The 111,583-nt window shown below is 71.2% G+C and carries 109 protein-coding genes and 1 tRNA gene (1 of these 110 cut by a window edge); 41 read left to right on the top strand and 69 right to left on the bottom strand.

The window, feature by feature from the left end; translation table 11 throughout:
• Positions 1 to 333, top strand: the 3' end of a protein-coding gene (locus DEJ00_RS06185; RefSeq protein WP_146247879.1) for an ankyrin repeat domain-containing protein. It extends 855 nt beyond the left edge of the window; the window shows 333 of its 1,188 coding nt (coding positions 856-1,188); its start codon lies beyond the left edge, outside the window; the stop codon is at positions 331 to 333.
• 106 nt (positions 334 to 439) lie between these two features.
• Here DEJ00_RS06185 and DEJ00_RS06180 read toward each other — a convergent pair whose 3' ends face one another.
• The 7 genes from DEJ00_RS06180 to DEJ00_RS06150 all read right to left on the bottom strand — a co-directional run bounded on the left by DEJ00_RS06180 (position 440) and on the right by DEJ00_RS06150 (position 9,326).
• Positions 440 to 1,636: a glycoside hydrolase family 1 protein gene (locus DEJ00_RS06180; RefSeq protein ID WP_111056734.1), complete on the bottom strand. Its 1,197-nt coding sequence runs from the start codon at positions 1,634 to 1,636 to the stop codon at positions 440 to 442.
• A gap of 24 nt (positions 1,637 to 1,660) precedes the next feature.
• Positions 1,661 to 2,533 carry an alpha/beta fold hydrolase gene (locus tag DEJ00_RS06175; RefSeq protein ID WP_111056733.1) on the bottom strand — a complete coding sequence of 291 codons (873 nt, stop codon included), beginning with the start codon at positions 2,531 to 2,533 and terminating at the stop codon, positions 1,661 to 1,663.
• A complete protein-coding gene (locus DEJ00_RS06170; protein ID WP_111056732.1) occupies positions 2,530 to 4,326 on the bottom strand; it encodes an ABC transporter ATP-binding protein in 1,797 nt (598 codons plus the stop codon). The genes DEJ00_RS06175 and DEJ00_RS06170 overlap by 4 nt, the downstream gene beginning before the upstream one ends.
• Positions 4,323 to 5,264: an ABC transporter permease gene (locus tag DEJ00_RS06165; RefSeq protein ID WP_110858726.1), complete on the bottom strand. Its 942-nt coding sequence runs from the start codon at positions 5,262 to 5,264 to the stop codon at positions 4,323 to 4,325. Before DEJ00_RS06165 ends, DEJ00_RS06170 begins: the two co-directional genes overlap by 4 nt.
• The gene (locus DEJ00_RS06160) at positions 5,261 to 6,241 is read right to left on the bottom strand and encodes an ABC transporter permease (RefSeq protein ID WP_017886395.1); all 981 of its coding nucleotides are present in this window, start codon (positions 6,239 to 6,241) and stop codon (positions 5,261 to 5,263) included. The genes DEJ00_RS06165 and DEJ00_RS06160 overlap by 4 nt, the downstream gene beginning before the upstream one ends.
• Positions 6,238 to 7,911, bottom strand: coding sequence for an ABC transporter substrate-binding protein (locus tag DEJ00_RS06155; RefSeq protein ID WP_258373560.1), 1,674 nt, complete (start codon positions 7,909 to 7,911; stop codon positions 6,238 to 6,240). Before DEJ00_RS06155 ends, DEJ00_RS06160 begins: the two co-directional genes overlap by 4 nt.
• 314 nt (positions 7,912 to 8,225) lie before the next feature.
• Positions 8,226 to 9,326: a LacI family DNA-binding transcriptional regulator gene (locus tag DEJ00_RS06150; protein WP_071246163.1), complete on the bottom strand. Its 1,101-nt coding sequence runs from the start codon at positions 9,324 to 9,326 to the stop codon at positions 8,226 to 8,228.
• Positions 9,327 to 9,554: 228 nt separating this feature from the next.
• On the opposite strand from DEJ00_RS06150, the gene DEJ00_RS18455 reads away from it, so the two are divergent.
• Positions 9,555 to 9,704, top strand: coding sequence for a hypothetical protein (locus DEJ00_RS18455; RefSeq protein ID WP_155896754.1), 150 nt, complete (start codon positions 9,555 to 9,557; stop codon positions 9,702 to 9,704).
• Between the two features lie 78 nt (positions 9,705 to 9,782).
• Here the strand turns inward: DEJ00_RS18455 and DEJ00_RS06145 are convergent, their stop codons facing one another.
• Complete coding sequence (locus tag DEJ00_RS06145; RefSeq protein ID WP_258373559.1) at positions 9,783 to 10,484, bottom strand: GntR family transcriptional regulator; 702 nt, start codon at positions 10,482 to 10,484, stop codon at positions 9,783 to 9,785.
• 98 nt (positions 10,485 to 10,582) lie between these two features.
• Between DEJ00_RS06145 and DEJ00_RS06140 the strand changes: the two genes are divergently transcribed.
• On the top strand, positions 10,583 to 11,794 hold the full coding sequence (locus DEJ00_RS06140) for an MFS transporter (protein WP_111056730.1): 1,212 nt from the start codon (positions 10,583 to 10,585) through the stop codon (positions 11,792 to 11,794).
• 57 nt (positions 11,795 to 11,851) lie between these two features.
• Here DEJ00_RS06140 and DEJ00_RS06135 read toward each other — a convergent pair whose 3' ends face one another.
• The 3 genes from DEJ00_RS06135 to DEJ00_RS06125 all read right to left on the bottom strand — a co-directional run bounded on the left by DEJ00_RS06135 (position 11,852) and on the right by DEJ00_RS06125 (position 14,294).
• On the bottom strand, positions 11,852 to 12,694 hold the full coding sequence (locus DEJ00_RS06135; RefSeq protein ID WP_111053885.1) for a formate/nitrite transporter family protein: 843 nt from the start codon (positions 12,692 to 12,694) through the stop codon (positions 11,852 to 11,854).
• 111 nt (positions 12,695 to 12,805) lie between these two features.
• Positions 12,806 to 13,972, bottom strand: a complete 1,167-nt coding sequence (locus DEJ00_RS06130; RefSeq protein ID WP_111056729.1) for a Vms1/Ankzf1 family peptidyl-tRNA hydrolase — start codon at positions 13,970 to 13,972, stop codon at positions 12,806 to 12,808.
• Entirely contained in the window at positions 13,953 to 14,294 is a 342-nt protein-coding gene (locus tag DEJ00_RS06125) for a hypothetical protein (RefSeq protein ID WP_111056728.1), read from the bottom strand. Before DEJ00_RS06125 ends, DEJ00_RS06130 begins: the two co-directional genes overlap by 20 nt.
• 208 nt (positions 14,295 to 14,502) lie before the next feature.
• On the opposite strand from DEJ00_RS06125, the gene DEJ00_RS06120 reads away from it, so the two are divergent.
• The 4 genes from DEJ00_RS06120 to DEJ00_RS06105 are packed head-to-tail and all read left to right on the top strand — an operon-like array spanning position 14,503 to position 20,991.
• Positions 14,503 to 15,861, top strand: coding sequence for an extracellular solute-binding protein (locus DEJ00_RS06120; protein ID WP_111056727.1), 1,359 nt, complete (start codon positions 14,503 to 14,505; stop codon positions 15,859 to 15,861).
• Positions 15,858 to 16,973 (top strand): carbohydrate ABC transporter permease, encoded by a 1,116-nt coding sequence (locus tag DEJ00_RS06115; RefSeq protein WP_027464913.1) that lies wholly within the window; start codon positions 15,858 to 15,860, stop codon positions 16,971 to 16,973. The genes DEJ00_RS06120 and DEJ00_RS06115 overlap by 4 nt, the downstream gene beginning before the upstream one ends.
• Complete coding sequence (locus DEJ00_RS06110) at positions 16,970 to 17,905, top strand: carbohydrate ABC transporter permease (RefSeq protein WP_111056726.1); 936 nt, start codon at positions 16,970 to 16,972, stop codon at positions 17,903 to 17,905. Before DEJ00_RS06115 ends, DEJ00_RS06110 begins: the two co-directional genes overlap by 4 nt.
• Entirely contained in the window at positions 17,902 to 20,991 is a 3,090-nt protein-coding gene (locus tag DEJ00_RS06105) for a glycoside hydrolase family 2 TIM barrel-domain containing protein (RefSeq protein ID WP_111056725.1), read from the top strand. Before DEJ00_RS06110 ends, DEJ00_RS06105 begins: the two co-directional genes overlap by 4 nt.
• An 89-nt stretch (positions 20,992 to 21,080) precedes the next feature.
• On the opposite strand, the gene DEJ00_RS06100 is transcribed toward DEJ00_RS06105, so the two are convergent.
• Positions 21,081 to 21,506, bottom strand: coding sequence for a DUF3151 domain-containing protein (locus tag DEJ00_RS06100; RefSeq protein WP_071246180.1), 426 nt, complete (start codon positions 21,504 to 21,506; stop codon positions 21,081 to 21,083).
• Between the two features lie 274 nt (positions 21,507 to 21,780).
• On the opposite strand from DEJ00_RS06100, the gene DEJ00_RS06095 reads away from it, so the two are divergent.
• The gene (locus DEJ00_RS06095) at positions 21,781 to 23,412 is read left to right on the top strand and encodes an ABC-F family ATP-binding cassette domain-containing protein (protein ID WP_111056724.1); all 1,632 of its coding nucleotides are present in this window, start codon (positions 21,781 to 21,783) and stop codon (positions 23,410 to 23,412) included.
• Between the two features lie 18 nt (positions 23,413 to 23,430).
• On the opposite strand, the gene DEJ00_RS06090 is transcribed toward DEJ00_RS06095, so the two are convergent.
• The 4 genes from DEJ00_RS06090 to DEJ00_RS06075 form a co-directional block, all read right to left on the bottom strand.
• Positions 23,431 to 24,126, bottom strand: a complete 696-nt coding sequence (locus DEJ00_RS06090; RefSeq protein ID WP_111056723.1) for an SDR family oxidoreductase — start codon at positions 24,124 to 24,126, stop codon at positions 23,431 to 23,433.
• A gap of 10 nt (positions 24,127 to 24,136) precedes the next feature.
• The gene (locus DEJ00_RS06085; protein WP_111056722.1) at positions 24,137 to 24,628 is read right to left on the bottom strand and encodes a DedA family protein; all 492 of its coding nucleotides are present in this window, start codon (positions 24,626 to 24,628) and stop codon (positions 24,137 to 24,139) included.
• A gap of 70 nt (positions 24,629 to 24,698) precedes the next feature.
• A complete protein-coding gene (locus tag DEJ00_RS06080) occupies positions 24,699 to 25,730 on the bottom strand; it encodes a YihY/virulence factor BrkB family protein (protein ID WP_111056721.1) in 1,032 nt (343 codons plus the stop codon).
• Positions 25,731 to 25,734: 4 nt separating this feature from the next.
• Complete coding sequence (locus tag DEJ00_RS06075; RefSeq protein ID WP_110864933.1) at positions 25,735 to 26,250, bottom strand: hypothetical protein; 516 nt, start codon at positions 26,248 to 26,250, stop codon at positions 25,735 to 25,737.
• Between the two features lie 63 nt (positions 26,251 to 26,313).
• Between DEJ00_RS06075 and DEJ00_RS06070 the strand changes: the two genes are divergently transcribed.
• The gene (locus tag DEJ00_RS06070; RefSeq protein WP_111056720.1) at positions 26,314 to 27,054 is read left to right on the top strand and encodes an MBL fold metallo-hydrolase; all 741 of its coding nucleotides are present in this window, start codon (positions 26,314 to 26,316) and stop codon (positions 27,052 to 27,054) included.
• 217 nt (positions 27,055 to 27,271) lie between these two features.
• Here DEJ00_RS06070 and DEJ00_RS06065 read toward each other — a convergent pair whose 3' ends face one another.
• The 7 genes from DEJ00_RS06065 to DEJ00_RS06035 form a co-directional block, all read right to left on the bottom strand.
• Complete coding sequence (locus tag DEJ00_RS06065) at positions 27,272 to 28,315, bottom strand: Gfo/Idh/MocA family protein (RefSeq protein WP_111056719.1); 1,044 nt, start codon at positions 28,313 to 28,315, stop codon at positions 27,272 to 27,274.
• A gap of 73 nt (positions 28,316 to 28,388) precedes the next feature.
• Entirely contained in the window at positions 28,389 to 29,315 is a 927-nt protein-coding gene (locus DEJ00_RS06060; RefSeq protein WP_071246190.1) for a prenyltransferase, read from the bottom strand.
• Positions 29,312 to 29,851, bottom strand: coding sequence for a lycopene cyclase domain-containing protein (locus DEJ00_RS18685; protein WP_258373557.1), 540 nt, complete (start codon positions 29,849 to 29,851; stop codon positions 29,312 to 29,314). Before DEJ00_RS18685 ends, DEJ00_RS06060 begins: the two co-directional genes overlap by 4 nt.
• Positions 29,848 to 30,180, bottom strand: coding sequence for a lycopene cyclase domain-containing protein (locus DEJ00_RS06050; RefSeq protein ID WP_027464925.1), 333 nt, complete (start codon positions 30,178 to 30,180; stop codon positions 29,848 to 29,850). The genes DEJ00_RS18685 and DEJ00_RS06050 overlap by 4 nt, the downstream gene beginning before the upstream one ends.
• Positions 30,180 to 31,820: a phytoene desaturase family protein gene (gene crtI / locus DEJ00_RS06045; protein WP_111056718.1), complete on the bottom strand. Its 1,641-nt coding sequence runs from the start codon at positions 31,818 to 31,820 to the stop codon at positions 30,180 to 30,182. The genes DEJ00_RS06050 and crtI overlap by 1 nt, the downstream gene beginning before the upstream one ends.
• On the bottom strand, positions 31,817 to 32,755 hold the full coding sequence (locus tag DEJ00_RS06040; RefSeq protein ID WP_110858704.1) for a squalene/phytoene synthase family protein: 939 nt from the start codon (positions 32,753 to 32,755) through the stop codon (positions 31,817 to 31,819). The genes crtI and DEJ00_RS06040 overlap by 4 nt, the downstream gene beginning before the upstream one ends.
• Entirely contained in the window at positions 32,752 to 33,810 is a 1,059-nt protein-coding gene (locus DEJ00_RS06035; RefSeq protein WP_071246198.1) for a polyprenyl synthetase family protein, read from the bottom strand. The genes DEJ00_RS06040 and DEJ00_RS06035 overlap by 4 nt, the downstream gene beginning before the upstream one ends.
• A gap of 21 nt (positions 33,811 to 33,831) precedes the next feature.
• Here DEJ00_RS06035 and idi point away from each other — a divergent pair, with 21 nt between their 5' ends.
• On the top strand, positions 33,832 to 34,374 hold the full coding sequence (gene idi / locus DEJ00_RS06030; RefSeq protein ID WP_071246200.1) for an isopentenyl-diphosphate Delta-isomerase: 543 nt from the start codon (positions 33,832 to 33,834) through the stop codon (positions 34,372 to 34,374).
• A gap of 126 nt (positions 34,375 to 34,500) precedes the next feature.
• Here idi and DEJ00_RS06025 read toward each other — a convergent pair whose 3' ends face one another.
• Complete coding sequence (locus DEJ00_RS06025) at positions 34,501 to 35,364, bottom strand: hypothetical protein (protein WP_111056717.1); 864 nt, start codon at positions 35,362 to 35,364, stop codon at positions 34,501 to 34,503.
• A 328-nt stretch (positions 35,365 to 35,692) separates the two neighbouring features.
• On the opposite strand from DEJ00_RS06025, the gene DEJ00_RS06020 reads away from it, so the two are divergent.
• The 5 genes from DEJ00_RS06020 (at position 35,693) to DEJ00_RS06000 (ending at position 42,829) form a co-directional block, all read left to right on the top strand.
• Positions 35,693 to 36,742 carry a magnesium and cobalt transport protein CorA gene (locus tag DEJ00_RS06020; RefSeq protein WP_111056716.1) on the top strand — a complete coding sequence of 350 codons (1,050 nt, stop codon included), beginning with the start codon at positions 35,693 to 35,695 and terminating at the stop codon, positions 36,740 to 36,742.
• 117 nt (positions 36,743 to 36,859) lie between these two features.
• A complete protein-coding gene (locus tag DEJ00_RS06015; RefSeq protein ID WP_017886425.1) occupies positions 36,860 to 37,879 on the top strand; it encodes a LacI family DNA-binding transcriptional regulator in 1,020 nt (339 codons plus the stop codon).
• A 974-nt stretch (positions 37,880 to 38,853) separates the two neighbouring features.
• The gene (mmsA, locus tag DEJ00_RS06010; RefSeq protein WP_051596601.1) at positions 38,854 to 40,377 is read left to right on the top strand and encodes a multiple monosaccharide ABC transporter ATP-binding protein; all 1,524 of its coding nucleotides are present in this window, start codon (positions 38,854 to 38,856) and stop codon (positions 40,375 to 40,377) included.
• Positions 40,374 to 41,666 carry a multiple monosaccharide ABC transporter permease gene (gene mmsB / locus DEJ00_RS06005; protein WP_035807945.1) on the top strand — a complete coding sequence of 431 codons (1,293 nt, stop codon included), beginning with the start codon at positions 40,374 to 40,376 and terminating at the stop codon, positions 41,664 to 41,666. The genes mmsA and mmsB overlap by 4 nt, the downstream gene beginning before the upstream one ends.
• Positions 41,667 to 41,728: 62 nt before the next feature.
• Positions 41,729 to 42,829: a sugar-binding protein gene (locus DEJ00_RS06000; protein WP_111056715.1), complete on the top strand. Its 1,101-nt coding sequence runs from the start codon at positions 41,729 to 41,731 to the stop codon at positions 42,827 to 42,829.
• Between the two features lie 177 nt (positions 42,830 to 43,006).
• On the opposite strand, the gene DEJ00_RS05995 is transcribed toward DEJ00_RS06000, so the two are convergent.
• From DEJ00_RS05995 to dcd, 3 genes are all read right to left on the bottom strand, one after another.
• Positions 43,007 to 43,354: a DUF86 domain-containing protein gene (locus DEJ00_RS05995; RefSeq protein ID WP_027464933.1), complete on the bottom strand. Its 348-nt coding sequence runs from the start codon at positions 43,352 to 43,354 to the stop codon at positions 43,007 to 43,009.
• The gene (locus DEJ00_RS05990) at positions 43,351 to 43,866 is read right to left on the bottom strand and encodes a helix-turn-helix domain-containing protein (RefSeq protein WP_181440092.1); all 516 of its coding nucleotides are present in this window, start codon (positions 43,864 to 43,866) and stop codon (positions 43,351 to 43,353) included. The genes DEJ00_RS05995 and DEJ00_RS05990 overlap by 4 nt, the downstream gene beginning before the upstream one ends.
• Positions 43,867 to 43,958: 92 nt before the next feature.
• Complete coding sequence (dcd, locus tag DEJ00_RS05985; RefSeq protein ID WP_027464935.1) at positions 43,959 to 44,546, bottom strand: dCTP deaminase; 588 nt, start codon at positions 44,544 to 44,546, stop codon at positions 43,959 to 43,961.
• An 83-nt stretch (positions 44,547 to 44,629) separates the two neighbouring features.
• Between dcd and DEJ00_RS05980 the strand changes: the two genes are divergently transcribed.
• Together DEJ00_RS05980 and DEJ00_RS05975 are read left to right on the top strand one after the other, a co-directional pair.
• The gene (locus DEJ00_RS05980) at positions 44,630 to 45,721 is read left to right on the top strand and encodes a GNAT family N-acetyltransferase (RefSeq protein ID WP_181440091.1); all 1,092 of its coding nucleotides are present in this window, start codon (positions 44,630 to 44,632) and stop codon (positions 45,719 to 45,721) included.
• A gap of 52 nt (positions 45,722 to 45,773) precedes the next feature.
• The gene (locus tag DEJ00_RS05975; protein ID WP_111056712.1) at positions 45,774 to 47,819 is read left to right on the top strand and encodes a cytochrome c oxidase assembly protein; all 2,046 of its coding nucleotides are present in this window, start codon (positions 45,774 to 45,776) and stop codon (positions 47,817 to 47,819) included.
• 36 nt (positions 47,820 to 47,855) lie between these two features.
• Here DEJ00_RS05975 and DEJ00_RS05970 read toward each other — a convergent pair whose 3' ends face one another.
• Entirely contained in the window at positions 47,856 to 48,203 is a 348-nt protein-coding gene (locus DEJ00_RS05970) for a hypothetical protein (RefSeq protein ID WP_027464937.1), read from the bottom strand.
• A complete protein-coding gene (locus tag DEJ00_RS05965) occupies positions 48,193 to 49,302 on the bottom strand; it encodes a DUF6177 family protein (protein ID WP_111056711.1) in 1,110 nt (369 codons plus the stop codon). Before DEJ00_RS05965 ends, DEJ00_RS05970 begins: the two co-directional genes overlap by 11 nt.
• 195 nt (positions 49,303 to 49,497) lie before the next feature.
• On the opposite strand from DEJ00_RS05965, the gene DEJ00_RS05960 reads away from it, so the two are divergent.
• From DEJ00_RS05960 to DEJ00_RS05945, 4 genes are all read left to right on the top strand, one after another.
• Positions 49,498 to 49,568, top strand: a tRNA-Gly gene (locus tag DEJ00_RS05960).
• A 22-nt stretch (positions 49,569 to 49,590) separates the two neighbouring features.
• On the top strand, positions 49,591 to 50,727 hold the full coding sequence (locus DEJ00_RS05955; RefSeq protein WP_111056710.1) for an FAD-dependent oxidoreductase: 1,137 nt from the start codon (positions 49,591 to 49,593) through the stop codon (positions 50,725 to 50,727).
• A gap of 188 nt (positions 50,728 to 50,915) precedes the next feature.
• Positions 50,916 to 51,962 carry a glycerate kinase gene (locus DEJ00_RS05950; RefSeq protein ID WP_111056709.1) on the top strand — a complete coding sequence of 349 codons (1,047 nt, stop codon included), beginning with the start codon at positions 50,916 to 50,918 and terminating at the stop codon, positions 51,960 to 51,962.
• Positions 51,963 to 52,098: 136 nt separating this feature from the next.
• The gene (locus DEJ00_RS05945; protein WP_071246224.1) at positions 52,099 to 53,145 is read left to right on the top strand and encodes an NAD(P)-dependent alcohol dehydrogenase; all 1,047 of its coding nucleotides are present in this window, start codon (positions 52,099 to 52,101) and stop codon (positions 53,143 to 53,145) included.
• Between the two features lie 72 nt (positions 53,146 to 53,217).
• Here DEJ00_RS05945 and DEJ00_RS05940 read toward each other — a convergent pair whose 3' ends face one another.
• From DEJ00_RS05940 to DEJ00_RS05925, 4 genes are all read right to left on the bottom strand, one after another.
• Positions 53,218 to 54,669: a hypothetical protein gene (locus DEJ00_RS05940; protein WP_146247878.1), complete on the bottom strand. Its 1,452-nt coding sequence runs from the start codon at positions 54,667 to 54,669 to the stop codon at positions 53,218 to 53,220.
• A complete protein-coding gene (locus DEJ00_RS05935) occupies positions 54,659 to 55,549 on the bottom strand; it encodes a TIGR03943 family putative permease subunit (protein WP_111056707.1) in 891 nt (296 codons plus the stop codon). The genes DEJ00_RS05940 and DEJ00_RS05935 overlap by 11 nt, the downstream gene beginning before the upstream one ends.
• Positions 55,536 to 56,549, bottom strand: coding sequence for a permease (locus tag DEJ00_RS05930; RefSeq protein WP_111056706.1), 1,014 nt, complete (start codon positions 56,547 to 56,549; stop codon positions 55,536 to 55,538). The genes DEJ00_RS05935 and DEJ00_RS05930 overlap by 14 nt, the downstream gene beginning before the upstream one ends.
• Positions 56,550 to 56,737: 188 nt before the next feature.
• Positions 56,738 to 57,316: a TetR/AcrR family transcriptional regulator gene (locus tag DEJ00_RS05925; protein ID WP_258373556.1), complete on the bottom strand. Its 579-nt coding sequence runs from the start codon at positions 57,314 to 57,316 to the stop codon at positions 56,738 to 56,740.
• Positions 57,317 to 57,422: 106 nt separating this feature from the next.
• Here DEJ00_RS05925 and DEJ00_RS05920 point away from each other — a divergent pair, with 106 nt between their 5' ends.
• Both DEJ00_RS05920 and DEJ00_RS05915 read left to right on the top strand, forming a co-directional pair.
• Entirely contained in the window at positions 57,423 to 57,737 is a 315-nt protein-coding gene (locus DEJ00_RS05920) for a multidrug efflux SMR transporter (RefSeq protein ID WP_027464946.1), read from the top strand.
• Between the two features lies 1 nt (position 57,738).
• Positions 57,739 to 58,080: a multidrug efflux SMR transporter gene (locus tag DEJ00_RS05915; RefSeq protein ID WP_111056704.1), complete on the top strand. Its 342-nt coding sequence runs from the start codon at positions 57,739 to 57,741 to the stop codon at positions 58,078 to 58,080.
• 299 nt (positions 58,081 to 58,379) lie between these two features.
• Here the strand turns inward: DEJ00_RS05915 and DEJ00_RS05910 are convergent, their stop codons facing one another.
• Positions 58,380 to 59,519, bottom strand: a complete 1,140-nt coding sequence (locus tag DEJ00_RS05910) for a CE1758 family FMN-dependent luciferase-like monooxygenase (protein WP_027464948.1) — start codon at positions 59,517 to 59,519, stop codon at positions 58,380 to 58,382.
• A 187-nt stretch (positions 59,520 to 59,706) separates the two neighbouring features.
• Positions 59,707 to 60,606 carry a phosphatase PAP2 family protein gene (locus DEJ00_RS05905; RefSeq protein WP_181440090.1) on the bottom strand — a complete coding sequence of 300 codons (900 nt, stop codon included), beginning with the start codon at positions 60,604 to 60,606 and terminating at the stop codon, positions 59,707 to 59,709.
• Positions 60,607 to 60,847: 241 nt separating this feature from the next.
• On the opposite strand from DEJ00_RS05905, the gene DEJ00_RS18450 reads away from it, so the two are divergent.
• Positions 60,848 to 61,294 (top strand): DUF4383 domain-containing protein, encoded by a 447-nt coding sequence (locus DEJ00_RS18450; RefSeq protein ID WP_027464950.1) that lies wholly within the window; start codon positions 60,848 to 60,850, stop codon positions 61,292 to 61,294.
• 274 nt (positions 61,295 to 61,568) lie between these two features.
• Here DEJ00_RS18450 and DEJ00_RS05895 read toward each other — a convergent pair whose 3' ends face one another.
• From DEJ00_RS05895 to DEJ00_RS05835, 13 genes are all read right to left on the bottom strand, one after another.
• Entirely contained in the window at positions 61,569 to 62,891 is a 1,323-nt protein-coding gene (locus DEJ00_RS05895) for an ATP-dependent RecD-like DNA helicase (RefSeq protein WP_071246239.1), read from the bottom strand.
• Complete coding sequence (locus DEJ00_RS05890; RefSeq protein ID WP_111056701.1) at positions 62,888 to 64,939, bottom strand: cytochrome c oxidase assembly protein; 2,052 nt, start codon at positions 64,937 to 64,939, stop codon at positions 62,888 to 62,890. The genes DEJ00_RS05895 and DEJ00_RS05890 overlap by 4 nt, the downstream gene beginning before the upstream one ends.
• Positions 64,940 to 65,132: 193 nt before the next feature.
• The gene (locus DEJ00_RS05885; RefSeq protein WP_017886454.1) at positions 65,133 to 65,420 is read right to left on the bottom strand and encodes an HU family DNA-binding protein; all 288 of its coding nucleotides are present in this window, start codon (positions 65,418 to 65,420) and stop codon (positions 65,133 to 65,135) included.
• Between the two features lie 290 nt (positions 65,421 to 65,710).
• Positions 65,711 to 66,016: a 30S ribosomal protein S14 gene (gene rpsN / locus DEJ00_RS05880; protein WP_017886455.1), complete on the bottom strand. Its 306-nt coding sequence runs from the start codon at positions 66,014 to 66,016 to the stop codon at positions 65,711 to 65,713.
• A 2-nt stretch (positions 66,017 to 66,018) separates the two neighbouring features.
• Complete coding sequence (gene rpmG / locus DEJ00_RS05875) at positions 66,019 to 66,189, bottom strand: 50S ribosomal protein L33 (RefSeq protein WP_017886456.1); 171 nt, start codon at positions 66,187 to 66,189, stop codon at positions 66,019 to 66,021.
• Positions 66,189 to 66,425 carry a 50S ribosomal protein L28 gene (rpmB, locus tag DEJ00_RS05870; RefSeq protein ID WP_027464952.1) on the bottom strand — a complete coding sequence of 79 codons (237 nt, stop codon included), beginning with the start codon at positions 66,423 to 66,425 and terminating at the stop codon, positions 66,189 to 66,191. Before rpmB ends, rpmG begins: the two co-directional genes overlap by 1 nt.
• Before the next feature lie 300 nt (positions 66,426 to 66,725).
• On the bottom strand, positions 66,726 to 68,213 hold the full coding sequence (locus DEJ00_RS05865) for a lipase maturation factor family protein (RefSeq protein ID WP_111056700.1): 1,488 nt from the start codon (positions 68,211 to 68,213) through the stop codon (positions 66,726 to 66,728).
• A gap of 60 nt (positions 68,214 to 68,273) precedes the next feature.
• Entirely contained in the window at positions 68,274 to 68,969 is a 696-nt protein-coding gene (locus DEJ00_RS05860) for an alpha/beta fold hydrolase (protein ID WP_111056699.1), read from the bottom strand.
• Positions 68,970 to 68,979: 10 nt separating this feature from the next.
• Positions 68,980 to 69,405, bottom strand: a complete 426-nt coding sequence (locus DEJ00_RS05855; protein WP_027464954.1) for a Fur family transcriptional regulator — start codon at positions 69,403 to 69,405, stop codon at positions 68,980 to 68,982.
• Entirely contained in the window at positions 69,402 to 70,340 is a 939-nt protein-coding gene (locus DEJ00_RS05850) for a metal ABC transporter permease (protein WP_111056698.1), read from the bottom strand. The genes DEJ00_RS05855 and DEJ00_RS05850 overlap by 4 nt, the downstream gene beginning before the upstream one ends.
• Complete coding sequence (locus tag DEJ00_RS05845) at positions 70,340 to 71,185, bottom strand: metal ABC transporter ATP-binding protein (RefSeq protein ID WP_051596603.1); 846 nt, start codon at positions 71,183 to 71,185, stop codon at positions 70,340 to 70,342. Before DEJ00_RS05845 ends, DEJ00_RS05850 begins: the two co-directional genes overlap by 1 nt.
• A gap of 47 nt (positions 71,186 to 71,232) precedes the next feature.
• Entirely contained in the window at positions 71,233 to 72,144 is a 912-nt protein-coding gene (locus DEJ00_RS05840) for a metal ABC transporter solute-binding protein, Zn/Mn family (protein ID WP_111039737.1), read from the bottom strand.
• Positions 72,145 to 72,271: 127 nt separating this feature from the next.
• A complete protein-coding gene (locus tag DEJ00_RS05835) occupies positions 72,272 to 73,537 on the bottom strand; it encodes a PTS transporter subunit EIIC (protein WP_111056697.1) in 1,266 nt (421 codons plus the stop codon).
• A gap of 178 nt (positions 73,538 to 73,715) precedes the next feature.
• On the opposite strand from DEJ00_RS05835, the gene DEJ00_RS05830 reads away from it, so the two are divergent.
• Entirely contained in the window at positions 73,716 to 73,952 is a 237-nt protein-coding gene (locus DEJ00_RS05830) for a PTS transporter subunit EIIB (RefSeq protein WP_111056696.1), read from the top strand.
• Positions 73,949 to 74,401, top strand: a complete 453-nt coding sequence (locus DEJ00_RS05825; protein WP_027464960.1) for a glucose PTS transporter subunit IIA — start codon at positions 73,949 to 73,951, stop codon at positions 74,399 to 74,401. The genes DEJ00_RS05830 and DEJ00_RS05825 overlap by 4 nt, the downstream gene beginning before the upstream one ends.
• A gap of 77 nt (positions 74,402 to 74,478) precedes the next feature.
• On the opposite strand, the gene DEJ00_RS05820 is transcribed toward DEJ00_RS05825, so the two are convergent.
• The 6 genes from DEJ00_RS05820 to DEJ00_RS05795 form a co-directional block, all read right to left on the bottom strand.
• Positions 74,479 to 75,213 (bottom strand): GntR family transcriptional regulator, encoded by a 735-nt coding sequence (locus DEJ00_RS05820; RefSeq protein WP_027464961.1) that lies wholly within the window; start codon positions 75,211 to 75,213, stop codon positions 74,479 to 74,481.
• Between the two features lie 126 nt (positions 75,214 to 75,339).
• The gene (locus DEJ00_RS05815; RefSeq protein WP_111030920.1) at positions 75,340 to 75,921 is read right to left on the bottom strand and encodes a GNAT family N-acetyltransferase; all 582 of its coding nucleotides are present in this window, start codon (positions 75,919 to 75,921) and stop codon (positions 75,340 to 75,342) included.
• Positions 75,922 to 76,060: 139 nt separating this feature from the next.
• Complete coding sequence (locus DEJ00_RS05810) at positions 76,061 to 77,665, bottom strand: dihydrolipoamide acetyltransferase family protein (protein WP_111056694.1); 1,605 nt, start codon at positions 77,663 to 77,665, stop codon at positions 76,061 to 76,063.
• Between the two features lie 41 nt (positions 77,666 to 77,706).
• The gene (locus DEJ00_RS05805; protein ID WP_111056891.1) at positions 77,707 to 78,666 is read right to left on the bottom strand and encodes an alpha-ketoacid dehydrogenase subunit beta; all 960 of its coding nucleotides are present in this window, start codon (positions 78,664 to 78,666) and stop codon (positions 77,707 to 77,709) included.
• Positions 78,667 to 78,752: 86 nt separating this feature from the next.
• On the bottom strand, positions 78,753 to 79,889 hold the full coding sequence (locus DEJ00_RS05800) for a thiamine pyrophosphate-dependent dehydrogenase E1 component subunit alpha (protein WP_027464965.1): 1,137 nt from the start codon (positions 79,887 to 79,889) through the stop codon (positions 78,753 to 78,755).
• Between the two features lie 23 nt (positions 79,890 to 79,912).
• Positions 79,913 to 80,992 (bottom strand): histidinol-phosphate transaminase, encoded by a 1,080-nt coding sequence (locus DEJ00_RS05795; RefSeq protein ID WP_111056693.1) that lies wholly within the window; start codon positions 80,990 to 80,992, stop codon positions 79,913 to 79,915.
• 61 nt (positions 80,993 to 81,053) lie between these two features.
• Between DEJ00_RS05795 and DEJ00_RS05790 the strand changes: the two genes are divergently transcribed.
• From DEJ00_RS05790 to DEJ00_RS05770, 5 genes are all read left to right on the top strand, one after another.
• Positions 81,054 to 81,452: a phage holin family protein gene (locus tag DEJ00_RS05790; protein ID WP_111056692.1), complete on the top strand. Its 399-nt coding sequence runs from the start codon at positions 81,054 to 81,056 to the stop codon at positions 81,450 to 81,452.
• A gap of 47 nt (positions 81,453 to 81,499) precedes the next feature.
• A complete protein-coding gene (locus DEJ00_RS05785; RefSeq protein ID WP_017886476.1) occupies positions 81,500 to 82,012 on the top strand; it encodes a low molecular weight protein-tyrosine-phosphatase in 513 nt (170 codons plus the stop codon).
• Positions 82,009 to 83,394, top strand: a complete 1,386-nt coding sequence (gene purB / locus DEJ00_RS05780) for an adenylosuccinate lyase (RefSeq protein WP_071246260.1) — start codon at positions 82,009 to 82,011, stop codon at positions 83,392 to 83,394. The genes DEJ00_RS05785 and purB overlap by 4 nt, the downstream gene beginning before the upstream one ends.
• Positions 83,395 to 83,543: 149 nt before the next feature.
• A complete protein-coding gene (locus tag DEJ00_RS05775; RefSeq protein WP_111056691.1) occupies positions 83,544 to 84,767 on the top strand; it encodes a hypothetical protein in 1,224 nt (407 codons plus the stop codon).
• 2 nt (positions 84,768 to 84,769) lie between these two features.
• On the top strand, positions 84,770 to 85,576 hold the full coding sequence (locus DEJ00_RS05770; RefSeq protein ID WP_258373555.1) for a L,D-transpeptidase family protein: 807 nt from the start codon (positions 84,770 to 84,772) through the stop codon (positions 85,574 to 85,576).
• Positions 85,577 to 85,690: 114 nt separating this feature from the next.
• Here DEJ00_RS05770 and DEJ00_RS05765 read toward each other — a convergent pair whose 3' ends face one another.
• Positions 85,691 to 86,605, bottom strand: a complete 915-nt coding sequence (locus DEJ00_RS05765; RefSeq protein WP_111056689.1) for a LysR family transcriptional regulator — start codon at positions 86,603 to 86,605, stop codon at positions 85,691 to 85,693.
• Between the two features lie 72 nt (positions 86,606 to 86,677).
• Between DEJ00_RS05765 and DEJ00_RS05760 the strand changes: the two genes are divergently transcribed.
• Complete coding sequence (locus tag DEJ00_RS05760) at positions 86,678 to 87,658, top strand: EamA family transporter (RefSeq protein ID WP_111056688.1); 981 nt, start codon at positions 86,678 to 86,680, stop codon at positions 87,656 to 87,658.
• Here the strand turns inward: DEJ00_RS05760 and DEJ00_RS05755 are convergent.
• The gene (locus DEJ00_RS05755; protein WP_027464973.1) at positions 87,627 to 88,604 is read right to left on the bottom strand and encodes an epimerase; all 978 of its coding nucleotides are present in this window, start codon (positions 88,602 to 88,604) and stop codon (positions 87,627 to 87,629) included. The two genes, DEJ00_RS05760 and DEJ00_RS05755, sit on opposite strands and share 32 nt — an antisense overlap.
• Before the next feature lies 1 nt (position 88,605).
• A complete protein-coding gene (locus DEJ00_RS05750; RefSeq protein WP_111056687.1) occupies positions 88,606 to 89,274 on the bottom strand; it encodes a DUF4166 domain-containing protein in 669 nt (222 codons plus the stop codon).
• Between the two features lie 48 nt (positions 89,275 to 89,322).
• On the opposite strand from DEJ00_RS05750, the gene DEJ00_RS05745 reads away from it, so the two are divergent.
• Positions 89,323 to 90,237, top strand: coding sequence for a cation diffusion facilitator family transporter (locus tag DEJ00_RS05745; protein ID WP_083404300.1), 915 nt, complete (start codon positions 89,323 to 89,325; stop codon positions 90,235 to 90,237).
• A 269-nt stretch (positions 90,238 to 90,506) separates the two neighbouring features.
• Here the strand turns inward: DEJ00_RS05745 and DEJ00_RS05740 are convergent, their stop codons facing one another.
• Together DEJ00_RS05740 and DEJ00_RS05735 are read right to left on the bottom strand one after the other, a co-directional pair.
• Positions 90,507 to 91,112 carry a hypothetical protein gene (locus DEJ00_RS05740; RefSeq protein ID WP_146247877.1) on the bottom strand — a complete coding sequence of 202 codons (606 nt, stop codon included), beginning with the start codon at positions 91,110 to 91,112 and terminating at the stop codon, positions 90,507 to 90,509.
• Between the two features lie 130 nt (positions 91,113 to 91,242).
• Positions 91,243 to 92,532 carry an MFS transporter gene (locus DEJ00_RS05735; RefSeq protein WP_111056685.1) on the bottom strand — a complete coding sequence of 430 codons (1,290 nt, stop codon included), beginning with the start codon at positions 92,530 to 92,532 and terminating at the stop codon, positions 91,243 to 91,245.
• A gap of 81 nt (positions 92,533 to 92,613) precedes the next feature.
• Between DEJ00_RS05735 and DEJ00_RS05730 the strand changes: the two genes are divergently transcribed.
• Positions 92,614 to 93,492, top strand: coding sequence for a LysR family transcriptional regulator (locus tag DEJ00_RS05730; RefSeq protein ID WP_181440089.1), 879 nt, complete (start codon positions 92,614 to 92,616; stop codon positions 93,490 to 93,492).
• 133 nt (positions 93,493 to 93,625) lie between these two features.
• On the opposite strand, the gene DEJ00_RS05725 is transcribed toward DEJ00_RS05730, so the two are convergent.
• From DEJ00_RS05725 to DEJ00_RS05700, 6 genes are all read right to left on the bottom strand, one after another.
• Positions 93,626 to 94,369, bottom strand: a complete 744-nt coding sequence (locus DEJ00_RS05725) for a hypothetical protein (RefSeq protein WP_146247876.1) — start codon at positions 94,367 to 94,369, stop codon at positions 93,626 to 93,628.
• Positions 94,359 to 94,898: an RNA polymerase sigma factor gene (locus tag DEJ00_RS05720; RefSeq protein ID WP_111056890.1), complete on the bottom strand. Its 540-nt coding sequence runs from the start codon at positions 94,896 to 94,898 to the stop codon at positions 94,359 to 94,361. The genes DEJ00_RS05725 and DEJ00_RS05720 overlap by 11 nt, the downstream gene beginning before the upstream one ends.
• A gap of 122 nt (positions 94,899 to 95,020) precedes the next feature.
• Positions 95,021 to 95,284: a hypothetical protein gene (locus tag DEJ00_RS05715; RefSeq protein WP_027464979.1), complete on the bottom strand. Its 264-nt coding sequence runs from the start codon at positions 95,282 to 95,284 to the stop codon at positions 95,021 to 95,023.
• Complete coding sequence (locus DEJ00_RS05710; protein WP_051596596.1) at positions 95,281 to 95,940, bottom strand: DUF308 domain-containing protein; 660 nt, start codon at positions 95,938 to 95,940, stop codon at positions 95,281 to 95,283. Before DEJ00_RS05710 ends, DEJ00_RS05715 begins: the two co-directional genes overlap by 4 nt.
• A gap of 144 nt (positions 95,941 to 96,084) precedes the next feature.
• Positions 96,085 to 98,058 (bottom strand): DUF11 domain-containing protein, encoded by a 1,974-nt coding sequence (locus DEJ00_RS05705; RefSeq protein ID WP_146247875.1) that lies wholly within the window; start codon positions 98,056 to 98,058, stop codon positions 96,085 to 96,087.
• Positions 98,059 to 98,159: 101 nt separating this feature from the next.
• On the bottom strand, positions 98,160 to 99,806 hold the full coding sequence (locus tag DEJ00_RS05700) for a glycoside hydrolase family 13 protein (protein ID WP_111056681.1): 1,647 nt from the start codon (positions 99,804 to 99,806) through the stop codon (positions 98,160 to 98,162).
• Between the two features lie 106 nt (positions 99,807 to 99,912).
• On the opposite strand from DEJ00_RS05700, the gene DEJ00_RS05695 reads away from it, so the two are divergent.
• The 5 genes from DEJ00_RS05695 (at position 99,913) to DEJ00_RS05675 (ending at position 103,849) form a co-directional block, all read left to right on the top strand.
• Positions 99,913 to 100,479, top strand: coding sequence for an NADPH-dependent FMN reductase (locus DEJ00_RS05695; RefSeq protein WP_027464982.1), 567 nt, complete (start codon positions 99,913 to 99,915; stop codon positions 100,477 to 100,479).
• Between the two features lie 174 nt (positions 100,480 to 100,653).
• A complete protein-coding gene (locus DEJ00_RS05690) occupies positions 100,654 to 101,166 on the top strand; it encodes a MarR family winged helix-turn-helix transcriptional regulator (RefSeq protein WP_027464983.1) in 513 nt (170 codons plus the stop codon).
• 113 nt (positions 101,167 to 101,279) lie between these two features.
• On the top strand, positions 101,280 to 101,786 hold the full coding sequence (locus tag DEJ00_RS05685; protein ID WP_017886495.1) for a Dps family protein: 507 nt from the start codon (positions 101,280 to 101,282) through the stop codon (positions 101,784 to 101,786).
• 37 nt (positions 101,787 to 101,823) lie between these two features.
• A complete protein-coding gene (locus DEJ00_RS05680; protein ID WP_027464984.1) occupies positions 101,824 to 102,624 on the top strand; it encodes an SDR family NAD(P)-dependent oxidoreductase in 801 nt (266 codons plus the stop codon).
• Between the two features lie 31 nt (positions 102,625 to 102,655).
• Positions 102,656 to 103,849: an NAD(P)/FAD-dependent oxidoreductase gene (locus DEJ00_RS05675; RefSeq protein WP_110864985.1), complete on the top strand. Its 1,194-nt coding sequence runs from the start codon at positions 102,656 to 102,658 to the stop codon at positions 103,847 to 103,849.
• 138 nt (positions 103,850 to 103,987) lie between these two features.
• Here DEJ00_RS05675 and DEJ00_RS05670 read toward each other — a convergent pair whose 3' ends face one another.
• The 4 genes from DEJ00_RS05670 to DEJ00_RS05655 all read right to left on the bottom strand — a co-directional run bounded on the left by DEJ00_RS05670 (position 103,988) and on the right by DEJ00_RS05655 (position 108,304).
• Positions 103,988 to 105,058 carry an alpha/beta fold hydrolase gene (locus DEJ00_RS05670; RefSeq protein WP_111056680.1) on the bottom strand — a complete coding sequence of 357 codons (1,071 nt, stop codon included), beginning with the start codon at positions 105,056 to 105,058 and terminating at the stop codon, positions 103,988 to 103,990.
• A 70-nt stretch (positions 105,059 to 105,128) separates the two neighbouring features.
• Positions 105,129 to 106,004, bottom strand: coding sequence for an SMP-30/gluconolactonase/LRE family protein (locus DEJ00_RS05665; RefSeq protein WP_111056679.1), 876 nt, complete (start codon positions 106,002 to 106,004; stop codon positions 105,129 to 105,131).
• 172 nt (positions 106,005 to 106,176) lie between these two features.
• Complete coding sequence (locus tag DEJ00_RS05660) at positions 106,177 to 107,010, bottom strand: DUF1206 domain-containing protein (protein WP_111056678.1); 834 nt, start codon at positions 107,008 to 107,010, stop codon at positions 106,177 to 106,179.
• A gap of 127 nt (positions 107,011 to 107,137) precedes the next feature.
• A complete protein-coding gene (locus DEJ00_RS05655) occupies positions 107,138 to 108,304 on the bottom strand; it encodes an RtcB family protein (RefSeq protein ID WP_111056677.1) in 1,167 nt (388 codons plus the stop codon).
• Positions 108,305 to 108,806: 502 nt separating this feature from the next.
• Here DEJ00_RS05655 and DEJ00_RS05650 point away from each other — a divergent pair.
• Together DEJ00_RS05650 and DEJ00_RS05645 are read left to right on the top strand one after the other, a co-directional pair.
• Positions 108,807 to 110,627 (top strand): glycoside hydrolase family 15 protein, encoded by a 1,821-nt coding sequence (locus DEJ00_RS05650; RefSeq protein ID WP_111056676.1) that lies wholly within the window; start codon positions 108,807 to 108,809, stop codon positions 110,625 to 110,627.
• Between the two features lie 46 nt (positions 110,628 to 110,673).
• Entirely contained in the window at positions 110,674 to 111,276 is a 603-nt protein-coding gene (locus DEJ00_RS05645; protein WP_027464989.1) for a DUF1992 domain-containing protein, read from the top strand.
• Positions 111,277 to 111,583: the final 307 nt, after the last annotated feature.

The raw sequence follows: 111,583 nt of genomic DNA, 5'->3' as shown, positions 1-111,583 counted from the left end.
GCGCGACGGGCGATCGACGTGCTGGTCGCAGCGGGCGCCGACCTGGAGGCCCGTGACGGCGACGGCAACACCCCGATCGTCCGCGCTGCGTGGGGCGGGCACGCCGCGATCGTGCGTGCCCTCGCCACCGCGGGTGCGGACACCAGGGCGCGCGGGTCACGGGGCGCGACGCTGCTGATCGCGGCCGTCGACTCCGGCGACCTCGACACGGTCCGGGTCGTGCTGTCGCTCGACGTCGACCGGGACGCCGCCGACGACGAGGGCTCGACCGCTGCGGACCGCGCGGAGCTGCTCCGCGAGACGGCCGTCGCCGACCTGCTCGCCGCCGCCTGAGCGCTGGCCGCACCACGGCCCGTGGGCCGACCGGTGCCGGACGTGACGAAGCGCGGCCGACGGGAGCAGGGCCTCCCGTCCGCCGCGCGCCTGCGGGTCGACCGTCCTAGACGGCGACCGACTCGAGGGCGTTCGCCTGTGCGACCCGCCCGTACCAGCGGGCGGAGTCCTTCGGCGTGCGCTCGAAGGTCTCGCGGTCCCACGCGATCAACCCGAAGGTCGGGCGGAAGCCGGAGGCCCACTCGTAGTTGTCGAGCAGCGACCAGTGCTGGTAGCCGAGGACCTCGATGCCGTCCTCGATGCAGCGGTGGATGCCCTCGAGAGCGCCCTGCGTGTACGCCTGCCGGCGGGGGTCGTCGGCGGTGGCGATGCCGTTCTCGGTGATCATCAGCGGGACACCACCGGAGAGCTCCCACGCGCTGCGGAGCCCATCGGCCGACGCCTCGGGGTAGAACTCCCAGCCCGTCAGGGTGGTCTCGACGTCGTCGGCGACGGGCAGGGGCCCGTCCGGACCGATGAACGTGCGGGTGTAGGCCTGCACGCCGAGGAAGTCGTCGCCGGCGGCGTTCTCGAGGTACCAGTCGTCGCGCGGGTAGCCGTACTCGCGGAGCATCGCGTCCGCGCCCGGCTCACCGTTGGACTTGAACGCCTGGGTCGCGACGGTCCAGCCTGACCGGAGGCCCGACACCTGTGACAGGACCTCGCGCGACCGCTTGTGGCTGGCCAGCAGGGCGTCTGCCACGCCGAGGTCCGGGTTCGGCAGGCCGAAGGCCACCAGGTTGGCCGCGTCCTCGCCGCCGGCGAGCATGGCCGCGATGTTCGGTTCGTTGATCGTGCAGACGTAGCGGACGCCGTCCTGCACCACGGGGAGCGCGGCCTCGGTGTAGCGGGCGAACAGGTCGGCGGCGTCGGGTGCGCGCCAGAAGCCGTCGCGTTCGAACCATCGCGGCACGGTGAAGTGCATGAGGGTGACGATCGGCTCGATGCCGAACTCGTGGCAGGCGTCGACCATGCGGCGGTAGTGGTCGACCTCGGCACGGCTGACGAACCCGCGCTCGGGCTCGATGCGGGCCCACTCGATGCTGAACCGGTAGGAGTTCAGCCCGAGCTCGGCCGCGATGCGGATGTCCTCGCGGTACCGGTGGTAGCTGTCCGCCGCGTCACCCGAGGGCTCGACGATGGTGGTGTCCGGCTCGTGCTCGTGCACCCACCAGTTGCTGTTGACGTTGTTGCCCTCGATCTGGTGGGCGGCGGTGGCGGCACCCCAGAGGAAGCCGTCGGGGAACTGCAGCGTGGAGATGATGGTGCCTTTCAGTGCTTGTTCGAGTCAGTGCTGGCTCAGGAATGCGTCGAAGACGGCGACCGTCCCGAGCGGGTTCTCGACCTGGGGACCGTGGTAGCTCGCGGGGATGACGACGTACTCGGCGCCGGTCTGCTCGGCCATCGCCCGCTGCCACGGGATCGGCCAGGCGTTGTCCCACTCGCCGTGGGCGACGAGGACCGGCAGGCCGGTCGCGCGCAGGGCGTCGGAGGCGTCGGTGTGGTCCTCGAGGATGTGGCCACCGGCGGCGACGCTGAGCGGGCTCGTCGCGTCGAAGCGGTCGCGCACCATGCGGACGTCATCGGGCAGCTCGTCGTCGGGCCGGTACGCCCAGAGCGGGTTCGTCGAGTCGAACAGCTGCCGGAGGTTCCCGCCGGTGTCGTGCAGGATCGTCAGCTCGGCGACCTTGCGGTACGGCCAGCCGTGCGGCCCGGAGCAGAACTGCACGACGTCGCGGAACGCCGTCGGGTCCTGGAGCGCGGCGGCCCGGACGATCACGCCGCCGAGCGAGTGCCCGATCAGGTGCACGGGGGCGCCGTCGTCGAGCAGGCGCGCGACCCGCACGACGTCGGCGGCTTCTTCGTCGAGGGAGTAGTCGCGGGGTTCGGTCGGTGCTGCCGAGTCGGCCTGACCGCGCCGGCTGATCGCGACCGCGGTCCACCCGGCGTCGCGGAGGACGGGCAGGAAGGTCCGCCAGTCCTCCTTCGAGCCGGTGTACCCGGGGACGATGAGCACGGTGCCCTTCGACACCCCCTCGGGCACGATCCGGTAGGCCGTGAGCCGCCCGACCGGGACGTCGATCCCGACGACGTCGACGCCGTCCGGGGTGGGCAGGTGTCCGAACGGCGGGACCGTCGGGAAGTCGTGCAGGTTCGTCATGCGCGCAGGGTCCTCCGCGGGTTGGGAACAGCGTCGAGGAGGGCGATCGTGTACGGGTCCTGCGGGTCCTGCAGCACCTGGGCGGTGTGACCCCGCTCGACCACGGCGCCCTCGTGGAGCACCATGATGTCGTCCGTGATGAGCCGCGCACTCAGCAGGTCGTGCGTGATGTAGAGGAGCGAGACGCCCCACTGCTCGCGGAGGTCCTCGAGCAGTGCGAGCACACCGGCGCGCAGCGTCACGTCGAGCATCGACACCGGCTCGTCGGCGATGATCACCTGCGGGTCGCTCGCCAGCGCCCGGGCGATCACCACGCGCTGCCGCTGCCCGCCGGAGAGCTGGTGCGGGAGCTTCTGCGCGAACTGCTCGACGGGGGTGAGCCCCACCGTCTCGAGCAGCTCGAGCACCCGGCGTCGGGCATCGCGGCCGGTCAGCCCGGTGTAGTTCGCGATCGGCCGGGACAGCGTGTACTCGACCGTGTGCAGCGGGTTGAGCGCCGAGTACGGGTCCTGGAACACCATCTGGACCTCGGAGCGGAGGTCCCGCAGGCCGCGCTTGCCGAGGCGGGCGACGTCGAGGTCCCCGAACCGGACGGTGCCGGTGGTCGGCTTCTCGACGCCGGTGAGCAGCTTCGCGATGGTCGACTTGCCCGAACCGGACTGGCCGACCAGGGCGAGCGACTGCCCGGGCTCCAGGGTGAACGACACGTCGCGCACGGCCTGCACCGGCTGCTCACCGCGGCGGGGAGCCGGGTAGGTCTTCACGATGTGGTCGACGACGATCGGGTTGCGGGCGGCACTGCGCTCGCGGGACCCGACGGTGCTGAACGACGAGGTCGTCTCCTGCCGCTTCTCGCCGGCCTCGGCTCGGAGCGAGCGGTCCGGGAAGCCCGGCAACGACACCACCTCGGCGCGGGGGTCGGCGTAGTGCGACAGGAGCATCTGCGTGTACTCGTCCTGCGGGTCGCGGAGGATCTCGCGGGAGCCGCCGTCCTCGACGATCCGGCCCTCGTGCATGACGAGGACGCGCTCGGTGGCCTCGAGGACGATGCCGAGGTCGTGGCTGATCAGGATCGCCGTGAAGCCCTCGGTGCGCTGCAGCTCGATGATCGTGTCCATCACGGCGTGCTGCACGAGGACGTCGAGCGCCGTCGTCGGCTCGTCGAACACCATCAGCTGCGGCTCGAGCGAGAGCGCCAGGGCGATGGAGACGCGCTGGCGCATGCCGCCGGAGAGCTCCCCGGGGAACCGGGCGAGCATCGAGGTCGGCAGCTTCACCTTCTCGATGAGCTCCTTCATCCGCGCGTCCCAGCGGTCGCGCGACACGTGGCCGTGCGCCTTGAAGACGTCGACGAAGTGGTTCCGGATGGTGCGCACCGGGTTGAGCGCGTTCATGCCGGACTGCAGCACCATGGCGAAGCCGCCCTGCCGCTGCTGGCGCAGGGCTTCGTCGTCGAGGTCGCGGATGTCCTTGCCCGCGAAGACGATGCTGCCGCCGTTCGTGCGCGCCGGCGGCTTCTGCAGCCGGGTCAGCGCGTAGCCGAGCGTCGACTTGCCGGAACCGGACTCGCCGACCAGGCCGACGAACTCGCCCTTCTGCAGCTGGAACGACACGTGGTCGACGGCCTGGACGGCGCCCTGGCCGGCCGACTCGTAGACGACCGACAGGTCGCGGACGTCGAGCAGGACGGAGGCGTCGCCCTGGACGGCACCACCGTCGGACTGGAGGCCCGTGGCGGCGCCGGTGGGCGCCTCCAGGCCGTCTGCCGGGTGCGTTTCTGGCAAGCCGCTCATGCGCGCTTCTCCTTACGGGGCCGTGCGCCGTCGCGCAGCCGCGGGTTGGACACGGCGTCGACGCCGAAGTTGATCAGGGTGAGGCTCATCGCGAGGAGCGCGATGCAGAGACCCGGCGCGAAGAGCAGGATCCACTGCCCGGTGAGCAGAGCATTCGAGTTCTGCGCCCAGTAAAGGATCGTGCCCCAGCTGACGATCGACGAGTCGCCGAGTCCGAGGAACTCGAGGCCCGCCTCGGCGAGGATGGCACTGGTGGCGGCCCCGAAGAAGCTGCCGACGATGAGGCTCGTCATGTTCGGCAGGATCTCGCGGAACACGATGCGGGTCGCACCCTCACCGGAGAACTGGGCGGCGGTGACGAAGTCCCGACCACGCAGCGACTGCGTCTGCGAGCGGAGCACGCGAGCGCCCCACGCCCAACCCGTCACGACGATGACCGCGATGATCACCGCGATGCCGCCGTTCTGCAGGTAGGCGGCGATGACGATCATCAGGGGCAGCCCCGGGATGACGAGGAACAGGTTCACGATGAACCCGATGACCTCGGCGATCCAGCCGCGGACGTAGCCCCAGCTGAGGCCGATCGCGACGGCGACGAGCGTGGACAGGATGCCCGCGACCGCGCCGACCATGACCGAGATGCGGGCGCCGTAGATGATCTGGGACAGGACGTCCTCGCCGGCGGCAGTGGTGCCCATCCAGTGGTCGGGCGTTGCGTCGGCGGACCGGGCGAAGCCGTTCTGGCTGGCGCCGTACGGGGCCAGGAGCGGGGCGAAGACCGCGACGAACACGAAGACGCCGAGGATGATGATGCCGATCCGGGCCTTCTTGTTCGACCAGACGACGCCGAACTGGCGGGCGGCGGCGCGCCACTTGGACGGCGCTGCTTGTTCTTCCGTGTCTTGCGTTCGCACGGCGATGGTTGCGTTGTTGGTCATCGACGCGTCCTCGGGTCCAGGACGCCGTACATGACGTCCACGATGAAGTTGGCGATGAGCACCGACACGGTGATCATCAGGAAGAGGGCCTGCATGAGCGGGTAGTCCTGCCCGATGACGGCGTTGAACAGCAGGTAGCCGATGCCCGGGTAGCCGAAGACCTGCTCGACCAGGACGGAACCGCCGACCACGCCACCGAGCGCCAGACCGAAGCCGGTCAGGTTCGGCAGGATCGCGTTGCGGGCCGCGTAGCGGATGGCCACGGTGCGTCCGCGCAGGCCGTTGGCCTCGGCGAAGGTCACGTAGTCGTCACCGAGGGTGTTGATCATCGCGTTGCGCATGCCGATGATCCAGCCGCCGAGGCTCGTCACCAGGATCGTGACCGCCGGCAGCACCGCGTGCTGCAGTGCGTCGCCGAAGAAGGCACCGTTGAGTCCGGGCGTCGTCGTCGCCGAGTAGGCACCCGTGGTCGGGAACCAGTGCAGCACGTAGCCGAGGAAGAACAGCAGCAGCAGGGCGGTCCAGAAGTACGGGAACGTCGACATGAAGCTGCCCGACAGAGTGGGGAGCGAGTCGAGCCACGTGCCGCGCTTCCACGCCGCCGCGACACCGATCAGGGTGCCGAGGACGAACGCCAGGATCGTGACGACCCCGACCAGGATCAGCGTGTACGGCAGGGCCTTCGACACGAGGTCACCGACGGGCTGCGGGTAGAACGTGTAGCTCGTCCCGAAGTCGAGGGTGATGACCTGGTGCAGGTAGCTGACGTACTGGTCCCAGAGGTTGCCGGTCGGCACCCCGAGCTGGGCCTCGATGGCCTTCTTGGTGGCGTCGGTGACCGGACCGTTCTGGCTGAGCTTCGCGAGTGCGGCGTCGGCCGGGCTGCCGGGCATCAGGCGCGGGAGCACGAAGTTCAGCGTGACCGCGGCCCAGAGGGTCAGGACGAAGAGGACGAGTTTCTGGAGGATGTACTTCACTTCTGGTCCTCCTGCTGCGCGGCGTTCTGCTCCTGCAGGATCTGCTTGCCGGCGGCGCTGTCGCGCAGACGGAGCTTGGTGAAGATGAGCAGCGGTGCCGAGTCGTAGTTCTGCGGTGCCATGTAGGGGTCCTTCGCACTCGGCCAGCCGACGAACTTGCCGGTGTTGAACAGGCCCCAGAGCCCGCCGTAGTACATGCCGATGACGGGGAGCTCGTCGTAGACGGTCTGCTGCAGCTGGTCGAGGATCTCCTGCTGCTTCGCGGTGTCCGTCGTCGCCTTGTACTCGTCGAGGAGCTTCTGGGTGTCGGCGTTCTTGTACCGCTCGTAGTTGTTGACGGTCGACTTGCCGACGGGCTGGTAGAACTCGCTGCTGAGCAGCGAGTTGAACGCCTGGTAGACGTCACCGTTGCCCATGCCGCCCATCGCCATGTCGAACGTGCCGTTGTTGATGTTCTGCTGGTACCCGGCGGGCTGCGGCGCCTGGATCGTCACCTTGATGCCGATGGCCGTCAGTTCGCGTCGGACCTCCTGCGCGGCACGGAGCCAGTCGGAGTAGCCGTTCGCGGTCATGATCGTGATCGCGAGCTGCTTGCCGTCCTTGACGACCTTGCCGCCCTGCACGCTGTAACCGGACTTCGCGAGGCTGGCGAGCGCCGCCTTCGTGTCCTGGGTGATCATGCCCTGGTCGGGGATGTCCGGGTTGAGGTAGCGCTCCTGGTTCGGCAGGATCAGGCCGGTCTGGCCCGCCGCCGACAGGTTGCCCTCGGACGCGGTCTCGGCGATGGCGTCACGGTCCAGCGCGAGCGAGATGCCCCGGCGGACGTTGACGTCGTTGTACGGCGCCTTCGTGAGGTTCGGGATGAGGCCGATCACACCGCCGGCCGGGAACCACCACTCGTTCGTCTTCGACGCGGCACCCCAGGTGCCCTTGACGTCGGAGATGAACGAGTACGCCCAGTCGTAGCCGCGGGTGACGGTGTCCAGCTGCGTGTTCGTCGCCGGCAGGATGAGGTGCTTGATGGCGATCTTGTCGGCCTGCCAGTACTTCGGGTTCTTGTCCATCGAGTACTGCTGGTCGGTGTAGTTGCCGAGGACGAACGGACCGGTGCCGACCGGGTTCGGGTCGCGCCAGGTCGTCGGGTCCTTCACGCCGCTCCAGTGGTCCTCGCCGAGGATGTACGTCTGGCCGATGATCGTCAGGCTCGGGACGTCCTCGCTCTTGAGGTGGAAGACGACGTGGTCGCCGTCCTGCTCGATGCGCTCGATGTGCTGCCAGGCGCCCTTGACGTCCATGGCGGGGAACTTCTTGAGCAGGTCGAAGGTGAAGACGACGTCCCTCGCGCTGAACGGCGACCCGTCGGACCACTCGACACCCGAGCGGATCGTCATGTCGATCGTCTTCGCGTCGGGCTGGCTCCACGCGCTGGCGAGCCACGGGTTGCGCTTGCCGTCGAGGGGGTTCACCTCGATGAGGGGCTCGTACATCCACTTGGAGGCCGTGCGGGCGTTCGCGATGTACGGGTTGAAGTTGCGGTCGAACAGCGGGTTGCCGCGGTCCGCGTTGATGAGCATCGTGTCCTTGCCGATGGTGGGATCGGGTTCGGAGCGGACCTGGATGCTGCAGCCGGTGGCCACGAGGGCCACTGCGGCGAGGCCGGCGATGGCCACGACGAGGCGGCCTCGGCGGCGGGGGCCTGGGTCACGCGTGCCGCGCGTGCGCTGTGGGGGAAGCGTCATTGCTCGGTCGACCTCCATGTCGAGTCGGTACGTGCTCAATGTATGCGCTTACATCGCGGCGTGCAAGCGCGGGTGTTGTTTCGCGGGGTGGCACCGTGCGAGGTGTCGTCGGCGCGGGGCGTCGCACGGTGCGAGGGGCGTCGCGCGTGGTGCGAGGTTCCGTCCGTGGTGCGAGGTCGCGAGGCTCGCACCGAACACGGAAGCTCGCACCACACGCCCCTCGCACGGTGCGAGCCGCCGCGCGCCTACAGCGCGGGCGGGCAGCTCTCGCGCAGCAGCACCTCGACGGGCAGGCGCACGGCGCGCGGCGGCCCCTCGCGGCGCTCCAGCCGGTCCACGATCGCCAGGACGGCAGCACGGCCGAGCGCCCCCATCGGCTGGTGCACGGTCGTCAGGCGCGGCGACGAGAACCGACCGGCGTCGATGCCGTCGAACCCGGTCACGACGAGGTCCTCGGGCACGCGGAGCCCCCGGGCAGCGGCGGCGTCGAGCACCCCGAGCGCGGACTGGTCGTTCGAGCAGACGACGGCGCGCGGGACGTCGTCGGCCAGCAGCGACACCGCGAGCTCCCGCGCCCGAGCCCGCCCGAAGTCGCCGTGCACGGTGCGCACCGTCGAGGCCGGCACCCCGTGGTCGGCCAGCGCCGCGCGGAACCCCGCCGAGCGCTCCATGTCGTCGGGCGAGTCGATGGGCCCCGCGACGTACGCGAGGGACCGGATCCCCAGGCGCCCGATCACGTGTGACGCCAGGGTCCGCATGCCCGCGGCGTTGTCCACGCTCACCGAGTCGAACCCGTGCGAGCGCCGGTCGTCGGCGAGCACCACCACCGGGATGCGTCGGGCGACGTGCTCGAGCAGGTCGTCGGGCACGGTCTGTGCCAGCACGGCCAGCCCGTCGACCCGGCCGGCGACGTCGTTCACGATGACGTCGCGCGACGACCCCCGCCCGGCGGCGACCATGAGCGCGAGCCCCCGCTGCCAGGCCTCGGTCTCGGCACCGCGCAGGACCTCGTCGAAGTACAGGTTGGACGAGAACGGCTGCGTCACGTGCCGCCGGTCGTCGACCACGCGGACGCCGCCGTCGGTGACCAGGTCCGGCCGCTCGTCGGGCACCACGTCGAACCCGGGCAACAGCAGTCCGACGACGCCGGTGCGCTTGCCGGCGAGGGCCCGGGCGTTGCCGGACGGGACGTACCCGAGGCTCCGGATCGCCGCCTGCACGCGGTCCCGGGTACCCTCGCGGACGGCGTCGGGCGTGCGGAGCACGCGCGAGACGGTGGCGATGGAGACGCCGGCTGCAGACGCGACGTCGTAGACCGTGGGAGGTGCGGTGCGCTGGTCGGCCAACCCGTGCCTCCCCTTCGACGTCCGCTGGTGCCGCGCCTCGCGCTGTGCGGCCGGACCATCCTAGGCATGCCGTGTCCCGGGAGTTCTCCACACGGTGCCGGAAACGCTTGCGGGACCGCGGGGGTCGCGCGACACTGTTCCGACCTCAGTACGTCCCGTGAGGAAGCGCACCAGCGGGCCGCGTGCCCGCACCGATCAGGTTGCCCACACGCAGGGGAAGGACACGACATGTCACAGTCGACACGTTCCGGGAGCAAGCTCGCACTCCGCGCGAGCCACGACGAGGCCGAGGTGCGCGACGCGCTGCTCGAACGCACGGATTCGATCCGCACGTTCGACGATCTCGACGCGCCGCAGGAGACGACGGACCTGCGCTAGCGGCCCACGCCCGGCCTCCCCCGGACACGGCCAGGAGGCCCGGACAGGCGCCCGCAGACCACTCACGTCCGCGGACACTCAGCCCTCGGTCGCGCCCACGATCGTCATGCCCGCCCCGCGCAGGCGTCGGCGCTCCTGCGCGATCCAGCTGAGCAGCCGGTCGTTCGTACCGGCGACGTGGGCGGCCACGAGTTCCGCTGCGCGGTCCGCGTCGCCGTCGCGCACGGCGTCGATGATGGCGCTGTGTTCGTCCCACGCGGCGTCGCGCGCCTCGGGCGTGCGGACCTCGATCCAACGCGTGCGCTCGAGCCGCGTCAGGGCGTCGGCGATGGCGTCGGTGACGAACCGGTTGCCCCCGAGCGAGGCGAGGTCGAGGTGGAACGTCGACCCCATCCGGATGCCGGCCTGCTGGTCGGGGGTGGGCCGGAGCGCGTCGAGGTGCCCGCGGACCTCGGCCAGCTGCTCGGGGGTGGCACGCTGGACGGCCAACCGGACGGCAGCGGGCTCGAGGATGCCGCGGAGTTCGGCGAGCGAGGCGATCTCGTCGAGGTCGATCGGGGTGACCGTCCACGAACGGCCCTCGTGCAGGATGAGTCCCTCGCGCTCGAGCCGCGACAGTGCGGCGCGGACCGGCGTGCGCGAGGCGTGGAACCGTGCCTCGAGCCCCCGCTCCGAGATGCGCTCCCCCGGTGCGATGTCGAGGGTCAGGATGGCCGCGCGCAGGTTGTCGTAGAGCTGGGCCGTCTGCGACACGGGCGCGGCGTCGGTCGTGTCGGTCACGGCGGACAAGCCTAGCGGCGTGACGGCGGGAATGGTATACCGTTCTGGTATACCAATCTGTTCCGCGATGGAACGACGACGAATGGCCGAGACCACCCATGCCCACGACCGACGCCCCGCAGCGATCCACCACGACGCCGCCGGTCTCCGCCCGCGCCTGGACGATGCTCGCCCTCGGGGTCGCGGCCCAGGCGGCGGGGACGCTCGTCGTGTCCGCGCCGGCGCTCCTCATCCCCCACCTGCTCACCCGCGGCACCTCCCTGCCGGTCGCCGGGGTCCTCGCCGCCGCCCCGACCTTCGGCATGGTCCTGACGCTCATCGCCTGGGGCGCGATCACCGACCGGTTCGGCGAGCGCGTCGTCATCGCCGGCGGGCTCGTGCTCACCACGCTGGCCGTGGTCGCGGCCTGGCTGGCCGCGGGCGACCCGGTGCTGCTCGGGTTGGCGTTCCTGGCCGCCGGCATGACGAGTGCCTCGACGAACGCCGCGAGCGGCCGGGTCGTGGTGGGGTGGTTCCCGAAGGAGCGCCGGGGACTCGCGATGGGCATCCGGCAGATGTCGCAACCGCTCGGGGTGACGCTCGCGGCGGTCACGGTGCCGCAGCTCGCCGAGGGCTCCGGGATCCGTGCGGCCCTGGTCCTGCCGATCGTGCTGTGCGCGGTGCTCGCCGTGTGCTGCGCGATCGGGATCACCGACCCGCCACGACCTGCCCGGACCACGGTGGCGACGACGGCGACCGCGAACCCCTACCGGTCGAGCGGGTTCCTGTGGCGGGTGCACGCGGTGTCGGTCCTGCTCGTGGTGCCGCAGTTCACCCTGTCGACGTACGGGCTCGTCTGGCTCGTGGGCCTCGGCTGGTCGACGCCGGCGGCCGGGCTGCTCGTCGGCGCCGCGCAGTTCGTCGGGGCGATCGGCCGGATCCTGGTCGGTGGCTGGAGCGACCGGGCCGGGTCGCGCGTCGGACCCCTGCGGATCGTCGCGGTGAGCGCCGCGGTGGTGATGGCGGTGCTCGCGGTCGTCGACGCGACGCACCTGGCCGGGGCTGCGGTGTTCCTGGTGCTCGCGACGAGCGTGACGGTCGCCGACAACGGGCTGGCCTACACGTCGGTCGCCGAGGCGGCGGGACCGTTCTGGTCGGGCCGGGCGCTCGGGGCGCAGAACACCGGGCAGTTCATCGCGGCGAGCGCCGTCGGTCCGGGCATCGGCGCCCTGGTCGGTGCGCTCGGGTTCGCGGCGTCGTTCGGCATCGTGGCGGTGCTCCCGCTGCTCGCGGTCCCGCTGGTGCCCCGACGCGACCGCTCGCACGACTGACCGTTCGCGCGACTGACCGCGGACGACCCCGTCAGCCTGCGTCGCCCGTCGCGCCCGTCACCCCTGTTCGTGGTCGGCGCGCTCGGGGTCGTCCTGGGAGTCCCGGCGGCGGTCCTGCATGAGCTCCTTCGTCCGGAGCAGGCGCAGCGCCGTCACGAGCACCAGCCCACCGAGGACGTTGAACAGCAGCGTGTACCCGAACCAGCCGAGCCACTGCCCGTAGGTGATGTCCGCGCCCGACTGGATCGCCCCGAAGACGAGCAGCGAGTCGAGGATCGAGTGGAAGAGCTGCAGGCCGGCGAGCAGGAAGCCTCCGGCGACGGCGGCGACGAGCTTCGCGGGGTCCGAGTCGGTGCCCTGCTGCATCCGCGTCATCAGGGTGATGGTGCTGCCGCCCAGGACCGCCAGCACGATGCTCTGCAGTCCGAACGGCGCGTCGACGTAGTGGTGCGCCGACTCCGAGAGCGTGGCGTGCCACTGCGGGAACGCCTGGACGACGAGCCACATGAACACCCATCCCCCGGCCAGGTTCGCCACGAGGGTGCCGCCCCACAGTCGCACGAGCTGCAGCACGGTCCCCTCGCGGGCGACCACGGCCGCGACCGGCATCAGGAAGTTCTCGGTGAAGAGTTCGCTGTGCGCCAGGTGCAGCGCGATGAAGCCGATGCCGAAGGCCAGCCCGGCGAGCAGGTGGCTGTCGGTCTCGGTGAGCACCGCCAGGTACGCCATCACCCCGAGACCGACCTCGAGGCCGCCGAAGAACCCCGTGACGAGGACGGCCCGGGTCGTCCGTTGCAGCCGCTCCGCGCCCTCCTCGATGGTCGCGTCGAAGGACTCCGCGAGTTCGTCCTCCACGGGGGCGTCGCTGGTGCCGAGCTCACGTCGGCGGTCGTCGGTCATGGCCGGGACGCTATACGCGGCCGTCGTGGCGGCCCGCAGGATCGCGCCGAGACGGACGGGAGGCCCGGTACCAGCTGGCACCGGGCCTCCCGTCCGTCGTCCGGTCACCGCTCAGGCGGCCGGCACCGCCGGTCCGACCGGCCACCGCAGCAACGCCGCGGCGGGCGCACCGTTCGGCAGCGACGCGGCGTTCACGAGCAGCAGCTCCGCGTCGGTGAGGGCGACCGCCCGGACGATCGCGCACACGGCTGGGACAGGTCCGATGACCGGTGCGCCCGCCGCCTGCTCGGGTGCCGTGGCGATCCACGGCACCGCTCCCAGCGCGAGCAGGGTGCGGTCGCCGATCGCGGCGGCGTCGATCGCGACGACCGAGGCCTGCGCCTGCTGCAGCGCCTCGACGACGGAACCGAGGCCGGTGACCGTCTGGTTGTCCCCGCGGCCGACGTGGGTGCGGAGCAGGTCCTCGAAGTCGTGCCGGCGGGTCGCGATGACCCGGGCGAGCGCGATGTCGACGTGCTCGACGAGCGCGGTCTCCGACGCGTCCGACGCCCGGGTGTCGACCGGGACCTCGGAGACGACGGCGCGCGCCTCGGTGGACAACTGGTCGAGCAGGAGCCCCCGTGCGCGGATGTCCCCCGCGACCACGATGAGCTTCGGCTGCAGCCGCCGGAACGCCTCGTCGACGGCCGTGGCGACCTCGTTCTGGTTGTCGCGCCAGATCTCCTCGGTGTGGTGCTGCCACCGCAGGTGCGACCAGCCGCCGCCCTGGAACTTGTGGAGCGTGTCGGTGCGGCCCTGCACCCGCTGCTCGTCGCGACGGTCCGGCACGTCGGCGTGGCCCAGGCGGTAGGCGCGGAAGCCACCGCCCTCGCGACCGACCTCGACGATCAGGAACGGCAGGTCGAGCGGCCGGTGTGCCAGGAGCGGCAGCAGGTCGGGCACGGGGTCGTGGCCGATCGACGTCGGGGCGTGCATCGCGCCGGGCAGGACCTCGCTGAGCACGAGTTCGCCGTCGTGCACGAGCACGTACCGGCTGACGGGTGCCGGCACCCCCGGCGTCTCCTCGAGCTCGGCCATCACCGTGTCGATGACCTCGGCGTCCGCCCCGGCCGACCGCAGCACGTCCTCGGCCTTCCGGCGCTGCAGGGCGGCGAGGTGCTGCGGGTCCTCACGGTCACCGGACGCGTCGACGTAGGCCCACGTCCACGTGCCCCCGCGCTTCAGGCGTTCGGCGATGCCGGACTGCAGGTGCGGGGCGTCATTCTGCGTCAGAGCCATCGGCGCTGCCCTCCCCGGTCTCGGTGCGGTACACGGTCGCGTCGGCTCCGTCGCCCTCGCCGGTCGGCAGCGGGTCGGCACGGTCGGCGTCGTCCTCGGGGAGCACGTCGGTGGTGTCGTCCTGCAGCTCGCCCTCGAGCTCGCCGTCGTAGCCCGACGCGGCGAGGGTCTCCGGGCTGTCGGTGTCGTCGGGGACCGGCTCGGACTGCCGGAACTCCTCGACGTGGGCGTTGCTGCCGTGCCCCTGGACGATGCTCTGCGCCTCGTGCGCGAGCTGCTCGTCGAGTTCGGGGCGATGGGTGGTGTTCCCGCGTTCGGTCATCGCTTCTCCTCCCGGTCGTGCCACCGGCGGCCTTCGCCGTCCGGGGCGTCGGTGTCTGCTCTGTGACCCCACCGTCCGCGCCCGGGCCTGGGGCCGTTCCAAGGTGCGCCGGGAACGCGCAGTGTCGGTACGGTCACGAAACCACAACGGCGTTCGGTTCTGTGGTTGGGTGTGGACAACCCCGATCAACGACGAACGGAGTGCGGCAATGGCGCCACGACCACGACCCATCACGAGACGACACCTGTTGGGCTTCGGCCTCGGCACCGCGGCGGCGGGACTCCTCGCCGGCTGTGCGGTCCCGGGCTCGACCAACGTCAACAAGGCGGCCCTCGTGCCCGCCGCGGCCTCGGGTGAGACCGTCCAGCTCACCTACTGGGCCTGGCTCAAGGACCTGCAGAAGGTCTGCGACGTCTGGAACGAGACACATCCGAACATCCAGGTGTCGGCGAACTGGATCCCCGGCGGCAACAGCGGCGGGTACCAGAAGATGTACTCCGCGCTCGCGGCCGGCGGCGGCCCCGACATCGGGCAGGTCGAGCTCCGGCAGATCCCCGAGTTCATGCTCGCGAACGGCCTGGTCGACCTGGCCCGGTACGGCGCGAAGGACTTCGAGTCGAAGTACGACGAGGCCGCGTGGGCGCAGGTGTCGTTCGTCGACGGCATCTACGGCATCCCGCAGGACACCGGCCCCATGGGGTTCTACTACCAGACCGCGATCCTCGAGCAGGCCGGCGGCGAACCCCCGACGACGTGGGACGAGTGGCGTGACCTGGCCGACAAGGTCCGGAGCACCGGGAAGCAGAACTACCTCGAGGTGTTCCCGGTCGCCGACGCCTCACCGTTCGCCGCGTACGCACAGCAGGCCGGCGCGCGCTGGTTCAAGGTCGACGGCGACGAGTGGGTCGTCGACATGACCGACGACAAGACCCTGATGGTCGCGGACTTCTTCGACGGTGTGATCGACGACGAGCTCGTCGACACGAGTGCCGGCGCGTACTCCCCCGGGTGGTACGCCGCGGCCGCGAGCGGCAAGATCGCCGCGGTCACCAGCGCCAGCTGGGGTGACGCCCTGATCGAGTCGGTGCAGGGCGGCGAGGGCAAGTGGAAGGTCGCCCCGATGCAGAAGTGGGGCGCCGACGGCTTCGGCTCGAGCGCCATCGGCGGTTCCACCGCCGCGGTCCTGGCGAACGCGAAGCACCCGAAGGAGGCGCTCGAGTTCATCACGTGGATGACCACCTCGAAGGAGGGCATCGACGCCATGATCAAGCACTGCGGCATCGGCTGGTCGCCCGCCGTCGACTACATCGGGGCGCAGCGCGAGAAGCCGTCGAAGTGGTTCTCCGGCCAGAACTACAACGAGGACGTCTTCGTGCCGGCCTCGAAGGAGCAGAACATCGACTGGTCGTGGTCACCGGTGACCCAGTCGGCCTTCACCAGCCTGCAGAACCAGTTCCGCCGCAAGCTCACCTCGGGCCTCAAGCTCAGTGACGCCGTGGAGCTCGCACAGCGGGAGATCGTCCAGTCCTTCAAGGACAAGGGCCTCAGCGTCAGGACGGCACGATGACCCAGCAGACCACCACCCCACGGTCCACCGGTCGACCGGCCGGCGGCACCCCCGCGTTCCGCACGAGCACGAAGGCCACGAGTGCGCAGAAGCGTGCCCCGTGGATCCTGCTCGCCCCGTTCCTGGCGCTGTTCCTGCTGACGTTCGTCATCCCGATCATCAGCGCCCTGTTCCAGTCGTTCACCACCGTCGACCGCGAGGGCCTGTTCGGCGAGGACGGCGTCGTCGGCCGGTTCGCCGGGTTCGACAACTACGCGATCGCCCTGCAGGACAGCGGGTTCGTCGCCTCGATCGGCCGCATGCTGCTCTTCGGCATCGTCCAGGTCCCGGTGATGATCATCGCCTGCACGATCCTCGCGCTGCTGCTCGAGTCGGCGAGCGCCCGCTGGCCGGGCTTCTTCCGGGCCATCTACTTCATGCCGTACGGCGTCCCCGGGGTCATCGCCACGATCCTGTGGTCGTTCCTGTACGTGCCCGGCCTGTCACCGATCGTGTCGCTGCTGCAGTCGATGGGGCTGCAGCCGGACTTCCTCGGCGCGAACAGCGTGCTGTGGTCGATCGCGAACATCGTCACGTGGACGTACACCGGCTACAACATGCTCATCATCGTGGCGCAGCTGAAGTCCATCCCCGGCGAGGTCTACGAAGCCGCCAAGGTGGACGGAGCGAACGCGTTCCAGGTCGCGTGGCGGATCCAGATCCCGCTCATCGCGCCGGCCCTGGTGCTCACGACGGTGTTCTCGATCATCGGCACCCTGCAGCTCTTCGCGGAGCCGCAGATCCTGTCGACGGTCGCCCCGGCGATCGACACCGAGTACACGCCGAACTACGCCGCCTACACGAACGCGTTCGCGTTCAACGAGTACGGGGTCGCGAGTGCGCAGGCGGTCATCATCGCGCTGGCCGCGTTCATCCTGTCGTTCACGTTCCTCGCGCTGACGAACCGACCACCCAAGGACGAACGCGACCGACGCAAGCGCGCACGGCGCGACGGCCGGGAGGCCCGCACCGCGCTCCGGACGCGCGCTGCGGCGGGCAGCACGGTCACCACCCAAGCCGACCCGGGCCTCCAGGCCGGTCGCGTCGCGACCACCGAAGGGACTGACCGATGACCAGCGAAGCCATCGAAGCGCCGGCCACGGCGAAGACCGCCGTCCCGGTCGACACCACGTCGATCTCGGCGCACCAGCGACGGAAGCTCGACCGGTCGCCGCGCTCGCAGATCGTCGTGACGGGGATCCTCGTCGTCGTCGCGCTGTACTTCATCGTCCCGCTGTACTGGGTCGTCATCGCCGCGACGAAGACCACGGGCGCGCTGTTCTCGACCAACGGGTTCTGGTTCGGCGGCGAGTTCGCGCTCTGGAGCAACCTGCAGCAGGTGTTCACCTACGACGGCGGCATCTTCGTCCGGTGGATCGCGAACAGCGTCCTGTACTCCGGCGTCGGTGCGGTCCTGGCCACCTACTTCGCCGCGGCCGGCGGGTACGCGCTGGCGAAGTACGACTTCCGGGGGCGTCAGTTCGTGTTCGGCACGATCCTCGGCGGCGTGCTCGTGCCGGGGACCGCGACGGCACTGCCGCTGTTCCTGCTGTTCTCGTCGATGGGCCTGACGGACACGTACTGGAGCGTGCTCATCCCGAGCCTGGTGTCGCCGTTCGGCCTGTTCCTGTGCCGGGTGTACGCCGCCGCGTCGGTGGACACCACCCTGCTCGAACAGGCACGCATCGACGGTGCCGGCGAACTGCGGATCTTCCACACCGTGGTGCTCCGGCAGATGACCCCGGCGCTCGTCACCGTGTTCCTGTTCCAGGTGGTCGGGATCTGGAACAACTTCTTCCTGCCGCTCATCATGCTGGCAGACCAGAAGCTGTACCCGATAACACTGGGTCTGAACAACTGGCGCTCGCAGGTCGACCGCCTGCCGGAGTTCTACCAGCTCACCACCGGCGGGGTGCTCGTCTCGGTCATCCCGCTCGTCATCGCCATCATCGTCCTCCAGCGCTTCTGGCGTGGAGGCCTCACGGAAGGATCGGTCAAGGGTTGACCCACTCCGCACTCTCGTCCACCGCACCCGGCTCCGACTCGCGGCTGGCACCCCGTGCCTGGCTGCACACCGACGCCCCGTCCCTGTCGCTGAACGGGGACTGGCGGTTCCGGTGGTCGCCCGTCGCCTCGGTCTCCGAGGACTTCGCGACCGAGGGTGGGGAGGACGACGACCCGGCCTGGGGCGAGCTCCCGGTGCCGTCGCACTGGGTGCTGCACGGGCATGGCGCTCCGAGCTACACGAACCTGCAGTACCCGTTCCCGATCGACCCACCGCACCCGCCGGAGGAGAACCCGACCGGTGACCACCGCCGCACGTTCGAGCTGCCGTCGTCGTTCGACGGTGCCGGCCGGGTGCTGCTGCGGTTCGACGGGGTCGAGTCGCACTTCCGGGTGTGGCTGAACGGGACGCTCGTGGGGTGGTCGACGGGCTCCCGCCTGGCGACCGAGTTCGACGTCACCGAGCTGGTGCGCCCGGGAGCGAACGAGCTCGCGGTCCGGGTGCACCAGTGGTCGGCGGCGTCCTACCTGGAGGACCAGGACCAGTGGTGGCTGCCGGGCATCTTCCGCGACGTCACCCTGCTCGCCCGACCCACGGCGCCGATCGACGACGTGTTCGTCCGTGCCGGTTGGCGGGCGACGCTCGGCACGGCTGCGTCGGCGGGCACCGCGGCGTCGGGACGGCCGGAGACGGGGACCGGCACGATCACGTTCCCGACGCTCGACGCGGTGTTCCCGGTGCGGTTCGCGGTGCCCGACCTGGGCGTGGACGTGACCTGGGCCACGGCGGACGACGTCGCGCCGATCGAGGTCGAGGGCGTCGAGCCGTGGAGTGCCGAGCTGCCGAAGCTGTACGACGCGACGCTGTCGACCGGCGCCGCGGCGGCCAGCGCGGCCGGCGGCTCGGGCACCTCGGGCGCCTCGGGCGCTTCGGGCGGCTCGGGCGGCTCGGGCGGCGAGACCGTCTCGCTCCGGCTCGGGTTCCGCACCGTGTCGATCGTCGGCGACCGGTTCCTGGTGAACGGCGAGCGCGTGGTCTTCCACGGCGTGAACCGGCACGAGACCCACCCCGTGCGCGGCCGGGTGTTCGACGAGGAGCACGCCCGCGCCGACATGGCGCTGATGAAGCGGAACAACGTCAACGCCATCCGAACCTCGCACTACCCGCCGCACCCCCGCGTGCTCGACCTGGCCGACGAGCTCGGGTTCTGGGTGATCCTGGAGTGCGACCTGGAGACCCACGGGTTCCTGTTCACCGACTGGGTCGGCAACCCCTCCGACGACCCGGCGTGGGCCGAGGCCTACCTCGACCGCATCGCCCGCACCGTCGAGCGCGACAAGAACCACGCGTCGATCGTGATGTGGTCGCTCGGCAACGAGTCCGGCACCGGCCGGAACCTCGCGGCGATGTCGCAGTGGGTGCACGACCGCGACGCCGAGCGCCCGGTGCACTACGAGGGCGACTACACGGGCGAGTACACCGACGTCTACTCGCGGATGTACCCGACGCTGCAGGAGACCGAGTCGATCGGCGGCGGCACCCCGACGCCCCTGCTCGGCTGCGGCCCGGCCGAGGCCGCGCGGCAGCGGTCGAAGCCCTTCATCCACTGCGAGTACGTGCACGCGATGGGCAACGGCCCCGGGCAGATCGCCGAGTACGAGGCCCTGGTCGACCGGTACCCACGGCTGCACGGCGGGTTCGTGTGGGAGTGGCGGGACCACGGCCTGCTCGCGAAGACGCCCGCCGGCGAGGACTACTACGCCTACGGCGGGGACTTCGGCGAGGTCGTGCACGACGGCAACTTCGTGATGGACGGCCTGGTGCTGCCCGACGACACCCCGACACCGGGGCTCGCCGAGTTCGCCGCCGTCGTGGCCCCGATCCGCCTGGCGGTCTCGGACACCACGGTGCTGGTCGAGAACCGGTACCACTCGGCCTCGACCGCCGGGCTCCGGCTGTGCTGGACCCTGTCGCGGAACGGCGTCGTCGAGGCCTCGGGGCGCCTGTCCACGGGCATCGTCGCCGCCCGGGAGTCGGCGACGGTCCCGGTGCCCTCCGAGGTGCTCGACGCGGCCACGTCCGACCTGGCACCCGGCGACGAGCTCTGGTTCGACCTGACCGTGGAACTGGCGGGGCCGACCGCCTGGGCGGACACCGGCCACGTCGTCGCACGCACCCAGCGGCTCGTCGCGGCGCGCGCGGCGGACGCACCACGGGCCTCCCGGCAGGGGTGGGACGGCGACCGACTCGGTGACGGCACCTTCAGTGCCCGCGGCGACCTGGTGTCCTGGAAGGGCCACGAGGTCGCGGGGCCCCGCCTGGAGCTCTGGCGTGCACCGACCGACAACGACAGCCTGGCGTCACAGGGCGGCTACGAGACCGCGGACCCGGTGCTCACGCACGGTGTCGGCGACCCGACCGCTCCCCCGTCCGCGACGCGCTGGCGCGACCGAGGGCTGGACCGGCTGACGCACCGGCTGGTGTCGGTGTCGCGGACCGACTCCGGTCTGGAGCAGCGCGTCCGCGTCGCGGCGGCGAACAGCGGGTGGGGGCTCGAGGTCACGCACCGCTGGACCCTGACGTCCGACGGGCTCGTGCTGCAGACCGACGCCGTGCCGTTCGGTGCCTGGGACGTCACGTGGCCGCGGATCGGGGTGCGCTTCGACCTGCCCGCGTCGCTGGCCGATGCGGACGCCACCTGGTTCGGGACCGGACCGCTGGAGTCGTACGCCGATTCTTCGCATGCTGCCCGCGTCGGCCGGTTCACCGCGCCGGTGCGGTCACTCGGGGTGGCGTACTCGCGGCCGCAGGAGACCGGGCACCGGCCGTCGCTCCGGTCGCTGGCGGTCGGGCCGTTCACGGTGTCGACGGTCGGGTCGCACCGTGCGGGGTTCACCCTGTCGCCGTGGAGCGCGCAGCAGATCGACCGTGCCGAGCACCCGTACGAGCTGCCGACGTCGGACCACCTGTACCTGTACCTCGACGCCGCGCAGCACGGGCTCGGCAGCCGGGCGTGCGGGCTCGACGTGCTGCCGGAGCACCAGCTCTGGCCGCAGGCGTTCAGTTGGAGCGTGCTGCTGGGCTAGACGGTCACGCGCAAAACACCGGTGTTCGCACGTTGCACACCCGCATCCCGCGGCGTGCAGTGCGAACACCGGTGTTTTGGGTGCGGGAGCTACGCGCCGGCGGACAGTGCGCGCAGGGCCTCGGGGTCGCTCGCGTTCAGAAAATCGGTCAGGCGCTCGGGCTCGCCGGGCTCGTCGATCGCCTCGGCCGCACGGCGCAGGGCGAACAGCGCCCGCAGCACGCCACGGTTGGGCTCGTGCGACCACGGCACCGGGCCGACACCGCGCCAGCCGGCCTTGCGCAGGGCATCGAGCCCACGGTGGTACCCGACGCGGGCGTACGCGTAGGACTCGAGGGTCGCGCCGCGCGCCCACGCCTCGTCGGCGAGCAGCGCCCACGCCAGGCTCGACGACGGGTAGGACACCACCACGCTGGCGACGGGGGCCTCCGCCTCGATCGCGGCGGTCACCTCCGGCTCGGCGGGCAGCAGGGTCTCGGGGTTCGACGACGGGGTCGGCAACAGGTTCTCCGGCATGCCCCCAGCCTGTCATCCCTTGCGGGTGCCCGTGTCACGGGATTACCGTGGAGGTCACCTCGTCGTCATCGCGGGGCCGCCGGGGCGGGAGACCGACCGGCGGAACGGATGGCGGACACGGGGGTCCCCCGACGGAAGCAGACGGATTGCTGTCGATCACCGGTACCGCTCAGCCCACGCGCTGACACCGTGATCGCGCGCCCCGTCGGGCGCTCCACCGCACCGCGGTGGCCTCGGTGTCGTGCGCCCAGCATCGACACCGGGAGACGCCCCCATGCCCACCAATCCGTCCGTCGTCCTGCACGACGTCACCTTCGCCTGGCCCGACGGCACCGTCGCGCTCGACCACCTCACCGCCGCCTTCGGACGTGGCCGGACCGGCCTGGTCGGGAGGAACGGGGCTGGCAAGTCCACGCTGGTCCGGCTCGCGACCGGCCGGCTCCACCCCACGTCGGGCAGCATCGCGACGTCGGGCCCCGTCGACCACCTGCCGCAACGCCTCTCCCCACCGGCACGGCCTGATCGCCGCTGGCCCGCCGATCAGGAACCGGCGGCGTGGGCCCACGCCAGCGCGGACGACACCGTCGCCGACCTGCTCGGCGTCCGGCCCACCCTCACCGCGCTCCGGGCCGTCCTGGCCGGCGACGCCACGGCCGCAAAGCTCGAGGCGGTCGGCGACGACTGGGACCTGGAGGAACGGGCCGCCGCGGTGCTCGACCGGGTCGGGCTCGACGGCACCGACCTCGACCGGCCGGTGTCGACGCTGTCCGGCGGGCAGTCGGTGCTCGTCGCCATCGCAGGAGTCCGGTTGCGCGCGCGGCCGATCGTGTTCCTGGACGAGCCGACGAACAACCTGGACCGCCGGGCCCGCGGGCTGCTCCTCGACCTGGTCGACGACTGGCGCGGCACCCTGGTGCTCGTCAGTCACGACCGGGAACTCCTGGAGCACGTCGACGAGACCGTGGAGCTCCGCGCCGGGGCGATGACCGTGTTCGGCGGGACGTTCAGCGCGTTCGAGGAGCACCTGGCCGTGCAGCAGGCGGCCGTCGAGCGCGAGGTCCGGGTCGCCGACCAGCGGCACCGCACCGAGAAGCGGCAGCGCATCGAGGCGGAGACCAAGATCGCCCGACGTGCGAAGGCCGGCGAGAAAGCGGGCCGCTCGATGCCGAAGATCCTGGCGAACGAGCAGCGGAAGAAGGCGCAGGAGACCGCCGGCCGACTGCGCGTCGGGTACGCGGGCGACGAAGCTGCCGCCCTCGCCACCAAGCGCGAGGCCGAGCTCCGTCTGCGCGACGACGAGTCGATCCACGTCACTCTGCCCGACCCGGACGTGCCGGCATCGCGTCGGATCGCCACCGTGACCGTGCGGGGGCGTGACGTCGTCGTGCAGGGGCCGGAACGGATCGCCGTCACCGGGGACAACGGGGTCGGCAAGTCCACCCTGCTCGAGCAGCTCGTCGGCGACCCCGCTGCCCGGGAGCACCCGCTGCCCGAGACCGGGGCCGTCGCCCACGTCGACCGAATCGCGTACCTGCCGCAGCGGAAGGACACCCTGGACGACACCGCCACGGTGCTCGACAACGTGCGCCGGGACGCCCCGCACGTGCCCGTCGCCGAGGTCCGCAACCGGCTGGCGAAGTTCCTGGTGCGCGGGGACACCGTCGAGCGCCCGGCCGGGGACCTGTCCGGCGGGGAGCGGTTCCGGGTGGCGCTTGCGGCCCTGGTGCTCGCCGACCCGCCGCCGCAGCTGCTCGTGCTCGACGAGCCGACGAACGACCTCGACCTGACGAGCGTCGACCAGCTCGTCGACGCGCTGCGGGCCTACCGGGGAGCACTCGTCGTGGTGAGCCACGACGAGACGTTCCTGGAGCGACTCGACCTCGACGAACGGATCGAGCTGCGATGACTCGTCGAGGGACGGGCGTCAGCGCCGTCGGGTCGGCCGGATCGCGAGCGACTCGACGGTGCCGCGCTCGGGCAGGTCGACGACGGTGCGGACCGCGGCGGCCACGTCCTCGGGTGCCAGGTAGTAGTCGGTGTCGTAGGACTCCCCGAGCTTCGCCACGAGCTGCCGCTGCATGTCCGAGTCGGTCCGGCCCGGGTGCACGCTCGACACCCGCACGCCGTTCGCCCGCTCCTCTTCGCGCAGGGCGTCGGCGAAGGCCCGCAGCGCGAACTTCGACGCCGCGTACACGCCACCGCCGGGGCCCGAGTGGAACCCGGAGCCGCTGTTGATCGGCACGACGATGCCCCGGGCTGCCCGCAGCGCCGGCAGCGCCAACCGGGTGAGCTCGGCGACCGCGAACACGTTCGTCGCGAAGACCTGCTCCCACACCGCGCGCGGGGTGTCGGCGACGGTGGTGCCCTGCTCGACACCGGCCGAGTGCACGAGGACGTCGAGCCGATCGGGCAGCGCGGGGACCTCGCCCCCGCCCAGGTCACCGACGAACGGCGCCGCGCTCGGCAGCTCTGCGACCAGGGCGTCCACGGCGTCGGCGGACCGGCCGCCCACGAGCACGTGGTGGGTGCGGCCGAGGTCGGCGGCGATCGCGCGGCCGATGCCGCGGGTGGCTCCGGTCACCAGGGCGACCGGACGGTTCTGGAGCTGATCTGTCGTCACGTGGGCCAGCCTACGGAAGCCGGGCCGGGCCTCCTGTGCGGTCGCGGCGACGACGCAGGACCGTCAGCGCGACGCCGGCGACGACCACCAGGCCCACGAGCGCGGCGATGCCCCACGGCGAGCCGGCGAGGGCCGCGACGACCGCCCAGAACACGGCGAGGCCGACCGTCGCGTACAGGAACGCCCAGGCCACGCATCCCGAAACCATCGCGATCGTGTACCGCCACCAGGCGACCCGTGCCAGCCCCGCTGCGGCGTTCATCACCGTCTGCAGGCCGACCACGACGAAGCTCACCGTCACGACGGGCAACCCCCAGCGATCGAGCAGTGCAGAACCGCGACGGACCGCCGGCGAGCGCAGCCATCCGCCCCACCGCGATCGGGACGCACCCGTGACCGCGAGCCGCGCGACCCAGTACGTGGCCTGCGCACGGCAGAACACGATCACGAAGAGCGCGAGGACGAGCCACCGGAACGGGAGCCCCTCGAGGAAGGACGGCACGCTCGCACCGTAGCGTCCCGACCCGGAGAGCGCCCGTCAGCGCACCCGGTGCCGGTCAGACGAACGACACTCAGTCGTTGTCGACGCCCTGGCGGATGCGGATGCCCTCGAGCACGTCCTGCGCCCGCTTCTCGTCCTGCTTCTCGATCTGGCGGGTGTCGCGCTCGGGGAGCTGGATGTCCTCCTCCGCTCGGATGCCGGCCTGCAGCTCGCGACCCCGCTCGATCTCGGCGTCGAACTCGGCACCGAAGAGCAGGGCGTTGTTCGTGATCCAGATCCACAGCAGGAACACGATGACCCCGCCCAGGGAGCCGTACGTGGCGTTGTAGTTCGAGAAGTTCCCGACGTAGAACCCGAAGCCGACGCTGGCGATGATCCAGATGAGGAGCGCCAGGATCGAGCCCCCGCTGACCCAGGTGAACTTCGGCTGCTTGACGTTCGGCGACCAGTAGTAGAGCACCGCGACGACGATGATCGCGATGACGAGCAGGATCGGCCACTGCACGATCGACAGGACGGTGACGGCCACGTCGCCGAGGCCGATGACGTCGCCGAAGCTGCGGGCGAGCGGAGCGCTCACCAGGACCAGCAGACCGATCACGAGCAGGACAACCGTGGTGACGGTCACGCCGAGCATGGTCGGGCGGAGCTTCCAGATCGGGCGGCCCTCGCGGACGTTGTAGATCCGGTTCATCGCACGGCCGAACGCGCCCACGTAGCCGGAGGCCGACCAGAGGGCACCGACGACACCGACGATGAACGTGATCGGGGCGGCGGGCGAGCGGACGAGTCCCTCGAGCGGCTCCTTGATCAGGTCCACGACCTGGTCCGACCCGATGTTGCCGATGATCTGCAGCATGGTCTTGATCGTGTTGTCGGCCTGCCCGACCAGGCCGAGCAGCGACACGACCGCCAGCAGCCCGGGGAACAGCGCGAGCACCGAGTAGTACGTCAGGCTCGCCGCCAGGTCGGTGCACTGGTCGCTCGTGAACTCGCGCAGCGTCTTCTTCAGCGTGTAGACGAGCGTCGGCTTCTTGAGGTCGGTGGGGTTGTCGGGCTTCCGGGCGTCGTCCGGGTCCGGCTTGTGCTCTTCGTGCGCCATGTGACTACCCTCTCGCCTTCACGGCCTGCTTCGACCGCTTGACCGCCTGCTTGCGGTTCTTGTTCGCCCGTCGCTGCACCGCCGCGATGCCGACCTGCTGCTTCACGCGGGCGCGGTGCGCCGGGTCCTGCTCGAGCGCTTCCTCGGCCGCCTTGGCCCGCGCTTTCCGACCCTTCCGGCCCGCCTGCGCCTGCTCCTTCGCGGAGGGGGCGTCGCCACGCGCACCGAACGGCAGCAGCGCGGTGAACGCCGAGTTCGCCGGCGGCTGGGCCAGGTGCCCGGCGGGGCGGTTCCGCAACGCGATGCCGAGGACGATCGCCGCGACGCCGGTCAGTCCGGTGATGCCCATCGCCACCAGGGGCGTGGGGTCGCGGTGCCACCGCTGCTTCGTCTTCGCGACGGCGAGCCGCGTCCGGGCGGGCAGGTCCGCACGTCGCTTCAGCTCCGTCACGGTGTCCGTGATGCCCTCACGGGTGCGCACGTTGGCGAGTTCGAGCTCGGGCAGACTGTCCTTGGCCATTCCCCATTTCGTACACGTCCCACCCGGGATCGTGCCCAGCAGGCCGCGTCTACCGTGCCGCACATGCTCTTCCGGGACGCCGCCGAGGGGATCCACCGCCTCGAGATCGCACACACCAACACGTACCTCGTCGAGACCGGCGATCGGTTGCTCGTCGTCGACGCGGGGTTGCCCGCCGCGTGGCCGCACCTGCAGCTCGCCGTGCACGACCTGGGCTACACGCCCGACCAGGTCGAGGGGCTCCTGCTCACGCACGGGCACTTCGACCACGTCGGCACCGCCGCACGGATGCACCGCGACTGGGGCACGCCCGTGTTCGTCCACCCGGGCGATCGGCACCTCGCCGCGCACCCGTACTCGTACCGGCCGCAGACGAACCGCTTCGGGTTCGTCGCGCTCCACCCGGGCGGTCTGCGTCCCCTGGGCCGGATGCTGCTGGCCGGTGCGGTCACCGTCGACGGCATCGCGGACACCGAACCGCTGGAGAGCCGCGCCGACGTGCCGGGCAACCCGTGGATCATCGAGACCCCGGGGCACACCGACGGCCACGTGGCGCTGCACTTCGCCGACCGCGACGCCGTGATCGCCGGGGACGCGCTCGTCACCTTCGACCCGTACACGGGCGGGATCGGACCCCGGATCGTGGCACCCGCGGCGACCTCCGACGTCGACACGGCGGTCGCGTCGCTCGACCGGCTCGCGGACACCGAGGCGAAGCACGTGCTGCCCGGCCACGGGCCGGGCTGGTCGCTCGGCGTGCGGCGGGCCGTCGCGCAGGCGCGGCGGGTGGCCGGGGCCGCCTGACGCGCGACCAGCTCGCGAGTCCACGCGCTCAGCGACACCCCACGGGCGCTCTGACGCGTGGACTGTCGATGGGCGCGAAACGTCGCCGAAGGGGTGGGCGCGAAACGTCGCCGTAGGGGCGTGCGCGAAACGTCGCCGACGCGGTGGACGCGACCAGAGCCGGCCTGGAGGCGCGGTGCGGTCCCGCCCCGCGCCTCCAGGCCGTGGGTGGTCGCGGTCAGGACGGGACGACGACGTCCTCGGGCAGACCGGACGCCGCGGAGCGGCCGGCGGCCTCCATCAGTGCGAGGCTCCGCAGGTTGTCGCGCCCGCTCGTCTCGGGAGCGGGGCCGCCCTGCACCGAGCGGGCGAACGCCTGCAGCCCACCCTGGCGGTCGGTGTGCGCGAGCACGGGGAGCTCGACCGGCTCGGCGACGTCGTCCTGCGTGCGGCGGACGGTGACCCGGTCACCGTCGACGGCGTTCGGCTCACCGTCGCGGCTCGTGAACCAGAGCTCGCCGTCCTCGCCCTCGATGCTCCACTCGCCGGCCCAGGCGGTGCGCGGGCCACGGCTCAGCCAGCTGCCGCGGTAGTTGACGACCGTGCCGCCGTCGAGCTCGATGATCATCGAGGCGACCGCTTCGTCCTGGTACTTGCTGTAGGCGGGGTAGCTCGCCTTGGCGAAGACGCGGACCGCCTCCTGCCCGGTGATCATCCGGAGCAGGTCGAAGTGGTGGATCGCCATGTCGTTGATCATCGCGTGCGGGAACCGGTAGTGCGGGTACGTCTCGGCGGGCTGGTCGTTGTCCCACTGCCGGAAGTCGACGTTGATCGCGGAGACCTCGCCGACCACGTCCGCCTCGAGCATCTCCTGCACGACCCGCGGTGCCGGGTACCAGCGGTAGTTCTGGCTGACCTGCAGCACCAGGCCGAGCTCCTCGGCGCGACGGACCGCGGTGACGGCCTCGTCGGTGGTGTTGGCGAACGGCTTCTCGACCAGGACGTGCTTGCCGGCGTCGAGGGCCTCGAGCGCGAGCGGCACGTGCGTCACGGCGGGGGCGGTGATGACGACGGCGTCCGCCTCGACCGCGGCGAGCGCCTCGGTCAGGGACCCGAACGCCGCCGAGGCCGGGAGCCCGAGGTCGGTCCGCACGGCCTCGAGCGTCGGCGCCGACGGGTCGACGACCGCGACCACCTGCACTTCCGACACCTCTGGGATGGCGGTGCGGGCCCAGTTGCCGCCCCACCCTCCGAGACCGACGTGGATGATCCGGACGCTCATGCGTGCACTCCTTCGTGGCTGCCGTCGTGGCTGGTGACGCACCACGTACGCCGCGGTGCGTGCGTCCAGTCTGTCAGTGCGTGAACGCGTACGCGATGAGCGCCATCGTCACGATGAAGCCCGCCAGGTAGTTGATCCAGAGGAACCGCTTCCACCCGGCGTTCGCGGCCTCGGCACCCTGGTCCGTGATGTTCCACCACGGCAGCACGTTGAGCGCGTATGGCACGACGACGATCGCGGCGATCGGGCCCGGGAACGCCGAGAACAGCAGCGCGACCCCGGCGACCAGGTAGGCGACGAAGGCCAGCCGGACGGTGGCCCGTGCGCCGATCACGGTCGCGACGGAACCGATGCCGCCGGCGCGGTCGGCCAGGACGTCCTGCACGGCACCGAACGCATGCGAGGCCACGCCCCACAGGAAGAACGCGATGCAGACGGCGACGAGTTCACCGGTCCAGTGCGGGCCCGCCAGGGCGAGGCCGTAGATCGCCGGCGACACGAAGTGGGTGCTCGACGTGAGCGAGTCGAGGAACGGCTTCTCCTTGAACCGCAGGCCCGGGGCCGAGTACGCGATCACCGCGAACACGCTGATCGCCAGGACGAGCCACGACCACGGCCCGTTGCCGCTGACCGCGCCGAGCACCACGAGCGCGACGAGGAAGGGGACGTTCGTGACGACGACGGCCCACAGCGTGGTGCGGTGGACGCTCTTGTCGAGCAGGGCGCCCTCGACACCGCCCTTGCGCGGGTTGCGGAGGTCGGACTCGTAGTCGAAGACGTCGTTGATGCCGTACATCGCCAGGTTGTAGGGCACCAGGAAGTACACGACGCCGACCAGGAACGCGACGAGCGAGAACCCGCCACCGCCATCGACGCCGACCCCGCTGCCGAGCAGGTACGCGGCGCCGAACGGGTAGGCGGTGTTCACCCAGCTGATCGGGCGTGACGACACGAACAGGGCACGCAGGGTCGACGGCCTGGAGGCGGTGCTGGCGTTCACTTCATGTCCTCTGCTGGTCCTGGCTCCGCTGGTGCTGGGGTCGGGTCGGGCGCGGGGCGCGCGCCGGTCCGGTCGCGTGCGTTCGTCCGGTCGTGTGCGCCGGTCCGGTCGCGTACGTCCGTCCGGCCGCGTGCGCCGGTCCGGTCGCGTGCGTCCGTCCGGCCGCGTGCGTCCGTCCGGCCGCGTGCGTCCGTCCGGTCGAACAGGACCCACAGGCTGGGCAGCAGCACGATGGCGGACATCGCGTAGGCGAGGTCCTCGACCGGGATCGCACCGATCTTCGCACCGCTGATGAGCGAGGGGTCGTAGGCGACGATCCGCAGCGTGACGATGACGTTGTCGAACACCATCGTCATCACGAGCAGCGCGATGCCGGCGATCGCGGACGTGAGCACCGCGACCCGGCGCCCGACCCCCGGCCGTCGACCCGCGGCACGGGCCCGGCGGGCGGCGACGATGCCGGCGGCCACGGCCACGACGGCCGTGACGCCGAAGAACGGCAGGGCCAGGAGCGCGTACGCCCCGGTGCCGTTCACGCACGCCGCCGATCGGTCGCGCGCTGCACCAGGGGCCGGACGAAGCCGACCAGGTCCATCGTCGAGTAGCAGAGCAGCAGCAGGAAGAAGAGCTCCTCGAGCGGGACCTCGGGCGCCAGGAGCACCCCGGTGAGCAGGTTCTGCGGCCCGATGAAGAAGATGCCGGCAGCGACACCGGCGACGTCCCACACCATGAAGAACGCGACACCGACGACCATCACGGCCGCCGCCCGCCACGGTGCCCGCCAGAAGAACAACCGGAAGCGGGCGTCCAGCACGGTCATGCCGACCAGTGACACCACCAGGCCGGCGAGGTAGACCCCGGGCATCAGGCGGTCTCGGTCCGGTCCCGCGGAGCCCCGAGGGGCGTCGGCAGCGGCTCGGTGCTCCGGTCGCCGTGGATGCGCTTGAGCAGGACCTCGGCGCTGATCAGGCACATCGGCAGACCGATGCCCGGGATCGTCGAGGCGCCGACGTAGTACAGCCCCTCGACCTTCTTCGACGCGTTCTTCTCGCGGAAGAACGCACTCTGCTTCAGGGTGTGCGCCGGGCCGAGCATCGAGCCGTTCCAGGCGTTCAGGTCGTCGGCGAAGTCGCGCGGTCCGATCGTGCGTCGGACCCGGATGCGGTCGCGCAGGTCCGGCACCCCGGCGCGCTCGGCCAGCACGTCGATGGCACGGTCCGCGATCTGCTCGACCTGGTAGTCACCGGCACCGTCGATGCCGCCCTTGCCGATCGACAGGTCGGCGGGCAGGGGCACCAGGATGAACAGGTTGCTGGTGCCGGGTGGGGAGACGCTCGGGTCGGTCTCGGAGGGGGCGCAGACGTAGATCGAGGCGGGGTCCGGCACGTGCCGGTCGTCCCCGAAGATCGCGCCGAAGTTCGCCTTCCAGTCCGCGGTGAACATCAGGGTGTGGTGCAGCAGGCCCGGCGTCGGACCGTCGATGCCGAGGTACACGAGCACCGCGCTCGGGCCCGGGTCGCGCTTCTTCCAGTGGTCGGCGCCGTGGGTGCGGTGCTCACGGTCGAGCAGCTGCATCTCGGTGTGCTGCATGTCGGCAGCGCTGACCACGAGGTCGGCGGGAGCCGTGTGCGGCACCCCGTCGCGGTCGCGGTGGACGACCCCGGTGGCGACGCCGTCCTCGACGACGATCCGTTCGACCTTCGCACCGGCGATGATCTTCGCGCCCTCGGCCCGGGCGACCCGCTCGACGGCGGAGATCACCTCGGTGATGCCGCCCTTCGGGTACAGCACGCCGTCGGCCAGGTCGAGGTGGCTCATCAGGTGGTACATGCTCGGTGCCGCGTACGGGCTCGTGCCGAGGAACACCGCGGGGTAGCCGAGGATCTGCCACAGGCGACGGTCGCGCACCGCGGTCTCGGCGAAGGTGGAGAGCGGCTCGAGCAGCAGGCGCGCGAGCTTGGGCAGGCGCCGCAGGACGTCGGGTGCGGCGAGCTTCGTGAGGTCCTGGAAGCTCGTGTAGAGGAACCGGCGCACGGCCATCGTGTAGGTGTCCTCGGCCGACGCGAGGTACTTCCGCATCCGCTCGCCGGCACCGGGCTCGATGGACTCGAACAACGCGATGTTGGCCTCGGCGTCGGCCCGCAGGTCGATCGGCTCGTCGTGGCCCTCGCTGTAGACGCGGTAACCGGGGTCGAGCTTCACCAGGTCGAGTTCGGCCTCGGCCGACGTCCCGAGCAGCTGGAAGAAGTGGTCGAAGACCTCGGGCATGAGGTACCACGACGGTCCGGTGTCGAACCGGAACCCGTCCTGCTCCCACGAGCCGGCACGGCCGCCGAGCTGCGTGCGCTGCTCGAGCACCGTCACCGAGAAGCCGTCGCGTGCGAGCAGCGCCGCGGCCGCCAGGCCGCTGATGCCGCCGCCGATGACGACGGCGCGGCGTGCGGGCACCTTGCGCCGGGTGGTGGTGGCGACCGTCGTCGGTCGGGAGGCGCGGGGCGGGGTCATGAGGAGCCTCCCGGCCGGTGGGTGGTGACGCGCGACCGGAGCGGTGCGCGTCCGGCGAGGACCTGCGCCGCGAGGCGCACCTTCACCGGGTTGGGGACGCGCACGCGCGTCGTGACGAGGCGGCTCGCCGGCGTGCGCGCGAGTCGGTCGTTGAGTTCCTGGAACAGCGCGTGTGCGAGCCCGACCGCGTTGCGGGCGTCGGCCGGCAGCAGCCGGATCGTCCGTGCGGCGTGGTCGAGGTCGGCCTGCACGTCGGCGACCAGGCGGTCCTTCGTGGCCTCGTCGAAGGACCGGATGTCGACGCCCGGGAAGTACGAGCGACCGAGCACCTCGAAGTCGGCGTGCAGGTCACGCAGGAAGTTCACCTTCTGGAACGCGGCGCCGAGCGCACGCGCCCCGGCGACGAGTTCGGCCTGGTCGAACGTCGGACGACCGGCCCGGTACACGAACGCGCGCAGGCACATCAGGCCGACGACCTCGGCGGAGCCGTACACGTAGGCGTCGAACGAGGCGTCGTCGTGCTCGGTGCGGTCGAGGTCCATGCGCATCGAGGCGAAGAACGGGGCGGTGAGCTCGGCGCCGAAGCCGGTGGCGCGGGCGGTGCGGGCGAAGGCGTGCACGACCGGGTTCACCGAGAAGCCGAGCGCGATGGCCCGTTCGGTGTCGGCCTCGAGCTCGTCGAGCACCGTGCGGGCGAGCTCGCGGTCGAGCCCGGCCTCGGTCGCGGGGCCGTCGACGACCTCGTCGGCGACGCGGACCAGCGCGTAGACGTTCCGGATGTGCTCGCGCGTGTCGCGGGCGAGCATCCGGCTCGCCAGACCGAACGACGTGGAGTACCGGTCGATGACGACACCCGACGCGGCCTCGGCCGTGGCGTCGTACAGCTGGAGGCGAGCCGGACGGGATCCGGTCGCCGTGGTGGTGCTGTGGGTCACCGGGCGCGCTCCACGAGTTCGGTCACGAGGGCCTCCAGGCGGTCGGCGAGGTCGTACGGCAGCCGGGCGAGCTCGGCCCGGGCGAGTGCGGTGTGGTCGGCGACGCGTTCTTCCGCGGCGCCGCGCGCACCGCAGGAGACCAGGGTCGCACGGACCTCGTCCGCACGGGCCTCGGTCAGGTCCGGGTCGCCGAGGTACGGCTCGAGGTCCGGCCAGCAGTCCGTGGTCGCCGCGTAGGCGATGAGCATCGTGCGCTTGCCCTCGCGCAGGTCGCCCAGCACGGTCTTGCCGGTCATGGTCTCGTCGCCGAAGACCCCGAGCAGGTCGTCGACGATCTGGTACGCGATGCCGATCTCGCGACCGAAGGCACCGAGGGCGGTGACGATCTCCTCGTCGGCGCCGGCCAGCACGGCCCCGGACTGCAGCGGAGCCTCGAACGAGTACACGCTCGTCTTCGCCCGCTCCATCGCCAGGACCTCGTCCACCGTCGGCATCACGCCGAGCGCCAGGTCGACGTCGGTCATCTCACCGGCAGCGCTCGCGAACACGGCCTCGTCGAACAGTTCGAGCAGCCGCTCGCGCCGGGTGCCGTCGACGCCCGCGGCCTCGATGAAGCGGGGCGCCCCGGCGAGCGCCAGGTCACCGGCGATCACGGCGGCGCTCATCCCCCGGTGCTCGGCGGTCGGCAGCGGAAGGCCACCCGTCGTCCCGTTGTCGCGGAACGACCCGGCGACGTTCGGCTGCCCGCGGCGCGACCAGTCACGGTCGATGACGTCGTCGTGCACCACGAGTGCGGTGTGCAGGAGTTCGTACGCCGCTGCGACGTTGGCGGCGGCGTGCGCGTCGGTGCCGCCCATGCCGGCGTAGGCGGTCATGACCATGCGGGGCCGGAAGCGCTTGCCGCCCATGCTCGCCTTGCGGAGCACGCGCCACAGTTCTTCCGACGGTCGGCCGTAGCGCTCGGCGCGCGCCGACGACACGGCGAAGAAGCGCTCGAGGCAGTCGTCGACGAGCGCGAGGTCGATGTGCGGCACGGTGGTCGCTTCCTCGCTCATTGGCCTAACCTATCGACACAGATGAACGCTTTCCCTGAATCCGTGGTGCTCCTGGCCGACGACCGTACCCCGATCGGCACGGCGGACAAGTTCACGGTGCACACAGCCCACACGCCCCTGCACCTGGCGTTCTCGTGCCACGTCCGGAACACCGACGGTGACGTCCTGGTGACCCGACGAGCACTGTCGAAGAAGACCTGGCCGGGGGTGTGGACGAACACCTTCTGCGGCCACCCCGGTCCGGACGAGTCCTTCGAGGACGCGATCGCCCGTCGGGCCTCCCGCGAGCTCGGCATCACCGTGCGCGACGTCGAGGTCGTGCTGCCGGAGTTCCGGTACCGCGCGGTCGACGCCTCGGGCATCGTGGAGAACGAGGTCTGCCCCGTCTTCCGCGCCGTGACCGACGACACCCCGGCGCCCGCGGACGACGAGGTCGCCGAGTGGGCATGGGTGTCCGAGGACTCTCTCAGGCAGGCCGTCGCCGGCGCGCCGTTCGCCTGGAGCCCGTGGCTCGGGTGGCAGCTCGCCGAGCTCGAGACCGCTGGGCTGCACGTCACACGCTGACGCGCCTGCGCCTGCGCCTGCGCCTGCCGCTGTGCGACTGCACCCTGCCGGCGCTTTGCTCGTGCAGGAGGCCGTTCTGGTCTGACAGGTGCGAAGTCGGCACCTGCCAGACCACGGCCGGTCCGCTCAGGACCAGGCGTTCGACACGCACTTCGCGATGGTGCCCGTCGTGAAACCCGCCGCCGCGGCGAGACACGGAGCGCACAGCACCATGGTCGCGCAGGCTGCGCCGCACGCGACGCCGAGGACTGCGATCACCGCCCAACTGATCCCGATGCTGTTGAGACAGTTGTTCAGCCGCTTCCAGTCGAGGCCGTACGTCCCGATCGACGATGCCCGCTCCGCGCCGGATCCCTGCGTGAGGTCCACGTTCTTGGTCAGCTGACCGTCCTGCCACATGGCGAAGTGCACCACGGTGGTCGACGTCATCGCGGAGGCCATCTCGGTGATCGTCGTCTCACCGTCCACGGTCACGAACGAGAGCTTCGTCATCTCCGGCACGTCGGTCCCGAGGAGCGGGACCGACACGACGTCCGCGGCCCCGTACGAGTACGCGGTCGCACCGGCCCAGTCGGGTTCGAGCCCCGAACGCACGGCGTACTCGGTGTCCCGAGCCGACGAGAGCAAACTCCGACTCCGGCTGCCGTCCTCGAGTCGGAGCTGAGACGCGAGCTGGACGAGCCGTTCTGCGCCGGAGGGGTCGGTGGCCGTCACGGCACTCGACGCATCGGCGCGTGCCGGCGCGACGACCCCGACGAGCGCGATCGCCGCAGTGGCCGCGGCGATGAACGCCACCCCCGAGAGCGCCAGCGCCCTCGTCCGACGCCGTCGCCTCGGTCGTGTTTCGCGCAACGACGCCGTGGCGATCCCGGCGGCGCCCAGGAGCCACCACACGGCAGCGACGTCGCGGAAGCCCGGGGCGAACGACAGGGCGATGCACCCGACGGACGCGACGATGATGCCGACGGTGTGCGACTGCTTCTTGACCATGACACTCCTTCGTGCTCGCATCCAGCGTTCTGGATATCAGGACATTAGCGTCCACTCTCACGGGCGGCAAGGGTCATCGCGCACGTGTGGAAAGCGGCGGTCGGTGTTGTCCGACCCGCGCCGCAGGCGTACGCTCGACCGTCGGCAGCGCTCCGGGCGCCGCCACGACGAGACGAGAAGGGCAGGTGAGGCGCGATGTCGGGTGACCATCCTCGATCGGGCCGGCCGCCCGTTTCGGTCGTCGCGCCCGCTCGCTGACCCTGCCCCGTCCCGGATCACCTCCGGGGCGCCATCGCGCCCGCCTGCTCCCCACCGAAGGAGCACGCACATGGCACTGATCGACAACGCGATCTACGTCCGGGGACGCCGCGTGGAGTCTCCGTCGACCCTGTCGCGACCGGCTCGTGGCGACCTGACGTGGATCGGGCTGCTCCGGCCCGACCCGCACGAGCTCGAGGCCGTCGCAACCGAGTTCGACCTGCACGAGAACGCCGTCGAGGACGCCCGCAAGGGACACCAGCGCGCCAAGCTCGAGCGCTACGGCGACACCCTGTTCCTGGTGCTCCGGCCGGCCTGGTTCGCCCCGTCCGAGGGCACCGTGGAGTTCGGCGAGGTGCACCTGTTCGTCGGCGACCACTTCGTCGTGAGCGTCCGGCACGCCGCCCGACCCGACCTGGCGGTGCTGCGGGCGCAGGTCGAGGCGGACCCGGAGTTCCTGGCGAAGGGGTCGGAGGCGGTGACCGCCGCTGTGCTCGACGAGGTCGTGGACGGCTACGGCCCCGTCGTCCAGGTGCTGCAGGAGCAGATCGACGCCATCGAGGACCAGCTGTTCGCCGGGCAGGTCGACCCCGGGGTCTCGAAGCGCATCTACCAGCTGCTCAGCGAGGTCCTGGCGTTCCAGCGGGCCACCACCCCGGTGCCGGCGATGGTCACGGGGCTGCTCCGCGGCGCCGACAAGTACGGCGTGGACGACGACGTGCAGCACCGACTCCGCAATGTGCACGACCACGCACTCCGCGTCACCGAGCGCGTCGACTCGTTCCGCGCCCTGCTCGAGAACGCCCTGACCCTGCACGCCACCCTGGTGTCGCAGGAGCAGAACGAGGCGATGCGCCGGATGACCAGCGCGAGCCTGGCCCAGGGTGAGGAGAGCCGGCAACTCGCCCGGGCAGCACACCGCCAGGGCGAGGAGGTGAAGAAGATCTCGTCGTGGGCGGCGATCCTGTTCGCACCGGGCCTGATCGCCGGTGTGTACGGGATGAACTTCGACCACATGCCCGAGCTGCACTGGCACTACGGGTACCCGGTCGCGATCCTCGGCATGCTCCTGCTGATGGGCGTGCTCTGGGCGATCTTCCGCAAGCGCAACTGGCTCTGAGCGGACGGCGGATCGACGCACAGGTGGCGTCGATCCGCCGGACGTGCATAATGATCTGGCCCGGAATGTGAACGTGCACATCGATGTGCCACGACGCCCGGGCGGAAACGAGCAGCAATGGCGTCATCGCGGACACAGCAACCGCGTTCGCCCAGCATCCGTGACGTCGCACGGATCGCGGGCGTCTCGCACCAGACCGTCTCGCGGGTGCTGAACAACTCGGATGCGATCCGGGCCGAGACACGCGACAAGGTCCTGGCGGCCATGGAGCAGCTGCAGTACCGGCCGAACCGGGCCGCACGCGCCCTGGTCACGAGCCGGACCCACACGATCGGCGTCCTGACAGCCCGCCGCGCCCACTACGGTCCCGCCGTGGCACTGCAGGCGATCGAGGACGCCGCGATGCTCCGCGGCTACTCGGTCACGACGGCGAACATCGCCGAGGCGACCGATGCCGCCGTGCGTGAGGGACTCGGGCACCTGCTCGACCTCGACGTCGAGGGCATCGTCGTCATCGCACCTCAGCAGCGGGTCTTCGACCTGATCGCGGAGCTCGGCATCCGCACCCCGTACGTCACCATGCGCGCCAGCGTCGGCGAGGATCCGACGGCGCTGTGGGTGGACCAGATGGAGGGCGCACGACTCGCGACCGCGCATCTCCTCGACCTGGGGCACGAGTACGTCCGGCACATCGCCGGACCACAGGACTGGATCGAGGCCGACGCCCGCATGCAGGGGTTCCTACGCGAGATGTCCGACCGCGACATGGCCGTCGCGCCGCCGATCCTGGGCGACTGGACCGCCGACTTCGGCTACCACGCCGGCCGTGAGCTGCTGCGGTGGCGGGACTGCACCGCGATCTTCTGCTCGAACGACCAGATGGCGCTCGGGGTGATGCACGCGGCACGCTCGTACGGGCTCGACGTCCCGGGCGACCTGTCCGTGGTCGGCTATGACGACATCCCCGAGGCGAAGCACTTCTGGCCGCCGCTCACCACGGTGCAGGTCGACTTCGCCGAGCTCGGGCGTCGCTGCGTGGACCTGCTGCTGCCGAGTGAGGGCGAACTGCTCCGCCCGATCGACATCGTCCCGCAGCTGGTCGTGCGCGCCTCCACCAGCGCACCCCGCACGCGCTGACGCACCTCGGACCGCGAAACGCCCCGAGTACTTGCCACGAACGGGCACACCTGCCACGAACTTCCGACCAGGTACGCCCGGAAGCACCAGGTACGCCCGGAACGACCAGGTACGCCTGGAACCACCCGGCCGCCCCGCAGTACCTGCCACGAACGGGCATACCTGCCACGAACTTCTGACCAGGTACGCCCGAAGACACCAGGTACGCCCGAAAGCACCAGGTACGCCCGAAGACACCAGGTACGCCCGAAGACACCAGGTACGCCCGAAAGCACCAGGTACGCCCGGAACCACCAGGTACGCCCGGAACCACCCGGCCGCCCCGCAGTACCTGCCACGAACGGGCATACCTGCCACGAACTTCTGCCCAGGTACGCCCGAAGACACCAGGTACGCCCGGAACGACCAGGTACGCCCGGAACGATCCGGCCGCCGCGGAGTACCTGCCACGAACGGGCATACCTGCCACGAACTTTCGACCAGGTACGCCCGAAAGCACCAGCCACGCCCGGAACCGCACGGCCGCGGCGCACCGGCGTGCGCGGCTCCGAACGCGACCACGAAGCGGACGGAAGGCCCGTAGCCGGCCCGCCACGGGCCTCCCGTCCGCGCATGCGGATCCACGCAACGAAACGCCCGTTCCCGAGCCCCCTGGCCCCAACCCGGGGGACGTTCCCTCCGGATCACGCACGCCGTTACGAAAACGCGACCAATCCGAATTGACAGCCGCACCGAGGCTGTGCGTAAATTGCCTCCGTCCAGCCGATGTGACCGTTCACATGAGCGTCACACCGAGCCGGATCCGGACGCGACAACGAAGTCCACACAGGCCCCCTGTGCTTTCGCTGCCGCAGCAGAACCACCCGAACACACTGCCGCACCGAAGCGGCAGAAGGAGATGCACTGTGGCGTCAACCCCGATCGACACCGGCCTCGAGACCCGGTCGATCACCGCACCCGAGACGATCCTCGAGATGCGCTCGATCACCAAGGAGTTCCCTGGTGTGAAGGCGCTGGCCGACGTCTCCCTCAGCGTCCGTGCCGGCGAGATCCACGCGATCTGCGGCGAGAACGGCGCCGGCAAGTCGACCCTGATGAAGGTCCTGTCGGGCGTCTACCCGTACGGCACCTACAGCGGCGAGATCGTCTACGAGGGCGAAGAAGTCCGCTTCTCGAACATCAAGCAGTCCGAGCAGGCCGGCATCGTCATCATCCACCAGGAGCTGGCGCTCATCCCGGAGCTCTCGATCACCGAGAACCTGTTCCTGGGCAACGAGCCGAGCCGCGGTGGCGTCATCAACTGGACCGCCGCGCAGCTGCGTGCGCAGGACCTGCTCGCCCGCGTCGGCCTGGCCGACGACCCGGACACGCAGATCAAGAACCTCGGTGTCGGCAAGCAGCAGCTCGTCGAGATCGCGAAGGCCCTGCACAAGGACGTCAAGCTCCTGATCCTCGACGAGCCGACCGCCGCGCTCAACGAGAACGACTCGCAGCACCTGCTCGACCTGATCGTCGGGCTGAAGGCCAAGGGCATCGCGAGCATCATCATCAGCCACAAGCTCAACGAGATCGAGCAGATCGCGGACGAGATCACGATCATCCGTGACGGCAAGGCCATCGAGACGCTCAACGTCAAGGCGGACGGCGTCAACGAGGACCGCATCATCCGCGGCATGGTCGGCCGCTCGCTCGAGTCGCGCTTCCCCGACCGCACCCCGAAGATCGGCGAGACCTTCTTCGAGGTCCGCAACTGGACCGTGCAGCACCCGCTCGACTCGTCGCGTCTGGTCTGCAAGGCCTCGAACTTCCACGTCCGCCGCGGTGAGATCGTCGGCTTCGCCGGCCTGATGGGCGCCGGACGCACCGAGCTCGCGATGAGCCTGTTCGGTCGCTCGTACGGCACCTGGCTCGACGGCCAGATCATCAAGGACGGCCGCGAGATCAAGGTCACGAACGTCCAGCAGGCGATCGAGAACGGCCTCGGCTACGTCTCCGAGGACCGCAAGGCGCTCGGCCTGAACCTGCTCGACACCGTGAAGCGCTCGACGGTCGCCGCCGACCTGCGGAAGATCTCGAAGGCCGGTGTCGTCGACTCGCTCGAGGAGTACTCGGTCGCCGAGAAGTACCGCAAGATGCTCCGCACGAAGGTGCCGAGCGTCGAGGACAACGTCGGCAAGCTGTCCGGTGGCAACCAGCAGAAGGTCGTCCTGTCCAAGTGGATGTTCACCGACCCGGACATCCTGATCCTCGACGAGCCCACCCGCGGCATCGACGTGGGCGCCAAGTTCGAGATCTACGGGATCATCCAGCAGCTCGCCGCCGAGGGCAAGGGCATCATCCTCATCTCGTCCGAGCTCCCCGAACTCCTCGGTCTCTCCGACCGGATCTACACCATCTTCGAGGGCCAGATCACCGCTGACCTCCCGGCCGACCAGGCCGATCCCGAATCGCTCATGCGCAGCATGACCTCCGCGCGGAAGGGCGCCACCGCCTCATGAACAACCTGAAACTGCTCTTCGGCAAGGGCAACAGCATCGGCCAGTACGGCATGATCATCGCGCTCATCGTGCTGCTGATCTTCTTCTCGATCACGACGAACGGGCTCATCCTCGAGCCGACCAACGTCATCAACCTGTTCCTGCAGTACTCCTACATCCTGATCCTGGCGCTCGGCATGGTCATGGTCATCATCGCGGGGCACATCGACCTGTCGGTGGGGTCGGTCGCAGCGGTCGTCGGCATCGTCGTGGCGCAGTCCATGGCCGTGTGGGACTTCCCGGTGTGGGCCGCCATCATCCTGGGTCTCGCGTGCGGTGCCCTTATCGGTGCGTGGCAGGGCTTCTGGGTCGCGTTCGTGAAGGTCCCGGCCTTCATCGTGACGCTGGCCGGTCAGCTCATCTTCCGTGGTGTGAACCAGATCATCGGCAACTCGACGTCGGTCCCCGTCCCGGACGCCTTCACCCCGATCGGCGCCGGCTTCCTCGGTGACTTCGGCCCCGACTTCGGCTTCAGCAACGGCACGCTGCTCATCGGCCTCGTCACGATCCTCGCGCTCATCATCATCGAGGCCCGTGGCCGTGCCCGGCGTCGGAAGATGCAGGCCGAGGTCCCGCCGCTGTGGGTCTCGATCGTCCGCACCGGCATCCTGGTCGCCGTCACGCTCGTCGCCACGTACCTGTTCGGCGCCGGTCCGGTCGGCACCTCGGTCCCGATCGTCGCGATCATCCTCGGTGTCCTGACCATCGTCTACGGCTTCGTCACGAAGAACACGATCTTCGGTCGCCAGGTCTACGCCGTGGGTGGCAACGCGAACGCAGCCGTCCTGTCCGGCGTCTCGGCGCGCCGGGTCAACTTCTTCGTCATGATGAACATGTCGGTCCTCGCCGCGATCGCCGGCATGGTGTTCGTCGCCTACTCCGGCGCCTCGGGCCCCGCGGACGGAACCGGCTGGGAGCTCGACGCGATCGCCGCCGTGTTCGTCGGTGGAGCGGCGGTCGCCGGTGGTGTCGGCACGATCTCCGGCTCGATCATCGGTGGTCTCGTGATGGCGTTGCTGTCGAACGGTCTGCAGCTCATGGGCCTCGAGTCCAACCAGGTGCAGATCATCCGCGGCCTGGTCCTGCTCGTCGCCGTCGCCTTCGACGTCTACTCGAAGTCGCAGGGACGCCCGTCGCTGATCGGCGGCATGATGCGGCAGTTCCAGCGGAAGGACACCGAGCAGAACACGGTGGCCGCCCAGCAGCCGCGGTCCATCGAGGACCAGCCGGACAAGATCACCCTCCCCTAGTTCACCCCTCCCCACAGCGGGGCTCCGGCCCCACACCTCCTCAACGAAGAGAAAGCAATCACATGCGCAAGAAGATCGTCGCCGGCCTCAGCCTGGCGCTCATCGCGGGCCTCGCCCTCAGCGGCTGCTCGGCACGCTCGTCCGACGACGCCGGCAGCACCAGCAGCATCAAGAAGGGCGACCTCATCGGCGTCGCCCTGCCGGCCAAGACCTCGCAGAACTGGGTCCTCGCGGGTGCCGCGTTCAAGAAGTCGATCGAGGACGCCGGCTTCAAGGCCGACATCCAGTACGCCAACGCCGGCAACCCGGTCCCCGACCAGCAGTCGCAGATCTCCGGCATGATCACCAAGGGCGCCAAGGCCGTCATCATCGGTGCCGCCGACGGTTCGCAGCTGACCGCGCAGGTCAAGTCCGCCAAGGACCGTGGCGCCGTCGTCATCGCCTGGGACCGCAACATCCTGAACACGAAGAACGTCGACTACTACGTGGCGTTCAACAACTTCAAGGTCGGCCAGCTCCAGGCCGAGGCGCTGCTCAAGGGCCTCGAGGAGAAGAAGGGCGACAAGCCGTACAACGTCGAGCTCTTCGCCGGTTCGCCGGACGACGCCAACGCGACCGTGTTCTTCAACGGTGCGATGGACGTCCTGCAGCCGAAGATCGACGACGGCACGATCAAGGTCGTCTCCGGTCAGACCACGTTCCAGAAGGTCGTCACGCAGGGCTGGCTCGCGCAGAAGGCCCAGTCGCGCATGACCGACCTGCTCTCGCAGTACTACACGGGTGACACCGAGCTCGACGGCGTCCTGTCGCCGAACGACACCCTCGCCCGTGCGATCCTCACCGCGACCAAGGCCGCCGGCAAGGACAACCCCGTCGTGACGGGCCAGGACTCGGAGACCGCGTCCATCCCGCTCATCATGCAGGGCACGCAGTACTCGACGATCTTCAAGGACACGTCGAAGGAGGCCCAGGCGGCCGTCGACCTCGTCTCCACGCTGTCGAAGGGCGACAAGCCCGACACGAAGATGGACAAGACGAACAACTACAACGGCAAGAAGACGGTCCCCGCGATCGAGCTCACGCCGGTCCTGGTCACCAAGGACAACGCCGTCGAGGCCTACAAGGGCAACGACACCCTCGAGGAGCTCGCCAAGAAGGGCTGATCTCCCCAGCACCACGGACGGCCCCGTCTCGCCTCGGCGAGACGGGGCCGTCCTGCGTCGTCCTGCGGCCGGCCACACGGCGGACGGGAGGCTCGGTGCACGTCGTGATCCGTGCCTCCAGTCCGGCATGTGGTCCGCCCAGGGCACGTGGCCGCGCCCGGTCCGTGCCCGCGTCCGTCAGGGGTGGGCAGCGCGCAACCGGCGCGCGGCGTCGGCGAGGTGCGGGACGTCGGTGCGGGCGGTGCCGAACACCAGCGCACGCGTCGTGTCGAAGTACCGCCGGGTCAGCCGCTCCCCGAGGTCGGACACGCGCGACCACGGGATGCCGGGTTCGCTCGCGGTGACCCCGACCGGGAGCACCCGCACGGCCTCACCGATCTCGACCAGGCGCATCCGGACCGCGTCGTGCACCAGGTCCTCGGGCAGCCGCTCGTCGTCGACGTAGCGCCGGATCGCCTCGCAGGCCCGGATGACGTCGTCGAGGCGGTCGCCGACGGCACGGCGGACGCCCGGCTCGGCGCTCACAGCGGCACCGCGGTCCGGACGACCCCGGGGCGCATGCCCGCGGCGTCGACCACGTCGACGCGGACGCCGAGCAACCGCTCGGCGGCGTCCTGGATCCGCATGAGCGCGAAGATCCCGAGCCCCGCGTCGACGTCGACCATCAGGTCGACGTCGCTTTCCGGGCCGTCCTCACCCCGGGCGACGCTGCCGAAGATCCGGGGGTTCCGCCCGCCGAACCGCTGCACGATGTCGACGAGGTCCTGCCGGGCGGCGACCACCCGTTCGAGGAGCGGCTGGGGTTCCTCGACCGGCTGCAGGTCGATCGTCGTCGTGAAGCCCGCCGCCCGGAGCATCCGCTGCAGGGCGGCGAGCGACGGTTCCCGCCGACCGTTCTCGTAGGTGCTGATGACGCTCTGCGTGACGCCGGCGCGCTGGGCGAGCTGGACCTGGGTCAGTTCGGCGCGTTCACGGGCGTCGCGGATGAGCACCGCGGCCGACAGTGGCGGGGCGGACCGTGGGGGGACAGCGGACATGCTGCAACGATACACAGCATGCGACATTTCGTCTGCTGGTGGAACCGAGGGGTCTGTGCAAGGCCGGACGGAACGGGACGGTCCGGCGCTCGTCAGCGCGGGTCGGAGACGTCCGCCCGGTGGAAGTTCTGCGCCGAGCGGGACGCGGTCGGGCCACGCTGACCCTGGTAGCGGGACTGGTACTCGGCGGAACCGTAGGGCTTCTCGGCCGGGCTCGACAGCTGGAAGAAGCAGAGCTGCCCGATCTTCATCCCCGGCCACAGCTTGATCGGCAGCGTCGCCACGTTCGACAGCTCGAGCGTCACGTGCCCGGAGAACCCGGGGTCGATGAAGCCCGCGGTCGAGTGGGTCAGGAGGCCGAGGCGACCGAGCGAGCTCTTGCCCTCGAGCCGCGCCGCGATGTCGTCGGGCAGCGTCACGACCTCGAACGTGGAGCCGAGGACGAACTCACCCGGGTGCAGCACGAACGCCTCGTCCGGGTCGGTCTCGACCAGGCGGGTGAGGTCGGGCTGGTCCACCGCGGGGTCGATGTGCGGGTACTTGTGGTTGTCGAACAGCCGGAAGAACTTGTCGAGCCGGACGTCGATGCTCGACGGCTGCACGAGCGAGGCGTCGTACGGGTCGAGGCCGATCCGGCCTTCGGCGAGCTGGGCGGTGATGTCGCGGTCGGAGAGCAGCACGGACGAAGCCTAGCGGCAGCGGGCGTCGCGCCGGTATGCTGCCAGGCTGCCCACCACCCGGGCGGGCGGCGTTCGGAGCAGTGATGACCACGTACACCGTCGACGAGATCACGGTGCCCGCCACCATGGACGACGACCCGGCGGTCGTCGCGACCTTCGCCGAGTGGCTCGCGGTGTCCGACGCGGCCGAAGCCGCCGTGCACGGGCTGCACGAGTTGGCGTGGACACCAGAGGAGTACCTGCCGCTGTGCCGCGAGCCGGGCGCTCCGAGCCGGCTCGTCGTCGCCCGTGACGATCGCGGCTCCGTGGTCGGCGCCGGCTCGTACGACACGAAGCAGGAGCCCGGCACCACCAACTGCTGGCTGTCAGTCGGCGTCGTTCCCGGCCATCAGCGCCGCAGCGTCGGGACGCTGCTCGCCGATCACCTGGAGTCGATGGCTCGCGCTGACGGCCGCACGCAGTGGAAGACGTACGCCGTCTCGCGGCAGGTCGGTAGCGCCTCCGGGCCGGGGTTCGTGCAGGCCCCGACGGGGTTCGGCGCCGTCCCGGAGGACGAGGCCGGGGTGCGGTTCCTGACCGCCCGCGGCTGGCACTTCGGCCAGGTGAACCGGATCAGTCGGCTCCCGCTGCCCGCCGACGCATCCGTGGTGCGCGGACTGCACGAGCGGGCATCTGCTGCCGCCGGTCCGGAGTACCGCGTACACGCCTGGACCGGCCGCACGCCGGAGCAGTGGCTCGACGGCATCGCCCTGCTCGAGACCCGGATGAGCACCGACGCGCCCGCCGGGGACATGGAGGAGCCCGAGGACGTCTGGACCGCCGAACGACTCCGGGAGCACGAGGACGAGCTCGCCCGGGCACCGCGCACCCTGCTCACCGTCGCCGTGGAGCACCTGCCGACGGCCACCCTGGCCGGTTTCACGCAGCTGTCCGTGCCGAACGACCCAGCGCGGCCGGCTCAGCAGTGGGACACCCTGGTGCTCCGCGAACATCGTGGCCACCGGCTCGGCTGGCTGCTCAAGGTCGTCGGGATCGAGGAGCTCGAGTGGCGGTTCCCGGGGCGTCCCTCGATCATCACGTTCAACGCGGAGGAGAACCGCCACATGCTCGACGTGAACGAGGCCGTCGGGTTCGTCGGCGTCGGCTGCGAGGGCATCTGGGAACGGCGGGTCTGAGCGCGCATCCGAGGGGCCGGTTGCCAGCCGGCACGCCTACCATTGGACGGTCATGACCGTCACGTCACCCGAAACCCAGCCCACCGGGTCAGCGCCGGACGCCGCCCCCACCACCGGGCGCTCGTCCACCGTCGCGACGGTCCTCGTCATCGCGATCCCGCTCGCCGTCGCGTGCTCGATCCTCGGGCTGACGATCACCGGTGCCTTCAGCGCGAGTCAGCAGCTGGTGTCCGCCGGCGACGTCGTCGAGTACGGCCTGCCGATCGCCCGCGTCGTGCACGACACGATGGCGGCGCTGACCATCGGGCTCCTCATCGTCGCGGCGTTCGCGCTGCCCGCGCAGAAGAAGGACCACGGCGCCCTGTCGAGCGTGCAGCACCGGGCCACCCGGTGGGCCGCGGCAACCGGCGCCGTCTGGTTCCTGGCCGCCGCGGTGAGCATCGTCCTGACCGGCGCGAACACCCTCGGTGTCCCGCTCACCAGCCCGGTGTTCGCCCGCAACTTCATGCTCTTCGCGTTCCAGGTCGAGATCGGCCAGGCGCTCGTGGTGTCGGCTGCCGCCATCCTGGTCGCCACGGTGGTCGCTGCCTTCGCCACCCGGGTGACGACCCTGGCGTTCGCCACCGTGATCGGCCTGTTCGCCCTGCTCCCCCTGGCCCTGTCCGGCCACGCCGCCGGGTCGCTCGAGCACGCGAACGCGGTGAACTCGCTCGCGATCCACCTGGTCGGGGTGTGCGTGTGGGCCGGCGGCCTGGTCGCCGTGGTCCTGCTCCGCACCCGCACCAAGGGCGCGACCGGACGCGTGATCGCCCGGTACTCGACGCTCGCCGGCTGGTCGTTCGGGGCCGTGGCGTTCTCCGGCATCGTCAACGCATCGCTGCGTCTGACCGGCCCGCTCGACCTCGTCACGACGACGTACGGCTGGCTCATCACCGTCAAGGCGCTCATCCTCGTACTGCTCGGTGTCGCGGGCATCGTGCAGCGCCGGAAGCTCGTGCCCGGGCTCCTCCGCGCGCCGCTCGACCGCCGCCTGTTCACCCGGTTCGCGCTGGCCGAGATCGTGTTCATGTCGGTGGCGATCGGCGTCTCGGTCGCCGTGTCCCGCTCACAGCCGCCGATCCCGCAGACCCCCGCGACGGGCGAGGACACCCGCTCCGGCCTGATCGGGTTCCCGTTCCCGCCGGCACAGACCACGCAGACCTACCTGACCCAGTGGCACATCGACTGGGTGTGGCTCGGCCTGGCCGTCGTCGGGGCCGTCTGGTACCTGCTGGCGGTGCGCAAGCTCCGGAAGCGCGGCGACGCCTGGCCCGTCGGTCGCACCATCGCCTGGCTGATCGGCTGCGCCCTGTTCATCTGGACCACCTCGGCCGGCCCCGCCGTCTACGGCATGATCCACTTCTCGTCGCACATGCTCCAGCACATGCTGCTGATGATGTTCGTCCCGCTGCCGCTCGTGCTCGGTGGCCCGGTGCTGCTCGCGCTCCGAACCCTGCCGGTCCGGAACGACGGCTCACGCGGCGCCCGCGAGTGGCTCATGCTCTTCGTGCACTCCCGCTGGATGCAGTTCCTCGGCAAGCCAGCCGTCGCGGGCATCATCTTCGCCGGGTCCCTCGTGGTCTTCTACTTCACACCGGCGTACCAGGCCGCGATGCAGTCGCACGAGTGGCACGTCGCGATGATCATCCACTTCGTCCTGAGCGGCTACCTGTTCTTCTGGGTCTTCGTCGGCGTCGACCCGGGCCCGCAGCGCCCGCCGTACCCGATGCTCATCATCACCCTGCTGGCCACCCTGGCGTTCCACGCGTTCTTCGGCGTCGCGGTCATGACGTCGCAGTCGGTGTTCGCGGTGGACTGGTTCCACGCGCTGGGCCAGACGAACGACGCCGCACTGCTCGACGACCAGCACACCGGCGGCGGCATCGCCTGGGGTGCGTCGGAGCTCCCGATGGTGTTCGTCGCCCTGCTCGTCGTCCGGAACTGGATGCGCTCGGACAAGCGCGACGCGAAGCGCCTGGACCGCAAGGCCGACCGCGACGGCGACGCCGACCTCAAGGCCTACAACGAGCGCCTGGCCGCGATGAGCAAGCGGGACTGACCCGCGGTACCGGCCACACGGCTGGAACGACCGCGGTCAGTCCCCGTGGACGATGCAGACCGCGTCGAGGTCCATCGCGGCTTCGAGGGCGGCCGAGATCCCCGATTCCCCGTCGGGACCCGCGGGGGTCACGGTGTCGACCCACCACAGCGGCGTCGCCAGGGTCGGGGCGTCCGGCAGGATCCGCTCGACCTCGTCGAAGGAGTCCACCCGGCGCACGCCGAGCACGGTGATCACCGGGTGCGTGGCGTCACGGCAGACCTGCATCATCGGGCCGTCGTCGAGCGCCCGGACGCCCCAGGTCTCGTCGTGCAGCAGGAGCGCCTCCGCCACCTCGCGCGTCTCGACCGGCTGACGGCAGAGGATGGTGACGTCACGCGGCACCGTGACCGCCCACCATCCGGTCGTCGCGGACGTGGCCGTCGAGCGTGCCCTCGTCGTGCGCGGGGTCGAGCGGTGCGCCGCCGACCAGCTGCAGGAAGCGGTCCTCGTCGATGCGGTCGAGGAACGACTCGAGCGCTTCCCAGCCGTCCTCGAAGCGGACGATCATCCCACCGTCGTCGGTCGCGTCGGCACCCGGACGAGCGGCCGAGCCGGAGCCGGCCGCGAAGGTCGCGGTCGTGGTGCGCGGCGGCGGCCAGACGCCGTCGCGGTCCAGGAAGCCCGCGGCCTCGGGGCCCACGACGACGGCGAGCGGCGACGGTTCGCCGTGCGAGACGGCCCGCACCAGGTGGTCGGCGTCCCCGCGGCGCTGCATGACCACGCCGAACACGGGGACGACCTGGTCGGCGACCCGCTGCACGGCGTCGAACATCCGGTTCGCCAGCCCCGGGTCGGTGTTCTCCTCGGGCACGGTGAGCACGGCGGACATCGTCTCGACGACGACCCCGCCGACCAGGTGCGCGGTCATCGTCGCGGAGAACCCCTCGCCGACGGCGTACGAGGTCGAGATCCCGGGCGCCTCGTGCTTCGCGTACTGCGTCACGACCCAGCGGTCCCACGGCACGGTCAGCGGTTCGGCGGTGCCCCACCGGGTCGGGCAGGTGCCGACGGTGTGGCACAACGCCTCGATCGCGGAGCCCATGTCGACCGCACGGCCGGGGTGGTGCCGGAGGGTCAGGTCGATGCTGATCTGTCGCACCGAGTCAGCCGAGACCGGGTGTTCGGGCGACGGCGTGCCCACGAGTTCGGGGCCTCGGTGCACGAAGTCCTCGATGTCCGATGCGGCGACGCCGGTCCGGCCGTCACGCAGTGTGCCGTCGAAGTCGGACACCGCCCACGCGGCGCCGTACGCGCCGAGCGCGTGCCGGAGAGCCGGGGTGATCGCCGCGGCCCGGCCGGTGCGGAGCACGACCGTCCGTCCGGCGTCCGCCGACCGGCGGAGCAGCGAGGCGAGCGCATCGGTCAGCCACACGACGGGCGAGGCGGACTCGACCACGATCGCCGAGCCGACCACGTCGTCGATGAGGGGATGCCTGACCATCCGGGTCCTCCTCGGTTCGGGGCTGGAACTCCCTGGACGGTACACACGGGGGCGACACCTGTCCGTCAGGCTCGCACCCTCACAGCGGAGACTCGGGAGGCGCGACACGCGCCGGCGAGACGGCGTACGGTGCGCGGTCGGCTGGCTTCCAGGCGAGAATCCGCTAGGCTTGCCGAGTCCCGTTCTGCGGGGCGCGCGAGTGTAGTTCAATGGTAGAACTCCAGCTTCCCAAGCTGGTAGCGCGGGTTCGATTCCCGTCACTCGCTCCGTCGGACGTACGCTCGCCGCATGTCCTCCTCTCCCGGTTCCCCGGAACACATCGCACCCGTGGTCGTCATCGGTGCCGGGGTCGTCGGCGCTGCGACCGCCTACTCGCTCACCGCTCGCGGCGAGCGCGTCCTGCTCGTGGAACAGCACGCCCGCGGCCACCACCTCGGTTCCTCGCACGGTGCGACCCGGATCTTCCGGCAGGGCTACGCCGACCCCGAGTACGTCACGCTGATCAGCCGGGCGCTCGAACTGTGGGGAGCGCTCGAGGCCGCCGCCGGCGAGGAGCTCATCGTCCGCACGGGGGGCGTCGACCACGGTCGACCCGAGGTCGTCGACGCGATCGCCGCCGCCCTCGCCGACGCGGACATCCCACACGAGTCACTGACCCCGGACCAGGCGGCGGCGCGCTGGCCCGGCATCGCGTTCGAGGGGCACGTGCTGACCCATCCCTCCGCCGGGCGCATCCGCTCCGACCGGACGATCGAGGTGTTCCTGACCCTGGCCGAACGGACCGGTCTCGCCGACCTGCGGTTCGACACGCGGGTCACCGGGCTCGAGGACCACGGTGACGACGTCACTGTGGCGCTGTCCGACGGCAGCGCGGTCCGTACCGCGTCCGTGGTGGCCGCCGTGGGCTCGTGGGCCCCCACGCTGGTCGGCGGGCTGCTCGCCGGCCGCGGGGCGGGCCTCCCGGCCATCCGCGTCACCCAGGAGCAGCCGGCCCACTTCCCCAGCCACCTGCCGGACGCGGCCTGGCCGAGCTTCGTGCACTGGGCCGACGGCGACGACGTGTACGGGCTGCTGACGCCGGGCGAGGGCGTCAAGGTCGGGTTCCACGGCACCGGCCCCGTCGTCGACCCGGACCACCGGGACTTCGTGCCCGTGCCTGCCGAGGCCGAGCGGCTGCAGGCGTACGTCGCGCGGTACGTGCCGGGGGTCGACGCGACGAAGCCTGAGTTCATCAGCTGCCTGTACGACAACTCCCCCGACGAGGACTTCGTCATCGACCGGGTCGGGCCGCTGACCGTGGCGACGGGGTTCTCCGGGCACGGCTTCAAGTTCGCGCCGCTGCTCGGCGAGATGCTCGCGGACCTCGCGACGGGCGGGGCGCCGCACCCGCGCTTCGCCCTGCCGGAGCCGGTGCCCGCGCCCTGAGGCCAGCGCGCGGTCGTTCGCGAGACGCCGGCGTGTTCGTTCGACGCCGCCATGGCGTCGAGACGCCGCCGGATCCGGAGGCGTCTCGAGGACAACGAGGCGTCCTGCGCACACGCCGGCCTCTCGCACGCACGCCGGCGCCACGCGCACACGCCGGCGTCTCGCGCTCGGCCGCTACGGTGGGAGCCGTGCGCATCATCGTGGCTCCGGACTCGTTCAAGGGCACCGCGACGGCGGCGTCGATCGCTGCGGCGGTCCGCGACGGCTGGCTGACCGAACGCCCCGACGACGACGTGGTGCTCGTCCCGATGGCCGACGGCGGCGAGGGCACGCTCGACGCCTTCGAGACCGCCGTCCCCGGATCAGTCCGGGTCCCCGTCACCGTGACCGGACCGGCCGGCACGCCGGTCGACACCCACTGGCTCCGGCTGCCCGACGACCGCGCGGTGGTGGAGCTCGCGGCGACGAGCGGCCTCCCCCTGCTCGACGCACCGATGCCGGACACGGCGACGAGCCGCGGGTTCGGCGAAGCGATCGCCGCCGCGCTCGACGCCGGTGCGACGGGGCTCGTGCTCGGCATCGGGGGCAGCGCGTCGACCGACGGCGGGCGTCCGGTGCTCGAGGCGCTCGGACTCGACAGCGGGGGAGCCGGCACCGGCGGCCTCCGCGCGCTCCCCCCGCTCGGTGTCACCGTGCTCACCGACGTGACCTCTCCGCTGCTCGGTCCGACCGGTGCCGCAGCCGTCTTCGGCCCGCAGAAGGGCATCACGCCCGACCGCGTGGCGTCCTTCGACGACCGACTCGCAACCTGGGCCGCACGCTTCCCCGACGTCGACCCGGACACCCCGGGCGCCGGAGCCGCCGGCGGTGTCGGGTTCGGCCTGCTGGTGTGGGGCGCCACGCTCGCCGGTGGGGCCGCGGCCGTCGCCGAGGTCCTCGGGCTGCCGGCGCTGCTCGACGGTGCCGATGTGGTGATCAGCGGCGAAGGGTGCTTCGACGGGCAGAGCGCCGTCGGCAAGGTGCCCTCGGTGGTCCGCGACCTGACCGCGGCGCACGCTCCCGGTGCCCGCTCGATGCTCGTCGCGGGCGCGATCGAGGCCCCGCTCGACGACTACGCGGCCGCCGCGTCGCTCACCGTGCTCGCGACGCAGACCACCGGCGAGCCCGACGACGCCCTCGCCGACCCGCTGCGCTTCGCCACGATCGCGGGGCAGCGGTTGGCCCGGCTCGCCTGAGCGCGCAGAACGCCGCGACGCGCCCGTCCGCGAGCACAGGGGTGTCCTGGTTGTACCTCCCACCCGGCCGCGGCTGCGCGCACACTGGTTCCGGGCCGGAACCGGCCCGCAACGCACCACCCCCACGAGGAGATCATTGCGCACCGTCAACGCGTACGCGGCACCGTCAGCGACCGAGCCGCTCGTCAAGACCACCATCACCCGTCGGGACGTCGGCCCGGACGACGTCGCGATCGACATCGCCTACGCCGGCATCTGCCACTCGGACATCCACACCGTCCGCGGTGAGTGGGGCCCCATCCAGTACCCGCAGGTCGTCGGCCACGAGATCGTCGGCCACGTCACCGAGGTCGGCGCGAACGTCACCAAGCACAAGGTCGGCGACCGCGTCGGCGTCGGCTGCATGGTGAACTCGTGCGGCGAGTGCGAGAACTGCGTCGCCGGCCAGGAGCAGTACTGCCTCAAGGGCAACATCGGCACCTACGCCAGCGTCGACCCGGCCGACGGCTCGATCACCCAGGGCGGCTACTCGCAGGCCGTCGTGGTGAACGAGGACTTCGTCCTCCGTGTCCCCGAGTCGCTCGACATCGAGAAGGTCGCGCCGCTGCTCTGCGCCGGCATCACCACCTACTCGCCGCTGCACCACTGGAACGCCGGTCCCGGCACCAAGGTCGCCGTCGTCGGCATGGGCGGGCTCGGCCACATGGCCGTCAAGATCGCCGTCGCGCTCGGCGCCGAGGTCACCGTCCTGTCGCAGACCACCTCCAAGCAGGAGGACTCGCTCCGCTACGGCGCGAAGGCCCACTACGCGACGAAGGACCCGGAGACGTTCGAGAAGCTCGCGAACTCCTTCGAGCTGATCATCAACACCGTCTCGGCGAAGATCCCGATGGGCGCCTACCTCGGCCTGCTCAAGGTCGACGGCACGCTCGTCAACGTGGGCGCTCCGTCCGAGCCGCTCGAGGTGCCGGCCTTCGCGCTCATCCCGCGTCGGCTCAGCTGGGCGGGTTCCGCCATCGGCGGCATCCAGGAGACCCAGGAGATGCTCGACTTCTGCGCCGAGCACGGGATCCTCCCGGAGACCGAGCTCATCAGCGCCGACCAGATCAACGAGGCCTACGAGCGCGTGCTGTCCTCGGACGTCCGCTACCGCTTCGTGATCGACGCGGCCACGCTGGCCTAGTCGTCACCACACGACAGACGGGAGGCCCGGTACCAGCTGGTACCGGGCCTCCCGTCTGTCGTCTCCGGACCGTCAGCCGACCTCGTCACCGGACGGCAGCGCACCGCACCAGTCGACGGAGCCCGCGTCGATGCTCGCCTCGAGCGCGCCGGAGGCCGCGTCGACGATGCTCACGAGCTCGCCGGCCGCCGACTTCGTCGCGACCGCGACGAACTGGCTGTTCGGGGACGGGCAGACCGCGGTGACGCTCGCGTCGTCCGGGATCGTCACCGGCAGCCGGGAGGCCCGTCCCCCGTCCACGCGCACGATCCGTGCCGCGATGGTGCCGTCCGACCGCACGTCCCCCAGCACCCGCAGGTACGTGTCGTCGGACAGCTGGGCGATGCGGCCGAGGACGGCCGCATCGGTGCTCGCGGCGGGCGCCTGCAGCGCCGACTTCGACCCGTCGGTCAGGTCCAGCCGCTCGATACCGGTGCCCGTCTCGACGACGGCCGTGGTGCCGGTGCCGACGAAGCCGTGCAGGTAGGTGGCGCTGCCGAGCCGGACCGGGTCGGCCCGCCCGCTCATGTCGACGAGCACCAGGTCGTCGCCGCCCGTCCGGACCAGGGCGCTCTCGGTCCGCGGCACGTAGGCCCACTGCCCGACGGTCATCGGCACGGCGCCCGTCTTCGGCTTGCCGTTCGCCGCGATCGCCGTGGGCATGTGGGTGCCCGTCATGTCGACCACGTACAGGCCGGTGTTCCGGGACTGCCCGGTCGAGGTGTCGGCGTACTCGAACCCGAACGAGGCACCGTCGTCGGCGACGTGGAGCGCCGTGACCCGACCCTCGGAGGTCGGCAGGGTGAGGTGTTCGACGGGGGCGTCGGCGTCCTGCACACCACCGCTCAGCGCCACGATGTCGACGGACGAGCTGGCGTCCGTGCCGCTCACGACCACCAGGGAACGGCCGAGCCGGGCGTACTCGGAGATCGCGGTGCCCTCGTAGACCGTCGTGGCGCCGCCCGCGTCGAGGGAGCGCCGGACGATGCGGTCCTTCGCCCCGGCCTGCCCCGGAACGAGTGCGAGCACGTCGGTGCTGCCGGTGCGGATCGCCGCCGTCAGGTCGGACGTGGCGCGCTGCCCGGGTGCCCGGACGTCCGCGACCGTCACGGTGTACTCGCGGTCGTAGGCCAGGGGTCCGGCGAACTCGACCGCGATCGTGTTGCCGCTCGAGGTCACGGTGTGCGGCGCAGCCGGGCTGACCCGTACGTCGGCGGCGGCGACCTTCTGCAGCGCCTGGTTCGCCGTCAGGATCACCCGCTGGGCCGGACGCGTGACGAGACCGGTCGCGTCGTAGGACACGTCGCGGAGCCGCGGGCCCTGCTGCGAGCCGACGACCACGGCGAGCGCGGCGACCACGGCGAGGACCACCACGACGGCGACGTACCGGCGGTGGAAGCGGTGTGCGACGGGGCGGCGCTCGCGGCGCTGGTCTCCGCGGCGCTGGCCTTCGCGGCGCTGGTCTCCGCGGCGCTCAGAACTCATACGGGTCCTCGGGCTGCGCGATGTCGGTGATCTTCGCGGCCTTGACGACGATGCGGGCGTCGGCGGACTGGTCCGGGTTGGCGGCCAGGGCTCCGCGGACGGTGACCCACTGCCCCTCGTCGGGGACGGCCCCGGTGCCGTCGCCGTCGCCGGTCACGACGCCGAGGCCGACCGGTTGCGCGTCCACGGCGCAGCAGCTGATCACGAAGCGGGTGAGGGTGAAGGACCCGTCGTCGCCCGGCACCACGAAGCCGGACAGTTCGACCTGCTTGCCGACGAGGGCCGTGGTGTCGGTGGTCTGCCGGATCAGCGCGGCCCAGTCCTTGACGCCGTACTTCGAGGTGTCGACGCCCTCGCTGCCGAGCAGCTGCACCGCGGACTCGGAGCCGGTCGCGTTGGACAGGGTCGCGGAGTCCACGCTCCGCTGCTGGGCGGTGCGGGCGGACAGGGTCGTCGGCGGCAGGACGAGCATCGCGACCGTGACGCCGATCGTGACGACGGCGGCGGCACCGCCGAGGGCGAGGCGGACGGCGCGACCGCGGCCGGGGCGCGGCTCGTGGGCGTCGGCGTCGTGCTCGTGCTCGTGCTCGTGCTCGTGCTCGTGCTCGTGGGCATCGGCGTCGTCGTGCTCGTCCGCAGGGTGCTCGTCCGCTTCGTCGCCGTGCGTGTGGCCGTACCCGCGGGCGGTGGCCACCAGTCCGGCGATCGACGCGGGCACACCGACGGCGGCGAGCACGACGGTGAACACCGAGTACCGCGGGTTGATGTACAGGTCGAGGTGCCCGACCAGCGCGAGCCACAGCGTGCAGAGCGCCGCGGCCAGCACCGACCCGAGACCCAGGTACGCGGCCGCGTTGCTGCGTGCATCAGACGAGGACATTCATCACCAACCCGACGGCTCCGGCGAACATGACGCACACGACGGACAGCAGCACCAGGAAGCGGACCCGGAACGTCGTGCGCAGCAGGGCGATCATCTTGACGTCGATGATCGGCCCGATGATCAGGAAGGCCGTGATCGACCCGGGCAGGAACGTCGACGCGAACGACAGCGCGAAGAAGGCGTCGACGTTCGAGCAGAGCGACACCGTCATCGCCAGCAGCATCATCGCCGCGACGGACAGCACCGGGTTCGAGCCGACGGCCACCAGGGTCGAGCGGGGCACGGCGACCTGGATCGCCGCGGCGAGGCCGGCACCGACGAACAGCGCCGGCATCATCGTCGCCGTCTCGCCGCCGAACTGCGCGGCGCTCTGCCGCCAGCGGTGCAGGCCGCGGGGCGCTCCGACGGCAGCGCGGCACCGGGCCTCGAAGGCGGGGAGCAGCAGGTCGGCCGGACGGCGGTGCGCGGCGACGATCCAGCCGACGAGGTTCGCGATGACGAACCCGCCGACGATGCGCACCGGCAGGATCCACCCGGACCAGCCGAACGCCTGCGCGGTGCTGATGATGACCAGCGGGTTGAGGATCGGGGCCGCGACGAGGAACGTGACGGCCTCGGCCGGCGTGAACCCGCGCATCATCAGGCCTCGGGCGAGCGGGACGTTGCCGCACTCGCACACCGGGAACAGCATGCCGATCAGGGAGATCACGGCGCGACGGCCGAAGGCGTTCTGCGGCAGGACCTTCTCGAGCGCGCCGACCGGCACCCAGACCTCGACGACGATCGACAGCACGATGCCGAGCACCACGAACGGCAGGGACTCGACGACGACGCTGATCGCCAGCGTGAGGAAGTCCTGCACGACGTCCGGTAGCCCGGTCGACCCGATGCTCGGGGAGAACAGCCGGATGCCGAGCAGGACGACGACGGCGAGCAGCACCAGACCGGGGCCGGTGAGGCTCCGAGTGCGCTGCGGCGGCCGCGTGGTCGTCGTCACCGGGACAGGATAGGTGACGCGTCCTGCCCGGGGCTGCGCGCGCACCCTCGCACCGTGCGAGGGGACGGCCGGTGAAACGTTCGGTGCGAGGTTCTGTACTCGGTGCGGGGTCGCGAGCCTCCCACCGAGTACGGAACCTCGCACGACCCGCACGCAGCCCTCGCACGGTGCGAGGGCGGGCCGCGCGCTCAGCCCGCGGTGACGCCGTCCAGGTGTCGGTCGAGCACGTCGATCGCCCAGTCGCCGGACTCCCCCGGAGCCAGTCGGACGACCTGCAGCGCGAGCCCGTCCAGGAGCGCGTGCAGACGGCAGGCCTCGTACTCCCGGTCGTCCGCCGGCACGCCGAGCAACCGGAGGATCTCCTCGCACCACGTCCGCATCGCCGCGACGGTGCGGTCGAGCGTCGGCCGGAGCGCGACGTCGGTGAGCGCGGCGTTGCCGAGTGCCAAGTAGACCTCGAGCTCGATGACCCGCTCCTCGTCGAGGGGCAGCAGCTCGAGCACGATCCGGCGTGCGCGTCGGGCGGGCGTGAGGTCAGCCGGGATGGCGTCGATGCGCTCGCGGATCCGGTCGAACACGAGCGTGATGGTGTGCTCACGGACGCTCGCCTGGGTCGGGAACGTGTAGCGGACCGTGCTCGGCGGCAGCCCGGCCTCGGCCGCGACGTTCCGCACGCTCAGCGCTCCGAGGCCGTCGCGGGCGAGGACCCGGCAGGCCGCCTCGGACACGGTGCGGCGCCGTTCGTCGACGTCCATGCTCCTGGCCACGACGCCATACTCGCACAGTCGTACGAACTCGTGCTACCGTCGATGTCGTTGTCGCACAGTCGTACGACAACGAGAACGAACGACTCCAGCAGGAAAGGACATCGTCATGGCATGGGCAATCCTCGTGCTCAGCGGCGTGCTCGAGGCCGTCTGGGCCACCGCCCTCAGCGCCTCGAACGGCTTCAAGAAGGTCGTCCCCACGATCGTGTTCGTCGCCGGGATGGCGCTGAGCATGGTGGGGCTGGCGTTCGCGATGAAGAGCATCCCGGTCGGCACCGCCTACGCCGTCTGGGTCGGCATCGGGGCGAGCCTGACCGTGGTCGTCGCGATCCTGCGCCGTCAGGAGGCCGCGTCCTTCGCCCGCCTCGCCCTGGTCTTCGGCCTGGTGGCGTGCGTCATCGGCCTCAAGGTGGTGAGCTGACGTGGCGTGGATCGTCCTGTTCGTCAGCGCCGCGCTCGAGACCGTCTGGGCGACCGCCCTCGGCGAGAGCGACGGCTTCACCGAGCTCCGACCGACGATCGTGTTCGCCGTCACGATCGTGATCAGCCTGGTCGCCTTCGGCTACGTCCTCAAGCACATCCCGATCAGCACGGCCTACGCGGTGTGGACCGGTACCGGCGCCGCGCTCACGGTGCTGTGGGGCATGGCCACCGGCGCGGAGCCCGTCACCGTCCTGCGCCTGCTGTTCATCGCCGGCATCGTCGGGTGCGTCGTGGGCCTCAAGCTGGTGCCGGCCCGCCCCGCCGCCGAACGCACGCGCTGAGCGACAGCTCACGCACCAGCGACCCCGTGAGGTGTCGCTGACCCCGTGACGTCGGCGCGGGCCCGAGGACGCGCGCCGAGACGGACGGGAGGCCCGGTGCCAGCTGGCACCGTCCCTCCCGGCACGGCCGTCGTGCCGCTGGCGCGTCACGCCGGAACCGGCGGATGGGGCCCACCTCCCGGCACGCTCGGGGCCGCGCCCACCGCGCATGGTGAGCAGCAATGGTCGGGTCACCTCGCGGGACCCGACCATTCCTGCTCACGATGCGAGCGCTGGGAGCGCTGGGAGCGCTGGGAGCGTCAGACGGACGCGCCCGTCCACTCATCCTCGGCGGCGACGTGGTCGCTGCCGACCGTGCCGGCCGCCATCGCGGCAGCGGCACGTGCAGCGTGCGACGGCGGGTCCGACGGGACGTCGGCGGGGCGACCCTCGTCGTTCAGCTTGCGCAGCTCCGGCACGATGTCCGTCGCGAGGATGTCGATCTGCTCGAGCACCGTCTTGAGCGGCAGACCGGCGTGGTCGATGAGGAACAGCTGGCGCTGGTAGTGGCCGACGTGGTCCTTCATCGCCGCGTACCGGTCGATGACCTGCTGCGGCGAACCGACGGTGAGCGGGGTCTGGGCGGTGAAGTCCTCCATCGAGGGGCCGTGACCGTAGACCGGGGCGTTGTCGAAGTAGGGCCGGAACTCGTTGATCGCGTCCTGCGAGTTCTTCCGCGCGAAGAACTGCCCACCGAGCCCGACGATCGCCTGGTCGGCGCGGCCGTGCCCGTAGTGCTCGAAGCGCTGGCGGTACAGGCCGACCATCTGCTCGGTGTGCTGGATCGGCCAGAAGATGTTGTTGTGGAAGAAGCCGTCACCGTAGTAGGCGGCCTGTTCGGCGATCTCCGGCGTGCGGATCGAACCGTGCCAGACGAACGGCGGGACACCGTCGAGCGGACGCGGGGTCGAGGTGAAGCCCTGCAGCGGCGTGCGGAACTTGCCCTGCCAGTTGACGACGTCGTTCTCCCACAGCTGGCGGACGAGTGCGTAGTTCTCGATCGCCAGGTTGACGCCCTGGCGGATGTCCTGCCCGAACCACGGGTAGACGGGGCCGGTGTTGCCGCGGCCCATCATCAGGTCCATGCGGCCGTCGGAGACGACCTGGAGCATCGCGTACTCCTCGGCGATGCGCACCGGGTCGTTGGTGGTGATCAGGGTCGTCGACGTGGACAGGGTGATGTCCTTCGTCTTCGCCGCCAGGTAGGCGAGCAGCGTGGTCGGCGACGAGGCCACGAACGGCGGGTTGTGGTGCTCCCCGGTCGCGAAGACGTCGAGCCCGGCCTGGTCGGCGTGCTCGGCGATCGTCAGGATGTCGCGGACGCGCTGGGTGTCGTCCGGCGTGGTGCCGGTCGTGGGGTCGGTCGTGACGTCACTGACCGTGAAGATGCCGAACTGCATGATGCGCCGCCTTTCGCGATTTCGATGCGTTTGCATCGACTTGCTCGGTACAACGTAGCGCACGGCGTGGCATTCCCGCCAGGCTCACGCCCGTCGGACAAGCAGCCTGGAGGCCCGAGTCGGCTCCCGGGTCAGCCGACGGCTTGCAGCGTGGCTGGGTCAGCGGGCGGCCGGCAGCGTGGCCGTGTCAGCCGGCGGCCGGCAGCGCGGCCGGGTCGGTGCGCGCGGCGTGGTGCATCCCGTCGAGGAACCACACGATCGTCACGACCGCCAGGACGCTCGCACTGGACGCCAGCCGTCCCGCAACCAGGATCGCAGCGTGGTCGTGCGCGCCGCCGCCGGTCAGGCCGACCACGAGCGCCGCGACACCGATCGCCAGCGTGACCCCGGTCGCGACGACGAGCACGACGCTCACCACCCGCCGCGGCCCCCGCCGACCGTCACGGTCACCCCGGAGCCCGCGGTCGACCCGGGGCCCGACCGCGCGGACGATCCCGAGCCAGAACATCGCGATCGCGCAGGCACCGATGATGTCGCTGACCCGGTGCCAGCCGTAGACCACGGTCTGGTTCGCCACGAAGACCGCGTACCCGGCACCGACGATGGTCACCAGCGGGCGGAACCGACGAGGCGTGACCATCAGGACGGCGAACAGCGCCGCCAGCGCGATCGTCGCGTGCCCGGACGGGAACGAGTTCGGCGTCGTCGACTGAGCGATCTCAGGGCGCACGGCGATACGCTTGACGAGCGTCGAGGTAGCCGCCGACGCGAGCACCACGACCCCCGCGCCGAGTCCCACCGAGAGCCGCCGTCTGGCGAACGCCACGGCGACGATCACGACGACGAGCAACAGGATCACCGGCACCGAGATGACGTTGAGCGCAGTGTCCGAACTGAACAGGTCGGACTCCCGGACCCCGCCGAGCGCGGCGTCCTCCGCTTTCTGACCGACCGGGGTCAGCACCGCGACCCCGTAGACGAGAGGCACGATCACGAACCCCAGAGCCGCCAGCGCAGCCCACCGCCCCCGCCGCGAGACCCACGGTCCGCGCGACTCGGATGCACTGAGCTCGGGTGTCAAGGTCACCGGGCTGGTCCTCCTCGGGGTGGTCGTCGTCGGGCTCGTCGCACGACTGGCGGCGGCGCTGCGATTGGGTCGGTCGGGGTCCGACACGATACCGTTGGAGCACCGGCCGGAGGCTGGGAACCGCACCCCCGTCGGCCGTGCACTGCGCGCTGACACGAGGGGATCGGTGATCCCCGCCGGGCCGTCGCACCACGCGGGACCGACGCACGTCGCGTCGGCAGTGTACGAGGAGGAAACCGAAGTGGCCATCAAGGAACCGGGCATCATCGCCTCGCCGAACCGGGGTCTCGCACTCACGGCCGGCGGCGTCCTCGCACTCTGGGGCGTCCTGGGCTTCTTCTTCGCCGCCGACGGCGACCCGGGCTTCTTCAACCGCCAGGGCGGCATGCTGTGGAACGCGTTCGGCGTGAACCCGGCGCTCTGCCTGGTGTGGGTGCTGCTCGCCGCGGTGCTGCTCATCACCGGCCTCGGCAACACCGTCGGATCACGCAACGGCAACCTGCTCGTCGGGGTCCTGCTCGTCGTCTTCGCGGTGTACGGCTTCGTCTTCGTCGACACCTCGGCCAACGTCTTCGCCCTCAACACCACGGACAACGTGTTCCACGCCGTCGTCGGTGTGCTCCTGCTGCTCACCGCGCTCGGCGCCGACAAGGAGAACCTCCGCGCGCTGCGAGCGGCGCGCGCCTGACGCACCCGCTCGACCGCACTCCCCGACGCCCGTCTGCCGCTCCGGCAGGCGGGCGTCGTCGTGTGCGGAGTCGGGCGGCGGGGTGTCGTCCGGTCACGACTCCCCGCTCAGGTCCGCCGACCGGTCACGAACCGTCGGCTGGGGCGCGTCGGAGCGACAAGTCGTGACCGCTCGAGGCGGCACCGACGGGGAGTCGTGACCGCTCAACCGCCCCGCGCGCAACGGACGGGACCCGCTCGGACGGCGGTGTGGGGACAGCCGCAGGTCGGACGCGTCAGTCGGCGTCGGGCTCGGCGTCGGGCTGCTTCTTCGGGGCCTCGAGCTCGGTGGCGACGATGCGGGGTGCCTCGGACATGAAGCGTCGGACGTCCAGGTCCACGATGATGTCCTGCGGCCGGAGCGGGCGGGTGAGGAACAACCCCTCGAGCGAGGTCAGCCGCGACAGCGCCACGTACGTCTGGCCCGCGCTGAACACCCGGTTGCCGAGGTCGACCACGGCCCGGTCGTAGGTGCTGCCCTGCGACTTGTGGATGGTCACGGCCCAGGCCAGTCGGAGCGGGAACTGCTGGAACTCCCCGACGGTGTCCTTCTTGAGTTCCTTCTTGTCCGCGTCGTAGGAGTACTTGAACTTCTCCCACACCGACGGCTGAACCTCGAACGACTCACCGTCGACGTCGACCCAGACGGTGTCTCTGATGGCCGTCACGATGCCCAGGGTGCCGTTCACCCAGCGCTGGTCGGCGTCGTTGCGCAGGAACATCACGTGCGCGCCGGGCTTCAGCTCGAGGGCTTCGTCGGCCGGGAAGTTCCGTCCGCCGAAGTCGCCGTTCACGTCGGCCTTGGCGGTCTTCACCTTGCCGGGCAGCCGCTCGAGCGCCGCCTTGTTGATCCGGGCGACCGTGTCGTTGCGGGTCGCCAGGGTGATGGCGTCGTCCGGAGCCGGACGTGCCCCGGCGGTGTTGAGCTGCTCGGCGATGTCCGCGGTGACCCGACCGTGCCGGACGGCGGTGAGCATCGCGGCGAAGGCGTCGTCGCGCTGCCGGTGCACCGTGGCGAGCTCGATGATGTTGAGCTCGGCCTCGAGCCACACCTTGGCGTCGAAGAACCACATCGACCGGTAGTGGTCGGTGAAGTAGGCGCGCTCGTCGGCGTCGCCGGGCACCGGGGGCAGCTGGTACGGGTCGCCGAACATCACGACCTGCACGCCGCCGAACGCCTCGAACTGCCGACCGCGGGCCTTGCGGAGCGACCGGTCCATGCCGTCGAGCAGGTCGGCGTTGACCATTGACACCTCGTCGATGACCAGGGTGTCGATCGTGTTGAGGAGCTTGCGGGTGTCCGGGCCCTGCCGCAGCTCGGCGTCGGCGATGAGCCCGATCGGCAGCCGGAACAGGGAGTGGATCGTCTGGCCGCCGACGTTGAGCGCGGCGACCCCCGTCGGCGCGCAGATGACGACCTGCTTCTCGGTGTTCCACGACAGGTGGTTGAGCAGCGTGGACTTGCCCGTGCCGGCCCGGCCGGTGATGAACACGTGGTCACGGGTGTGCTCGATGTACTCGAAGACGGCGCGCTGTTCGTCGCTCAGCTCGATGCTCATCGGGCGTCCGCCCCGGGCGAGGGTTCGAGGTCGTCACTGCCGTCGTCGAAGTCCAGGTCGTCCGGGTCGTCCTGGTCGACCCGGGCAGCGGGCTCGGCGGCGGCGGTCGGACCGGCCACAGCTGCGTCGCCGGCAGCAGCTGCGTCAACGACGTCGACCGGGTCTCCGCCGTCACGCCGCAGCCGCACGAGCACCACCACGACCACGGTCACCAGGAGCAGCACGCCGGCGACGATCAGCACCAGGCCGGCCCTGGCCTGGTCGACGAGCGGGTCCGGCCCCCACGTCCGGCCCATCGCGCCGAACCACGACGCCTGCAGCAGCCCGAGCGGTCCGCGCATCGCGATGCCGAGCGAGACCGTGCCCGCCGCGATCACCACGGCCCCGACGATCCGGACGGCCGCGGCAGCCGCGGTCGGACGACGGTGCCCGGCGGGGATCGGTGTGCAGAGCGTCGGGACGGCCAGCAGCCCGACCAGCAGGAACACGGCGTCGCTGACGGTGCGGCCGGTGGGGTCGCTCACCGACCACCGGACGGCGTCGGTGGCGAAGAAGGCCCACCACAGGCCCGCCGCGAGCAGGAACGCGGGGAACGGCTGCGCCAGGTACCGCACGGAGGGGTGCTCGACGATGACGTCGGTCCACTCGCGCACACCCGTGCTGTCGTCGTTCCGGGGGTGCACGGCGGCGCGGATCAGGGCGACGGGTGCCGCCGCCCACACCAGGGCGGGGACCACCAGGCCGAGCAGCACGTGGGCACCGACGTTCGCCGAGACGAGGAACCGGTCGTACTGGTGCAGCGAGCCCGAGGTCGCGACCACCAGGGACACGACCGCCAGGGCCGCGGCGATCGAGCGACGCGCCGGCCACCGCACGCCGCCCCGCCGCAGTCGCACGACGCCGGCCACGTAGGTCGCAGCGAGCAGGACGGCGGCCATCAGCCAGAACAGGTCGATGTTCCACTGGGTCAGCCAGCCCCACGCACCGGGCGCGTGCGGCAGCAGGTCGTCGGTCAGGAGCTCCGCCGGACTCGGGTCGGTGGTCTTGCTCAGGGCGATCTGGTCGACCGGGGTGGCGGTCCGCCCGAGTGCCGCGGCGAACCCCGACGCCACACCCATCACCGCGAGCTCGACGACGATGAGGGTCCAGAAGGGCCGCTGCCGACCGGGCGAGGTGGTCAGCGCACGGATGGCCCGACGACGCTGCACCGCGCCGAGGACCCCGATGGCGACGATCGCACCGATCTTCACCAGGACGAGCGTGCCGTACGGGGTGAACAGGTTCGACAGCGCCCCGACGCGGATCTGCGCCGACGCGGTGCCCGAGACGGCGACGAGCACGAAGCAGCCGAGGGCGATGCTCGAGTACCGGGCCACGACCGCCGCCAGCCGGTCGCCGGGCAGCACCCCGCGCAGCAGCACGAGCATGACGAGCCCACCGACCCACAGCGCCGCACCGACCAGGTGCAGCCCCAGTGCCGTCACAGCGGCGTCGTGGCTGGCGGTGCCGGCGGCGTGGCCCTGCTGCGCGAGCGGGATGAGGCCGATCATCGAGACGCCGGCGGTCAGGGCGACCATGCCCTGCGAACGGACGGCGAAGCAGAGCACCGTGACGGCCGCGGCGACGAGGACGGTCACGAGCCAGGCCAGCCCGAGCTCGGTGCCGGTGAGGAAGACCCCCATCGACTGCCCGAACTGCTCGTCGATGCTGATGCGCGAGCCGGCGACGCTGAGGAACGTGCAGAACGTGGCGACGGCCGATGCGACCGTCCAGACGCCACTGGCCCCGGCGGCGACGTCGATCGCGCGGTTCCACTCGGGGCCGGAGCGCGAGATGCCGATGGTCGCCAGTGCGAGCCCACCGATCGTGGTGGCCGCGGACAGGTCGACGACGAGCCGGGCGATCGGCAGCCCGAACCGGACGACGGGCCCCGGGTCGGCGATGAGTGCGGGGTTCGCGCCCCCACCGATGACGAGTGCCGTGAGCAGCGCCACGAACCCGACGAGCAGGAGCACGGCGGGACCGGCGATGCGCGCGATCCGATTCACCCGTCAAGCCTAGGCGGTGCCCACCCGGCCGACGGACGGGGCGGGCCGATCTGTGCAAACCGGCACGGGCCTCCAGGCCGGCCATGCACACCGGGCGCACGCACGCGCGCCCGACCGAGCACCCGTCCACGCACCCGCCCGGGAACGACGAAAGGGACGGCCGAAGCCGTCCCTCCCGATGCGCGGAACAGTCTTACTTGACCGCAGCCTTGAGCTTCGAGCCGGCGCTGACCTTGACCGAGTCGCTCGCGGCGATCTCGATGGCGTCACCCGTCTGCGGGTTGCGGCCGGTGCGGGCGGCGCGGTGCGTCTTCTCGAAGGCGATCCAACCCGGGATCGTGACCTTCGTGCCGTCGGCGACGGACGACGAGACGACGCTGAAGAGCGCGTCGACGACGCCGTTGACGGTGGCCTGGCTCTGGCCGGACTCAGCGGCGACGGCAGCGACGAGCTCGGTGCGGTTCAGTGACTTGTCAGCCATGGATGTCCTCCTCGGACTTCTTGCAGTATCGGTCGGACGCACGTGTCGTCCGGCGCCCGGAGCGGTTGCCCCGTGCCACGGTGCCAGTGGGCCGAGGGCCCGGCGGAACCGGAGTTGAACCTACCAGCCGCCGGGGGTGAAAACCGCCGACTCGCCCGGATTTCCGGGGTTGTCGGGGCTCCGAGGGGGTGCTGGAGGGGCAGATGTGACGAATGACGGCTCGCGTGTACCCCGTACACAGCGAACGCCCCGCCACCAGGAGGTGACGGGGCGTCGTGTACTGCGAGTGCTTACCAGGAGCTCTTCGTGATGCCGGGGAGCTCGCCGCGGTGGGCCATGTCACGGAAGCGGACACGGCTGATGCCGAACTCACCGAGGTGGCCACGGGGGCGGCCGTCGATGGCGTCACGGTTGCGGTACCGGATGGGCGATGCGTCGCGGGGCAGCTTCTGCAGGCCCACGCGGGCGGCCTCACGCGACTCGTCGGTGCCGTTCGGGTCCACGAGGGCCTTCTTCAGCTCGAGACGACGCTCGGCGTAGCGCGCGATGATGACGGCACGCTGGTTGTTCTTCGCGATCTTGCTCTTCTTCGCCATGCTTAGCGCTCCTCACGGAAGTCGACGTGCTTGCGGATCACCGGGTCGTACTTCTTCAGCACGAGTCGGTCGGGGTTGTTCCGACGGTTCTTCTTGGTCACGTAGGTGAACCCGGTGCCCGCCGTCGAGCGGAGCTTGATGATCGGACGGATGTCCTGACCCTTTTTCGCCATCAGATCTTCTCCCCACGGGCGAGGAGATCCTTGACGACGGACTCGATGCCACGTGCGTCGATCACCTTGATGCCCTTCGCGCTGAGCGTGAGCGTGACGTTACGACGAAGCGAGGGCACGTAGTACGTCTTCTTCTGCACGTTCGGGTCGAAGCGACGCTTCGTCCGGCGGTGCGAGTGCGAGATGTTGTGACCGAAGCCGGGAACGGCGCCGGTCACCTGGCACACTGCTGCCATGGTTTCCTCCTGAGTACCGTGCGACCGGACGGCCGCACCCAAGTTCACTTGCCTGGTGCACACGCGCACTGCCACCGGGGTGACCGTGCGAGGGGGTTGTGTGCACCGCCCAGGTCCGCATCCCCTGTCGAAGGAGAGCCGGACACCGCGCGACCGCGGCGTTCGCGACGGTCGGAGGGCTTGGAACAACGGGTCCGCCGCGCGCACGCGGAGAACCAGGGGTCCACGTTACGCGAGGACCGGGCGTGTCGCAAGCCGCGCCTCCAGGCCTGGAGGCCCGTGGCGGTCGGACCGGACCGCTCACGCACCCGCGTGGTCGCCCCCACCGCCCGCGGGTCGACCGCGCGGGAGCCCGACCGGTGCCATGAGCAGGTACCGTTCCCGCCGGATCCAGTACAGGCCCGTCTCCCGCCGCTCCGCCCGGGTGGCGAACCGGTAGTGGAACATCCGTGCGCGGACCCAGCGCGGCGGCTCCCCGTCGAACGGGTCGTGGGCGAGCAGCCGCAGCGTGGGCCTGTCGGCCTCGAGCAGCCGCACGACGAACACCCGGAACCACCGGTCGTCGGCGCCGAGGGCCAGGAACCACATCAGCCAGTCGAGCCGCAGGTGGTACGGCGCGAACTGCCCGGGCCGACGCCTCGGATCGCCCGGCTTGCCGCGGAACTCGTACGGTTGCCAGTCCTCGTCGGACGGGTCCTCGGCCAGGGTTCCCTCGACGATGACCTCGTCGCGCTGCTGCGTCACGCTGCCGAAGGCACCGTAGGCGTTCGCCAGGTGCCACCGGTTGAACGAGGCGTTCATGAGCTGCCGCCGCGACACCAGGTTCCTCGCGGCCGGCCAGGACAGCCAGGCGAGCAGCACCCCGACGGCGACCGTCACCGCGACGAAGGAGACCGGCGTCGCGGTCGGCCCGGCCTCGACGCTGTCGTGCAACCAGGGCAGCACCGCAGCCACCGACCGGTCGTCGATCGCGGCGAAGGCCAGGACGAGGGTGATCCAGTTCAGCCAGGCGAAGTTGCCGGAGACCACCAACCAGAGCTGGGTGAGCAGGACGAGGGCGGCGGCGATCGACGCCACGGGCTGCGGCGCGAAGAGGAAGAACGGCACGACCAGCTGCACGAAGTGGCTGCCGAGCGTCTCGAACCGGTGCACGGGGCGGGGCAGCAGGTGGGCCGTCCGCGACACCGGGTTCGGCATCGGCTGCGTCTCGTGGTGGTAGTACAGCGCCGTCAGGTCGCGCCAGGAGCGGTCCCCGCGCATCTTGATCATGCCGGCGCCGAACTCGAGCCGGAACACCAGCCAGCGCAGCGCGACGAGCACGACGATCGGCGGCGCGACGTCGTCGGAGCCGAGGAACGCGACGGTGAACAGCGCCTCGACCAGCAGGGACTCCCACCCGAAGGCCCAGAAGGTCTGCCCGACGTCGGAGATCGACAGGTACGCCAGCCAGAGCAGCAGGAAGCACAGCATCGGCACCCACCACGGGGCCCGTTGCGGGACACCGACGACCAGGGCGAAGGACACCACCGCTCCCCCGCCGGCGAGCAGCCGCAACCGGTTGTCGGTGTAGCGCCACCACCGCCAGACCACCGGCAGCCGGCGGGCGTACGGGCGCTCCATGAACCGGGGCACCGGGAGCAGGCCGCGTTCCCCGACGAGCACCGGGAACTGGGCGAGGGCGGACAGGAAGGCGAGGCAGGCGATCGCCGCGACGCCGCGTTGCACCACGAACCGGGCGACGTCGTAGTCGGACGCGCCCGCCCACTGCGTCCAGGCTGCGAGGTCCACGGGCGGGACGCTACGCGGGGCGGGCTGCGGTCCGTCTCGGCGTCTCGTCGGATGCGCCGCCTACGGCGCCTGCGTCGGCTTGGGCGCGAGCGCCTGCACCATCAGCTCGCCGAGCTGCTGCGGCGCCGTGAACATCGGCCAGTGGCCGGTCTCGAGCCCGACGATGGAGAGTTCCTCGGTCGCGACGAGCTCGGCCGCCCAGGCCTGGTGGTCCGCCACCATCGCCAGCAGCTCGGCGGCGGGGATCTCGCAGGTGATGATCGTCGCGGGGATCGCGTGCCGGGTCGGGTCGGCGTAGTGGAACCGGTCCGACGGCACCGAGGCCGGCTCGGGGATCGCCCGGTGCTCGACGTCCTGCCGGACCTCGGGCGTCATGCCCCGGACGGTGGCGGGTTCCCAGATGTCCCACGACGGCAGCGGTACGACCCCGTCGACCACGGGCAGCTCGTCGTTGACGCACCCGCCCTCGGGCCCCGGGAACGTGTCGACGTAGAGCAGGTGCGCGACGAGCGACGGGCGCTGGTCGGCGGCCATGTACGCGATCGGCCCGGCACCCGAGTGTCCGGCCAGCACGACCGGTTCGTCGGCGGACGCGATGTCGTCCAGGATCGCGACCAACGCGGCGACCTGCTCGTCGAGCGTGTCGCCGTCGCGCGTGATCGCCTGCACCGAGTGCCCGGCCTCGCGGAGCACCGGGGCGACGTCGTCCCACGCGCTCGCGTCGAGCCAGAACCCGGGGACCAGGATGACGTGCATGCGGGGCAGGTTACTCGTCGGTGGCGGCGGTCGCTCGGGCTGCCGTGCAGACGGCGCACTCGCCGAAGATGTCGACGACGTGGCTGGCGTTGGTGAACCCGTTGGCGGCGGCGACGTCCTGCGCCCACTGCTCCACCGGGTCCGCTTCGATCTCGACGGTCCGGCCGCAGTTCCGGCAGATCAGGTGGTGGTGGTGCGCGTCCGTCGTGCACGCGCGGTACAGCGATTCGCCGTCCTGCTGCAGCGAGTCGGCGTCGCCCTCGGTGGCCAGGTCGGCGAGGGCCCGGTAGACCGTGGCCAGTCCGATGGTCGAGCCCTCGTCCCGCAGGTGCTGGTGCAGCGCCTGCGCGCTGACGAACCCCTCGGTGGAGTCGAGGGCACCGCGCACCGCTTCGCGCTGCCACGTGTTCCGCTTGGTCTTCTGCACGGCGTTCATGCTGACACCTCTTCCTTCCGACCGGCTGTCGACGTCGTCCCTGCCTGGAGGCCCGGCTCGCCCCCGCCACGCTGGTTCCGGCCGGCGACGCGGTTGCGTCCCCGCCTGTCGCGTCGCGATCCGATGATCCGGCAGACCACCCAGATCGCGAACGAGATCGTCGTCACGTACGGGCTGATGGGCAGGCCGCCACCCAGTGCGAGCAGGATGCCACCGACGACCGACGTCACCGCGAACACCGTCGACAGCACCGGCACGACGACCGGGTGCGAGCTGAGGCGCAGGGCCGCGGCCGCCGGGGTCACGAGCAGGGACAGCACGAGCAACGCACCGACGATCTGCACCGACACGGCGGTGGCCAGTCCGAGCACGAGCATGAACACGATCGCGAGGGTCCGCACCGGGATCCCCGCGGCCGCAGCCACGTCGGGGTCGACCGAGGCGAACATCAGCGGGCGCCAGATGACGAGCAGCGTCGCCACGACGATCGCGGCGACCACGATCAGGAACGCCAGCTGCGGGTTGTCGACCGAGACGATCTGCCCGGTGAGCAACCCGAACTTGTTGGCGGCCCGGCCCTTGTAGAGCGCCAGGCAGAGGATGCCGAGCCCGAGCCCGAACGGCATGAGGACGGCGATGATCGAGTTGCGTTCCCGGGCACGCGACCCGAGGACGCCGATGAGCAGGGCGGCGATGACCGACCCGACGAGTGAGCCGGTGACGACGTTCACCCCGAGCAGCAGCGAGGCACTGGCCCCGGCGAACGAGAGCTCCGAGATGCCGTGCACGGCGAAGGGCATGTTCCGGGCGACGACGAACGGGCCGATGAGCCCGCCGACGATGCCGAGCACCGCGCCGGCCCAGATCGAGTTCTGCACCAGCACGAGGAGCTGGCCGTAGTCCTGGAACGAGAAGACGGTCGACAGCACGTCCATCAGATCCGCCCTTCGTCCGGCTGGTCGGCGTGCGGGTCGACCTCGCCCGGGTGGTGCTCGTGGGCCTCGTTCGCCCCGACGATGACGATGCGTCCCATGGTGCGGACGACGTCGACGGGCGTGCCGTACAGGTCGCTCAGGACGTCGGCGCGCAGGACCTCGTCCGGGGAACCGATCCGGAATCGCCCCCCGGCGATGTACAGCACCCGGTCGACGACGTCGAGGATCGGGTTGACGTCGTGCGTCACGAAGAGCACGGCGGCCTCGCGCTGCCGGCGCTCGCGGTCGATGAGCTCGGTGATCCCGCGCTGGTGCCGCAGGTCGAGCGAGATCAGGGGTTCGTCGCACAGCAGCAGGGCGGGGTCGGCGGCGATGGCCTGCCCGACGCGGGTGCGCTGCTGTTCGCCGCCGGAGAGCTCGGCGACGGGGGCGTCCGCGAAGGCGGTGGCGCCGACCTCGTCGAGGACCCGGTCGATGCGCATCCGATCGGCCTTCGACGCACGTCGGATGCCCCACCGGTGCCCGGTCACGCCCTGGGCGATCATGTCCCGCGCGCGCAGGGGCGTCCCCGCCTCCATCAGACGCTGCTGCGGGATGTAGCCGATCTTCCGGTGGCCGCGGTGCACCGGCTGCCCGAGGAACGACATCGTGCCGCTCGTCAGCCGCTGCTGCCCGAGGACGGTACGGAGCAGTGAGGTCTTGCCGGCGCCGTTCGGGCCGAGGACCGCGACGAACTCCCCCGGCGCGAGGTCGAGGTCGAGGCCTGCCCAGAGCTTCCGGGCGCCGTAGGACAACCCGGCGTCGCGGAGCGCGAGGACCGGACGAGCCGCAGCCCGGTCGTCCACCGTGGTGGTCGCCGGGCCGTGGGTCGCCGCTGCTGCGGTCGAGGTCGTCACTTCTGGAGCGCTGCCTTCACCGCGTCGATGTTCGCCTGCTGCCACGAGACGTAATCCTGCCCCTTGGGGAGCGTCTCCGTGACACCGACGACGGGGATGTCGTTCTGCTCGGCCGCCTTCTGGACCTGTTCGGTCTCGGGGCTCGACGCCTGGTTGTTGTAGGCGAGCAGCTGCACGCGCTTGCCGGTGAACAGCGCGAGGGTGTCGCGGAGGGCCGCCGGCGGGACGTCGTCGCCTTCCTCGATGGCCTCGGAGAAGTCTGGCGGGGTCTCGTTCTCGAGCCCCATCGCGTCGAACAGGTACCCGGGCACCGGCTCGGTGTACGCCACCTTGTCCCCGGAGTCCTGCTTCTTGACGGCGTCGGTCTGGGACTCGAGGTCCTCGAGCTTGGTGGTGAGCGTGGCGGCGTTCTTCTCGAAGGCGTCCTTGCCGCTCTCGTCGAGCGCACTGAGGTCCTTCGTGACCGCCTCGACCAGCTTCACCATCGTCGGGTAGCTGTAGAAGACGTGCTCGTTGAACTCGGCACTGCCGCCCTTGTCGAGGCCGGAGAGCTTCACGACGTTGATCGTGTCGGCCTTGGTGTCCGAGGCGTTCGCGAGCGTCGTCATGAAGTCGTCGTACCCGCCACCGTTCTCGATGAGCAGGTCGGCCTTGGAAACGGAGAGCTGCGTGCGGGCGCTCGACTCGAACGAGTGCGGGTCCTGCGAGGGGTCGCTCAGGATGCTCGTCACGGTGACGGCGTCGCCACCGATGGTCTTGACGATCGAGCCGTAGACGTTGGTGGAGGCGACGACGTTGACCGTGCCGTCACCGCTGGCCTCCCCCGAGGCGGATGAGGTGGCGCACCCGGTCAGGGCGAGCGCGGCGGCGCCGGCGACGAGCGGGAGGGCGAGGAGGCGGTTGTGCATGGCACGACGCTAACGCCTACTGATAACGATTGTCAAAACCGCTATGAGGGATCTCAGCGCGGCCAGGAGACGGACGGGAGGCCCGGTGCCAGCTGGCACCGGGCCTCCCGTCCGTCGGAACGCGCGTCTACGGCTTGGTGGCCGCGTCGATCGTGTTCTCGGCGATCGTGTCCTCTTCACGCCCGGGGGTGCGGAGGTTCCACTTCTTGATCACGAAACTGAACAGGAAGTAGTAGACGACCGCGTAGCCGAGGCCGATCGGGATGAGCCAGATCGCCCCGTCCGCCTTGCCGAAGTTCAGCACGAAGTCGATCGCGCCGGCCGAGAACGAGAACCCGTCCCGGATGCCGAGGGCGTTCACCAGGGCGAGCGAGGACCCCGTGAGCACCGCGTGGATGACGTAGAGCGGGAACGCCACGAACATGAACGAGTACTCGAGCGGCTCGGTGATGCCCGTGACGAACGAGGTCAGTGCGGCGGAGAGCATGATGCCACCGACGAGCTTGCGGTTCTGCGGCTTGGCGTTGCGCCAGATCGCGAGGGCCCCGGCGGGCAGCGCGAACATCATGATCGGGAAGAAGCCGGTCTGGAAGATGCCGGCCGTGGGGTCGCCCGCCAGGAAGCGCTGGATGTCGCCGTGGTAGGTCACACCACCGGTCGAGAAGCTGCCCAGCTGGAACCACGGGAAGAAGTTGAGCAGCTGGTGCAGCCCGATCGGGATGAGCATGCGGTTCACGAAGCCGAAGATGCCGCCGCCGATCACGGCGTTGTCCGCGACGGCTTGGCCAGCCGCGGTGAGCGCGATGTCGAAGTAGCGGTAGACGAACGACATGAGCACGGCGATGATCAACGCCGCAGCGGCGGTCAGGATCGGCACGAGTCGGCGGCCGGAGAAGAACCCGAGGAAGTCGGGCATCTTCGTGCGGTGGAACTTCTCCCACAGCACGGCGGAGACGAGACCCATCACGATGCCGCCGAGGACACCGAAGTTGATCGTCGCCTGGCCGCCGTTCGCGTCCTTCACACCGGCGAGGACGATCGGCGACATCGCGGCGAACACCTGGTACATGACCATGTACCCGACGACGGCCGCGAGCGCGGTCGTGCCGTCCGACTTCTTGGCCCAACCGATCGCGATGCCGACCGCGAAGAGCAGCGGGAGCCAGGTGAAGACACCGTTGCCCGCGGCCGCGATGATCGTCGCGCCCTGCTCGAAGCCGGGGATCGCGCCGAGCATGTCGGACTGGCCCAGGCGGAGCAGGATGCCCGCTGCAGGCATGACCGCGATCGGCAGGAGCAGACTCCGTCCGAGGCGCTGGGCCTGTGCGAACAGCCGTGACTGCTTCTTCGGCTTCTTCTTCTCCGGCACATCCGTGGCAGTGGTGGCGCTCATCGGAGGTCCTCTCGTCATTGGGTGGAGCTGTCGGGGTGAGTTGAGTCGTGCAGCCAGCGCAGGTAACCTCGGCGGTGTCGCCAGGTCCGGTCCTGTCCGGTCATGACCAGTTCCGTAGTCTGATCCGCGAGCGGACCGGTGTCAACCTGCGACGCAAACCCTTAACGAGGAGGAAACGATGGCCGACATCAAGGCAGCCGACATCATCGCCGCACTCGGCGGTGCCGAGAACATCGAAGAGGTCGAGGGCTGCATCACGCGCCTCCGCGTCGAGGTCGAGGACGGGGACCTGGTCGACAAGGCCGCCCTGCAGGCAGCCGGGGCCCAGGCCGTCATCGGTGGCGGCACCGGCTGGCAGGTCATCGTCGGCACGATCGCCGACAACCTCGCCCAGGACATCCAGGACGAACTGTGACCGTCGTCCGCACCCCGTTCGGCGGCCCGGTCGTCGCCCTCGCCGACGTGCCCGACCCGGTGTTCGCCGGGCAGCTCGTCGGTGCCGGCGTCGCGGTCGACCCCACGGGCGTCGAGGGCGCGGTCACCGCGGTGGCCCCGGTCGACGGCACCATCGTGAAGCTGCACCCGCACGCGTTCGCCCTGCAGGGCGCCGCTGGCACCGACGTCCTGGTGCACGTCGGCATCGACACCGTGAAGCTCTCCGGCGAGGGCTTCGAGCTCCTCGCGACCGAGGGCGACACCGTCACCGCCGGTGACCCCGTCGTCCGGTTCACCCCCTCGGTGATCTCAGCAGCCGGGTACTCGCCGATCTGCCCGGTCGTGGTGCTCGGTTCGACAGCGGACAGCGTCGACCAGGGGACGGTCGGCACCACGGTGCTCGACGGCGACACCCTCTTCGAGGTCTAGGGGTTCTTCCTCGTCGAGAGCGACCGTGTGCTGCGGACCACCCGCGGCAGACGGTCGCTTTCGCGTTGCTGGGCGGACTACGCGACCGCGGGGGTCGCGGTGACTTCCATCTGCACGCGGTAGCGGTCCGATCGGTACCAGCTGCGGGTGTGCTCCACGGGTCGCTCCCCCGCGTACGACACCCGGTCGAACTCGAGCACCGGTGCTCCGGTCTTCGTGCCGAGCAGGGTCGCGACATCGTCGGCCGCCGGGTTCGCCGCGACGGTCTGCTGCGCGCGGTCGATCGGGGTGCCGTACTCCGTGGCGATGATCGAGTACACCGACCCGGACAGGTCGTGGTCGAGCAGGCCCGGGAAGGCGTCGGCCACGAGCCAGGCGTCGTCGATCGAGACCGGGGCGCCGTCGGCCATCCGCAGGCGCTTCACGTGGAAGGCCGGCACGTCCTGATCGATCCGCAGGGCCGCGGCGGTGTCGGCCGGCGGCACGCGTTCCTCGCGCACGAGCACCACGGTGGTCGGCTCGTGCCCCATCGCCCGCATCTCCTCGGTGAACGAGGCGAGGTGCAGCGTCGACTGCACGGGCCGGTGCGCGACGAAGGTGCCCTTGCCGCGGACGCGCTCCAGGTACCCCTCGTTCACCAGCTGTCCGAGGGCTTCGCGCACGGTGATCCGGGAGACGCCGTACTCGGCGATGAGCTGGCGTTCGGACGGGATCGCGGCACCGGGAGCCAGGCGGGTCGTGACGAGGTCGAGCAGGATGCGCCGCAGCTGCTGGTGCTTCGGTTCGGCACCCTCGGTGATGCGGCTCGTCATGCGTCCCTCGTGCTCCGTTGCTGGTCCTGGGCGGTGGTCATGCGCGGACATGACCAGTGCCCATCACAGTAGCGAGTCAGGCCGGGAAGACCAACGTGCGCGGTGCCGAAGGGACGGAGTCGGTGCTCAGGCGTTGGCGACGAGCCAGGCGAACTGCTCGTCGGAGAGCAGCCGATCGGTCCAGACCTGCCCCTCGACCCCGGCGGCCGCACGGTTCTGCGCTGCGGGAGCCCCCTGCCACACCAGCGACAGCCCGGCACGACGCAGCACGGCTGCAGAAGCAGGGTTGTTCGTGAGCACGCGGCCGGTCACCGGGACGTCCGGAGCGGTGTCGGCGGCGGCACGCACGGCAGCGAGGGCGATCTCGGACGCGAAGCCCTGCCCCCACGCCGCGGGTGCCAGTCGGTAGCCGAGGTTCCAGACCCCACCGGCGGTCATGTCGACTCCGCCCACACCGACGAAGGCGTGGTCGGAGGCGCTGCGGACCGCCCAGGACCCGAGGCCGTGGCGTGCACGACCGCCGATCTTGCGCTGCACCATGTCCACGCTCGAGCTCCGCGCCACGTGCCGGCCGGTGGGCAGGTGCTGCCACGTGCGGGCGTCCGAGAAGAGCGCGTGCACGTCGTCGATGTCGGCCGGGGTCAGCGGCGTGAGCAGGAGGCGATCCGTTCGGATCTCCTGCGAGGGGGTCAGGAGCTGGTGGACCATGCACCGATCATGCCGCCGACCCCCGACATCCGTGTGAACACCACGCGACGTTTGCGGAAGCCCGCAGATGGTGAGCAGAAAAGGTCGAGTGGCTCGAAGCAACCCGACCATTTCTGCTCACGAAGCGGAACGACAAGCGCTAGTCGAGCAGGAGTGCCGGCTCCTCGAGCACCGAGGCGACGTCGTGCACGAAGCGGGACGCCACGTCACCGTCGACGACCCGGTGGTCGAACGAGGCACCGATGGTCGTCACCATGCGCGAGCGGACCTCGCCGTCGACGACCCACGGCTTCGGCTTGATCGTGCCCATGGCGACGATCGCGACCTCGCCCGGGTTGAGGATCGGGGTCCCGGTGTCCATGCCGAACACACCGATGTTCGTGATCGACACCGTGCCGTTCGCCATCTGCTTCGGCGTGGTCTTGCCGTCGCGGGCGGTCAGGGTGAGCTCCTCGAGCGCCTGTGCCAGCTCGAGCAGCGACATGTCCTGCGCGTCCTTGATGTTCGGCACGATGAGCCCACGCGGGGTCGCCGCGGCGATACCGAGGTTCACGAAGTGGTGGACGATGATCTCGCGGTCGGTCCAGGTCGAGTTCACCGAACGGTTCCGGCGGACGGCCCAGATGACGGCCTTCGCGACGATGAGCAGCGGCGAGACCTTCACGCCGGCGAACGTCGGCGAGGCCTTGAGCCGCTTGACGAACTCCATCGTGTGGGTCGCGTCGACGTCGACGAACAGCGACACGTGGGGGGCCGTGAAGGCGGACGTCGTCATCGCGGTGGCGATGGCCTTGCGGACGCCCTTGACCGGGATCGTCTCGCTGCGGACCTCGCCCCACTCGGGCGTCTCGATGTTCCGGAAGACGCTGGCCTGCTTCGCGTGCCGGATGACGTCGTCGCGGGTGACCTCGCCGGCAAGACCGGTCGCGACGATCTCGGTCAGTTCGACGCCGAGGTCCTTCGCGAGCTTCCGGATCGGCGGCTTCGCCAGGACGTTGGTCGCGGTGCTCTGCTTGTGCGCGGAGCCCGTGCCGAGGGCGCTGATCGCCTCGGCGGTGCTCTCCTCGCCCGGGTCGACGGAGGCTTCCGCCGCCGCGGCGGTGTCCACACTGGAGGCGCGGCTCGCCTCGGCCGCGAGCGCTGCGGCCCGGCGGGCGCCCGGCTTGCGACGGGAGGGCGACGAGGTCGCCGAGCCGTAGCCGACGAGGACGGCACCGGAGGACTCGTCCGTGCCCTGGACGGAGGCGTCGACCGCGACCGGCTGGACCGGGGCCGCCGGCGCGGCGGCAGGGGCAGGGGCAGGCGCTGCCGGTACGGGGGCAGCGGCGCGTGCCGGCACCGCCGCGGGAGCGGGAGGGGTCTGCGCGACCGGAGCCGACGGGGCGGCAGCGGCCTGCGGGGTGGGCGCGACCACGGGCGAGACCGGGGCGGACTCGGCGACGGGCGCCGCGCCTCCCGACTGTTCCGCAGGCGGCGTGAGGGCCGCTCCGGACGCGACCGACGCGTCCGAATCGACGCGGATGATCGGCTTGCCGACCTCGACCGTGTCGCCCTCGGACACGAGCAGGCCGGTGACGGTGCCGGCGAACGGCGACGGCAGCTCGACGAGCGACTTCGCGGTCTCGATCTCGACGAGCACCTGGTCGACGGCGATCTCGTCCCCGATCGCGACGCGCCACTGCACGATCTCGGCCTCGGTGAGACCTTCACCCACGTCGGGCAGGGGGAATTCGGCGGCGGCCACTACGGCTCCTTCGCGGATCTGGTCGAGCTCGGTCGGACGGGTCAGTAGGCGAGGGCGCGGTCGACGGCCTCGAGGATGCGGTCGGCATCCGGCAGGTGCAGGTGCTCGAGCTTCGACACCGGGAACGGCACGTCGAAGCCGGAGACCCGGAGCGGCGGTGCCTGCATCGTGTAGAACGCCCGCTCGGCGACGGTCGCGGCGATCTCGCTGCCGACGCTGACGAAGCCGGAGGCCTCTTGTGCGATGACCAGGCGACCGGTCTTGCGGACGGAGACCAGCAGCGGCTCCCAGTCGATCGGCGAGATCGAGCGGAGGTCGATGACCTCGCAGCTGGTGCCCTCGGCCTCGGCGATGTCCGCCGCCTGCATCAGGGTGGCGACCATCGCGCCATGCCCGACGAGCGTGACCTCGGTGCCGGTGCGGGCGACGCGGGTCGTGTGCATCGGGACGTGGCCGTCGACCAGGTCCACCTGGCCCTTGGGCCAGTAGCGGGACTTCGGCTCGAGGAAGATCACCGGGTCCTTCGACGCGATGGCTTCCTGGATCATCCAGTAGGCGTCGTTCGGGGTGCTCGGGCTGACGACCCGCAGGCCCGGGGTGTGCGCGAAGTACGTCTCCGGGGACTCCTGGTGGTGCTCCACGGCACCGATGTGGCCGCCGTAGGGGATGCGGATGACGACGGGCAGCGACATGTGTGCCGGCAGGCGGTTCGCCATCTTCGCGAGCTGCGAGGTGATCTGGTCGAAGCCGGGCCACACGAAGCCGTCGAACTGGATCTCGACGACCGGCCGGTAGCCGCGCAGGGCGAGGCCGATCGCGGTGCCGATGATGCCGGCCTCGGCGAGCGGGGTGTCCCGCACGCGCTCGGCGCCGAAGCGGTCCTGCAGGCCCTCGGTGATGCGGAAGACGCCGCCCAGCTGGCCGATGTCCTCGCCCATCAGCAGGACCTTGTCGTCCGCTTCCATGGCCGCGGCGAGCCCGGCGTTCAGGGCCTTGGCCATCGGCAGGGTCGGGGTGGGGTCACTCGGGACCTCGCCGGCGCCCGGGTGGGACCGCAGGGTGTAGTCGAAGAGCTGCTCGGTGGTGCTCATGCGTGGGCGCCCCCTTCGAAGCCGGCCTCGTACTGGGCGAGCCAGGCCTTCTGCTCGGCGATCCGCGGGTGCGGCTCGCGGTACACGTTGTCGAACATGACGTCGACGGACGGTGCGGTCAGGGCGACGGTGCGGCGTCGGACGTCGGCGGCGATGTCCTCGCCCTCTTCGTCGAAGGCGGCGAACTGCTCGTCCGTCGCACCCTTCGATCGCAGGTACGCCTCGGACCGGACGATCGGGTCGCGGAGGACCCATTCCTCGAGCTCGCCGTCGGCGCGGTACCGGCTCGGGTCGTCGGAGCTGGTGTGCGCACCGATGCGGTAGGTGTCGGCCTCGATGAAGGCCGGGCCCTGGCCGCTGCGGGCGTGCTCGGTCGCGACGACCGAGGCCGTGTAGGACGCGAGGATGTCGTTGCCGTCGATCAGGACACTCGGGATCCCGAAGCCGCGCGGGCGGTCGACGAGCGGCGTCGGGGACTGCACCGACACCGGCACCGAGATGGCCCAGTGGTTGTTCTGCAGGAAGAAGACGACCGGGGCCTTGGTCGACGCGGAGAACACGAAGGCCTCGTTCACGTCGCCCTGGCTGGTGGCGCCGTCGCCGAAGTAGACGATCGAGCAGGCGTCGCGGTCCGGGTCGCCCGTGCCGACGTCGCCGTCGAGCTTCTGGCCGAGCGCGTACCCGGTGGCGTGCAGGGTCTGCGAGCCGATCACCAGGGTGGAGATGTGCGTGTTGCCGCGCTGGTCCGGGTCCCACCCGCCGTGGGTCTGCCCGCGGTACATCGCGATGATCTCCATCGGCTCGACGCCGCGGTGCATCGTGACGGCGTGCTCGCGGTAGGACGGGAACACGTGGTCCTGGGCGCGCAGGGCGAAGGCCGAGCCGGTCTGCGCGGCCTCTTGTCCGTGGCTGGGCACCCACAGGCCGAGCTGGCCGGTGCGCTGGAGGTTGTGGCCGGCGTGGTCGAACCGACGGGTCAGCACCATGCGGCGGTGCATCGCCAGCAGGGTCTCGTCGGGGATCGCCCGCGCGGCGGCGGCGAACTCGGCGTTCTCGTCGGTCTCCACGAACCGACCCTCGGGGTCGAGGAGCCGGACGGTGGTCGTCGCGGGAGCCGCGGCGCGGAATGACATGCGGGCCAGCGTAGCGCCAGGCACTAGTCGGCCACCTGGAGGTCCCCCACAAGTGAGCGGGCTGTTTGAAGGAGCGTTTCCACAGCTTCGTGCTCGCCGATCGAGATGCGGATGCCCTCCGGCGGGAAGGCCCGGACGATGATGCCGGCGTCCTCGAACGCGGCCGCAGCGGCGACGGTCCGCTCACCCGTCGGCAGCCAGAGGAAGTTGCCCTGGGCGTCGGGGACGTCCCAGCCCTGGGCACGGAGCTCGACGACGATCCGGTCGCGCAGGGCCGCGATCTCGGTCACGCGCTCGAGCAGCTCGGCCTCGCGTTCCAGGCTGGCGAGCGCCGCCGCCTGGCCCTGGGCGGTCACGGACAGCGGGATCGCGCAGGCACGGACGGCGTCGAGCACGTAGTCCGGACCGAGCGCGTAGCCCACCCGGAGCCCGGCGAGCCCGTACGCCTTCGAGAAGGTGCGGAGGACCACGAGGTTGGTGTGCGCGGCGAGCAGCGGGTGGCCGTGCACGGCGGCCTCGTCCGTCACGAACTCGGCGTATGCCTCGTCGAGCACGACCAGCACCGACTGCGGCACCGCGGCCATGAACGCGTCGAACTCCGCGGCGGTCACGATCGGCCCCGTCGGGTTGTTCGGCGAGCAGACGAGCACCATGCGGGTGCGCTCGGTGACGGCCGCGGCCATCGCGTCGAGGTCGTGCCCGCCGTCGGCGCGGTTCGGCACCTGCACGCTGGTGGCGCCGGCGACCGTGACGACGCCCGGGTACGCCTCGAACGAGCGCCACGCGTAGACGATCTCGTCACCGGGGCCGGAGGTCGCGCGGGCGAGTTCGTGCAGGATCGCGACGCTGCCCGGCGCGACGTGCACCTGCTCGGCGGTCAGCCCGAAGCGGTTGGCCAGCACGGCGCGCAGGGCGAGGGCGGTGGCGTCGGGGTACCGGTTGTACGAGGTCTGGGCCTGCACGGCCTCGACGACCCCGGGGAGCGGCGGGAACGGGTTCTCGTTGCTCGACAGCTTGAAGGCGGAGTCGGACGCCTGTCGCCCCTGCTTGTACGCGGGGAGGACGGCCACCTCGGGCCGGATGTGCACACGCTGCTCGCTCACGGGTTCAGGCTACCGGCAGGCCCACGGCACCCACGAGGGGAAGCGAGGGCATCATGGGCGCATGCGATTCCTCGTCCGCCTCGTCGTCAACGCCCTCGCGCTCTGGCTCACCACGCTGATCGTCAGCGGCGTCTCCGTCACGCCGTTCGGTGACGGCGGGACCACCGCGACCGTCCTCACCTTCCTGCTCGTGGCGTTCGTGTTCGGTCTCGTGAACGCGGTGATCGGCACGGTCATCCGGATCGTGGCGTTCCCGATCTACATCCTCACGCTCGGGCTCATCTCGTTCGTCGTGAACGCGATCCTGCTGCTCATCGTCGCGGGCATCTCGGACGCGTTCGGCTTCGGCCTCGAGGTCGACTCCTTCGGCTGGGGCATCGTCGGTGCCTTCGTGCTCGCGGTCTTCGCCTGGCTGATCGGGCTCTTCGTCCGCCCGGTGCTCAACCGCCAGCGGGCGTGACCCCGGCGGGCCTCGCGGAGGACCCCGCCCTGCGTCATGATGTGCTCATGACCCAGGACGTCGACGCCCCGTTCCGCGTCTCGTTCGTCTGCAGCGGCAACATCTGCCGCTCCCCCATGGCCGGTGTCGTCTTCGCGCAGATCGCCGCGGACGCCGGCCTCGCCGACCGGTTCCAGGTGGAGTCGGCCGGCACCGGTGACTGGCACGTCGGGGAACCCGCCGACGAGCGCACGATCGCAGCGCTGGCGGCGCGCGGATACGATGGCAGCAGGCATCGCGCCCGTCAGTTCGACCCGGACCGGTTCCCGGACCTCGACCTGGTGGTCGCACTCGACCGCTCCCACGAGCGCATCCTGCGTTCGTGGGCCCCGACCATGGACGACTCCGCCAAGGTGACGCTCCTGTTGCGGTACGACGCCGCCTGGCCCCAGCAGGCCGACGTGCCGGACCCGTACTACGCGGACCGGCACGAGTTCGACCGAGTGCTCTCGACCGTCGAACGGGCCTGCCGGGCGCTCTTCCACCAGCTCGAGCCGGCAGTCCGTCAGGGAGCCCCATGACCCCCCTTCCCCCGCAGCCGATCAGCCCGCTCGACGGGCGCTACTACCCGATCGTGCACACGGTGGGCGAGCACCTCTCCGAGGCCGGCCTCAACCGCGCGCGCATCGTGGTCGAGGTCGAGTGGCTCATCTTCCTGACCGACCACGCGATGTTCACCACCTCACCGCTCAGCGTCGACGACAAGGCCGCACTGCGCCGGATCGTCTCGACCTTCGGCCAGGACCAGATCGCGGAGCTCGCCGACATCGAGGCGACGACCCGGCACGACGTCAAGGCCGTCGAGTACTTCGTGCGCCGCCGGCTGTCCGAGCTCGGGCTCGACGCGATCGCCGAGCTCACCCACTTCGCCGCCACGAGCGAGGACGTCAACAACCTGTCCTACGCACTCACCGTGCGGGACACCGTCGACCAGGTCTGGCTGCCCGGTTTCCGCGCCGTGCTCGAGAAGCTCCGGACGCTCGCCGTCGAGCTGAAGAGCGTGCCGATGCTCTCGCACACCCACGGTCAGCCGGCCACCCCGACGACGCTCGGCAAGGAGCTCGCGGTCGTCGTCTACCGGCTCGAGCGCGTGCTCGCCCAGATCGAGGGCGGCGAGTACCTCGGCAAGTTCTCCGGCGCGACCGGCACCTTCTCGGCACACCTCGCCGCTGACCCCGAGGCCGACTGGCCCGCGCTGTCCCGCGAGTTCGTCGAGGGCCTCGGCCTGACGTGGAACCCGCTCACCACGCAGATCGAGTCGCACGACTGGCAGGCCGAGCTCTACGACCGGGTGCGTCACGCCAACCGGATCCTGCACAACCTGGCGACCGACGTGTGGACCTACATCTCGATGGGGTACTTCACGCAGATCCCCGTCGCGGGTGCGACCGGGTCGTCGACGATGCCGCACAAGATCAACCCGATCAAGTTCGAGAACGCCGAGGCGAACCTCGAGATCTCGTCGGCGCTCTTCTCGACGCTGTCCGAGACCCTCGTGACGAGCCGACTGCAGCGCGACCTGACCGACTCCACCACGCAGCGGAACATCGGTGTCGCGTTCGGGCACTCGCTGCTCGCGCTCGACAACCTGCGCCGCGGTCTGGGCGAGATCGCCGTGAACGAGGTCAAGCTCGCCGACGACCTCGACCACAACTGGGAGGTCCTCGCCGAGGCCATCCAGACGGTCATCCGTGCCGAGGTCACCGCCGGGCAGTCGAACATCGAGGACCCCTACGCGATGCTCAAGGAGCTCACGCGGGGCAAGCGGGTGAGCCAGCAGGACCTCATCGTGTTCGTGAACCGTCTGGACATCTCCGACGGCGCGAAGGCCCGGCTGACGAACCTGACGCCGGCGACCTACACGGGCCTGGCGGACGAGCTGGTCGACCACCTCGACGTCTGAGCACGACGAACCGGCGGCCGGTCGGCCGCCGGTTCGTCGTCGGATCCGCTTCCCGGGGTGCGGAATCCTGAGCGGTTCGATAGGTTCATGGTGCTGAATAGATCTCAGCACGGGGGCGTCGCAGTGGATGCACCCTGCCCACTGATCGGATGGATCTCCACACCGTGCTTCGTTCTCGCATCACCGCGGCCGCCGTCGGCGCCACCGTGCTCGGCGTCTCCGCCGCCCTCGTCCCGACGGTCTCGACCGCCCTCGTGACGAGCTCCACCGCTTCGGCCATCGTCACCTGGACCGACTCGGCCGACGACTTCACCGCCGCGCCGACCGGCACCTTCCCGCTGACCGACCAGTGGTACTGGGCGTCCGTGAACGACCTGGGCGGTGGCGGCTCGATCACCGACCACGCCACGCTCGACGAGGACGGCCTGTCCGTCTCCGAGGGCGAGGCCGTCGCGCTGGTCCGCGGGCTGAACACGCCGGTGGCCCCGGATGCCGTCCCCGCGCTCGCCGCCGGGATCAGCATGACCACGACCGGTGCGACGACCTTCGGCCTCGCGGTCCAGGCGGGCGACGACTCCACCGCACAGTCCGTGGTCTTCGCCACGGACGCGCCCGTCACCGACGGCGGCGGCACGGTCAGCGGTACCAGCAACTGGATCGACCCCACGACCGGCGACGTCGAGTCGACGGCCGAGCTCGCAGCCGACCTGCGCGACGCTGACGCCGAGGTCGTCGGCTACGTCGTCTACGTCGGCATCGACATCGCCGGCGGGATCACCCCGCCGCCGACCGGGCCGACCGAGACCCCCGCACCGACCGACCAGCCCACCCCGGCCCCGACCGTGGACGGCGCTCCGGCACCGACCGGTCTGCCCGGCACCGAGCTGAAGAGCCTCGCCGCCCCGCTCGAGGTCACCGGCCAGGCCCTCGCCGCCGACGCCAGCGGCTCGGTCTCCGCGCTCCGCGTCGACGACACCACGACCTACTTCACGCCGCAGCCCACCGCGGCCGCCGAGCTCCTCACCCCGACCGCGACCCTGACCGCGGCCACCACCACCGGTGTCCGCATCCAGGGCTCGGGCTTCGCTCCGGGCGAGACCGTCGGCGCCGGCGTCGGCACCGATGCCCAGGGCACCGAGATCCCGGGGGTCGCGTTCCGCGCCGACGCCGAGGGCAACGTCTCCGGCACGATCGTCCTGCCCGCCGACTTCGTGAACACCGCCGGCGCCTACAGCGTCGGTCTCGTCGGTGCCTCGTCCGCACAGGCCGCTCAGGCCGCGCTCACCGTCACCGCCGACCCGGCCGCTGCCGGTGACGCGGGCACGGCACCGGTCGCCGTACCGGTGCCCGGAACGGCGAACTTCACGGGCTGATCTTGCCGATCCTCCCGACCGAGCCACGGCGGCGTGCGACTGTGATCGCCGCCGCCGTGGCCGTCGTCTGTGCGGGGGCCGTCGCGTTCGTCGCGTTCGGCCCCCTGTCGGCCGCGCCCGCCCCGACCCCGAGCAGGTCCGTTGCGGCGCCGACGCCGACTCCGACGACGGCACCGGAGCCGACCCCGTCGGCAGCACCCGTCGACGCGCTCGACGCCCCGGCCAGCACCACCGTCGCCGCCGTCAGCGGCGCGTCCGTCCCGGTCAGCGCGAGCGCGGGCGGCACGGCGACGCAGACCCTCGAGAACCCGCAGGCCTCCGGCGCCCCGCTCGTCTTCCGGGTCGTCGACCAGCAGGACGGCTGGGTGGAGGTGCAGCTCGCACAGCGCCCGAACGGCAGCACGGGCTGGGTACCGGCCAGCGCCGTCACCCTGTCCGAGGACCCGTACGCGATCGTCGTCACCCGCTCGACGAACACCCTCGACCTCTACAAGGCCGGCAAGGTCGTCGAGAGCTACCCCGTCGCCACCGGCACCGGCGGCACCCCGTCGCCGACCGGCCGGTTCGCGCTGACCGAGCTGCTCGCGCCGACGAACGAGGGCTACGGCCCGTACGCGTACGGCACGACCGCGTTCTCGGACGTGCTCAACTCCTTCGGCGGTGGCCCGGGCCAGATCGGGCTGCACGGCACGGAGGACACGTCGAGCATCGGCACCGCCGCCTCGCACGGCTGCATCCGCATGCACAACGCCGACATCACGGCCCTGGCGGAGCTCCTGCCGCTCGGCACGCCGTTCCAGGTGCGCTGACGTTCCGGGGGCACTGACGTTCCCGGGGCACTGACGTTCCAGGTGCGCTGACGTTCCAGGTGCGCTGACGCGGCCTGGAGGCACGGCGTGCGCCCGGCGGTGGGCGCCACCGTCTCAGGTGGTGACGTGCAGAGCCTCGGCGACCAGCGCCTCCAGGACGGTGCGCACCACGGGCCGGACGGCACGGTCGGGGCGGACCAGTGCCTCGATGCGGCGTCCGGCACGGACGTCGGCGAGTTCCGCCAGGTGGAAGCGCCCGGCGGCCCGCGTGCCCGACGTGTACCGCGGGACGAGTGCGATGCCGTGCCCTGCCGCCACCAGGTTCTCGATGACCGGCAGGTGGATCGTGCGGAACGCGACGCTCGGCGGGGTGTCCGTCGCCGCGGCCATCGCGTGCAGCACACGGTCGATCGGGTAGCCCTCCGGCACGCCGATCCAGCGTTCCCCGACGACCTCGTCGATGCCCACGCGTGCGCGGCCGACCAGGGCGTGCCCGGGCGGCAGGGCGACGTCGAGCGGTTCGCGCAGGAGCGGCACGGTGTCGACCGATCCCTGGTCCGCCGGTCGGACACCGTCCGACCGGTGCCCGACGACCACGTCGTGGTCGGCGGCGAGCGGTGCGAACTCCCCCTCGCTGACGTCGACGTCGACCAGGGTCAGCGCGATGCCGGGGTGCGCCTGCATCCGGGTGAGCACGCCGGGCAAGAGCAGTTCGGCGGCGGACGGGAAGATCGCCAGGGACACCGGTCCGGTCGTGCCGCCGAGGTGTTCCTGCCAGGCGGCGTCCACCCGGGCGATGGCGGTCGCGACCCCGGGTGCCAGGCCGGCCAGGACCTGGCCGTGCGGGGTCAGGCGGACGCCGCGCCCGACGCGTTCGACCAGCGGGACCCCGACCTGCCGCTGCAGCGTCTGCAGCTGCTGGGAGACTGCGCTGGGTGTGCGGTGGGTGGCCTCGGCGACGGCCGTGACGCTGCCACGCTCGGCGAGCTCGCGGAGGACCGCCAGCAGCTGCACGTCGAAGTCGACCATGCAGGGACCCTACATCGTGCTTCGCGAAGGTTTCGATGGACCTACAACGTACTGGCCGGGACGATGAGGAGCATGACCGCTCGTGACCGTCTCTTCGCCGTCGTGGTGGCCGTGGTCTGGGGACTGAACTTCCCCGCGACGGCACTCGCGCTCGAGCACTTCCCGCCGTTCCTGCTCGCAGCGCTGCGGTTCACGATCCTGGCGGTCCCGACGCTGCTGTTCGTGCCGCGGCCGCGGATCCCGTTCGGGCGACTGCTGCTCGTCGGCCTCGGGCTCGGCGTGCTGCAGTTCTCGTTCCTGTACCTGAGCATGGCGTCCGGCATGCCGTCGGGGCTGGCCTCGCTCGTCCTGCAGGCCTCCGCGCCCTTCACGGTGGTGCTGGCCGGGGTGTTCCTGCGCGAGCGGCTGACCGGCCGGCAGGTCGTCGGGGTCACCGTCGCCGTGGCCGCCCTCGCCGCGATCGCCCTGCACCGTTCCCAGACCGCCGCGCTGCTGCCCGTCGTGCTCGCGCTGTGCGGTGCCCTCGGGTGGGCGATCGGCAACGTCGCGACCCGGCGGGCGGGCGCCGCGAACCCGCTGCACCTGACCCTGTGGTGGTCGGTCGTGCCACCCGTGCCGATGGCCGTGCTGTCGCTCGTGGTCGAGGGACCGGACCGCATCGGGGCCGCACTCGGCACGGCGTTCACGCCGGCGGCGCTGCCGGCCGACCTCGGCCTGCTCTACATCGTGGTCGTCGCGACCCTGGTGGGCTACGGCATCTGGTCGCGGCTGCTGGCGACCTACCCCTCGAGCACGGTCGCGCCGTTCTCGATGCTCGTGCCGGTGGTCGGGGTGCTCGCGTCGTGGGCGGCCTTCGGCGAGGTGCCCGACCTGGTCGAGGTGCTCGCCGGCGCGGTCGTCGTGGCCGCCGTGCTGTGGTCGTCGCGTCCGGCGCGGGACCGCGGGCCGCGACCGGGCCGGAACCCGGCGCCGGATCGGGCACCGACACCAGCTCCGGTCGACGGGGTCCCGGTGCCGGTGCTCAGCCCCGGTGCTGGCGGCGCTCCGCGATGATCCCGGCGAGCGCCCCACGCAGGTGCGGGTACCGGAACTCGTAGCCCGCCTCGGTCAACCGGGTCGGCACCACCCACCGGCTCTTCAGCACGAGTTCGGTCTCGGTGCGGATCGCGAACGACCCGAGTTCGAGCATCCACCGCCAGGTCGGTACCCCGAACCGGCGTCCGACGGCGTCGCGGATGGTCGCCATCACGGTGCGGTTGTCGGACGGGTTCGGGCTCGAGAGGTTCACCGGCCCCTCGATCTCCGGGTGGTCGCGGAGGAACCGGATCGACCCGAGGACATCGGCGATGTGCACCCAGCTGAAGCGCTGCCGACCGTGCGTGGGCCGGTGGTGGTGGTACGTGCCGGCGCGGAGCCGGGAGCGCGTCGGCACCCACGGCCCGTCGTACTGCGGCCCGCCGAGGCCGGCCTGCGCGAGCCGGAGGAGCGGCAGCAGGGCGCTGCCGTCGCCGAACACGATCGCCATCCGGAGCGCCACACGACGGGTGCCGGGCAGGTCGGCGCCGAAGAAGGCGTCCTCCCACGCGCGGGCCACGGAGACCGAGAACCCCTCGCCGATCTCGCCGGTGGTCTCGTCCTGCGGGCGGTCGTCGGCGTGCCGGTAGATCGTCGCGGTCGAGGCGTTCATCCACAGCGGCGTCGGGTGCTCCGACGTCCGGATGGCCTCGGCGAGCTCGAGCGTGGTGTCCACCCGTGAGCGCATGATCTCCGCACGGTTGCGTCGGCCGTAGCGGCAGTTGACGCTCTTGCCCGCCATGTTCACGACCATGGCGGCACCGTCGACGAGTTCCCGGATGCGCAGGGTGTTGCCCCACACCGCGTCGCCGGTCCGGCCGATGGTGACGACCCGGTAGCCCTCTGCCGCGAAGGCGTCCCGAAGGTACCGCCCCACGAAGCCGCTCGCTCCCGCGATCACGACGCGGCCCTTCTCGTCGCTCATCTCATCCCCGTTCTGTGTCCGGCGCGATCTCGTACCGGAACGCCCCCTCGTACCGGTACAGCGTGCCGACCACCGGCGCGGTGAGCACCAGGGACACGCGCTGCAGGTCGGCTTCGTCATCGAATCGTTCCGTGAGCGTCACACACGGGCTCAGGGCGGCCGGGAGGCGCAGATCGCGTCCCAGCGCACGGAACGTCACGCGCGTGGAGACCAGGCGCAGGGCGCCCGCGTCCGGACCGGTGTCGTCGACCTGCGCCCGCAGACGCGCGCTGACGCGCCCGCGGCGACCGAGGTGGTCGACCAGGCCGTCGGGTTCGGCGGTGATGGCGTCCACCATCGTGCGGGCTCCCGAGCGGAACCGGAAGGTGCGGTGCGCGCGGACGGCGGGGCGGGCCTCCAGGCCGGTGCCGGGTCCACGACGGACGCGAGCCGGGCGGTTCTCGACGGTGAAGGGCACGTCCCGTTCCCACACCGGGAACATGACGGCGTCGCGCGCGAACCACGCGAGGACCGGCCAGACCCACCGGCGCGGGGTGCCGACCACGGTGAACACGCCCTCGCCGCGACCGACGTGTCCGGGCGGGACGGCAGCGAAGTAGGTCCGGAGCCGGGGGTGCAGCCGGGCCAGCACCTCGGGTGGGGTGGACAGCTCGTAGGGCGACCGGCTCACGCTGACGATCCTGGCATGTCGTCAGTGCGGATCCCTACGATGTCGCACATGGGACACGACCACGGGCACGGCGTCGGGCACGCCTCGGAGCGCGCCCTGCTCATCGCGTTCTGCATCTCGGCGGGCATCCTGCTCGCCGAGGTCGTGGGCGCCGTGGTCACGGGTTCGCTCGCACTGCTCGTCGACGCCGGGCACATGGTCGTCGACACCGGCGGACTCGGCATCGGACTCGTCGCGACGCGGCTCGCCCGCCGGTCGCCGACCGCACAGCGCACCTGGGGCTTCCAGCGGGCCGAGGTCCTCGGGGCCACCGCGCAGGCCGCGATCCTGCTCGCCGTCGGCGTCTACGTGATCATCTCGGCGGTCCAGCGGCTCGTCGTGCCGGAGGAGATCCACTCCGGGCCGCTGCTCGTCTTCGGCATCGTCGGACTCGTCGGCAACCTGGTGGCCTACGCGGTGCTGCTCCGGGCCTCGGGCGAGGGCTTCACGTCGCGTGCCGCCCGGCTCGAGGTCCTCAACGACACCCTCGGGTCGGTGGCCGTCATCATCGCCGCGGTCGTGCTCATGCTGACCGGGTGGGAGCGGGCGGACTCCGTCGCCGCGATCCTGATCGGCCTGCTCATCCTGCCGCGGGCGATCCGGCTGCTGCGCGAGACCGCGAACGTGCTGCTCGAGTCGACGCCGCCGGGGCTCGACCTCGACGACGTGCGGGGCCACATCCTCGAGCTCGACCACGTCATCGCCGTGCACGACCTGCACGCGACGCTCGTGGCGACCGGGGTGCCGAACCTGACCGCGCACGTGGTCGTCGACGACCACTGCTTCTCGACGGCGCACGCCCCGGCGATCCTCGACGAGCTGCAGCGGTGCGTGGCGGAGCACTTCGACGTGCCGGTGGAGCACTCGACGTTCCAGTTGGAGCCGGCGTCGCACCGGCGGCACGAGTACGAGGTGCACGCGTAGGGTCGCGCGCTCGGCGTGTGTGCGTCTCGGCGTTTGGGCGTCTCGACGTTTGGGCGTGTGGGCGTGTGGGTGTCTGGACGCTGCGGCGGTGGGGGACGACGCGGAACGACGAGGTCGACGTCGTACGACGACGACAGGGTCGCTTCGTGCAGACGCGGACTGTTGCGTGGCGGTGGTTGCGACAGCGTCGATGTCGTACGACGACGGCGGTGTCGTTCGACGTCAGTGGGCAGCGTGGTCTGTCGCAGAACGGGCGGACAGCGCCGGCGTCAGCAGTCGTCGGTGCGCGTGGGGTACGCCGTGATCACCCGGTCGGTGGTGGCCGAGACGATCACCTTGACGAAGGGCTCGTCGTCGGGGCGTGACCCGTCGTCGAACCGGACGGGTGCGGCGTAGCAGACCTTGCCGTCGCCGGCGTCGAGCGGGAACCCGGGGCGTGGGTCCTCGAGGGCCGTCTGCACCGCGGTGAGCATGGCGTCGTCCCAGTCGCGCGAGCCGTGCCCGGAGACGACGTCCTGCCAGTCGGCGGTGTGCCGCACCCGGATGTGCTCGTAGCCCTGGGCAGCGGTGCCGCACTGCAGGGTGACGCGGCCCAGGGCCTCGGTCTCGTACTGCGCGACGGCCGCCTGGGTCGTCGTGTCGCACCGGCCGAGCGCCGTGCTGCCGGGCATGTCCGGCCCGGTGCGGGTGATCGTGACGGTGCCGTCACCGGCGGCGGTCGGCGCATCGACCGGGGTCTGTGAGGCCGAGCCGGCGCCGATGGTCGGGTCGTCCGCACCCTGCCGTGCCGTCAGGAACAGCCCGCCGGCGAGGAGACCGGCGGCGACCACGGCCGCGATCCCCGTGATCACGGGACGGTTGCGGTTCCGGGGCACGCACCCAGTATGCCGGGAGTGCGTCCGCACGACGGAACCGGGTTCCGGACACGGCACCGCGCCATCGCGTGGTCCGGTGTCCGGAACCCGGTTCCGGGAGGCGACGGGCGGACGCCAGGCCCGTGGCGCGTCAGGCGCGCGCGGCCAGCCGGGTGCCGGCGACGACGGCCAGGACGGCGACGAGCACGACGTACCCGATCAGGACGGGGAGCGTCGGGATCACCAGCAGCGCCGCCCCGACGGCCACGACCGGCACGGTGAGTCCGGCGTAGGCGATGAGGAACGTGGCGGCGAGCACGCCGCCCCGACGCTCCGGCCCGACCAGTGCTGCGGCGCTGCCGATCGCGGCGCGGAACAGCAGGCCGACCCCGGCGCCCGCGACGACCCCGCCGCCGATGAACCCGGCGACCTGCAGCAGGACCGCGGCGACGGCGAGGACGACCAGCCCGACGACCAGCAGCACCATGCCGAGCCGGATCTGCGCACGCTGCGACAGCCGGGCGAAGACGATCTGCGAGAGCGCGCTCGCGGCGAAGACCCCGAAGGTCGTGGCCCCGGCGGCCAGGCGGTCGGTGACGTGGAAGGTGGTGCCGAGGAAGCTCGGCGCGACAGACGTGAAGAGGCCCTGCACGGCGAGTGCCGCGAACGCTGCTGCACCGGCTGCCCAGAACGCAGCTCCCTGGCCCTCGGGAGCCTGCATGCGCTGCGGGCGGTAGGCCACGGGCTGCTCGGGGCGGCCGACCGTCTCCGGTGCGGCCAGCACCAGCACGAACGCGATGGCCAGCGCGATCACGAACACCACGTACGGGACCATGAGCGGCTGCCCGACGAACTCGGCGAGCGCTCCACCGACCAGGGCGCCGAGCGACAGCCCGCCGAGGTTCACCGCCCCGGCGGCGACGCTCGCCCCCTTCGCGGAGTCGCTCGACCCGGTCGCACGGACCCGGAGCTCACCGAGGTGCGCCGTCGCGGTCGCCGTCAGCGTCCCGACACCGAGGCCGGTCACGAGCCGGGCGACGATGAGGCCGGTGACGTCGTTCCAGAGCAGGAACAGCACGGCAGCGACCAGCTCGAGGGCGATGGACACCAGGATGAGCGGGCGCCGCCCGTGCACGTCGCTCAGGTGTCCCGCCAGGTACAGCGACCCGACGACCCCGACCCCGTACGCCGCGAAGATCACGGTCGTGGTGAAGGTCGGGAACCCGTCACGGGCCTGGTAGATGACGTAGAGGGGCGCGGGGACGGTCGCGAAGGCCATCACCGCGAGGAACGCGAAGGCGACGACCCAGAAGCCGAAACCGTGGCGCCGACGGGTGTGGACACGGCGTCCGCGCGGGGCGACGACACGGTCGCTCGCGGATGCGGGAGCGGCGGTGGTGGCGGGGACGGTGCCCGTCGGGGTGTCGGTGACGGTTGACATGCTCCGATGATCGCGCTCGGGGTGCATCGAGTCCAACGGATGCGCTTGATGTGCACGATCGATCTGTTCGATACTCGGACGATGGAGACCCGACTGCTCGAACAGTTCGTCACCGTCGCCGCCGAGGGCAGCGTCACCCGGGCGGCCGAACGACTCTGGGCCGCGCAGTCCACGGTGTCCGCGGGCATCGCCTCGCTCGAGCGCAGCTTCGGGGTGCGGCTCTTCGACCGCACCGGCCGACGGCTCGTCCTGACCCCGGCCGGCTTGGACCTGCTCCCCCACGCCCGCGCGGTGCTCGAGTCCCTCGACCGGATGCGCGACCTGGCCACCGCCGACGACGCCGACCTGCGGGGGCGGGTGCGGCTCGGCATCTTCACGAGCATGGACATCGTCGACCTGACGGGCGTGCTGCAGCGGTTCCGACGGCAGCACCCGCTCGTCGCGGTGGAGCTGATGACCTCGCCGTCGGGGACGACCGGGCTCGTGCAGGACCTGGTCGCCGGGCGGCTCGACATCGCCTACACGGGCCTGCCCACCGTGCCCGCCGGCGTCGTCGTGGAGCCGTTGCGGGAGATGCCGTTCCGGGTGTTCACCGCGTCGGACCACCCGCTCGCCGGCCGGTCGTCGGTGTCGCTCGCCGAACTCGCCGATGAACCCTTCGTCGACACGGCGCACGGGTTCGGCAACCGGATCATCCTCGACGGGGCACTCGAGCGGCTCGGCATCCGGCGGCGCATCGTCGCGGAGATGAACGACATGCCCGCCGTGATCCGGTTCGCCTCGGCCGGGCTCGGCGTCGGGGTCGTGCCGGACTCGGGGGTGCGGTACGACGGTGCGGTGCTCGACCTGGAGGACGAGGTCGAGCCGCTCCGCATCGGTCTGGCGGTCCGGACGTCCCCGGAGCCGAGTCGAGCGGTCCGGACGCTGGCGCGCGACATCGTGGCGGCGCGGGTGGGGTGACGCGGGGCGTGGTCGGTGTGCTCCGTGAGCAGGAACGGTCGCGTCACGGTGCGCGAGGCGACCGTTCCTGCTCACGATCTGACCACCGACGGACTGGAGGCACGGGTCGGGTCCGCCCCGTGCCTCCGGGCCGTCAGTCCCCCCAGATCTCCCCGATGACGGCGTTCAGCAGACCGTTCGTCGGGAAGCCGATTTGGTCGACGACGACGTAGCTGTCGCCGCGGACGTACAGGGTGTACGCCTTGGCGGCGCCGTCGTCGAGGGTCGCTCGGAGCTGGCACAGCGTGCCGTCCGGTCGCTCCGTGCAGGTGCCGCCAGCCTCGTCGCCGAACGAGTCGATCTGGTACTGGACGTGCTCGGCGCTCGCGGTGTGGATCGAGACGGACAGGAACGAGCTGTCCGCATCCGGCTTCTGCCACCCGCAGCTGATCGACGCCGAGACGACGTCCACGGTGTCGGGGTCTTGGGTGTCCTTCTCGGTCACCGACGCATCTCCGAACAACCGCGAGTACTCCGACGCGGGCACGATCGAGCGGCAGCTCGTGGGGATCGTGGCGACGGTGTTGCGCGGGGTCGGGGTGGGCTTCGGGGTCGGGGCGCCCGTGATCGGGGCGGAGCTCGGCGTCGTCGCGGACGGCGACGGCTCGGGCTGCTGGGTCTGGGTGGGAGCGGCGACCGGGTCGGCGTTCTGCTGCGACAGGGTCAGCGCGACGGCACCGGTCGCGGTGCCGAGTGCCAGCAGGGCGACGACGCCGACCACGACGCCCGAGCGACCACGACGTCGCTTCGGGCGGGGCGTGGCGCGTTCGAGGACGTTCTGCTTCATCGAGACGAGCATGCGCTGCAGCTCGTCTCCCTGGGGAGGTTCAGTGTTCATCGTGCATCACCGCCTTCTTGAGTCGACGTCGGTTGCGGGAGACCCGCTGGGTGACCGCGCCGACCGTGAGCCCGAGGAGCTCCGCGGCTTCGGCGTAGGAGTACCCCTCGAGGAGGCAGAGCTCGCAGATGCGGCGGTCGAGGTCGGGGAGCGCGGCGATCTCGGCACGGACCCAGCGCAGGGTCTCGCGTGCCTCGTCCTGGTCGGCGGGCGAGGCGAGGTGCTCGGGGAGTTCGTCCGCGCGACGACGGGCCTGCTTGCGGCCGGTGTTGAAGGCGTGGTTGCGGCAGACGACGAGCAGCCACGGCAGCACGGTGTCCGCCGGCAGCTCGAGGGTCGCCGCCCGCTGCCAGAGCGTGAGGAACGCGTCCTGCACGATCTCCTCGACGTCGGAGCGGTTGTCCACGAGTGCCCAGGCGTAGCGGGTGAGGGTGGCGGCGTACCGGTCGAACGCTCGTGCGAGCGCTCCGGTGTCCCCCTGTGCCATCGCACGGACGAGTCCTTCGTCCGTGTCGGTGCCGGTCGTCACGTCCACATCCCACCTCCTTCACCCAGAGGTGTCGGCAGGACCCGCGATCCTGACAGGACCGTTCCTGATTCGTGACCTCGGGCGTGTCCGGCGTCAGGACGCGGTCGCCGCTGGGTCAGCCGTCAGTGGAAGTCGTCGCCGTCGCCCTCGCCCGGCGTCTTGTGCCCGCCGAGCATGTCGTTGTCGTCCTGCTCGCTCGACGAGGCGAGCTGCAGCATCGCGAGCACGACGACGACCACGATGAACGCGACGCCGAGGAAGATCACGGCCAGCTGCAGTTCCCGCGTCGAGAACAGCACGACGAGCCCGGTGAACACCGCGACGATCGCGGAGATCCCGAGGAGCTCGACCGGGCGCAGACGGTCACGACGGCTGGGGGTGGTCATGCGTGTGGTGCTCCGTCCGGGGCGACGGCCGGCGTGGCCGTGCCCCACTTGTGCGAGAGGCCGGCGATCACGTGGAAGACGGCCGTGATGGCGAGGTACGCGCCGAGCAGGCCGACGAGCACGATCGAGGCGTCGAGGGTGCCGGTGACCTGTTCCACGCCACCGAGCTGCTGGGAGTAGTCGGGGGGCGTGACGAGGAAGGCGACCGCGAGCAGCAGCGTGAGGCCGCCGATCGTGGTCCAGTCGCGAGCGAAGGGTGAGCGACGCCGGGCACGGAGCCCCTGCGACAGCTCGAGGGCCCCGGTCAGCACCGCGAACGCGACGATGACCGTGATGAAGGCCGGCAGCCCGAACCCGTTGCACGCGAACGCGGCGACCGCGGCGAGCAGGGTGATGACGGCCTGCAGCAGGGTCGTGCGACGCGAACGGCCGTCGAGGGGCAGTCGGGAGATCCCGGCGAACAGGAGCACGAGGCCCTCGACCAGGGCGAAGCCGCCGAACAGCACGAGACCGTAGCCCGCGGCGTGGTTGGTCGAGAAGGTGATGACCATCGCGACGACCGCTGCGGGGACCGCCCGGAGGATCGGGATCGGCCAGTACCGCGCGCGCTGGGTCGCGTCTTCCACGGTGGTGGCGTCGTCCACGGTGTCGGACACGAGACCTCTTTCGGGCATGCGGATCGTGGATCCGATCCTACCGCCGGTGGGGTGAACGCCCGACCGGGGGCGTCTCCACCCCCCTGTGGACGTGCACACCCGCGCGCCGGGACGGCACCGCGTCCGGTGCCGTCCCGGCGGCGTTCAGGGCTGCTGCGGGTCGTCGGTCGGCGCGTTCCGGCGGGCACGACGTCGGGCGAGCCACCAGCACACGGACCCGACGGCGGCGGCCAGGGCGGCGAGCGCGGCGGCGAGGCCGACCCCTTCGGCACCGGTGTAGGCGAGAGCTCCCACGGGCGCGGCGGCGCCGTGGTCAGCTGCCGGAGCACCCGCACGCCCGTCGTCAGCACCCGCCCCGGGGCCGTCGCCGTCGCCGGGGCCGCCGCCACCGGATCCGTCCCCGTCGTCCGGTGCCGGACCGGTCGTCGGCGCAGGGCTCGGCGCCGGTCCGTCGTCGTCCGGGTCGACGACGATCGCCACGCCGGTGGAGGGGTCGCCCCCGTCCGGGTCGGTCGGCGAGGTCGCGGTCGCCACGTTCACCACGTCGGATCCGTCCCCCCGGTAGCCCGGATCGAGCACGGCGCGGATCCGGAAGGCCCGGGTCTCCCCCACGTCGAGCGAGGCGTCGGATCGGCACGTCACGCGCTGCCCCTCGGCGGTGCACCCGTCGTCCGAACCGGCGAAGCGCATGGCCTCGGGCAGCTCGTCGACGGCCCCGACGTGCTCCGCGACCGCCGGACCCCGGTTCCGTGCGGTCACGAGGTACTCGACCTCGTCTCCGGGTGCGACGGTCGACGGTGACACCGACTTGTCCGTCTCCACGTGCGCGACGGCCGCCGGTGCCGTCGCGGTCGTGCTCGCCCGCGAGACGTTGTCCGTCTCGTTCGTGTCGGACAACGACGCAGGCGTGGCGATCGTCGCGACGCTCTCCAGGCTCCCCTCGGTGCCCGTGGCGACCCGCCCGTCGATCGTCACCACGGCCGAACCGTCGCGGGGCAGGGACAGGTCGGTCGCCACGTCACCGCTCCCCGTCGCGGTCGCGCAGGCGGAGCCCGCCGCCGCGGTGCACGTCCAGGTGACGTCCTCGATGCCGTCCGGCACGTCGACGTGCAACGGGCTCGGATCGGCGGCGTTCGGACCGGGGTTCCGAGCCGTGACGTCGTAGCGGACGGGGTCGCCGGCCGTGACGGTCGCGGGCAGGTCGTGCTCGACCGACAGGTCCGCCGGCTTCCACACCTGCAGCGCGTCGACCTCGTGCTTGTCGACATGGCTGCCGGTGGCCGCGGCGAACCCGAGGCGGAGCGTGCTCGGCAGCGGGGCCTGTCCGTCGCCGTGCAGCGGCACCGAGTCCAGTACCGTCCGCAGGGCCTCGCCGGCCTGGATCCGGACCGTCACGGCGAGGCCGCCGTCGGCCTCGGGCAGCAGGGTGACGCGGACCTTCCGCGGTGTGGCTCCGTCGGTCACCGTGCCGCCGGGGGCCGCGACGCCGGCGACGTACCGGTAGCCCTCGGTCCCGTCGCCCGAGCCGCGGACGACGACGTGGTCGGCCTGGGCACCGGGACCGGAGTCGTTGATGCGCGACGAGAAGTTGCCGTAGTGGTCGATCGCGACGGCGGCGAAGCCACCGGGGACCCCCGGCAGGTCGCACGGGCGTCCACCGCCCTCGGTCACGGTGCTGCGGCAGGCGTACCCGAGACCGGCGCCGTACGAGCCGACACCCTGTGGTGCGGCCCCGTCGGCCAGGTACAGCAGCAGGCCGTCGGCCCCGGGGTCGTCCTTCGCGGTGTACATGGCGTAGGTGAACTCGATCTCGAGCCCGGTGTCGGAGGGGAACGTGTCGTTCGTCGACCAGGCCCCGGCCTGGTTCCGGACGTCGTCGGTGAGTCGCAGGCGACCGTCGGACACCGCGGCGTCACCCTGCAGGGTGCCGCCGGACGCACTGGAGAACTCGTTGACGTAGGGGAAGTCGAGCGCAGCGGCGCTCGACCCGGACGGGAGCACGGCGGGCGCCGCGAGCACGCCGAGCGCGGTCAGCGCGGCGCCGACCGCAGCGAGGCGGCGGACGACGCGCGGCCGGAGTGGTCGTGGACCGGATGCTGGAGCAGTGGGATCTGTCATGCCCCGATGCTCGCGATCGGGAGGTCACCCCCGGGCGGCGGCGAGACGATCTGTGGAACGCCACCACGGGCCTCCGGGCTGTGGAGGAAGAACCTGTCCGCTCAGGCCAACCACACCGTCGTCTCGCCGGGCAGCACACCGGGCGAGACCTCGTCGAGCGGTCCCGACGCGACGACCACGGTGCCGGCGGGCAACGGCACCGGCTCCGTGCCGAAGTTCGTGAACGACCGCCAGCCGTCGTGCCGGGCGAACGCCACGACCTCGGAGCCGGACTCCAGCCACGTCAGCGCCTCCCCCTGCTGCAGCCGACGTCGTGCGGCCAGCGCCCGGCGGTACAGCGACAGGGTCGACCCGGGATCGCCGTCCTCGGCCTCGACCGAGGACTCCCCGAAGTCCTGCGGCTGCGGCAGGTGGGGTGCGACGTCCCCGAAGCCGAACGACGGCCCGGAGCGCGTCCACGGGATCGGCACGCGGCAGCCGTCCCGGCCCTTCACGGTGTGCCCGGTGCGGAGCCACTTCGGGTCCTGCAGCAGGTCGCGCGGGATCGCGGCGGCCTCGTGCAGCCCGAGCTCCTCGCCCTGGTAGACGTACGACGACCCCGGCAGCGCCAGCATCAGCAGCGTCGCCGCGCGTGCCCGGCGGAGCCCCCGTGCACGGTCGAGCTCCGGCGTCGTGCCGTCCGTCATGAGCCAGGCGTCGGTGTCGGTGCCGTCCGGCAGGCCGTACCGGGTGGGGTGCCGTACGACGTCGTGGTTCGACAGCACCCAGGTGCTCGAGGCACCCGAGTGCTCCGAGGCGGCCAGGTTCCGCTCGATGATCTGACGGAACGCCTCGGGCTCGAACGGGGCCTCGAGCAGGTCGAAGTTGAAGGCCTGCCCGAGCTCCGTCGGCCGCGCGTACAGGACGCGGCGGGGTGCAGGGGCCCAGGCCTCGGCGACCGCGGCACGGGGCGGCTCGTACTCGTCGAGCACCCGACGCCAGGTGGCGAAGATCTCGTGCACCTCGTCGCGGTCGTACAGCGGATCGGAGCCGTCGAGCGGCAGGTCCTGCTCGTTCGAGGGCCGGTACGGGGTCGACAGGTCCTTCGCCAGACCGTGCGCGACGTCCACGCGGAACCCGTCGACACCGCGGTCGGACCAGAAGCGCAGCGTGTCCTCGAAGTCGGCGCGGACCTCGGGGTTCGACCAGTCCAGGTCCGGCTGCTCGGGGGCGAACAGGTGCAGGTACCACTGCCCGTCCGGTACCCGGGTCCACGCGCTGCCGCCGAAGTTCGACACCCAGTCGCTCGGCGGCAGTTCCCCGGAGTCGCCGGACCCCTCGCGGAACACGTACCGCGCACGCTCGGCCGACCCCGGCGAGGACGCCAGTGCGGCCCGGAACCACTCGTGCTGGTCCGAGGTGTGGTTCGGCACGATGTCGACGATGACCTTCAGGTCGTGCTCGTGGGCGGCCCGGACCAGGGCGTCGAGGTCGTCGAGGGACCCGAGCTTCGGGTCGACGGCACGGTAATCAGCGACGTCGTAGCCCCCGTCGGCGAGCGGCGACGGGAAGAACGGTGAGAGCCACAGCGCGTCGACACCGAGCGACGCCAGGTACGGCACCCGGCTGGTGATGCCCGCGACGTCACCGAGCCCGTCGCCGTCGGTGTCGGCGAAGCTGCGTGGGTAGACCTGGTAGACGACGGCATCGCGCCACCAGGTCGGGTCGGTGGTTCGTGGCGTGCTGGCCGGGGTCCGAAGCGTGGTCACGTCGCCACCGTACCCAGGGGGCTGGGAATAGCGCCCCGTACGATCGCATTGGTTGTCGCTGACACCTTTCCGTCCAGCAACAGCATCCCGCAACAGAAGGAGCTCCATGACGAACGTCCTCGTCCTCGTCGGCAGCCTGCGCGCCGACTCCATCAACCGCAAGCTCGCCGAGGCCGCCGCGCACCACGCGCCGGAGGGCATCGAGCTGCACACCTTCGACGGCATCGTCGACCTGCCGTTCTACAACGAGGACATCGACGGCGACACCCCGCCCGCCGCTGCCGTCGCCTTCCGCGACGCCGTCGCCACCGCGGACGCCGTCCTGCTGATCACCCCCGAGTACAACGGCACCATCCCCGCCGTCCTGAAGAACGCGCTCGACTGGGGTTCGCGTCCGTTCGGCGCCTCGCCGCTGTCCGGCAAGCCCCTCGCCGTGATCGGCTCGGCGTTCGGCCAGTACGGCGGCGTCTGGGCGCACGACGACGCCCGCAAGGCCGCCGGCATCGCCGGCGCGAAGGTCCTGGAGGACGTCAAGGTCGCCATCCCGCAGTCGGTCGTCCGCTTCGCGGAGACCCACCCGCGTGAGGACGCCGAGGTCACGACGCTCGTGCAGGGCGCGCTCACCGCGCTCGCCGAGGCCGCAGCCGGCACGGACGAGCAGGCAGCCGCGTAACGCGACGAACCATCAGACAGGAGGCCCGTGGCGACCCCGCCACGGGCCTCCTGTCCGTCCGGTGCGGACGCAACGGTCGTTGCGAACGCATCGGACGGTGCGGACGCAACGGTCGTGGCGGAACCCGGGAGTCCGCTCGACGACCGAGATACGAGACGGGTTACCCTGAACGCCATGTCGACGCAGGAGATCACCGAGGCGTCCGGGTACTGGTTCCCGGACGACGACGCGACCCAACGCGGGGTCGCGGTGCTCAACGCCCTGCGCCGGTACCGATCCGCCGAGACGGCCATGCGCCGCCGGACCCGCGACTCGATGGGCATGGGCGAGACCGACCTGCTCGCCGTGCGCTTCCTGCTGCAGGCGCAGCGCTCCGGCACCGCCGTGAGCCCGAAGGACCTCGCCGCGTACCTCAAGATCTCGTCGGCCTCGACGACGATCCTCATCGACCGCCTGGTCAAGTCGAACCACGTCCGCCGCGACCCGCACCCCACCGACCGACGGGCGCTCGTCATCACGCCGACGACCGAGACCGACGACGAGGTCCGCGCCACGCTCGGCGTGATGCACCGCCGGATGATGTCGATCGCCGAGGGACTCCCCGCGTCCGAGGCGCGGATCGTCGCCGGCTTCCTGGAGCAGATGCGCGAAGCCGTCGACCAGGTGGACCCCGCGCCGTCGCACTGAGCGGCACCGCGCCGGACGCCCCCGGGGGACGCTGCCTCCGAGCGCACTGAGAGCGTGCACTGCGGCACCGCGTAGACCGGAACGGTCACACCGACGCGAAAGGAGCCACAACCATGCACGCTTCGGACAAGATGGCCAAGAACCTCCAGGCGGTCCTCGTGGACCTCATCGACCTGCACCTGCAGGGCAAGCAGGCCCACTGGAACATCCTCGGCACCAACTTCCGCGACCTCCACCTGCAGCTCGACGAGATCGTCGACGCGGCTCGTGAGTTCGCCGACGACACCGCCGAGCGCATGCGCGCGCTGTACCTCGTGCCGGACGGCCGATCGGCGACCGTCTCCGCGGGCAGCCACCTCGACGCGTTCCCCTCGGGCGAGATCACCACGCACGACGCCATCGACCAGGTCACGCTCCGGCTGTACCAGGCGACCGGCACCATGCGCGACGTCCACGACGAGGTCGACGAGGAAGACCCGACGACCGCGGACCTGCTCCACGGCTTCATCGAGCGCCTCGAGCAGCTCGCGTGGATGGTCTCCGCCGAGAACCGCGCGCCCAGCACCCCGCTGGCCTCCGCCACCACGCCCGCCGTCGCCGACGCGTCGGCGCACGCGTAGGGGCCGCCGACGCGTCGGCGCACGCGTAGGGGCCCGGGTGGACCTCGGTATCCAGGGCAAGACCGCACTCGTCTTCGGCGGCGACTCCGGCATCGGCTGGAACACGGCGCGCATCCTCCTGGCAGAGGGTGCGACCGTGGTCGTCACCGACATCGACCAGAGCCGTCTGGACACCAGTGCGGACCAGCTCGAGGCACCGCTCGGCAAGCTCCACGCCTTCGCCGCCGACGTCCGGAGCGCCGAGAGCCTCGCCGCCCTGCACGACAAGGTGCGCGAGGCCGTCGGCGAGATCGACATCCTGGTGCAGTCCTCGGGTGTCACCGGCGCCCAGGGCATGTTCCACGAGATCGACGAGGCCGGATGGGCGGAGACGATCGACATCGACCTGATGGGGCCGGTGCGGATCACCCGCGAGTTCATCGGTGACCTGCGCCAGGGCGGCTGGGGACGCATCGTCTACCTGGTGTCCGAGGACGCCTCGCAGCCGTACGACGACGAGCTGCCCTACTGCGCCGCCAAGGCCGGGGTGCTTTCGTTCGCGAAGGGCCTGTCGCGCTCCTACGCCTCCGAGGGCCTGCTGGTGAACACGGTCTCCCCCGCGTTCATCCACACGCCGATGACCGACGCGATGATGGACAAGCGGGCCAAGCAGCGCGGGACCTCGTTCGACGAGGCCATCGGCAGCTTCCTCGAAGAAGAGCGGCCGTACATGGAGCTCAAGCGCCGCGGCGAGCCGGAAGAGGTCGCGAACGTCGTGGCCTTCCTGTGCTCCGAGCTGGCCAGCTTCGTGAACGGCGCCAACTACCGGGTCGACTCCGGCTCGGTCGCCACGATCTGATCGTGGCGCCACAGCACCGCCAGGAGGCGTCATGACCGACTTCCGCTACCTCATCGTCGGCGGCGGGATGGTCGCCGACGCCGCTGCCCGCGGCATCCGCGAACTCGACACCGACGGGTCGATCGGGATCCTCAGCGAGGACGTCGACCGGCCCTACGCACGGCCCGCGCTGTCGAAGAAGCTCTGGACCGACCCGGACTTCAGCTGGGACGACAAGGTCGACCTGCACACCGAGGAGACCGGGGCGCAGTTCGTCCTGGGCACCGCGGTGACCGCGATCGACCGTGCCGCGAAGACCGTCACGACGGCCGACGGCGCGACCCACGGCTACGAGCGGCTCCTGCTCGCGACCGGAGGGAAGCCGCGCGGGTTGCCGGGGCTGTCCCCGTCGGCACGCGTGCTCGACTACCGCAGCGCGTCGGACTACCGCCGGCTGCGCGAACTCGCGGACGCCGGAGCACACGTCGCCGTCGTCGGCGGCGGGTACATCGGCCAGGAGATCACGGCGGGCATCGTGCAGAACGGTGCGCGCGTCACACTGGTCGACCCGGACGAGGTCGTCGGCGGACGCATGTTCCCCGAGGACCTGGCACGGGCGTTCCAGCAGCGCTTCGTCGACCACGGTGTGGAGCTCCGCACCGGCCGCCGGGTGTCCGAAGGCACCGAGACGGCGGACGGCGTGCGGCTGACGCTCGACGACGGCTCCGTGGTCGAGGCCGACGCGGTCGTCGCCGGACTCGGCATCGAGCCCGCAACGCAGCTCGCCGCCGACGCCGGACTCACCGTCCGCGACGGCATCGTGGTGACCTCGACACTGCTCACCGACGACGACTCCGTGTTCGCCGCCGGTGACGTCGCCGAGTACCCGGACCGGATCCTCGGCACGCGCCGGGTGGAGCACGTCGACAACGCCCAGCAGCAGGGTCGGCAGGCCGGCCGCAACCTGGCCGACGCCGACGAGACCTACGACCACACGCCGATGTTCTACTCCGACGTCTTCGACATGGGGTACGAGGCGGTGGGGCAGGTCAGTTCGAAGCTCCGCACGGTCGAGGACTGGCAGGACCCCACCGTGACCGGCGTCGTCTACTACCTGGACGACGACGACACAGTCCGGGGCGTGCTGCTCTGGAACGTGTGGGACAAGACCGACGAGGCCCGCAAGGTCCTCGCCGAGGCGAACGCACTGACGCCCGACATGCTGCCGGGCCGCATCACGCCCTGACCGCTCGCCCGTCGCGGTGGTCGCGACGCCCTGGAGGCCCGGTGCCGGTCCGTCGGACCGGCGCCGGGCCTCCAGGCGGTCGCCCGCAGATCCCGACGCCCGCTGCTTCGACGGTGCTGGCTGGTTCGATGGTGCTGGCTACTTCGACTCCGGCGCGACTTCGTCGACGACCGCCCGGCGGTCCGCCGGGTCGACCGGCAGGTCGTCGCCGTCGGCCATCGCGACGGCGTGCGCGGACTTGGCCGCCTCGAGTGTCTCGTCGTCGTTCCGGGCCATCCCGAACAGCTCGATGAAGCGCGACTTGACCAGCAACCAGGCGTCCCCCGGGCTGAGCCGCGCCAGGTCCGACGACGTCGAGTGGTCGCGCACCCGCTGCAGCGACGACACTCCCCGGTCGGGGATCCGGTGGTCGACGTGCGCCACCGCGAGCCGCGCGACCGCGTCGGCCTGTGCGTGCATGACCGAGTGTGCGCCGTCGACGACCTCGCGGAGGACCGCGTACGGGAACACCCGCGCCAGCCGGCGGACCCAGTCCCGCGGCACCATCGCGTCGTGCTCACCGCGGACGATCAGGGTGCGGGCCTGCACGTGGGCGGCGCGCTCCTCGATCGGGAACGCGATCATCCGTGGCAGGACCTTCCGGAACCAGTGCCACCCGCACAGCGCGTACGCCGTGATGCCGTGCCAGCGGACCGCGGCGGGCTCGTGCAGCGTCGACCGGAGGAACCGGAACGCCGACTGCCGCACCGTGCGCGCCGACGAGTCGACCACCGGGCTGATGAGCACGAGGTCGGAGATCCCCGGACGGCGGGCGGCGACCTCGGTGACGACCTGCGTGCCCATCGAGTGCCCGACCAGGACCGGGTCCTCGAGCCCGAGGTCGTCGATGACCCGCTCGACCGCGTCGGCGTAGCGCTCGATCGAGACCTTCCCGCGGAACCGCGGGACGCCGGCGAACCCCGGCAGGTCGAGCGCGTGCACCGGACCGTTCTCGTTGAGGTGGGGGGCGAGCCGCTCGTAGTAGGTCGACGCGATGCCCAGGCCCGCGACCAGCACGAAGGCCCGCTCGCCGGGCTCACCGATCGAGCTCACCCGGACGTAGGTGCCGTCGACCGCGACCCGGTCCACCTGCACCGTGACGTCGGCGTCCTCGGCCTGGGCGAGCTCGCCGGCCGGGTCCGGCCGGGGTGCCTGGCGTTCGTCGTCCACGTGGGTCTCCTCCGGTCGGGCGGTCGCCCAGGATACCCGGCCGCCGTCCGCGCGGGCGGCGACGACGTGCTCAGCCGCTGAAGGTGTTCGCGGGGAACCCGTGCACCGTCGTCGGCACCGCGAAGACCGCACCGGACCGCGGCGCCTGCTCCAGGTCCTGCTCGGTGAGGTTCTCGCGGGCCGTCCCGACGAAGAGCGTCGACATGTCCGGACCGCCGAACGCCACCGACGTCGGGTTGGCGACGGGGAGCTCCACCGTCTCCAGGTGCGAGCCGTCGGGCCCGTAGCGCTCGACGCGGGATCCGCCGTAGATCGCACTCCAGAAGCAGCCCTCGTCGTCGCGGACCAGGCCGTCGTGCGCCTGACCGACGATGAACGGCTCGAGTTCGCCGAGCTCGCCGTCCGGGCCGTACGACCCGCGGAAGACCGTCGAGGCACTGGTGTCGGTGACGTACATCGTGCTGCCGTCCTCCGACCACTCCATGCCGTTCGTCACGCCGAAGCCGCCGCGGAGCACCCGGGTCGTGCCGTCGGCCTCGATCGAGTAGAGCGCCGCATCGGGTTCGCCGGTCGTCACGTTCATGCTGCTGACCAGGAACCGGCCGAACGGGTCGCACTTGCCCTCGTTGAACCGGTTGCCCGAGGTGCTGTGGGTGACGCGGGCGATCTCGCGCTCCACGGCACCCTGCTCGTCCGTCACCACGACGGTGTCCCCGAGGGCCGCGACGAACCCGCCGGAGGCCCGGGGCTGGAAGCTCGCCAGCGGGGGCGGCAGCGGCACGCTCGACCGCACCGTGCCGTCGGCCTCGGCGGTGTTGAGGGTGCCGAGGGTGATGTCGGCCCACCGGAGCAGCTGTGCGGACGGGTCCCAGACGATGCTCTCGGCGAGGACCGCTCGGGCGTCGGCGAAGACGGTCGCGGGGCCGGTCGTGACGTTGGTGCTCATCGACCCCGTCTACCGCGGGGGCGGTCCGTGCTCGCTCAGGCGGCGCGGCTGCTGCGGTTGCGGCTGCGGCTGCGAGTTCACGGGCTCAGCGACACCTCACGCCCGCTTCGGCCCGTGAGGTGTCGCGCAGCGCGAAGGTCCGCGCCGGTCCGGTCGTCCGGACACCCGCGGGTCAGAGGCGGGCGAACCGCGCGCGGAAGAAGCTGTAGACGCCGAAGGCCAGGAACCCGATGCCGATCGCGACGAGGACGAACACCCCACCGGGCATGCTCCGCACGGCGTCGAACGCGGCGTCGAGGCCGGTGGCCTGGTCGGGGTCGCTCTGCAGCCCCGCGACGGCGATGAGCACGCCCACGATGACCACGGCGATCCCCTTGCCGACGTACCCGACGACGCCGAGCACGGTGACCACACGGTCGAGCTGACCCGACGGTCGCGAGATCTGCTTGCGGAACGACCGGCGGCAGCCGATCACCACGAGGCCGATGCCGACCGCGACCGCGATCCCCCCGGCGAGAAGCAGCACGAACACCCCTCCGGGCGTCGCCAGGGTCTTCGCCGCGGCGCTCTGCGACGAGCTGCTCGAGCTCGACCCGGCACCGAGCGCGTACGAGGCCGCCGAGTACGCGATCACGCCGTAGACCACGGCCTTCGCGACGTCCTTCAGCCGGGCGAGCCACCCCCGGGTGGTGTCGGAACGGCCGCCGACGATCGCCTCGACGATCAGGCGCACGGTGAGTGCGGCGGTGCCGACGGCGATCAGCCAGAGCAGGAACACCCCGCCGGGGACCGCGGCGATCTGCTGCAGCGCACCGGACTGGTCCGTCTCGCCGCCGGAGGACGCGTTGCCGATCCCGAGCAGGATCGCCAGGTACCCGATCAGCAGGTGGACGATGCCGCTGCCGACGAACCCGGCGCGTGCCGTGACCTCGAACCAGCGGCTGTCGGCTGCTCGCCGGACCTGTCGTCCGGTTTCCTTCGCTGCGTGCTCCGCCGTGTCGCTCATCACGCCCCAGCGTGCCCGACGCGTGCCGTCCTGTCCGGGGCGCGCCGGGCCGTGCGGTCCGCCACGTGGCGGACGGGAGGCCCGTGGCGGTGCCGCCACGGGCCTCCCGTCCGTCGGTGGGCGCGTCTCAGTCGCCCTTCACGTTGACGACCTGCCGCAGGGTGTGCCGGATCGACACGAGGTCCTCGGCGTCCGCCATGACCTGGTCGATCGGCTTGTACGCCGCCGGGATCTCGTCGAGGAACGCGTCGGTGTCGCGGTACTCGATGCCGGCCATCGCCTCGCGCAGCTGCTCGTGGGTGAAGGTCCGCCGGGCAGCGCTCCGCGAGAACAGCCGGCCGGCGCCGTGCGGCGAGGACTCGAGCGAGGGCTTGTTGCCGAGTCCCTCGACCACGTACGACGCGGTGCCCATCGACCCGGGGATCAGGCCGGGCTGACCGGCCTTCGCCTGGATCGCACCCTTGCGCGACACCCACACGGACTTGCCCCAGTGCGTCTCACGCTGCGTGAAGTTGTGGTGGCAGTTGATCCGCTCGCGCTCGTCGACGGGCGTGCCGACGGCCTCGGACAGCTGCCGGACGACGCGGTCCATCATCTCCTCGCGGTTGAGCAGCGCGAAGTGCTGGGCCCACCGGAGCTCGGCGATGTACCGGTCGAACTCCGGCGTGCCCTCGACCAGGTACGCCAGGTCGGGGTCCGCCAGCTGGATCCACCACCGCTCCATCGCCTTCTTGGCGACCTTGATGTGCCGCTGCGCGATCTTGTTGCCGACGCCTCGCGACCCGGAGTGCAGGAAGAGCCAGACCCGGTCCTGCTCGTCGAGGGAGACCTCGATGAAGTGGTTGCCGGACCCGAGGGTGCCGAGCTGGTTCCGCCACCCGCCGTGCACGCCGTCGGGGTCGAACCCGGCGGTCTCGGCCATCGTCTCGAGCTCGGCGATCCGGGGTGCGGCGGTCGCCACGATCTTCCGGTTCGACGCACCGGCCGACAGCGGGATCGCACGCTCGATCTGCTCGCGCAGCCCCTGCAGGTCGGCGGGCAGGTCGGTGGCGGTGAACTGCGTGCGGACCGCGATCATGCCGCAGCCGATGTCCACGCCGACGGCCGCCGGCATGATCGCACCGAGGGTCGGGATGACGGACCCGACGGTGGCCCCGAGGCCGAGGTGTGCGTCGGGCATGAGGGCCAGGTGCGGGAACACGAACGGCATGCGCGCGGTCGTGCGGGCCTGCTGCTCGGTGTTGTCCTCGAGCATCGAGGCCCAGCTGAGCAATCGGTCGTTGATCTTCTTCATGGAGTCGTCTCGCTTTCGTGACGGTCGAGGTGACGGTCCGAGACGGTCGTACGCCGGGCCTCCTGGTCGTCACCGGACGTGGCGGACGGGAGGAGGCGGTGCTGACGAACGCCCCGGGCCGGGTGGGCACGAGGCGTCGTGGGACGTCGCGTGCCTACGCGGGATAGCGGAGGGACCACTGCTGCTCGGGCAGCACGGCGGCCGCGGCGAGCTGGAACTCGACGCGTTCCTCGTTGTGCTGCACGGCGCGCATGCGCGGTCCTTCCGGTGTGCCCGGGGCGGGCGGTCTGCCGATCGGCAGGAGCACGACGCTAGTGCGACACGCCCGGGATGCGCAAGTCACGTGGGCGTGTCGGCTGTGCTCCGGGGTGCTCCGGCGGTTCGCCGGCGGTGCTCCGGCGGTGCTCCGGCGGTTCTCCACAGGCTGGAGGCCCGGCGTGCGTTCTCCACGAGGGGTACGTCCGCCTGATGGTCGCCGCCGGGGCCGGGGCAGGCTGGACGCATGACCGAGCGCACGCGAGACACCCCCGACGCGACCGAGAACGAGGAACGGACGAACGGGTACGTCCCGCTCCGTTCGTACGGTGCGATCGGCGACGGGCGGACGGTCGCCCTCATCGCGCTCGACGGCCGGATCGACTGGCTGCCGATCCCGTCGATGGACTCACCGCCCGTGTTCGCGAGCATCGTCGACGCCGAGCACGGCGGACACGTCGCCCTGCGGCCGGTGGACGACCAGGCGCAGGTGTCCCGCGCCTACCTGCCGGGGACGAACGTGCTCGTGACGACCTGGACGACCCCGTCCGGCACCGCCACCGTGACCGACGCCATGGTCACCGGAGTGGCCGGACGGCTGCCCTGGGCCGAGATCGGCCGCTGTGTGCAGGGGGTCGACGGTTCGGTCGAGATGGAGTGGGCGGTCGTGCCCGGCACGATCCTGAACACCGCGGAACCGCGCCGACTCGACACCGCGAACGGCACGGTGATCGGCGTCGACGGCGTGACCATCGCGATCGTCGAGCAGGGCTTCGAACCGGTGCACGACGACGGTCCCCGGTTCTCGGGGCGGTTCACGACGACCGAGGGCTCGAAGTCGATCCTGACCATCGTCGGCACGTACGACGAGCCGATCTTCCTGCCCGAGCCGGAGCGCACGCTCGAGGGGGTCGACCGCACGATCGAGAACTGGTCGACCTGGTCGAAGGAGTTCAGCTACGACGGCCCCTGGTCGGACGCCGTCCAGCGCAGCGCCCTCGCCCTGAAGCTCCTGATCTTCGCCCCCACCGGCGCCATCGCTGCGGCCCCGACGACGAGCCTGCCCGAGGACCGCACCGGCGGCAAGAACTGGGACTACCGGTTCGCCTGGGTGCGCGACCTGGCGTACACGGTGCACGCGCTCACCCGCTTCGGCCTGCGCGAGGAGACGCACGCCGCCGTGTCGTGGGTGATGCGCACGATCGCCGAGCACGACGAGACGATGCCGATCTTCTACGGACTCGACGGGTCGAAGAGCGACACCGTCGAGGAGCGCGACGTCCCGGGCTGGAACGGCATCGGACCGGTCACGATCGGCAACCGCGCCGGTGACCAGCTGCAGCTCGGGGTCTGGGGCGACGTGTTCGAGATCATGCGCCAGTACGTCCGAGCCGGCAACGTGCTCGACCGCAAGACGGCCTCGGTGCTGCAGGACCTGGCCGACGACGCGTGCCACCGCTGGGTGGAGCCGGACTCGGGCATGTGGGAGCTGCAGGAGGCGCAGCACTACACGACGAGCAAGATCGGCTGCTGGCAGGCGCTCGACGCGGCGGTCGAGCTGCACGACGCGGGGATGATCGACGGCCCGCGCGAGAAGTGGATCGAGAACCGCGAGCTCATCGAGGACTGGGTCGCCGAGAACGGGTGGAACGAGGAGCTCGGCCACTACGTCATGTACCCGGGCACCGACGCGCTCGACTGCTCGATCCTGCTGCACGCGATGTCGGCGTTCGACCGTGGACCGCGCATGGAGTCCACGATCCGCGCCATCGAGGAGCAGCTGCAGCACGGGCCGCTCGTGTACCGGTACTCCGGCATCCAGGACGAGGAGTCCCCCTTCGTGGCGTGCTCGTTCTGGCTCGCCGCCGCGCTCGCGTGCGTCGGACGCATCGACGACGCGAAGCAGCTGATGGACGACATGGTCGCGCAGGCGAACGACGTCGGACTGTTCAGCGAGATGCTCAGCGCCGTGGACGGGGACTTCATGGGCAACATCCCGCAGGGGCTGTCGCACCTGGCGCTCATCCAGGCTGCGCTGACCATCGAAGAAGTCTCAGAGAAGTCCTGACCGGGCTGGACGGCCCCTCGGGGGCGCGGGGCATCATGGCCTGACGATGAACGACGTCGATGCACGGATGGACCGGCTCCGCAGGGCCGCCCGCTACCGCTACCAGCAGCTCGTCGACCAGGAGATCGAGCGGGGGTCGCTCGACCCCGACGAGGTGCGCTCGGAACGCGAGGAACGTCGACTGCTCAAGGCCGCCGACGTCGCCGCGCACGCCCGGGCCCAGATCGCGGAGGCCGAGCGGCGCGGGGTCTTCGAGGGCAACCCGTACCACGGCAAGCCGCTGCCGGGCCTCGACGGGCAGCACGACCCGGACTGGTGGATCAAGTCGAAGATCGAGCGTGAGGACATCCGGGGCATCGCACCGCCGGCCCTGGCGCTGCGGACCGAGGACGCCGAACTCGACGACGCCCTCGATGCCCTGTCGCTCGAGACCGACGTGCGCGACGTCCTCGTGGACTTCAACGCGCGGGTGAAGGAGGCCCGGCGGCAGCTGCTCGGCGGGCCGCCGGTGGTGACGCCGATGCGGGACGTCGAGGCCGAGGTGCTCGCCTGGCGGGAACGCCGCGAGGTGCGCATGGCTTCGGCCGCGCGGGCAGCGGAGCAGGCGCGGCTCGAGGCGAAGCCGCGGCGGTGGTGGCGGCGGCGCTGAGCGGTGCGGTGCCGGGGGCGAGATTTCGCGCTGAGCGACAGTTCTCGCGAACCCGAGCGCGTGAGGTGTCGCCCAGCCCGTGACGACGGCGGCGGCTGCCGGCACGTCGTGCGCCGAGACGCCCGACGCTCGGCGCGCAACGCAAGTCGGCCCGGACCGCGCTGCTGCGTGGTCCGGGCCGACTGGGGTGGTGCGGGGTGTTACTTGATCTGGGCGGTGATGGTGGCGGTGCCGACGAGCAGGCCGCGCTTGACGGCGTCGGTGCCGAAGGTCTTGTTCAGCAGGCCGGCGGCGTCCTCACTGATGT

The organism is Curtobacterium sp. MCLR17_039, from assembly GCF_003234745.1.
GTDB lineage: Bacteria > Actinomycetota > Actinomycetes > Actinomycetales > Microbacteriaceae > Curtobacterium > Curtobacterium flaccumfaciens.
This window is presented reverse-complemented; position numbering and strand designations above follow the sequence as displayed.

What these genes read in the sequence shown, in the direction of transcription:
- DEJ00_RS06070 (WP_111056720.1), top strand. Translation starts at nt 26,314, where the DNA reads ATGCTCTTCCGGGACGCCGCCGAGGGGATCCACCGCCTCGAGATCGCA.
- DEJ00_RS05815 (WP_111030920.1), bottom strand. Translation starts at nt 75,921, where the DNA reads ATGGTCCACCAGCTCCTGACCCCCTCGCAGGAGATCCGAACGGATCGC.
- DEJ00_RS05835 (WP_111056697.1), bottom strand. Translation starts at nt 73,537, where the DNA reads ATGAGCGCCACCACTGCCACGGATGTGCCGGAGAAGAAGAAGCCGAAG.
- DEJ00_RS06125 (WP_111056728.1), bottom strand. Translation starts at nt 14,294, where the DNA reads ATGACCGAACGCGGGAACACCACCCATCGCCCCGAACTCGACGAGCAG.
- DEJ00_RS06075 (WP_110864933.1), bottom strand. Translation starts at nt 26,250, where the DNA reads ATGGCCAAGGACAGTCTGCCCGAGCTCGAACTCGCCAACGTGCGCACC.
- DEJ00_RS05725 (WP_146247876.1), bottom strand. Translation starts at nt 94,369, where the DNA reads ATGAACACTGAACCTCCCCAGGGAGACGAGCTGCAGCGCATGCTCGTC.
- DEJ00_RS05785 (WP_017886476.1), top strand. Translation starts at nt 81,500, where the DNA reads ATGACCCAGGACGTCGACGCCCCGTTCCGCGTCTCGTTCGTCTGCAGC.
- DEJ00_RS05850 (WP_111056698.1), bottom strand. Translation starts at nt 70,340, where the DNA reads ATGGACGTGCTGTCGACCGTCTTCTCGTTCCAGGACTACGGCCAGCTC.
- DEJ00_RS05660 (WP_111056678.1), bottom strand. Translation starts at nt 107,010, where the DNA reads ATGAGCGACACGGCGGAGCACGCAGCGAAGGAAACCGGACGACAGGTC.
- DEJ00_RS05645 (WP_027464989.1), top strand. Translation starts at nt 110,674, where the DNA reads ATGAACGACGTCGATGCACGGATGGACCGGCTCCGCAGGGCCGCCCGC.
- DEJ00_RS05730 (WP_181440089.1), top strand. Translation starts at nt 92,614, where the DNA reads ATGGAGACCCGACTGCTCGAACAGTTCGTCACCGTCGCCGCCGAGGGC.
- DEJ00_RS05690 (WP_027464983.1), top strand. Translation starts at nt 100,654, where the DNA reads ATGTCGACGCAGGAGATCACCGAGGCGTCCGGGTACTGGTTCCCGGAC.
- DEJ00_RS06120 (WP_111056727.1), top strand. Translation starts at nt 14,503, where the DNA reads ATGGCGCCACGACCACGACCCATCACGAGACGACACCTGTTGGGCTTC.
- DEJ00_RS05735 (WP_111056685.1), bottom strand. Translation starts at nt 92,532, where the DNA reads ATGTCAACCGTCACCGACACCCCGACGGGCACCGTCCCCGCCACCACC.
- DEJ00_RS06000 (WP_111056715.1), top strand. Translation starts at nt 41,729, where the DNA reads ATGCGCAAGAAGATCGTCGCCGGCCTCAGCCTGGCGCTCATCGCGGGC.
- DEJ00_RS05765 (WP_111056689.1), bottom strand. Translation starts at nt 86,605, where the DNA reads ATGGTCGACTTCGACGTGCAGCTGCTGGCGGTCCTCCGCGAGCTCGCC.
- DEJ00_RS06065 (WP_111056719.1), bottom strand. Translation starts at nt 28,315, where the DNA reads ATGAGCGTCCGGATCATCCACGTCGGTCTCGGAGGGTGGGGCGGCAAC.
- DEJ00_RS05920 (WP_027464946.1), top strand. Translation starts at nt 57,423, where the DNA reads ATGGCATGGGCAATCCTCGTGCTCAGCGGCGTGCTCGAGGCCGTCTGG.
- DEJ00_RS06115 (WP_027464913.1), top strand. Translation starts at nt 15,858, where the DNA reads ATGACCCAGCAGACCACCACCCCACGGTCCACCGGTCGACCGGCCGGC.
- DEJ00_RS05990 (WP_181440092.1), bottom strand. Translation starts at nt 43,866, where the DNA reads ATGTCCGCTGTCCCCCCACGGTCCGCCCCGCCACTGTCGGCCGCGGTG.
- DEJ00_RS05965 (WP_111056711.1), bottom strand. Translation starts at nt 49,302, where the DNA reads ATGGTCAGGCATCCCCTCATCGACGACGTGGTCGGCTCGGCGATCGTG.
- DEJ00_RS06080 (WP_111056721.1), bottom strand. Translation starts at nt 25,730, where the DNA reads ATGGCGCACGAAGAGCACAAGCCGGACCCGGACGACGCCCGGAAGCCC.
- DEJ00_RS05885 (WP_017886454.1), bottom strand. Translation starts at nt 65,420, where the DNA reads ATGGCTGACAAGTCACTGAACCGCACCGAGCTCGTCGCTGCCGTCGCC.
- DEJ00_RS05805 (WP_111056891.1), bottom strand. Translation starts at nt 78,666, where the DNA reads ATGGCCAAGGCCCTGAACGCCGGGCTCGCCGCGGCCATGGAAGCGGAC.
- DEJ00_RS05715 (WP_027464979.1), bottom strand. Translation starts at nt 95,284, where the DNA reads ATGACCACCCCCAGCCGTCGTGACCGTCTGCGCCCGGTCGAGCTCCTC.
- DEJ00_RS05755 (WP_027464973.1), bottom strand. Translation starts at nt 88,604, where the DNA reads ATGAGCGACGAGAAGGGCCGCGTCGTGATCGCGGGAGCGAGCGGCTTC.
- DEJ00_RS06130 (WP_111056729.1), bottom strand. Translation starts at nt 13,972, where the DNA reads ATGGCTCTGACGCAGAATGACGCCCCGCACCTGCAGTCCGGCATCGCC.
- DEJ00_RS05830 (WP_111056696.1), top strand. Translation starts at nt 73,716, where the DNA reads ATGGCCGACATCAAGGCAGCCGACATCATCGCCGCACTCGGCGGTGCC.
- DEJ00_RS06175 (WP_111056733.1), bottom strand. Translation starts at nt 2,533, where the DNA reads ATGACGAACCTGCACGACTTCCCGACGGTCCCGCCGTTCGGACACCTG.
- DEJ00_RS06110 (WP_111056726.1), top strand. Translation starts at nt 16,970, where the DNA reads ATGACCAGCGAAGCCATCGAAGCGCCGGCCACGGCGAAGACCGCCGTC.
- DEJ00_RS05910 (WP_027464948.1), bottom strand. Translation starts at nt 59,519, where the DNA reads ATGCAGTTCGGCATCTTCACGGTCAGTGACGTCACGACCGACCCCACG.
- DEJ00_RS05655 (WP_111056677.1), bottom strand. Translation starts at nt 108,304, where the DNA reads ATGAAGAAGATCAACGACCGATTGCTCAGCTGGGCCTCGATGCTCGAG.
- mmsA (WP_051596601.1), top strand. Translation starts at nt 38,854, where the DNA reads ATGCGCTCGATCACCAAGGAGTTCCCTGGTGTGAAGGCGCTGGCCGAC.
- DEJ00_RS06020 (WP_111056716.1), top strand. Translation starts at nt 35,693, where the DNA reads ATGGCACTGATCGACAACGCGATCTACGTCCGGGGACGCCGCGTGGAG.
- rpmG (WP_017886456.1), bottom strand. Translation starts at nt 66,189, where the DNA reads ATGGCGAAAAAGGGTCAGGACATCCGTCCGATCATCAAGCTCCGCTCG.
- DEJ00_RS05650 (WP_111056676.1), top strand. Translation starts at nt 108,807, where the DNA reads ATGACCGAGCGCACGCGAGACACCCCCGACGCGACCGAGAACGAGGAA.
- DEJ00_RS05940 (WP_146247878.1), bottom strand. Translation starts at nt 54,669, where the DNA reads ATGAGTTCTGAGCGCCGCGGAGACCAGCGCCGCGAAGGCCAGCGCCGC.
- DEJ00_RS05955 (WP_111056710.1), top strand. Translation starts at nt 49,591, where the DNA reads ATGTCCTCCTCTCCCGGTTCCCCGGAACACATCGCACCCGTGGTCGTC.
- DEJ00_RS05665 (WP_111056679.1), bottom strand. Translation starts at nt 106,004, where the DNA reads ATGAGCACCAACGTCACGACCGGCCCCGCGACCGTCTTCGCCGACGCC.
- DEJ00_RS05820 (WP_027464961.1), bottom strand. Translation starts at nt 75,213, where the DNA reads ATGACGAGCCGCATCACCGAGGGTGCCGAACCGAAGCACCAGCAGCTG.
- rpsN (WP_017886455.1), bottom strand. Translation starts at nt 66,016, where the DNA reads ATGGCGAAGAAGAGCAAGATCGCGAAGAACAACCAGCGTGCCGTCATC.
- DEJ00_RS06025 (WP_111056717.1), bottom strand. Translation starts at nt 35,364, where the DNA reads ATGGTCAAGAAGCAGTCGCACACCGTCGGCATCATCGTCGCGTCCGTC.
- DEJ00_RS06035 (WP_071246198.1), bottom strand. Translation starts at nt 33,810, where the DNA reads ATGAGCGAGGAAGCGACCACCGTGCCGCACATCGACCTCGCGCTCGTC.
- purB (WP_071246260.1), top strand. Translation starts at nt 82,009, where the DNA reads ATGACCCCCCTTCCCCCGCAGCCGATCAGCCCGCTCGACGGGCGCTAC.
- DEJ00_RS05860 (WP_111056699.1), bottom strand. Translation starts at nt 68,969, where the DNA reads ATGCACGTCATCCTGGTCCCCGGGTTCTGGCTCGACGCGAGCGCGTGG.
- DEJ00_RS05895 (WP_071246239.1), bottom strand. Translation starts at nt 62,891, where the DNA reads ATGAGCATCGAGCTGAGCGACGAACAGCGCGCCGTCTTCGAGTACATC.
- DEJ00_RS05790 (WP_111056692.1), top strand. Translation starts at nt 81,054, where the DNA reads ATGCGATTCCTCGTCCGCCTCGTCGTCAACGCCCTCGCGCTCTGGCTC.
- DEJ00_RS05800 (WP_027464965.1), bottom strand. Translation starts at nt 79,889, where the DNA reads ATGTCATTCCGCGCCGCGGCTCCCGCGACGACCACCGTCCGGCTCCTC.
- mmsB (WP_035807945.1), top strand. Translation starts at nt 40,374, where the DNA reads ATGAACAACCTGAAACTGCTCTTCGGCAAGGGCAACAGCATCGGCCAG.
- DEJ00_RS05775 (WP_111056691.1), top strand. Translation starts at nt 83,544, where the DNA reads ATGGATCTCCACACCGTGCTTCGTTCTCGCATCACCGCGGCCGCCGTC.
- DEJ00_RS05840 (WP_111039737.1), bottom strand. Translation starts at nt 72,144, where the DNA reads ATGCACAACCGCCTCCTCGCCCTCCCGCTCGTCGCCGGCGCCGCCGCG.
- DEJ00_RS06140 (WP_111056730.1), top strand. Translation starts at nt 10,583, where the DNA reads ATGCCCACGACCGACGCCCCGCAGCGATCCACCACGACGCCGCCGGTC.
- DEJ00_RS05935 (WP_111056707.1), bottom strand. Translation starts at nt 55,549, where the DNA reads ATGTCCTCGTCTGATGCACGCAGCAACGCGGCCGCGTACCTGGGTCTC.
- DEJ00_RS06095 (WP_111056724.1), top strand. Translation starts at nt 21,781, where the DNA reads ATGCCCACCAATCCGTCCGTCGTCCTGCACGACGTCACCTTCGCCTGG.
- DEJ00_RS06015 (WP_017886425.1), top strand. Translation starts at nt 36,860, where the DNA reads ATGGCGTCATCGCGGACACAGCAACCGCGTTCGCCCAGCATCCGTGAC.
- DEJ00_RS05745 (WP_083404300.1), top strand. Translation starts at nt 89,323, where the DNA reads ATGGGACACGACCACGGGCACGGCGTCGGGCACGCCTCGGAGCGCGCC.
- DEJ00_RS05855 (WP_027464954.1), bottom strand. Translation starts at nt 69,405, where the DNA reads ATGAACGCCGTGCAGAAGACCAAGCGGAACACGTGGCAGCGCGAAGCG.
- DEJ00_RS05675 (WP_110864985.1), top strand. Translation starts at nt 102,656, where the DNA reads ATGACCGACTTCCGCTACCTCATCGTCGGCGGCGGGATGGTCGCCGAC.
- crtI (WP_111056718.1), bottom strand. Translation starts at nt 31,820, where the DNA reads ATGACCCCGCCCCGCGCCTCCCGACCGACGACGGTCGCCACCACCACC.
- DEJ00_RS06170 (WP_111056732.1), bottom strand. Translation starts at nt 4,326, where the DNA reads ATGAGCGGCTTGCCAGAAACGCACCCGGCAGACGGCCTGGAGGCGCCC.
- DEJ00_RS06100 (WP_071246180.1), bottom strand. Translation starts at nt 21,506, where the DNA reads ATGCCGGAGAACCTGTTGCCGACCCCGTCGTCGAACCCCGAGACCCTG.
- DEJ00_RS18455 (WP_155896754.1), top strand. Translation starts at nt 9,555, where the DNA reads ATGTCACAGTCGACACGTTCCGGGAGCAAGCTCGCACTCCGCGCGAGC.
- DEJ00_RS05695 (WP_027464982.1), top strand. Translation starts at nt 99,913, where the DNA reads ATGACGAACGTCCTCGTCCTCGTCGGCAGCCTGCGCGCCGACTCCATC.
- DEJ00_RS06165 (WP_110858726.1), bottom strand. Translation starts at nt 5,264, where the DNA reads ATGACCAACAACGCAACCATCGCCGTGCGAACGCAAGACACGGAAGAA.
- DEJ00_RS05980 (WP_181440091.1), top strand. Translation starts at nt 44,630, where the DNA reads ATGACCACGTACACCGTCGACGAGATCACGGTGCCCGCCACCATGGAC.
- DEJ00_RS05685 (WP_017886495.1), top strand. Translation starts at nt 101,280, where the DNA reads ATGCACGCTTCGGACAAGATGGCCAAGAACCTCCAGGCGGTCCTCGTG.
- DEJ00_RS05975 (WP_111056712.1), top strand. Translation starts at nt 45,774, where the DNA reads ATGACCGTCACGTCACCCGAAACCCAGCCCACCGGGTCAGCGCCGGAC.
- DEJ00_RS06050 (WP_027464925.1), bottom strand. Translation starts at nt 30,180, where the DNA reads ATGCCCGGGGTCTACCTCGCCGGCCTGGTGGTGTCACTGGTCGGCATG.
- DEJ00_RS05760 (WP_111056688.1), top strand. Translation starts at nt 86,678, where the DNA reads ATGACCGCTCGTGACCGTCTCTTCGCCGTCGTGGTGGCCGTGGTCTGG.
- rpmB (WP_027464952.1), bottom strand. Translation starts at nt 66,425, where the DNA reads ATGGCAGCAGTGTGCCAGGTGACCGGCGCCGTTCCCGGCTTCGGTCAC.
- DEJ00_RS06135 (WP_111053885.1), bottom strand. Translation starts at nt 12,694, where the DNA reads ATGACCGACGACCGCCGACGTGAGCTCGGCACCAGCGACGCCCCCGTG.
- idi (WP_071246200.1), top strand. Translation starts at nt 33,832, where the DNA reads ATGAACGCTTTCCCTGAATCCGTGGTGCTCCTGGCCGACGACCGTACC.
- DEJ00_RS05705 (WP_146247875.1), bottom strand. Translation starts at nt 98,058, where the DNA reads ATGACAGATCCCACTGCTCCAGCATCCGGTCCACGACCACTCCGGCCG.